This is a genomic window from Allomuricauda sp. F6463D, from assembly GCF_023015965.1.
GTDB lineage: Bacteria > Bacteroidota > Bacteroidia > Flavobacteriales > Flavobacteriaceae > Flagellimonas.
This window is the reverse complement of record NZ_JALKAN010000001.1, coordinates 115,344-230,686: the sequence shown is the minus strand read 5'-3', so window position 1 is coordinate 230,686 and position 115,343 is coordinate 115,344. Positions and strand designations below refer to the sequence as shown.

97 protein-coding genes and 2 pseudogenes (2 of these 99 cut by a window edge) are annotated in these 115,343 nt (G+C 38.8%); 55 read left to right on the top strand and 44 right to left on the bottom strand.

All coding sequences use genetic code 11. The features are described 5' to 3' along the window. The 3 genes from MWU56_RS00965 to MWU56_RS00955 all read right to left on the bottom strand — a co-directional run. On the bottom strand, positions 1-772 hold the 5' portion of the coding sequence (locus MWU56_RS00965; protein WP_247041323.1) for a ThuA domain-containing protein. It extends 8 nt beyond the left edge of the window; 772 of the gene's 780 nt are visible here — the first part of the coding sequence; it begins with the start codon at positions 770-772; its stop codon lies beyond the left edge, outside the window. Positions 773-1,093: 321 nt separating this feature from the next. Continuing rightward, positions 1,094-2,302: a serine hydrolase domain-containing protein gene (locus tag MWU56_RS00960; RefSeq protein ID WP_247041321.1), complete on the bottom strand. Its 1,209-nt coding sequence runs from the start codon at positions 2,300-2,302 to the stop codon at positions 1,094-1,096. A gap of 32 nt (positions 2,303-2,334) precedes the next feature. Beyond that, a complete protein-coding gene (locus MWU56_RS00955) occupies positions 2,335-3,141 on the bottom strand; it encodes a ThuA domain-containing protein (RefSeq protein WP_247041319.1) in 807 nt (268 codons plus the stop codon). A gap of 871 nt (positions 3,142-4,012) precedes the next feature. Here MWU56_RS00955 and pruA point away from each other — a divergent pair. Beyond that, complete coding sequence (pruA, locus tag MWU56_RS00950) at positions 4,013-5,641, top strand: L-glutamate gamma-semialdehyde dehydrogenase (RefSeq protein ID WP_247041316.1); 1,629 nt, start codon at positions 4,013-4,015, stop codon at positions 5,639-5,641. A gap of 83 nt (positions 5,642-5,724) precedes the next feature. On the opposite strand, the gene MWU56_RS00945 is transcribed toward pruA, so the two are convergent. The 6 genes from MWU56_RS00945 to MWU56_RS00920 form a co-directional block, all read right to left on the bottom strand. After that, entirely contained in the window at positions 5,725-6,924 is a 1,200-nt protein-coding gene (locus MWU56_RS00945; RefSeq protein ID WP_247041314.1) for a proline dehydrogenase family protein, read from the bottom strand. 196 nt (positions 6,925-7,120) lie between these two features. Next, on the bottom strand, positions 7,121-8,683 hold the full coding sequence (locus MWU56_RS00940; RefSeq protein ID WP_410548926.1) for an amidohydrolase family protein: 1,563 nt from the start codon (positions 8,681-8,683) through the stop codon (positions 7,121-7,123). Between the two features lie 101 nt (positions 8,684-8,784). After that, positions 8,785-10,284 (bottom strand): S10 family peptidase, encoded by a 1,500-nt coding sequence (locus tag MWU56_RS00935; RefSeq protein ID WP_247041303.1) that lies wholly within the window; start codon positions 10,282-10,284, stop codon positions 8,785-8,787. A gap of 230 nt (positions 10,285-10,514) precedes the next feature. After that, positions 10,515-11,933, bottom strand: coding sequence for a SusD/RagB family nutrient-binding outer membrane lipoprotein (locus MWU56_RS00930; protein WP_247041301.1), 1,419 nt, complete (start codon positions 11,931-11,933; stop codon positions 10,515-10,517). A gap of 13 nt (positions 11,934-11,946) precedes the next feature. Next, entirely contained in the window at positions 11,947-15,504 is a 3,558-nt protein-coding gene (locus MWU56_RS00925; protein ID WP_247041299.1) for a SusC/RagA family TonB-linked outer membrane protein, read from the bottom strand. Between the two features lie 161 nt (positions 15,505-15,665). Beyond that, complete coding sequence (locus tag MWU56_RS00920) at positions 15,666-16,823, bottom strand: FecR family protein (RefSeq protein ID WP_247041290.1); 1,158 nt, start codon at positions 16,821-16,823, stop codon at positions 15,666-15,668. Between the two features lie 170 nt (positions 16,824-16,993). On the opposite strand from MWU56_RS00920, the gene MWU56_RS00915 reads away from it, so the two are divergent. From MWU56_RS00915 to MWU56_RS00905, 3 genes are all read left to right on the top strand, one after another. Continuing rightward, positions 16,994-17,485: an RNA polymerase sigma-70 factor gene (locus MWU56_RS00915; protein ID WP_247041288.1), complete on the top strand. Its 492-nt coding sequence runs from the start codon at positions 16,994-16,996 to the stop codon at positions 17,483-17,485. A gap of 300 nt (positions 17,486-17,785) precedes the next feature. After that, the gene (locus MWU56_RS00910) at positions 17,786-19,369 is read left to right on the top strand and encodes an amidohydrolase family protein (protein WP_247041286.1); all 1,584 of its coding nucleotides are present in this window, start codon (positions 17,786-17,788) and stop codon (positions 19,367-19,369) included. A gap of 124 nt (positions 19,370-19,493) precedes the next feature. Further along, positions 19,494-22,652 (top strand): VPS10 domain-containing protein, encoded by a 3,159-nt coding sequence (locus tag MWU56_RS00905; RefSeq protein ID WP_247041276.1) that lies wholly within the window; start codon positions 19,494-19,496, stop codon positions 22,650-22,652. A 421-nt stretch (positions 22,653-23,073) separates the two neighbouring features. On the opposite strand, the gene MWU56_RS00900 is transcribed toward MWU56_RS00905, so the two are convergent. The 5 genes from MWU56_RS00900 to MWU56_RS00880 all read right to left on the bottom strand — a co-directional run bounded on the left by MWU56_RS00900 (position 23,074) and on the right by MWU56_RS00880 (position 29,203). Next, positions 23,074-24,936, bottom strand: coding sequence for a SulP family inorganic anion transporter (locus tag MWU56_RS00900; RefSeq protein ID WP_247041274.1), 1,863 nt, complete (start codon positions 24,934-24,936; stop codon positions 23,074-23,076). A gap of 248 nt (positions 24,937-25,184) precedes the next feature. Continuing rightward, positions 25,185-25,586, bottom strand: coding sequence for a hypothetical protein (locus MWU56_RS00895; protein WP_247041272.1), 402 nt, complete (start codon positions 25,584-25,586; stop codon positions 25,185-25,187). Further along, positions 25,583-26,002, bottom strand: coding sequence for a GreA/GreB family elongation factor (locus MWU56_RS00890; RefSeq protein ID WP_247041270.1), 420 nt, complete (start codon positions 26,000-26,002; stop codon positions 25,583-25,585). Before MWU56_RS00890 ends, MWU56_RS00895 begins: the two co-directional genes overlap by 4 nt. Before the next feature lie 56 nt (positions 26,003-26,058). After that, positions 26,059-27,351: a Glu/Leu/Phe/Val family dehydrogenase gene (locus MWU56_RS00885; RefSeq protein ID WP_247041268.1), complete on the bottom strand. Its 1,293-nt coding sequence runs from the start codon at positions 27,349-27,351 to the stop codon at positions 26,059-26,061. Between the two features lie 766 nt (positions 27,352-28,117). After that, a complete protein-coding gene (locus MWU56_RS00880) occupies positions 28,118-29,203 on the bottom strand; it encodes a sensor histidine kinase (protein ID WP_247041266.1) in 1,086 nt (361 codons plus the stop codon). Between the two features lie 426 nt (positions 29,204-29,629). Here MWU56_RS00880 and MWU56_RS00875 point away from each other — a divergent pair, with 426 nt between their 5' ends. From MWU56_RS00875 to MWU56_RS00830, 10 genes are all read left to right on the top strand, one after another. Beyond that, positions 29,630-30,499 carry an AraC family transcriptional regulator gene (locus tag MWU56_RS00875; protein ID WP_247041264.1) on the top strand — a complete coding sequence of 290 codons (870 nt, stop codon included), beginning with the start codon at positions 29,630-29,632 and terminating at the stop codon, positions 30,497-30,499. Positions 30,500-30,589: 90 nt separating this feature from the next. Continuing rightward, positions 30,590-31,915 (top strand): L-fuconate dehydratase, encoded by a 1,326-nt coding sequence (locus tag MWU56_RS00870; protein ID WP_247041262.1) that lies wholly within the window; start codon positions 30,590-30,592, stop codon positions 31,913-31,915. Between the two features lie 102 nt (positions 31,916-32,017). After that, entirely contained in the window at positions 32,018-32,848 is an 831-nt protein-coding gene (locus MWU56_RS00865; protein WP_247041260.1) for an amidohydrolase family protein, read from the top strand. Positions 32,849-32,887: 39 nt separating this feature from the next. Beyond that, positions 32,888-33,667: an SDR family oxidoreductase gene (locus MWU56_RS00860; protein ID WP_247041258.1), complete on the top strand. Its 780-nt coding sequence runs from the start codon at positions 32,888-32,890 to the stop codon at positions 33,665-33,667. Positions 33,668-33,678: 11 nt separating this feature from the next. Continuing rightward, on the top strand, positions 33,679-34,986 hold the full coding sequence (gene fucP / locus MWU56_RS00855) for an L-fucose:H+ symporter permease (RefSeq protein WP_247041256.1): 1,308 nt from the start codon (positions 33,679-33,681) through the stop codon (positions 34,984-34,986). Next, positions 34,974-35,312 (top strand): L-rhamnose mutarotase, encoded by a 339-nt coding sequence (locus MWU56_RS00850; RefSeq protein ID WP_262917762.1) that lies wholly within the window; start codon positions 34,974-34,976, stop codon positions 35,310-35,312. The genes fucP and MWU56_RS00850 overlap by 13 nt, the downstream gene beginning before the upstream one ends. Positions 35,313-35,744: 432 nt before the next feature. Beyond that, positions 35,745-36,803, top strand: a complete 1,059-nt coding sequence (locus MWU56_RS00845) for a sensor histidine kinase (protein ID WP_247041254.1) — start codon at positions 35,745-35,747, stop codon at positions 36,801-36,803. Positions 36,804-37,100: 297 nt separating this feature from the next. Then, the gene (locus tag MWU56_RS00840; RefSeq protein ID WP_247041253.1) at positions 37,101-38,177 is read left to right on the top strand and encodes an efflux RND transporter periplasmic adaptor subunit; all 1,077 of its coding nucleotides are present in this window, start codon (positions 37,101-37,103) and stop codon (positions 38,175-38,177) included. Next, complete coding sequence (locus tag MWU56_RS00835; RefSeq protein ID WP_247041251.1) at positions 38,174-41,272, top strand: efflux RND transporter permease subunit; 3,099 nt, start codon at positions 38,174-38,176, stop codon at positions 41,270-41,272. The genes MWU56_RS00840 and MWU56_RS00835 overlap by 4 nt, the downstream gene beginning before the upstream one ends. Next, complete coding sequence (locus MWU56_RS00830) at positions 41,262-42,572, top strand: TolC family protein (protein ID WP_247041249.1); 1,311 nt, start codon at positions 41,262-41,264, stop codon at positions 42,570-42,572. Before MWU56_RS00835 ends, MWU56_RS00830 begins: the two co-directional genes overlap by 11 nt. A 315-nt stretch (positions 42,573-42,887) precedes the next feature. Here MWU56_RS00830 and MWU56_RS00825 read toward each other — a convergent pair whose 3' ends face one another. The 5 genes from MWU56_RS00825 to MWU56_RS00805 all read right to left on the bottom strand — a co-directional run bounded on the left by MWU56_RS00825 (position 42,888) and on the right by MWU56_RS00805 (position 48,010). Continuing rightward, the gene (locus MWU56_RS00825) at positions 42,888-43,910 is read right to left on the bottom strand and encodes a helix-turn-helix domain-containing protein (RefSeq protein WP_247041248.1); all 1,023 of its coding nucleotides are present in this window, start codon (positions 43,908-43,910) and stop codon (positions 42,888-42,890) included. A 211-nt stretch (positions 43,911-44,121) separates the two neighbouring features. Next, a complete protein-coding gene (locus MWU56_RS00820) occupies positions 44,122-46,293 on the bottom strand; it encodes an ATP-binding protein (RefSeq protein WP_247041247.1) in 2,172 nt (723 codons plus the stop codon). A gap of 78 nt (positions 46,294-46,371) precedes the next feature. Beyond that, positions 46,372-46,839, bottom strand: a complete 468-nt coding sequence (locus MWU56_RS00815) for a response regulator (protein ID WP_247041246.1) — start codon at positions 46,837-46,839, stop codon at positions 46,372-46,374. After that, the gene (locus MWU56_RS00810) at positions 46,836-47,399 is read right to left on the bottom strand and encodes a helix-turn-helix domain-containing protein (protein ID WP_247041245.1); all 564 of its coding nucleotides are present in this window, start codon (positions 47,397-47,399) and stop codon (positions 46,836-46,838) included. Before MWU56_RS00810 ends, MWU56_RS00815 begins: the two co-directional genes overlap by 4 nt. 278 nt (positions 47,400-47,677) lie before the next feature. Continuing rightward, positions 47,678-48,010 carry a hypothetical protein gene (locus MWU56_RS00805; protein ID WP_247041243.1) on the bottom strand — a complete coding sequence of 111 codons (333 nt, stop codon included), beginning with the start codon at positions 48,008-48,010 and terminating at the stop codon, positions 47,678-47,680. Positions 48,011-48,389: 379 nt separating this feature from the next. Here MWU56_RS00805 and MWU56_RS00800 point away from each other — a divergent pair, with 379 nt between their 5' ends. Further along, complete coding sequence (locus MWU56_RS00800) at positions 48,390-48,587, top strand: hypothetical protein (RefSeq protein WP_247041242.1); 198 nt, start codon at positions 48,390-48,392, stop codon at positions 48,585-48,587. Positions 48,588-48,641: 54 nt separating this feature from the next. Here the strand turns inward: MWU56_RS00800 and MWU56_RS00795 are convergent, their stop codons facing one another. Next, complete coding sequence (locus tag MWU56_RS00795) at positions 48,642-49,250, bottom strand: nitroreductase family protein (protein WP_247041241.1); 609 nt, start codon at positions 49,248-49,250, stop codon at positions 48,642-48,644. A gap of 132 nt (positions 49,251-49,382) precedes the next feature. After that, positions 49,383-50,399 carry an AI-2E family transporter gene (locus MWU56_RS00790; protein ID WP_247041240.1) on the bottom strand — a complete coding sequence of 339 codons (1,017 nt, stop codon included), beginning with the start codon at positions 50,397-50,399 and terminating at the stop codon, positions 49,383-49,385. 374 nt (positions 50,400-50,773) lie between these two features. On the opposite strand from MWU56_RS00790, the gene MWU56_RS00785 reads away from it, so the two are divergent. The 3 genes from MWU56_RS00785 (at position 50,774) to MWU56_RS00775 (ending at position 52,072) form a co-directional block, all read left to right on the top strand. Further along, positions 50,774-50,959: a CsbD family protein gene (locus MWU56_RS00785; RefSeq protein ID WP_247041239.1), complete on the top strand. Its 186-nt coding sequence runs from the start codon at positions 50,774-50,776 to the stop codon at positions 50,957-50,959. A gap of 174 nt (positions 50,960-51,133) precedes the next feature. Beyond that, positions 51,134-51,574 (top strand): hypothetical protein, encoded by a 441-nt coding sequence (locus MWU56_RS00780; RefSeq protein ID WP_247041238.1) that lies wholly within the window; start codon positions 51,134-51,136, stop codon positions 51,572-51,574. A gap of 66 nt (positions 51,575-51,640) precedes the next feature. Next, complete coding sequence (locus MWU56_RS00775; protein ID WP_247041237.1) at positions 51,641-52,072, top strand: response regulator; 432 nt, start codon at positions 51,641-51,643, stop codon at positions 52,070-52,072. Between the two features lie 131 nt (positions 52,073-52,203). Here the strand turns inward: MWU56_RS00775 and MWU56_RS00770 are convergent, their stop codons facing one another. Continuing rightward, entirely contained in the window at positions 52,204-52,653 is a 450-nt protein-coding gene (locus MWU56_RS00770) for a ferritin-like domain-containing protein (RefSeq protein WP_247041235.1), read from the bottom strand. Positions 52,654-52,886: 233 nt separating this feature from the next. On the opposite strand from MWU56_RS00770, the gene MWU56_RS00765 reads away from it, so the two are divergent. Both MWU56_RS00765 and MWU56_RS00760 read left to right on the top strand, forming a co-directional pair. Next, positions 52,887-53,531: a hypothetical protein gene (locus tag MWU56_RS00765; RefSeq protein WP_247041233.1), complete on the top strand. Its 645-nt coding sequence runs from the start codon at positions 52,887-52,889 to the stop codon at positions 53,529-53,531. Between the two features lie 74 nt (positions 53,532-53,605). Then, entirely contained in the window at positions 53,606-54,169 is a 564-nt protein-coding gene (locus MWU56_RS00760; protein WP_247041231.1) for a hypothetical protein, read from the top strand. Between the two features lie 110 nt (positions 54,170-54,279). On the opposite strand, the gene MWU56_RS00755 is transcribed toward MWU56_RS00760, so the two are convergent. After that, positions 54,280-54,681, bottom strand: coding sequence for a VOC family protein (locus MWU56_RS00755; protein ID WP_247041230.1), 402 nt, complete (start codon positions 54,679-54,681; stop codon positions 54,280-54,282). Positions 54,682-55,069: 388 nt separating this feature from the next. On the opposite strand from MWU56_RS00755, the gene MWU56_RS00750 reads away from it, so the two are divergent. From MWU56_RS00750 to MWU56_RS00735, 4 genes are all read left to right on the top strand, one after another. After that, positions 55,070-55,486 carry a hypothetical protein gene (locus tag MWU56_RS00750; protein ID WP_247041228.1) on the top strand — a complete coding sequence of 139 codons (417 nt, stop codon included), beginning with the start codon at positions 55,070-55,072 and terminating at the stop codon, positions 55,484-55,486. Between the two features lie 137 nt (positions 55,487-55,623). Then, a complete protein-coding gene (locus tag MWU56_RS00745) occupies positions 55,624-56,658 on the top strand; it encodes a sensor histidine kinase (protein ID WP_247041226.1) in 1,035 nt (344 codons plus the stop codon). Further along, complete coding sequence (locus MWU56_RS00740; RefSeq protein ID WP_247041224.1) at positions 56,655-57,416, top strand: LytR/AlgR family response regulator transcription factor; 762 nt, start codon at positions 56,655-56,657, stop codon at positions 57,414-57,416. Before MWU56_RS00745 ends, MWU56_RS00740 begins: the two co-directional genes overlap by 4 nt. A gap of 928 nt (positions 57,417-58,344) precedes the next feature. Then, positions 58,345-58,848 carry a pyridoxamine 5'-phosphate oxidase family protein gene (locus MWU56_RS00735; RefSeq protein WP_247041222.1) on the top strand — a complete coding sequence of 168 codons (504 nt, stop codon included), beginning with the start codon at positions 58,345-58,347 and terminating at the stop codon, positions 58,846-58,848. 72 nt (positions 58,849-58,920) lie between these two features. On the opposite strand, the gene MWU56_RS00730 is transcribed toward MWU56_RS00735, so the two are convergent. Together MWU56_RS00730 and MWU56_RS00725 are read right to left on the bottom strand one after the other, a co-directional pair. Continuing rightward, entirely contained in the window at positions 58,921-59,454 is a 534-nt protein-coding gene (locus tag MWU56_RS00730; RefSeq protein WP_247041221.1) for a YSC84-related protein, read from the bottom strand. Positions 59,455-59,604: 150 nt separating this feature from the next. Continuing rightward, entirely contained in the window at positions 59,605-60,450 is an 846-nt protein-coding gene (locus tag MWU56_RS00725) for an SDR family oxidoreductase (protein WP_247041220.1), read from the bottom strand. Positions 60,451-60,980: 530 nt separating this feature from the next. Here MWU56_RS00725 and gntA point away from each other — a divergent pair. Further along, a pseudogene (gene gntA, locus MWU56_RS00720) lies at positions 60,981-61,676 on the top strand (guanitoxin biosynthesis heme-dependent pre-guanitoxin N-hydroxylase GntA); the annotation flags it as partial. A gap of 108 nt (positions 61,677-61,784) precedes the next feature. Further along, positions 61,785-62,390, top strand: coding sequence for a DUF1989 domain-containing protein (locus tag MWU56_RS00715; protein ID WP_247041218.1), 606 nt, complete (start codon positions 61,785-61,787; stop codon positions 62,388-62,390). 95 nt (positions 62,391-62,485) lie between these two features. On the opposite strand, the gene MWU56_RS00710 is transcribed toward MWU56_RS00715, so the two are convergent. After that, entirely contained in the window at positions 62,486-62,962 is a 477-nt protein-coding gene (locus tag MWU56_RS00710) for a thioredoxin family protein (RefSeq protein ID WP_247041216.1), read from the bottom strand. A gap of 108 nt (positions 62,963-63,070) precedes the next feature. Continuing rightward, positions 63,071-65,434 (bottom strand): TonB-dependent receptor, encoded by a 2,364-nt coding sequence (locus MWU56_RS00705; RefSeq protein WP_247041214.1) that lies wholly within the window; start codon positions 65,432-65,434, stop codon positions 63,071-63,073. Between the two features lie 94 nt (positions 65,435-65,528). On the opposite strand from MWU56_RS00705, the gene MWU56_RS00700 reads away from it, so the two are divergent. The 5 genes from MWU56_RS00700 to MWU56_RS00680 all read left to right on the top strand — a co-directional run bounded on the left by MWU56_RS00700 (position 65,529) and on the right by MWU56_RS00680 (position 70,275). Continuing rightward, entirely contained in the window at positions 65,529-66,197 is a 669-nt protein-coding gene (locus MWU56_RS00700) for a metal-dependent transcriptional regulator (RefSeq protein ID WP_247041212.1), read from the top strand. 68 nt (positions 66,198-66,265) lie between these two features. Next, positions 66,266-67,180 (top strand): metal ABC transporter solute-binding protein, Zn/Mn family, encoded by a 915-nt coding sequence (locus MWU56_RS00695; protein WP_247041210.1) that lies wholly within the window; start codon positions 66,266-66,268, stop codon positions 67,178-67,180. An 83-nt stretch (positions 67,181-67,263) separates the two neighbouring features. Next, entirely contained in the window at positions 67,264-68,004 is a 741-nt protein-coding gene (locus MWU56_RS00690) for a metal ABC transporter ATP-binding protein (protein ID WP_247041206.1), read from the top strand. A 2-nt stretch (positions 68,005-68,006) separates the two neighbouring features. After that, positions 68,007-69,122 carry a metal ABC transporter permease gene (locus MWU56_RS00685; RefSeq protein ID WP_247041205.1) on the top strand — a complete coding sequence of 372 codons (1,116 nt, stop codon included), beginning with the start codon at positions 68,007-68,009 and terminating at the stop codon, positions 69,120-69,122. Further along, positions 69,115-70,275: a metal ABC transporter permease gene (locus tag MWU56_RS00680; protein WP_247041203.1), complete on the top strand. Its 1,161-nt coding sequence runs from the start codon at positions 69,115-69,117 to the stop codon at positions 70,273-70,275. The genes MWU56_RS00685 and MWU56_RS00680 overlap by 8 nt, the downstream gene beginning before the upstream one ends. A gap of 512 nt (positions 70,276-70,787) precedes the next feature. Here MWU56_RS00680 and MWU56_RS00675 read toward each other — a convergent pair. Continuing rightward, positions 70,788-71,123, bottom strand: a complete 336-nt coding sequence (locus MWU56_RS00675; protein WP_247041201.1) for a hypothetical protein — start codon at positions 71,121-71,123, stop codon at positions 70,788-70,790. A 560-nt stretch (positions 71,124-71,683) separates the two neighbouring features. Here MWU56_RS00675 and MWU56_RS00670 point away from each other — a divergent pair. Then, positions 71,684-72,244 (top strand): hypothetical protein, encoded by a 561-nt coding sequence (locus tag MWU56_RS00670; protein WP_247041199.1) that lies wholly within the window; start codon positions 71,684-71,686, stop codon positions 72,242-72,244. Next, complete coding sequence (locus MWU56_RS00665; protein WP_247041197.1) at positions 72,241-72,684, top strand: hypothetical protein; 444 nt, start codon at positions 72,241-72,243, stop codon at positions 72,682-72,684. Before MWU56_RS00670 ends, MWU56_RS00665 begins: the two co-directional genes overlap by 4 nt. Positions 72,685-72,890: 206 nt before the next feature. Here the strand turns inward: MWU56_RS00665 and MWU56_RS00660 are convergent, their stop codons facing one another. Next, positions 72,891-73,058 carry a lmo0937 family membrane protein gene (locus MWU56_RS00660; protein WP_247041196.1) on the bottom strand — a complete coding sequence of 56 codons (168 nt, stop codon included), beginning with the start codon at positions 73,056-73,058 and terminating at the stop codon, positions 72,891-72,893. 423 nt (positions 73,059-73,481) lie between these two features. On the opposite strand from MWU56_RS00660, the pseudogene MWU56_RS00655 reads away from it, so the two are divergent. Together MWU56_RS00655 and MWU56_RS00650 are read left to right on the top strand one after the other, a co-directional pair. Continuing rightward, a pseudogene (locus MWU56_RS00655) lies at positions 73,482-75,260 on the top strand (alpha-L-fucosidase). A gap of 442 nt (positions 75,261-75,702) precedes the next feature. Beyond that, positions 75,703-77,568: an arylsulfatase gene (locus tag MWU56_RS00650; RefSeq protein WP_247041195.1), complete on the top strand. Its 1,866-nt coding sequence runs from the start codon at positions 75,703-75,705 to the stop codon at positions 77,566-77,568. 186 nt (positions 77,569-77,754) lie between these two features. Here the strand turns inward: MWU56_RS00650 and MWU56_RS00645 are convergent, their stop codons facing one another. Further along, complete coding sequence (locus tag MWU56_RS00645) at positions 77,755-78,207, bottom strand: MgtC/SapB family protein (RefSeq protein ID WP_247041194.1); 453 nt, start codon at positions 78,205-78,207, stop codon at positions 77,755-77,757. A gap of 75 nt (positions 78,208-78,282) precedes the next feature. Continuing rightward, positions 78,283-78,468: a CsbD family protein gene (locus MWU56_RS00640; protein ID WP_247041193.1), complete on the bottom strand. Its 186-nt coding sequence runs from the start codon at positions 78,466-78,468 to the stop codon at positions 78,283-78,285. Between the two features lie 234 nt (positions 78,469-78,702). On the opposite strand from MWU56_RS00640, the gene MWU56_RS00635 reads away from it, so the two are divergent. The 17 genes from MWU56_RS00635 to MWU56_RS00555 all read left to right on the top strand — a co-directional run bounded on the left by MWU56_RS00635 (position 78,703) and on the right by MWU56_RS00555 (position 96,257). Beyond that, the gene (locus MWU56_RS00635; RefSeq protein WP_247041192.1) at positions 78,703-78,942 is read left to right on the top strand and encodes a Rho termination factor N-terminal domain-containing protein; all 240 of its coding nucleotides are present in this window, start codon (positions 78,703-78,705) and stop codon (positions 78,940-78,942) included. A 322-nt stretch (positions 78,943-79,264) separates the two neighbouring features. Beyond that, complete coding sequence (locus tag MWU56_RS00630; protein WP_247041191.1) at positions 79,265-79,459, top strand: hypothetical protein; 195 nt, start codon at positions 79,265-79,267, stop codon at positions 79,457-79,459. 598 nt (positions 79,460-80,057) lie between these two features. After that, a complete protein-coding gene (locus MWU56_RS00625) occupies positions 80,058-80,444 on the top strand; it encodes a hypothetical protein (RefSeq protein WP_247041190.1) in 387 nt (128 codons plus the stop codon). Between the two features lie 14 nt (positions 80,445-80,458). Next, a complete protein-coding gene (locus MWU56_RS00620) occupies positions 80,459-82,141 on the top strand; it encodes an ABC1 kinase family protein (protein ID WP_247041188.1) in 1,683 nt (560 codons plus the stop codon). A 28-nt stretch (positions 82,142-82,169) separates the two neighbouring features. Continuing rightward, complete coding sequence (locus tag MWU56_RS00615; RefSeq protein ID WP_247041186.1) at positions 82,170-83,441, top strand: MgtC/SapB family protein; 1,272 nt, start codon at positions 82,170-82,172, stop codon at positions 83,439-83,441. Positions 83,442-83,547: 106 nt separating this feature from the next. Continuing rightward, positions 83,548-85,023 (top strand): TolC family protein, encoded by a 1,476-nt coding sequence (locus tag MWU56_RS00610; protein ID WP_247041184.1) that lies wholly within the window; start codon positions 83,548-83,550, stop codon positions 85,021-85,023. 11 nt (positions 85,024-85,034) lie between these two features. Beyond that, entirely contained in the window at positions 85,035-86,009 is a 975-nt protein-coding gene (locus MWU56_RS00605; protein WP_247041182.1) for an HlyD family secretion protein, read from the top strand. Positions 86,010-86,013: 4 nt separating this feature from the next. Next, positions 86,014-87,201, top strand: coding sequence for an ABC transporter permease (locus MWU56_RS00600; RefSeq protein ID WP_247041181.1), 1,188 nt, complete (start codon positions 86,014-86,016; stop codon positions 87,199-87,201). Further along, positions 87,198-88,397: an ABC transporter permease gene (locus MWU56_RS00595; RefSeq protein WP_247041178.1), complete on the top strand. Its 1,200-nt coding sequence runs from the start codon at positions 87,198-87,200 to the stop codon at positions 88,395-88,397. Before MWU56_RS00600 ends, MWU56_RS00595 begins: the two co-directional genes overlap by 4 nt. Before the next feature lie 135 nt (positions 88,398-88,532). Beyond that, positions 88,533-89,126, top strand: coding sequence for a DUF6134 family protein (locus MWU56_RS00590; protein ID WP_247041176.1), 594 nt, complete (start codon positions 88,533-88,535; stop codon positions 89,124-89,126). Between the two features lie 51 nt (positions 89,127-89,177). Beyond that, complete coding sequence (locus tag MWU56_RS00585; protein WP_317236497.1) at positions 89,178-89,939, top strand: patatin-like phospholipase family protein; 762 nt, start codon at positions 89,178-89,180, stop codon at positions 89,937-89,939. A 290-nt stretch (positions 89,940-90,229) separates the two neighbouring features. Continuing rightward, positions 90,230-90,802: an HdeD family acid-resistance protein gene (locus tag MWU56_RS00580; protein ID WP_247041175.1), complete on the top strand. Its 573-nt coding sequence runs from the start codon at positions 90,230-90,232 to the stop codon at positions 90,800-90,802. 87 nt (positions 90,803-90,889) lie between these two features. Then, entirely contained in the window at positions 90,890-92,155 is a 1,266-nt protein-coding gene (locus tag MWU56_RS00575; protein ID WP_247041174.1) for an NAD(P)/FAD-dependent oxidoreductase, read from the top strand. Positions 92,156-92,180: 25 nt separating this feature from the next. After that, complete coding sequence (locus MWU56_RS00570) at positions 92,181-92,804, top strand: DUF2238 domain-containing protein (RefSeq protein ID WP_247041173.1); 624 nt, start codon at positions 92,181-92,183, stop codon at positions 92,802-92,804. A 168-nt stretch (positions 92,805-92,972) separates the two neighbouring features. Then, entirely contained in the window at positions 92,973-93,449 is a 477-nt protein-coding gene (locus MWU56_RS00565) for a Dps family protein (protein WP_247041172.1), read from the top strand. Positions 93,450-93,514: 65 nt separating this feature from the next. Next, on the top strand, positions 93,515-94,411 hold the full coding sequence (locus tag MWU56_RS00560) for a 3-hydroxyacyl-CoA dehydrogenase (protein ID WP_247041171.1): 897 nt from the start codon (positions 93,515-93,517) through the stop codon (positions 94,409-94,411). A gap of 85 nt (positions 94,412-94,496) precedes the next feature. Beyond that, positions 94,497-96,257: an APC family permease gene (locus tag MWU56_RS00555; RefSeq protein WP_247041170.1), complete on the top strand. Its 1,761-nt coding sequence runs from the start codon at positions 94,497-94,499 to the stop codon at positions 96,255-96,257. Between the two features lie 60 nt (positions 96,258-96,317). Here MWU56_RS00555 and MWU56_RS00550 read toward each other — a convergent pair whose 3' ends face one another. Both MWU56_RS00550 and MWU56_RS00545 read right to left on the bottom strand, forming a co-directional pair. Continuing rightward, positions 96,318-97,106 carry an RNA polymerase sigma factor gene (locus tag MWU56_RS00550; protein ID WP_247041168.1) on the bottom strand — a complete coding sequence of 263 codons (789 nt, stop codon included), beginning with the start codon at positions 97,104-97,106 and terminating at the stop codon, positions 96,318-96,320. Between the two features lie 69 nt (positions 97,107-97,175). After that, positions 97,176-97,358: a hypothetical protein gene (locus MWU56_RS00545; RefSeq protein ID WP_247041166.1), complete on the bottom strand. Its 183-nt coding sequence runs from the start codon at positions 97,356-97,358 to the stop codon at positions 97,176-97,178. A 33-nt stretch (positions 97,359-97,391) separates the two neighbouring features. Between MWU56_RS00545 and MWU56_RS00540 the strand changes: the two genes are divergently transcribed. The 3 genes from MWU56_RS00540 to MWU56_RS00530 are packed head-to-tail and all read left to right on the top strand — an operon-like array spanning position 97,392 to position 99,632. Next, a complete protein-coding gene (locus MWU56_RS00540; protein WP_247041164.1) occupies positions 97,392-97,931 on the top strand; it encodes a type II secretion system protein GspD in 540 nt (179 codons plus the stop codon). Continuing rightward, positions 97,931-99,142 (top strand): hypothetical protein, encoded by a 1,212-nt coding sequence (locus MWU56_RS00535; RefSeq protein ID WP_247041162.1) that lies wholly within the window; start codon positions 97,931-97,933, stop codon positions 99,140-99,142. Before MWU56_RS00540 ends, MWU56_RS00535 begins: the two co-directional genes overlap by 1 nt. Next, positions 99,120-99,632 (top strand): hypothetical protein, encoded by a 513-nt coding sequence (locus MWU56_RS00530; RefSeq protein WP_247041160.1) that lies wholly within the window; start codon positions 99,120-99,122, stop codon positions 99,630-99,632. Before MWU56_RS00535 ends, MWU56_RS00530 begins: the two co-directional genes overlap by 23 nt. A gap of 793 nt (positions 99,633-100,425) precedes the next feature. Here the strand turns inward: MWU56_RS00530 and MWU56_RS00525 are convergent. From MWU56_RS00525 to MWU56_RS00475, 11 genes are all read right to left on the bottom strand, one after another. Beyond that, positions 100,426-100,878 (bottom strand): Pycsar system effector family protein, encoded by a 453-nt coding sequence (locus MWU56_RS00525; protein ID WP_247041158.1) that lies wholly within the window; start codon positions 100,876-100,878, stop codon positions 100,426-100,428. A gap of 310 nt (positions 100,879-101,188) precedes the next feature. Then, positions 101,189-101,428: a hypothetical protein gene (locus MWU56_RS00520; protein WP_247041156.1), complete on the bottom strand. Its 240-nt coding sequence runs from the start codon at positions 101,426-101,428 to the stop codon at positions 101,189-101,191. A 148-nt stretch (positions 101,429-101,576) separates the two neighbouring features. Beyond that, entirely contained in the window at positions 101,577-103,265 is a 1,689-nt protein-coding gene (gene ggt, locus MWU56_RS00515) for a gamma-glutamyltransferase (RefSeq protein WP_247041154.1), read from the bottom strand. Between the two features lie 117 nt (positions 103,266-103,382). Next, positions 103,383-104,660, bottom strand: a complete 1,278-nt coding sequence (locus MWU56_RS00510) for a M14 family metallopeptidase (RefSeq protein WP_247041152.1) — start codon at positions 104,658-104,660, stop codon at positions 103,383-103,385. Positions 104,661-104,670: 10 nt separating this feature from the next. Continuing rightward, a complete protein-coding gene (locus MWU56_RS00505; RefSeq protein WP_247041150.1) occupies positions 104,671-106,041 on the bottom strand; it encodes an alanine/glycine:cation symporter family protein in 1,371 nt (456 codons plus the stop codon). Positions 106,042-106,045: 4 nt separating this feature from the next. Further along, a complete protein-coding gene (locus MWU56_RS00500; RefSeq protein WP_247041143.1) occupies positions 106,046-107,365 on the bottom strand; it encodes an amidohydrolase family protein in 1,320 nt (439 codons plus the stop codon). Positions 107,366-107,377: 12 nt separating this feature from the next. Beyond that, complete coding sequence (locus MWU56_RS00495; protein ID WP_247041136.1) at positions 107,378-110,398, bottom strand: amidohydrolase family protein; 3,021 nt, start codon at positions 110,396-110,398, stop codon at positions 107,378-107,380. A gap of 30 nt (positions 110,399-110,428) precedes the next feature. After that, positions 110,429-111,910: an aminotransferase class V-fold PLP-dependent enzyme gene (locus MWU56_RS00490; RefSeq protein WP_247041130.1), complete on the bottom strand. Its 1,482-nt coding sequence runs from the start codon at positions 111,908-111,910 to the stop codon at positions 110,429-110,431. A 255-nt stretch (positions 111,911-112,165) separates the two neighbouring features. After that, positions 112,166-113,131 carry a hypothetical protein gene (locus MWU56_RS00485; protein ID WP_247041129.1) on the bottom strand — a complete coding sequence of 322 codons (966 nt, stop codon included), beginning with the start codon at positions 113,129-113,131 and terminating at the stop codon, positions 112,166-112,168. Positions 113,132-113,155: 24 nt separating this feature from the next. After that, positions 113,156-114,553: a SusD/RagB family nutrient-binding outer membrane lipoprotein gene (locus MWU56_RS00480; protein WP_247041126.1), complete on the bottom strand. Its 1,398-nt coding sequence runs from the start codon at positions 114,551-114,553 to the stop codon at positions 113,156-113,158. A gap of 13 nt (positions 114,554-114,566) precedes the next feature. Further along, on the bottom strand, positions 114,567-115,343 hold the 3' portion of the coding sequence (locus MWU56_RS00475) for a SusC/RagA family TonB-linked outer membrane protein (protein ID WP_247041124.1). The gene runs 2,721 nt beyond the window's last position; 777 of the gene's 3,498 nt are visible here — the last part of the coding sequence; its start codon lies off the right edge, out of view; its stop codon occupies positions 114,567-114,569.

Sequence of the window (115,343 nt, the reverse complement as noted above, 5' to 3'; positions counted from 1 at the left end):
GTCTCAACAACCAACGAACAGCATTTTGTTTCAACTTACGGTACGTCGGATTCCAATGCGCTGTCAATAGATGGCCTGGTGCCAAGTAACAAACTCGTCCTTTTCCATATTCATATGCCCAAGCAGCAGGAACAGTAGTTCCCTGATCTTTACCCTTATAAGTATAACGAAGACCATCTTCATTCACGGACTCCATCAAAATGTGCTCTGGATCTTTGTCGTACTCCATATAATGCTGCTCATCAGTAACTACAAAGTCGGTAATCCCCTCCATAATCGGATGGTCCGATTTTTTTACCCTAACCTTGAAAGTTCGAATAGGTGGATGTCCTGCATAGGCACCTCCAAGTACGTCACGAATGTCGTCATTGGTGCTCGCCAAGTCCGTAACGTTGTGGAAAAACAGTATCGAACCACCGTTTTGAACGAATTCACGAACGGCCTTACCCTGGTGCGGTTGTATCCAGGCCTTCATTTCGCCCGATGTAGGTTCCAGAGGCGGATCGCTTACCACAGGGACCTCACTGATACCCTTGCCAAAATTATTGATGAAAGTTGACGGAACCATTTCGCCACCTCCACCAATGGGTCCATTACCTTCGGGGAAAATGCGGCCGTCGCGATGAATAATTAGCATCTGATAACCTTCCAGTGTCTCAGCGTTGAGAGATGTGTAGTCGTCGGTCATCTTTACCGATATACCCATATCCTTAACAATATCGCGAGTCAGGGCCGTACGTACAATATCAGCGTTGTGATAGTGATCGCCCATCAGCGCGAATATTGTCTCTTTTTCCGATGTTTTCTCCGGTGTTTTCTCTGCAGCTTTCTCAGGGGCCTGGGCACAAGCTAAAGGAGAGGTTAATACTACTCCTGCTGTTAATCCTGCCATCGACGAAATGGCTGAGCGCCGAGTTACATTTTTTTTTGGTGAAGATGGTTTTGGTTTCATGTCAAATATTGTTTTTGGTTATCTAATTTGTTTATGTATTTCCCGGTTTCTGGGCAACTTGCTTTATTGTAAAATCTAGAATCACTTTGTTTTTTGATATTAATCAGCATGGTATGCAATATCCTATGACGAGAAACATCTTTATTCCCCACTGGTAGAACCGTTTGTTTCGATTGCTGAAAAAATAAATCGGCGCACAAAATCATGCAGTAAATCGGGCACAAAAAAAGTATCTCTTGTAGCATCCGTTGCATCGGCTGTTGTCACTACTAAAAGATCTAATTTAGGATACACACCTATATATTGGCCACGATGTCCATAGGCAAAGTACCCTTGTACATCTTGTTCTCCCTGTGATGTATTCACCTTGTCTGGGAGTCTACGAACCCAGTTCAGGTATCCATAACCTTTTTGCCTATCAAACCCTACTTGGTATTTAGATGCTTCTTGCACCCAATCCTCAGGCAGTACTTGTTTATCTTCCCAATGCCCATCACGGAGCAATAGGTAACCAAGTCGTGCCATATCCCTAGCTGTCATGTGGAGGCCATTTCCTCCTTCAGGAACACCATCAGGGCCTTTTCTCCATTCACTTATATCAATACCCAATGGATCAAAAAGATAATTTTCTGCCATGGTTGAAACGTCTGAAACTGTTCCATTACCATCTTGTTTGGCTTTCCTATCTAAAATAGCTGTCAGTAAGCTTGGAGCATAGTTGCTGTACTCAAAGGTGGTTCCGGGAGTCACTTTAGGCTTTGCCTTAAGGAGTATACCAATATCCATAAACTCCTGTCTACTTGCTACACCTGAACGATGAGTAAGTACATCTTTCAGGGTCAAATCTGCTAAGTCCGGATGAATCTGATATTCGGGCAATAAGTCCGCTACACGTTGATCAACACTCTTAATCCAACCTTGCTTTATAGCTACACCCACTAACGTAGCCACAAATGTTTTGGTAACCGAGAATATATGATTGTTTGTATCTACAGTTTGCCCGTTGAAATAGGATTCGGAGACAAGTTGTCCATTTTTGATTATGAGTAAACTATAACCACTTGGAAAAATCTGCGGATACATTTGTTCTGCATTCTTTATACCCGCACCGTCCATACCTACAGATTCAGGACTAGCTTCTGACCACGTAGATGTAGGCCAAGGTATTGGAGTTTGTGTTTTTTTTGTCTGAGCAATCCCCCGATCAACCCATATAAAAGTTAGAAGAATGCACATTCCAACATAATAACCCAAACGTCTTTTATGACCACTTAAGGTCAATCCATGCTGAGGGTTACCATCAACTTTTTTAAACATAACAGTTTTCATACCTAGTGTCATTGTATCCATTTTTTAAGGAAAAAAATTGGCTATCTTTTTAATTACTTCTCATCTGTCTGCTTTGTTAGCCATCTAACTGAATTGCGAAGTAATTTTACCATCATTGGATGCCCGATTGCTTCTTTGGTGTGCCCTGGAGCAAGGTAAACAAAGCGCCCCTTACCCATTTCGCGCCACCAACCTGCAGGGGCAGATTTATTGGCATCGGAAATGTTTCGAAGCAACAACTGATCAGGATCACCATAATATTTGCTCATGTGCTGCTCATCGAACACCCTAAAGTCCTCAACTCCAGCTGTAATAGGATGGTTTTTATCTTCCACGCGAACCATAAACTCCTCCGGAGCTGGATGCCCACCGAAATCTCCTTTAAAAACTTCATAATAAGGTCCGTTTGGTGGGTAAAGGCCATGAGAGTTATGGAGCGCCAAAAAACCGCCACCGTTATCCACAAAATCATAGACAGCTTGTTGTTGCTCATCGGTCATCCACTGTACCTGTGCCCCTCGTTCGTAACCATTGGGCCAAATATTACCATCTTTTAAAAAAATAAGCAAGTCGAATTCCTTCAGAGCTTCAGCGGTCAGCGCCTCATGATTTTCTATATAGACGACAGGAATATTCTCTAGGGCCAAAGGTCTCATTAACCCATCTCTAACATGAACTGGTGAATGATAACGATCCCCCATCATTACCAAAGCCCGAGGCCGATCAACTGAGGAATAAACATCTGATGAATTGTTTATCTGGGCGGAAAGCACAGTTGCTAGACTGAATGCTATGGCAAATAGAACGAAAAATCGTGATGATTCTCCATTGTTGTTAGTTAGAGAGGGCATTAGCTTCATTCGTTGATAGTTTTTTTATAATTATTTTTTTATGTATTGCATGTGCTATACACTTTTGAAGTTAAATTAGTTGTGTAATACATAATTTATACTGTATTAAATTGCAAAACCCTTAAGAAATACTTGAGAAAAAAACGATATTCACACTATTCTTCCGGTAATCTTTTAACTATTGCCTTGTTTAATTCAAAATAATCAGGGTTAGATAACAAGAAAAAAGGGTTTACCATCACCAATCAAATTATCATTGGCGGGTATGGAACATCCCTTGTTCCCTTTAGTCTCGTGAATTAATCAGAATCAATCTGTGGTAGATATATTGGTGATCTTATAATTGTAAGATGGCCTTTACTGGCCTGTCAGATTACGTTCATTTATACCCCTAACATGTACTACTATTTTTAATCATCCGCATTTACTCGTTACACTGAAACGTACTAATTGTTGATTTCATTTTGAAGTTTAAATCATACCATTTTGTCAGATACAATTTGTTCCATCTCGATAATAATTCATCTAAGTTTTTTGAAAAATGAAGTCATTTCGAAAGCATCGAGACCGTTTATAAGTATCAATTATTTTTCGCTCACATTTACAAAATAAGTCTTCCGACTTAAGCTCAAGTTTAGATAAAGTTAGTTTAAAAATATAGCAGCTAACCACATGAAAAAACAGAAGAACGCTTAAAAAAAATCGTTTAAAATCATCTAAAAAAAGTAAGAATCAGAGCATTGTTATAAAAATTATTAAAAATTGAATAAATAACGCCTCTATCACCTAATTCACCTCCTATTATACTTTATAATCGATATCGCTTTTAGTAACTTTGTTTCAACTGTGAAATAAATATTATAAACAAATTTAAAACAACATGGGAAAAGGATTTTTTCAAGTTCCAACGGCTATTAATGAGCCGGTCAAAACCTACGTTCCGGGCTCCCCTGAACGAGAAGAAGTACTAAAACAATATAAAGCATTTTACAATGATACAGTGGACGTTCCACTATACATTGGTAGCGAAGAAATTAAAACGGGGAATACAAAACCAATGTCGCCCCCACACGATCATAAACACATTGTTGGACACTACCATTTGGCTGAGAAAAATCATGTGCAAAAAGCAATCTCCAATTGTTTGGAGGCTAGGGATTCTTGGGCCAATTTAACTTGGGAACAACGTGCGGCCATTTTCTTGAAAGCTGCAGAGCTCATTGCCGGTCCTTACCGTGCCAAGATAAACGCCGCAACAATGATTGCACAATCCAAGAATATTTATCAGGCTGAGATAGATGCCGCTTGTGAGCTTATAGATTTTCTTCGATTTAACGTTGAGTACATGTCGCAGATTTACAACGAACAACCCGAATCCGCCGAAGGAATTTGGAACAGGGTAGAATACCGTCCATTGGAAGGTTTTGTTTATGCGATTACCCCGTTCAACTTTACCGCTATTGCAGGTAACCTTCCTGCAAGTGCCGCAATGATGGGGAATGTAGTAATTTGGAAACCTAGTGACAGCCAGGTATATTCTGCCAAAGTAATCATGGATGTGTTTAAAGAAGCTGGACTTCCTGATGGTGTAATCAACATGGTCTATGGAGACCCGGTTATGATTTCTGATACTGTACTGGCAAGTCCGGATTTCTCCGGGATACATTTTACAGGTTCTACATCTGTATTCAAATCTCTATGGAAACAGATAGGAAACAACATCAATAACTACAAAACTTACCCAAGAATCGTTGGTGAAACTGGAGGTAAGGATTTTATTGTAGCACATCCTACCGCTAAACCACAACAAGTAGCAACAGCTATTAGCAGGGGAGCTTTTGAGTTTCAAGGACAAAAATGTAGTGCCGCATCAAGGGTTTATTTACCAAAATCGACTGCAGATGAAATTTTGGAGTTGGTTAAAAAGGACGTTGCTTCCTTTAAAAAACCAGGTTCTCCAGAGGATATGAGCAATTTTATCACAGCCGTGATTCACGAAGGCTCATTTGACAAGTTGGCTAAGTATATCGACAAGGCCAAAGCAGCTGATGATGCTGAAGTAATTGCTGGTGGTAATTATGATAAATCGGTTGGATATTTTATAGAGCCAACGGTGATATTGACCACAAGTCCGCAATATGAGACTATGTACACTGAGCTTTTCGGCCCTGTTGTAACCATTTATGTATATGAAGATGAAGATTGGAGCGAAACCTTGAAATTGGTTGATGAAACTTCTGAATATGGATTGACCGGAGCAGTATTGTCGGGAGACCGATACTCTATTGATGAGGCTACAAAGGCCTTACAAAACTGTGCTGGTAACTTCTACATCAACGATAAGCCTACTGGTGCTGTTGTAGGTCAACAACCATTTGGAGGAGCCAGAGCATCTGGTACTAATGATAAGGCTGGTTCTATGCAGAACCTTTTACGTTGGGTATCACCTAGATTGATCAAAGAGACTTTTGTGACACCTGAAGATTACAGATATCCTTTTTTGGGATAAACAACAATAGTATCTAACTTAAAAAGGGTCAGCTTAAGCTGACCCTTTTTTATTATCCATTTTTGGAGTTATACTATTAAAACTTAGACAAGCTCCGCTTTCTTGGTTTTATTTCGTCTTTGCAATTCTTTTTTAAGCAATTGGATTTCCCTAGAGGATTGAGAGCCGACAGAAGAGTTTTCTTCAGCACGCCGAATTAAATAGGGCATAACATCTTTTATGGGACCAAAAGGAACATATTTTACTACGTTGTAGCCAGACTGTGCCATATTAAAACTAATATTATCACTCATTCCAAATAGTTGTCCAAACCAAATTCTGGAATCGTTGTTATCGATATTCGAATCCATCATTTTTTGCGCCAGTAGTTTACAACTAAGCTCATTATGGGTCCCTAAAAAGAAATCAAATACATCTAGATTTTCCAATACGTAATTTGATCCGTTCTCAAAGTTTTGATCCGTTGTGGCTTTATCTTTACAAACAGGACTCTCATATCCATTGGTAAAGGCTCTATCCCTTTCTTTTTCCATATAGGCACCTCTCACCAATTTAACCCCTATTTTAATTTGGGACTTTTCTCCTAAATCCTTTAGTTTTTTTAAGTAATCATATTTATTGCAGAGGTATAACTGGATTGTGGTAAAAACAACGGTTCGACGTTTATTGTACTTAACCATCATTTCCTCTGTAAGTTTATCCACAGCGGCATGGCTCCAAGACTCCTCAGCATCTACCATAATTTTGAGGCTCTCCGTCTCGGAAACAGTTCTACAAATAGTCTCAAACCTCTCCTTTATTCTATCCCATTCTTCTGCTTCTGAATTACTTAAAGTAACATTTTCGGATACTTTTCTAAATACTTCCAATCTTCCAATTCCTGTAGGTTTAAATACTAGAAAAGGAATCTGTTTTTGGAATTCCGAGAATTCACATATTTTGAGCAGCACGTCCAAAGTATTATCAAAAGAAGGTTCATTCTCAAATCCTTCTACTGAATAATCCAAGATGGACATAACTTCTCCATTAAGGTACAGTTCATCAATCTGTTCCTTACATTCCATTAGGTTTTCCCCACCGCAAAACTGTGAAAAAATTGTTTTTTTTAGAACTGTTTGTATGGGCAGTCGGTATTTAAAAGCAAAATTGAGCATAGGTTTTGCAAAACGTGTAAGCTGTGCATATCCCAACATTCCAAAGAGAAACTTGGCTTTTTTAAGCTCATTATCGGTCTTATTGATAAATGCCGTCTGTGTATTGTCGAAATTTAACATGTCGGACATACTTTGTAAGGTTTATGGTTGTGCTATCCCGGTAGAAATACATGTATTTTATATTCCTAAAACCAAAAGTTTAACGGATTTGAAGTAAAATAAATGTCCTAATTAAACTTTGTATTATTGGAATAAGGATATCGTGGTGGTTGAGATCAACCACCACGACTATAAAAGGGTACACTAACCTATTAAAATTAACTATCTACCCCTTTATTCCTGGTTGTTTAATTTGATAGTTTTTTGCCTTTTTCTGTTCTTTAACCATATTCTTTACATCTTCCAACAATTGTTTGGCATCGTAGATAATTCCATCTTTTACGGTGTATTTGACCCCACCTACTCGTTGAATTGTATTATCCTCCATTAATTTGATGGCTCCAGTTCCGTAAAGTGCTTTTAGGTTTACCAATGGATTTTCCTCAATGATTACAAAATCTGCCAATTTTCCTACCGCAATAGTTCCTATTTCATCATCCATTCCCAAGGATTCCGCACCGTTCAAAGTTGCAGCTTTTATAACCTCCAATGGATGGAAACCAGCTTCTCGAAGAAGCTCCATTTCCCTAGGATATGAAAAACCATACAACTCATAAATAAAACCAGCATCGGTTCCAACGGTAACACGTCCGCCACGATTTTTATATTCATTGATGAAAGTCATCCATAACTTATAGTTCGCTTTCCATTCAATTTCTTTTTCGGTACCCCAATAATGCCAGTAAGACCCATGGGATTGACGGCTAGGTGAATAAAATTCCCATAGTGATGGCAGTGTATATTCTTCATGCCATTCTGCACGTCTGGCTCTGGCCAAATCGCGGTTCGCTTCATAGATTACCATCGTTGGAGATAATGTAAAATCCAAATCCAGTAGTTCGTTCATGACCGAATTCCATTTGTCGGAGAACGGTTTAGCCGCTTGCGTCCATAGCTGCCCTGCCTCACCAAAACGATCTTGTTCATTTTGGTAGTTGTAATCCATAGAATAATCTTGTACAGTTCTATCTTGGAACAATGCTTCTGGAAGACCATACCAATGCTCCATAGCCGTAAGACCTGCCCTGGCACTGTGCAATACGTTCCATTGACCCACATAAATTTGTGCATGGTGCATTTTTGAACGTAAGCCCAAGTTCTTGTTTTCTTTAATTGCAGCCTCCATTACTTTAGGAGGAGCTCCAAAAAACTTGATGCCGTCAGCTCCTTTTTTAGCATTGGCCCTAACCCATGCTATAGCCTCCTCTGGTGTGGATAATTCTTCTCTTCCTCTTTCGCCATTTAACTTACTTCCAAAAGCTGTGTATGCTTTGATTCTTGGCGCAGTAATTTCATTCTTTGCACTTTTCTCTTTATGTTCCAAAGTCCATTCAATTCCATTTCCCGCAGATGGGTCAGCTATTGTAGTGATACCATGTCCCATCCATAATTTGAAAACATACTCTGCAGGTGTACCTTGTGCTACGCCACCTATATGGGCATGTGCATCAACAAAACCAGGCAGTATATACATTCCTTCCGCATCCAACTCTTTTCCTCCTGGTTTTAGAACAGGTCGTTTTTTGGAATCAATTGGGACTCCTGGATATCCAACTACTCTTACCTCTGTGATTTTATTGTTTTCTACTACAATATCTACAGGGCCTTGTGGTGGTGCCAATGTTCCATTGATCATCGTTGCACCCCTTATAATCAATTGACTCCAAGGTCCTTCCCCTTCCGCTCGCGCAGGGGCTTTTTCAATTTGTCCGTAAACAATCCCTTGCATTAATAGCAATGCAAAGGCCAATAGCTGAATTTTAGTTTTTTTCATTTTAGAGTAATTCGGTTCTATAATAGAAATCGTTAGTTCTTTAGTTCAATTATTATTTATTTCCTAGTGTATTTGGCCGGTATTCCTTCTGCAGGAAGCGACTTTTTGATAAAGTCCCTTATGTCATCATTGGCCGTTTTTAAATCTTCATTTCTGAGGTACATCATGTGGCCACTCCTATATCCTTTCCACTCCATACGATCTTTAAGCTTTCCGCTAAGATCCATTTGCCACATATTGTATTTTGCGTTGAAGTAATCCGTTCCGCCATCGTAATAACCCGATTGCACCAACACGTTTAGGTAAGGATTTTGCGCCATGGCCTGTCTAAGGTCATAGCCCGTAGTATTACCACTTCTATCCCATGGACGGACAGGTCCGAACATGTTGTATTTTAAATCGGTATTGTAATTCAAATAATTCTTAAAATAATAGTTGATTGCTGGTGTAAAAGAGTGCAACCAACTGGTAAGCTCAGCAGCATAATCTGGTCGAGTACCTGCTGTTTCTTTATCTATACCCAAATATCTGGAATCAAGTCTACCGATATTAAAACCTTCTTCTCTTAACAATTCTTTCCAAAAAAACCTTTTGGGTATACGTAGGTTATGTTGCAATACTACTTTTTTAGATAGACCAGAGTATCTGGCTATTTGTGCCGCTACTTTTTGTTTTTCAGCTTCGGGCAAGTATCCACCTTTGGATAAGGCAGGAGTAAGCTCATCTATGGTATATTTTTCAACTTCCGGAAGTATTTCAACTAAATCCTTGGACTGAAGGTCCGAAGGCAATTTTTTATGGTACCATGCAGCTGCAGTATAATATGGAAGGAAGTTTGCTGCACCTGGTGCTGTTCCCCTTTCAATACCCAATGTTGTTGGTGATACCAAAATAACACCGTTCAAATACATCCAGTGCGAATTTTGTAGCTCCAACGAAAGACCGGAGACCCTTGGAGTTCCATAACTTTCCCCTATCAAGAATTTTGGAGAAGCCCAACGATTGTTTCGAGTTACAAAATTATTGATCCAATCGGCCAAATATTCGATGTCTTGATTGACTCCGAAAAAAGTTTCCGACTTGGTTTTGTCATCCATTTCGTCTATAGCTCTGGAATATCCGGTATTCACAGGGTTGACATAAACGATATCTGCGACATCTAAAATTGTATTGGGGTTATCCTTGATACCGTATGGTTGTACAGGATGGCCTTCATCATCAATGTTTAATATTTTTGGGCCTGTGTAAGCAATGTGCATCCACACAGAGGCAGATCCAGGACCACCATTGAAAGAAATTACAAGAGGACGATTGGTAACATCCTTAACATCGGTTCGTTGGTAGTACGTAAAGAAGAGCCCTGCAATTATTTTGCCCTTTTTGTCCCACACAGGTTGCTTTCCCGTGGTAGCCTTGTATTTGATTTCTTTTCCTTTGACATTTACCGTTCCTTGAATCGAGACCGTGGAATCCATTGCGGTATTCACTTGTTGGGAAGTAGCTGTAAAGCCCAACAGGAGAAACAATGCAATCCATATGTTAGATTTAATTTTCATAATGCTTTTGAATAATGTTAAAACTCTTAAATAAATTGAAGTAAAATAATCGAACGATACAATCTTTAAGCTATCCAATAGCTTAAAAAGAGACAGAACTTTGCTGAATTGAGCATTCAATATTGAAAACAACACGTCCTGCCCCTTTAGCTAATCAAACTGATGGGATGTTATAATACCGAGGCCAACTGTTAGTGGCCTCGGTAATACATGATAAACTCTATAAATCTCTAGTTAACGTCCCAGAATAATTTAGTAGTAAGCACATCGCCTCCTACTGCAGTAGCCGCATTGTCATAATTAGCCCTATTCAACGTTTGTTCAGAAATAGGGTATGTTAAGCGAACTGGTACCGTTGGCACAAAAGATTCTGGTGGTGCTTCCAAAGTTGGATAATCAAGTCTTCTGTACTCAGTCCAAGCTTCCAAGCCTTGATTGAATAACGCAACCCATTTTTGCATTCCAATTTTTTCTTCCCAAGTACCTGGAGCCGTAGTATATGCTACATCTGGAGTTGCCAAATATGCATCAGCATCATCTCCCAAACCATAATACTCAAAAGATGCCCTGATTGCATTATTATAATGCTCTTCGGCATCTGTAACACCAGCAATGCCTCGTTCTGCAGCTTCAGCTAACAAAAACTCGATTGTAGCATAATCCAATAAAATTACCGGAGTTGTTGGTTGGTAGAACAATGTACCATATCTAGAATAATCAAAATAGCCCACCACTAGTCCTGAAGGTGAACCTAAATAAACATCCTCGGTTCCATCAACTGGTTGAAAGTAAACACTTCTTCTAGAATCATCCAATGAATTCATATAGTCCACAAATGGTTCGCAAGCTACAAAGTCACGTCTGTTTCCAACAGCCAAATCTGTATAAAGTTCAGCGGTATTTGGTTGTGACCCTAAGTGTTCAATCTCCGCGATATCCGCATTGGAAGTGAAAATATTAGGTAGAGCGGTGGTTACAGCATCCAATCCTAAGGTTGGATTACTATCAATAACCCTCATTCCCATTTGCAATAATAAAGAGCTTGCAAATTTTTTCCAATTAGAAACATTACCTCCATAAAGAATATCTTGGCTCCATGAAGCTTGAGCTTCATCCAATGCACTTATGGCTGTAGTCAATCTAGCTAATAAATCTGCATATATGACCTCTTGATCATCATATTCCGGTGAAATGTTGTCCACATCCAGGGCTTGTGAATATGGAATATCTCCGAACCCTTCCACTAATTTGGAAAATGTGTAAACCTCAACAATCTCGATAATCGCCAATTGATTGGCATTTTCAGGTGTTAAACTCTCCGAGCTTTCTATAACATCAGAAGCTTGTTTAAGGTTATTCAAAATATCCATATACACCTCATCCCACGTAAAATTGGAATAATATGTAGTTCCTTCATTATACGTTACAGATGAAATCTGCTGTACTAGCAATCTTGTGGTATTAAATGGATTACCATTGGCTCCATAATTAATTCCACTCATCGTATCTGAAAGATTTTTCACAGCATTGTTGAAAAAGTTTTCAGCTGGGGCCTCCGTGGCATTTTTTATATCCACATTCATTTCCTCCAAGTCTTCAGAGCAGGAGAAAAACAGCGCTACTAAAATTATGATATAATAATTTTTCATTGTCTATTTTTTTTTAGAATTGAACTTGAACGTTAACTCCAATGTTTTTCACAGTAGGCATTACCCCGTTTTGGGAGCCTTGCAAGTTTCCAGAACTTAACCCAGCTTCTGGATCTGCAAAAGGCAAGTTCTTGTGTATGATCCAAAGATTTGAACCTACAATTCCTAATCTAAGGGATTGTAAATTGAGCTTATCCATAAATGGCATTTTAGGGAAATTGTAGTTTAATGCAACTTCTCTAAGTTTAACGTAGGAAGCATCATAAATAAAGTTCGCTCGTGGAGCCCCAATACTTCCTGTTGAATTCCTATAATTGTCCATTGCAGTTCTAACTGTATTTGGAGAACCATCGGGAGCAACACCATCTAAAATGATTCCTCCACCATCTGCCAAAGAATTACGTTTAGGGTTTCCTAAATCGTTCAACCCGGTAGACCACGTATATAGACCTGACCTGTTACCAGTGTTGATATCATTGGAATATACATCTCCACCACTCTGGATATCGATCAAAAAGTTAAGGTCAAAGTTTTTGTACTTTAAGGAGTTGGTGATACCTGCTGTCCAATCGGGAGTTATATTTCCGATTACATTATTGGAAGTAGTTGTACGCTCGTAGGCACCCGTTACTTGATTTATCAATGGTTTTCCATCTACATAAATAAAGTCAGTTCCTTGGATTGTACCATATGCCTCTCCTACTGTCGCATTAATTGTTACACCATTTACTGAACCTAACTGCAAGTTGCTCCCTCCATCAAAAAGTGAAAGAACCGTACTTTCGTTTTTGGCCCAGTTGACGTTGGCTCTCCATTGAAAATCACCTGTTGGAATAATAGCTCCATCCAAAGCAATTTCAATACCCTTATTCTCAATTTCACCAGCATTTACAAATTTTGAGCTATATCCTGTAGCTTCTGAAATTGCCACTGGGATAATCTGATCCTTGGAATTTGTCTTATAAACAGACATGTCCAATCCCATTCTACTGTTCAAAAATCTCATTTCAAGACCAGCCTCATAACTAATTGTAGTTTCTGGTAGCAAATCTTGATTGTTTTTAGTGGAATTTGAACCATACAATGGCACTGTTCCAAATGGTGTTGGTTTGTCCAATACATCCACCAAACTGTTGGCTGGAGCTGAACTACCAACTTCCGCATAATTCAAACGAAATTTACCAAAACTCAACCAATTGCTATCAATTAGATTTGAGAAAACAAAACTGGAAGATACGGATGGATAGAAATACGTACTGTTCTCTTCCGGAAGTGTTGAAGAATGATCAAACCTACCTGTTACATCTAAATAGATAAGGTTATCATATCCAAATGAAGCTAAGCCGTAAAAACCATCAACACCAACTTTTTCAACAACTTCAGTCGGAGCTGGTGGCAAACTCAAAGAATTTGACAGTGAGAACAAATCTTTAAGCACTAATCCTCCATTGGTTTCCGCATAAATTGAGCTTAGGTCAGTTCTTCTTATGTTGGTACCCAGAACACCACTAATATTAAGTTTGTCCGTAACGTACTTGTTGAAATTTATCATAAGATCATAATTCTCCTCGCTGAAATTTATGTTTCTTCTGGAATATCTACCTACAGCTCCCGCTGTACCTTTATTATTTCTTTCTTCTTGAATAAAAGAATAGGTATCCAAGGATACTCTACCCTCAATGTTCAACCAATCGGTAAATTCATATTTTACAGAAACATTACCAAAAATCCTGCTTCGAGAATCGTTTTGATAGTTTTCATATACAACCCAATATGGGTTATCGATTGTACCTCCCATAAAAGGATCTACATTGTTCCCTGTATTGAAATATGCATCTTTCAATTCATCGATACCAACATTCATTGCCCAATACTTTCTCATGGAAGAGATTACATTTTGCGCGTTGGCACCAGTTTCGTTACCTGTTCTGTTTCTTCCTAGAGCATCTGTCAAAACATAGTTTGCACTACCTGAAACAGATAACTTATCTGTAATATCGAAAGAAGTGTTGATAGAGATATTGTCCCTGGTCAAGTTACTATTGGGCATAGCTCCATCTTGGCTAAATCTTGTGTAAGCTATCCTATAGGTCGCTTTATCACTTCCTCCAGCAACTGCAACACTATTTGTTGTTGTAACTGGTGTCTCAAAGAAATCTATCAGTTTACTATTTGGCGCTTCCCATGCTGTAGGTTGCAAGTAATTAGGTGAGCCTTCGTAGAAAGAATCCCACTGATACACCATTAAGTTAGAATCAAAAGGAGCTCCGTATGAACCGTAGGCAGTCGCTGGAGTAACTAAATCCAACTCTCCATCACCGTTCGCATCGGAATCCACAAAGTAACTGTCTCCACCACTACCATATACTGCACCATAACCTGTACCATATTCATATTGATAATCAGGCCATGTGGATTTGTCTATAAATCCTACAGTAACATTTGAGTTTATGGTAACGGTTGGCTGTTGTTTGGAACCTGCACCAGACTTAGTTGTAATAATCACAGCACCATTGGTAGCTCTAGACCCATATAGAGCCGTAGCAGCAGCACCCTTAAGCACGTTAATGGATTGGATATCATTAGGGTTAATGTCAGAAGCCATATTACCATAATCAAAACCTCCAGTTCCATTTTGTTGGTCAGAAGTATTGAAGTTGGAATTACTAACAGGTACTCCGTCCACAACAAAAAGTGCTTGGTTGTTCCCTGTTAAGGAAGTACTACCCCTTATCACTACATTACTGGAACCTCCCATGTTGGTGTTGTTCTTAATTTGCACCCCGGCAATTTTACCAGAAAGAGCATTCACAACGTTATCCGTAGGAGTTCTATTCACATCTTCCCCGTCCACTTCTTGTGTTGCATATCCTAAAGATTTCTTCTCTCTGGAGATACCTAGTGCAGTTACAACTACCTCGTCCAATTGTGCAGAATCTTCCTGCAATTGAATGGTCATCGGCGAATTACCGGTAACTTCCACTTCAGCGGTCTTAAAACCAATGTAGGAAACCACAAGTATAGCACCCATATCTGCTTCAATGGAAAAATTTCCGTCAAAATCTGTTTGGGCACCACTAGATGAACCTTTTACCAAGATATTTGCACCTAACAATGGTAATCCATCCAAATCTACAACGGTTCCAGAAACTACATTTTGAACCATTAAAGAATTGATTTCGTCTTTGTCCGACGATACTGGTTTAAAAGATTGTGATTTCATCAAAATAATCTGACGCCCACGCACCTTATAAACAATCGGAGTATCCTCAAAAAGCAATGGCAAAATCTCAGTAAGTTCCTTGTTATTGGTCTGTAATGAAACCTTCCTTTCTAATGGTATGTGCTTTTTCTCATACATGAAACGGTATTGAGATTTGGATTCTATTTCATCCAAAGCTCGTTCCAAGGTAACCCCTTCCAACTTTAGAGACAGCTTATCTTCTTCAGAACCTATCCCAGCTTGAATCTGGATTACAGAAGTCATTAATAGAAAAATGGTCAGTTTTGTCGCCAATCCATTCTTCAAGAATCCCATTATAAAAGGAATTCTAGATGGTTTTATTTTCATAATTTTGAATTGATTTAATTAGTTTTAATCGATATTTATTACACAGTTAAAGAGAGGGGATGTGCTAACGGACATTCCCTTTTTTTTATCTGCATTTTAAAAAGCACTTTTTTCATTGGCATCTTTGGTTTTTACGAGTTAGTCTTAGTTTTAGTTTAAATCTATTTAATGGTTATTTGGTTGATTCTTGCATTCTCCCGATAAATTTCATAATCAAAAGGAACAATCAATTTCAATGCTTCAAGAACATCTTCAACATCTTCAATGTTTCTATTGAACCTTGCGTTGAACGTCCGTTGTGTTATTTCTTTATTTGTATTTTGAATTTTGACATTATAAACACGTTCAAGGTTTGCCATTAACTCGGAAAACGGGGTATCCCTTATAACAATCTCTCCTATTGTCCAGCTTGTGTAAAGGTTGGTATCCACTTTATTTACAGCTATCTTTTGCTCTTCCCTGTCCCATGATCCTTTTTCACCAGGTACCAACAGCACCTCTTCATCGAGTGAAGAACCGTGACGAAGACTCACAGATCCTTCAACCAATACGGTTGCGACTTTCTTTTGTTCGTTATATGTAGAGAAATTAAATTCCGTCCCCAATACTTTTACCGCCATGTCCTCTGAGTTCACAACAAAAGGATGCACGCTGTCCTTGGAAACATCAAAATAAGCCTCACCATATATATAGACCTCCCTATTTCCAACTGCTGGAAATTTAACAGGGAACCGAATGTTCGATCCTGAATTAAGTTTGATTTCGGTGCCATCTGACAACACTAGGGTAAATATTTTTCCGTTTGGTACGTGCAGTTCATTAAATATGGATTCTGAGATCTGCTCACCAACTTCATAAATTAGGGTATCTCCATTATGCACAGCGACTTTTGCTCCAGTAGGCAATTCTATGGAATGGCTCCCATGATTGTCTATAGCAATAATCTCACCCCCAATGTCCAGCGTTACAAAATCACCAACATGGATATTATCATCCCCTTTAGAATTTACTTTGGATATCCACAAATAACTTAGAGACAATGAAAAAACACCCAAAAAAATGGCTGCATACTTAAACACGTTCTTAGACCATATTTTATGAACCTTTGATGGGAAAAGAATTTTCTCAACCTTCTTCCAATCTTTTTCTACATCCAATTCATCTAAAAAGGATAATGATTCATCTACCAAATTATTATTTACAATGGCGTCAAATAATTCTTGGTCATTTTTCTCCAAGTCTTTGTCAGGTTTACCCTTCAAACCCAATACCCCTCTTAGCTTCGTTAGTTGTAGTCTTAATCTTTTCTTGTTGCCCATGTAATTATTGTACTTACAATATAGATGACGTTTTTTTGTATTAGGGTGACAATACAGATATCTTTTTTTGGTTAACAATAATTTTCACCTGTAATTTGGTTAATTACCAAGTTTAATTCTATCTTACCATAACTTTAAGCTTGTATAATCCCCCAAACCTCAATTAAAAAATGGCATTAAAGGTTGAAGAGCTATTTAAAACAAACTATGCCCGGTTGTGTTTAGTTTCGTTTTCCATTGTAAAGGATAAGGATACCGCCAAGGATATCGTTCAAGAATTTTTTGTTTCATTTTGGAACAAGCGGGATACCATTTTGATATCTACCTCTTTCGAAGCATACGCCAGTAAATCAGTTAAAAACTTAAGTCTTCAGCATTTAAAACAGAAAAAAAAAGAGCAGCGGTTACATGAAATTATCTTAATGGAGGTTAATAGAACCGACCATAGTGTTGAAAAACCAAAGATCAACCAAAAAATGAACGAGCTGATTAACCAATTGCCAAAAAAAAGAAAGGAAATATTTGTTTCCGTTGTGGTTCACGGACAAAGCTATGCTGAAATAGCCGAGACAAATGGGATTTCTGTTAATACCGTTAAAACCCAAATGAAACGAGCATACGCCTTCTTAAGAATGTACCGAAAAGAAGATTATATCAGTTAACACCATTTTTTTACTTTAAAATATATAAAGTACAATTACCTATTTATTAATACCAACCACATTCTTCCAATTCGATTCAAGTCGACAAAATCACCAAAATTCCCGTTAAATTGATCACCTTAATTTACATGTGAATTGTAACGAACGGGCACCTAAACTGCTTTTAAAAACCCATCCCTGTCACCCTAAAACCGAAATATGTTAACATATACTTGAATACTGTTAATACATATGGTTTACTTTCTTTGAAAAGGAATTGAAGAAGTTTTGACCAACCAACAAACAATTAAACGTTTAATTATGAGAAAATTATTACTGGCAACATTGATGTTGCTACCCATTTTAATGAGTGCACAAGCAATTGGCGCGCCAGACAGAAAAGCAGGAGAAGGAGAAGGTCCTTTTGATCGGCTTATTTTGAGAGGCGCAATTTTAATCGATGGTACAGGTGGACCAGCTTCGGGCCCTGTTGATATTGTTATCGAGGACAACAAAATTGTTGATATTGCCAAGGTAGGTGTACCTAAAATAGCGATTGACGAATCCAAAAGACCCGAATTGGGCAATGGCAAAACCAAAGAAATCGATGTTACAGGAAAATACGTAATGCCTGGGTTAATCGATCTTCATGTACATACAGGTGGACCACCGAAAGCTCCAGAGGCTGAATACGTATATAAATTATGGATGGCCAACGGAATTACCACTGTAAGAGGGGTTCCCACAGCAGCATTGGAATGGTCGCTCAACGAAAAGAAAAGAAGCGAAAAAAATGAAATTGTTGCTCCAAGGATTGTTTCTTTTCATAGACCCGGATCCGGTAAGGAATGGAAAGGACGTAAGATTCTAACTCCGGAAGATGCCAAAGAATGGGTTCAGTATGCCCATAAAAAAGGGGTTGACGGTCTAAAACTGGGTGCGCATCGTCCAGAAATCATGAAAGCCTTATTGGATGAAGCCAATTCCCTTGGAATGGGAAGTACGGCTCACCTTGCACAAAGTGGTGTAGCTCAAATGAACGCTATCGATGCCGCAAGATTGGGTCTTACCAGTATGACGCACTTTTATGGACTGTTCGAATCCATGTACGAAAACAACGATGTACAGCCTTGGCCAGTTGATATCAATTATGGTGATGAACAACACCGTTTTGGACAAGTAGCCCGTCAGTGGAACATGGTAAAACCAGGTGGTGAAAAATGGAACGCGCTTCTTGATGAATTTTTGGAATTGGATTTCTACATCAACCCTACCATGACCATTTATTCTGCCGGTAGAGATGTAATGAGAGCTCGTAATGCAGATTGGCACGACAAATACACATTGCCTACCTTAATGGATTTCTTTTCTCCAAGTAGAACAAGCCATGGTGCTTACTGGTTCGATTGGACTACCGAGGACGAAGTAGCTTGGAAAAAATACTACCAGGTTTGGATGCAATTTTTGAACGACTACAAGAATAGAGGAGGAAAGGTAACTCTAGGTTCTGATTCAGGTTTTATTTATCAGACATATGGGTTTGGAACTATTTTGGAGCTTGAAATGTTGCAAGAAGCAGGTTTCCATCCTTTGGAAGTAATTCGTGCAGCTACTTTGCACAGTGCAGAAGAAGTTTTTAAACCATTAAAAAAGCCGATTGAATATGGCGTTGTACGTCCAGGATTATTGGCTGACATGATCGTGGTTGATGAAAACCCATTACAGAACTTAAAAGTACTTTACGCAACAGGTGCTGTAAGACTGAACGACGAAACTGCTGAAGTAGAACGGGTAGGTGGCGTTGAATATACCATTAAAGATGGTATTGTATATGATGCAAAAAAATTATTGAGTGATGTGGAAGCAATGGTAGACAAGCAGAAGCAAGAAAGAGGAGAAAAATAAATTCTATTATTCTCCATATATTGATTAAAATCAATAAACCTTAAATTTATAGTATTCACAGTCCGAATTGTTATTTAATAGCAATTCGGACTTTACCATATATAGAATAAACACCAAACCAATCATGAAATTATCACCTTACCTGGTCCTCCTGTTTCAATTATTAGTATACCCTGTTTTTTCACAAACGGATCCCGCAATTTTTGATGATTTAAAATTCCGATTTATCGGGCCCGAAGGCAACCGTGCAATTGCCATTGCCGGTGTTCCTGGAGATCCTATGATCAATTATATTGGAGCTGCTTCTGGAGGGTTATGGAAAACAACTGATGGTGGTATCTCATGGAATCCAATTTTCGACGATCAGGATGTATCTTCCATTGGATCGTTGGCCATTACACCAACAAACCCGGACATTGTATGGGTAGGTACAGGTGAAACCTTTGTAATTAGACCAGCGCATGCCATGGGCGATGGTATTTACAAATCTGAGGATGCGGGAAAAACTTGGAAAAATATGGGCCTAGAAAAAACAGGCCGTATTGGTCGTGTAATCGTCCACCCCACCAATCCAGATATAGTCTATGCCGCTGCACTGGGACATACGTATGGTCCCCAACAAGAGCGTGGTATATTTAAAACAATAGATGGAGGTAAAACATGGGAACAAATATTTTTTGTAGATGAAAACACAGGTGCCGCAGAGCTTGCTATAGATCCCAAAAATCCAGATAGGCTATTGGTCGGCATGTGGTCCATTAACATTAACACTTGGGGATTAAACAGTGGAGGCGCGGGAGGCGGCATATATCGAACCACCAATGGAGGAGATACTTGGGAAGCTCTTTCGGAGTATGGTCTTCCAGGAGGAAAAGATAATCCGGTTGGAAAAACAGGCGTGGCCATTTCACGTTCCAATCCAAATATTGTCTATGCCCTTTTTGAAATTGACAGCCCTGCGCTTTACCGTTCAGAAGATTTCGGAAACACATGGACATTACAATCCCGTAACCATGATATTGCGGAACGTGCCCCCTACTACACACGTATGGCAATTTCACCCGAAGACCCAAACGAATTATTTTTTGCAAGTGTACGTTTCAGCACTTCCAAAGATGGAGGAAAAACATTCAGCAGACTAAGAGCAGGTGGTGACAACCATGATATTTGGTTAGACCCAACCAATGCAGACCGGATGATGGTCGCCCATGATGGGTGCGCCAGTATTACATTGAACCACAGCAAAAGCTTTCAACGGATTGTACTCCCTATTGCTCAAATGTACCATGCAGCTGTAGATGATCAAATACCTTACAACGTATATGGAAACCGACAAGATGGTTATTCTTATAAAGGCCCGAGTAATAGCTTGCAAGGCTATATCCCATTAGGCTTGTGGGAAGGCGTGGGTGGTTGTGAGAGTGGATTTGCCCAACCAGACCCTTTCGATAACGATATTGTATGGTCTGGTTGTTATGATGGCGGATTGCAACGATACAATGCCCGTACAGGACATGCTCAAGAAGTACGTGTGTGGCCAGAGGCAGGCTACGGATGGGAACCGGGCAAACTTAAATATCGATGGCACTGGAACTTTCCCTTGGCGTTTTCGCCCCATACACAGCATCGCGTATATGTGGGAAGTCAGTTTGTTCATAAAAGTGACGACGATGGCCAAAGTTGGCAGGTCATTAGTCCCGATCTTACATTAAACGATAAAACGCATCAACAAAGCTCTGGAGGTATTGCTATTGACAATTTAATGACTTTTGATGGTGCTACACTTTTTAGCATCGTGGAATCCAAATTGGAACCTGGATTGATTTGGACCGGCAGCAATGATGGTCAAGTAAATTTGACCCAAAACGGTGGTGAAACATGGACAAATGTAACCAAGAATATACCCGATTTACCAAAATGGGGAACCATTAGCAACATTGAGGTATCAAGGTTTAAGAAAGGAACGGTTTACATCTCTGTTGATCTTCATCAAATGGGAGATTTTGATGCCTATGTCTATAAAACTTCAGATTATGGCCAAACCTGGAAACTGGTCAGTGGTTCGGTGCCCAAATCGGTACACAGTTTTGCACACGTAATAAAGGAAGATCCTAAAAGAGAAGGTATGCTCTATTTAGGCGTAGACAACGGTATCTATATTAGTACCAACGATGGGGAAAGCTGGATGCGTTTACGTAACAATCTCCCTCCTGCACCAGTATATTGGTTGGAAATTCAAGAACGTTTTGATGATTTGGTGGTAGGAACCTACGGAAGAGGGTATTATATATTGGACAATATTGCTCCTTTACGCGAATACGATATGGATGCAAAGGATAAGGATGCCCATTTGTTCAGTCTTCGTCCCTCCTATCGTTTTCAGGAAAGACAAGGTATCAAAACCGATGGTCCCAGTCTTAATTCCGGTAGAAATCCAGATTATGGGGTGGATATCAATTATTATTTAAAAAATGACACGGAAGAAAAGGTTGTTGTTCAAATTCTAACAAGTGACGATGAATTGGTACGTACCATTGAAGGTGAAAAATCGGCCGGTGTTAACCGTGTTATGTGGGACCTTAGGTACGAACCTACGTTTAAGCCCAAGTTACAATCAACACCTCCTGGAAGACCATGGGTTCAATTGAATGGTGAAGGTTGGCGACCATTAGTAACGTGGGATTTGGACTTAATGCGAGGCCAATTTGGCCCCAGGGTTGTTCCAGATGCCTACAAGGTTAAGCTGATAATTGGAGAAAAAGAAATTATAAGAGAAGTTGAAGTATTGAAAGATCCTTCCACCGAAGGAACCCTTGAAGATATCCAAAAACAAGTAAACTTTTCTTTAGAACTAAGAAATGCCATAAATCTAGCCGTAACGATGATCAATGATATTGAGACTATTCGTGCCGAACTCAATGAAATTATACCGTTGCTAAAAAACAAACAGGATACGCAAAAAGCAACAAAGCTTAGAGTTATGGCCGAGTCGATTGCGGGTTCACTATACGACATTCATTTGACTGGGGCTCGTGAGGATGCTTTTAGGTCGCCAATGAAGTTATATGGTCGATTGAGTGCTTTGGCTAGCGACATCACAGGAAAAGGTGTGGATTTTAAACCTACGGACCAACAGGAAGAAGTGTATTCAATTTTCAACAAAAGACTAAAAGCTGTTGATGAAAAGTTTAAAACCTTTATGAATGTCGAGATCAAAAAATTAAATAGCGAACTAAAGAAAAGTGAACTACAAATACAACTTGATAAGAAAATAAAGATGTAGCCATTTGCATATAAAACGTAATGATTACAAATTGGTTACCCTGTTTTATTAATCAAAATAAGGTAAGAGTAATTGAAAGTAAACCCGTTAAACATCTAGTGATTGAACGGTTCTATTGGACAGAAAAATTACACGAACGGAGAATACTCTTACTAAACAAAACTATTTCTAAGCTGATTCTAGAAGAAGTTTGAGTCTTTCATGAATCTGAAAAAGCCCTAAATTTTTTAGGGCTTTTATCATTTTCGCTTTATTTAAAAATCCTATCCCATCAATACTGGATACTTTTGATTCGATTTAATTCTGTAATCTACAGTCTCAAGATGTATTAATGAATCCTTTAGACCATTTCTAACTATACTGGCAATAAAAATTCCAATACTTGAGAACTTGGCAGACAATCGTAAAATGATTTTCTCATCTACGCTTCCAATGCTTCTTTTTTGATATAATCAATACAAGTTTTAAAATCTTCAAATATATGGTCCTCAGAAATTAATGAAGGAATCAGTTTAACCCGCTGCATCATATATTTGGGTTGTTCCATAACAGTTACAAAAAGCACTTTAATACCTGCGTTCTTTAAGTCTATCAATTCATCTTCAAGCGTATAGAGTCCTGATTGGTCTATATACTGCATGCGATCCATTCTAATGACAACGATAGAAGCCGTTTTAGGGATTTGTCCAGCTAATTGTTGAAACTCGCTTGTAAACCCAAAAAATAATGGCCCTTTTAAGTGTTTAATAAAAACTTCCTTTTTAAGACTTTCAGGGAAATCAACGTCTTCCGGCCAACCTTTCTCTTCTTTCAAGGTTTTAACATCAGATCGTTCTGCGGTAAGGTCTCCCATTTTTTTCATAAACATAAGGGAAGCAATTACCAACCCGATACCCACTGCATACACTAAGTTCCATATAGAAGACAACACCATGACCACCAACATGATAATAACTTCCGAACTAACTTTAAAAGGCCCTATTTTGGCATCCCTTGGCATAAATGGTATTGCCTTGAGGCCTTTATAGTCTATTACACCAATACCTACGGTTATCAAAATACCCGCAAGTACGGATGCTGGAATTTCTGATGCAATTGGACCCAAAGCCAACAGTACTATCAATAAAAGTACACCGGCCACCATACCTGATAATTTGGTCCGTCCACCTGCATTTATATTTACTACGGTACGTATGGTGGCTCCTGAGCCTGGTAGCCCTCCAAAAATCGCTGCAATGCTGTTCCCTATACCCTGTCCCATCAACTCTTTATTTGGTTTGTGCTGGGTCTTTGTCATGTTATCGGCCACCACAGAAGTTAATAAGGAATCTATGGCTCCCAACAAGGCCAAGGTCAAGGCCGTAAAGATGTAAGGAGTGATGGATGCTAATTTGAATTCCGTAAAAATATCCAACTGTGGTATTGGAAAACCACTTGGTATCTGTTGGATAGGCCTGTAGTCGAATCCAAGTCCATAAGCTACACCAGATACAACCAATAGCGCTATCAACGCACTGGGAATTGCAGTAGTAATTCTTTTAAACCCATAAATGATAGCTATTGTAGCCAAGGCCAATGCAAGCTCCAACCAATCCATATGCTGTAAAGCCCTAGGAATCAACTTAATGGTTCCAAGCACCCCAGATGCATCTCTTTGAGCCATTATTTGGGCTTCTTTCAAGATGTTTTCTTCCGACACCTCCCCGGCACGATTGATGGTTTCTTGAAAATCTTCTAAAACGAGGACATCGTTCTCCGATTCTTCGATTAAAATATTCCGTAGTATTGTCTCTTCCGCCAACGGTTTAAATTGATCTACGAATTCTGAATCTTCTTTTGGATAATATCCTATTGCAGGCAGTATTTGTGTAACCAAAATTATCACACCTATAGCTGTCATAAAACCTGAAACAACAGGATAAGGGATATATCGTATGTATTTTCCAACGCCAGCAAGACCTAATATGATCTGTAGCAATCCTGCCAGTAGAAACACTAACAATATGGCAGGCAATGCTTTGTCGAGATTACCATCGTTCATAGCCATAATACTCGCTATAACAACCATACTCACGGCAGTCATGGGAGCGGTAGGTCCCGATATTTGAGTATTGGTACCACCAAAAAGAGCTGCAAAAAAGCTAAGGAAAATAGCTCCGTAAAGTCCGGCACTCGGTCCCATGCCCGAACTAACGCCAAAAGCCAAAGCTAACGGCAAAGCAACAATACCTGCGGTAATTCCACCAAATAAATCTCCTTTAAAGTTGGAAAAAAAGTTCTTCATAAATCTTTGATTCGTTTTTAAGCCGGTACACCATCAATAAACACCCCAATAGCTGGTTTCAAAATCTTAAAATTATTAAATTGCTACTGCCCCACTTTGTTTTTCTTCATACACATTAAAATGGCTGATGGTCTATCTCACAATACAGTTCCAACACCCTAAAATTGAACCTTCTAAACATAAAACAGACGTTTACATGATTCAATCTTATACATTTGGAAAATCCTTCAACCAATAGACAATCTTGATTATTGCGGTTTCGTTTTAAATCTTTCCAAAATCATGGATAATAACATAAATTTAAGTTTAGCATATGTTTTGATATGGTCCATATAGCCATCTCTGTTTTTCTCATGGGTATTAAGGTAATAAGCATCACATTCCATGGTATCACATTCAACAGCATTAATCATCGTTCGTTCGTATCTATACAAGGAACCCAATCGTAGTTGATTTTCTCTTTGAATAGACAAAAGCCTTTGGTATACCGATGGATTTCCCAATAACCGTTTTTCCAATTGGATCAAGTATTGCAGCTCATTATTTATCAACTCCATATTTTCGGTCCAATTGGAAATCTCCAACCTATCTTTTTTTCCAATGATCTCGCCAATAGATTCATGTAAGTATGGCCTATTTGCTGATTTCATAACACCATATTAATATTTATCGGTTCATTTTCTTGTTCTATATCTTCAATAGTCAATTTTTGGCTTCCCGAAGGAAACTCCCAAATAACGGAATCTCCTTTGGCATAACCCATAACCGCGGCACCCATGGGTGTTAGTATAGATATGTAGTTTTTCTTTACATCACTTTTACTGGGAAGTACCAACTTGAACTTTTTATGCCATCCGTTTTCAGATTTGATTGTAACACTTGAATTAAATCGAATAACATCCTCTGGCATACCCTCTTCATCCAGAATCTTTGCTGATTCCATCTCCTCCATAAGTTTTTTAATGGACTTCTTAAAAGTATTGTCCCTGTGATACCCTGAAAGGTTCATTAACCTCTTGAGAAGCACATATTCCTTTTTCTCAATTATCAAGCTCTCATATTTCATTGTAACCATTTTTTAGATTAATTCCATACTTAGGAAAACCGTTACTTTCCAATCTATCATGGAAAAATACCTCTTTGAACATATGCTTCCTCGAGTCGTTCAATTGCAATAACAAAGGCAGCTGTTCGCATGTCCATATTATTCGTTTTTGTCTTATCAGCAACCTTGTTAAAAGATTCCCTCATCTTTTTTTCCAGTTTCTCCAATACTTCATCCAATTGCCAAATCTCACCATTTCGATTTTGCAACCATTCAAAATAACTTCCGATTACACCTCCTGAGTTACATAGAATATCGGGTATGATATCAATACCTCTTTTCAATAAAATTTCTTCCGCCTTTACATCCGTTGGACCATTGGCACCCTCCGCAATTAGGCTTGCTTTTATCTTTGTTGCATTGTCTACCGTAATTTGATTTCCGAGTGCTGCTGGAATACATATATCACAATCCAAAGCAAAAAAATCGGCATTATCCATTGGTGTTGCATCTGCAAAACCTAGAAGGCTACCTTTATTCGCCTTTGTATATTCCAAAAGTTTTTCTGGGGAAATACCTTGATCATTGTAAATACTACCATATGCATCCTGTACTGCAGTTAGAATTGCACCCTCTTTTTCCAGAAAATAAGATGCCCAATACCCTACATTTCCAAATCCCTGTACAATGAACTTTTTATCTTTTAATTCGACTTTCTTGTGTTCGGCCCAAAACTTAATGGTCAAATAAACACCGTACCCCGTTGCTCTATCTCTACCTTCGGAACCTCCTGCCCCAATAGGTTTTCCTGTGACCACGTGTAAATTCTTTGAGCGCTCATTGGGTGATTTTGTAGACATGTATGTATCTAATATCCAAGCCATTGTTTGCGGATTGGTATTCACATCCGGTGCGGGAATATCCAATTCTGGCCCAATATTGTCACCAAGCGCATACGTAAACCTTCTTGTAATTCGCTGTAGTTCATCTTGGGAGTACTTGGTGGGATCTAATTGTATCCCTCCCTTAGCCCCTCCGTAGGGTAAACCTGCCAAAGAAGTTTTCCATGTCATCCACATGGCCAAGGCTCTAGCGGCGTCAATATCAACCGTAGGGTGATAACGCAAGCCGCCTTTGTATGGACCCAGTGCATTATTGTGCTGTACACGGTATCCAGTGAATATTTGAACCTCGCCATCATCCATGCGAACAGGGAAATGAACAATAAATTCACTATTGGTAACTTCAAGGATTTTTCTTATGTTTTTGTTCAATTCTATAATGTCTGCAGCATTATTGAATTGACGCATAACATTGTCCAACATTCCTTGTTTTCTTTGCTTTTTTTCCGATGTTAACGTTGTTGTCATAGTAAAATATTTAAGCGAACTTTTTTTAAATTTTTTCTAATTGTTAATACATTTCATCCGACACCACTATAGTGGGTTCTTGGTTATCCTCCAAGTAGTGATAATATTCATTACATAAACTTATATGGGTTCTTTCTTCACTCAAAGAACAATTTAATCTATGAATACAGGTTGAGCATAAACTATGGACAAATTTATTCATTGGATCATTATTTTTATTTGTCTTTAAACTTTAATTTATGAATCAGCTGAATTAAGTGACATTTCATTCAAGGTTACTCATTGCAAATTTTCACTGGAATCAATCATGATAAACATGTGGTATAAGCATATAACTTTAAAAGATGTTTTAATTTTATCAATATTTTGTTTGTTTATAGGCAGATTCGAAATCAAGCCAGCCAATTTATTAATGTTTGGCAAGCTAAAGCGCAAAAGGCATGCCCTTAAAAACAAATAAAAAGAAATTTTTATAAAATATTGTTTATCAGCAGTTTAGCGCTTATCGTGTGATAAAATCAAAAATAGGAACTGGGAGAATTCTACCCAGTTGGTTAGAATTTAACCAAAGGCACCAACCTATTTAGAATAATTACAGAGCAATCTAATTTACGGATTGAAATCAGGTGATATCTTGGTTTCTATTCAAACATAAAAAATTGTTCCAGATTTTCATATTTCTTGTTCTCACCTTGGGCTGAATGCCCTATGACCAAGGATTAAGATGTTCTAGCAATCACACCTTTGGATTCAATGTTCGTATGCTTTAATCTGGAAATTCCATGGTAAAAATAGTTCCTTGTGGTTTATTGGGCTTGTGTACTATGGTTCCTCTGTAGCTTTTTATGATTCCGTGGACCACACTCAACCCCAGTCCTGTACCTTCACCAATAGGTTTTGTGGTATAGAATGGTTCAAAGATTTTATTTTTATGTGCAGGGGCAATTCCTTTACCCTGATCGGCAATATTTATGATAACTTTATTTTTCTTTTTAAGCATCTCTACCGTTATAATACCTTGTTCAGGAGAGTAGTAAGCTGCGTTCATGATTAGATTGAACATTACTTGAGTTAGTTGCACTGTATTGGCCCTAATCTGTATATGATCATGATCATAGGATTTTATCACCTTTAGTTGTTTTGCCTTGAGTGATGGCCCCATAAGTCTCAATACACTATCCACCACCTTGTTCAGTTCTATCAATTCCATTTCTTGTGGCATCTCACAAGTAAAGAACATTAGTTTTTTAACGATTTCCCGGCTAAAAATCGCATTGTCCATTATCTTTTGTATATCCCTTTTTGTAGCTGGGCTTTTGGCCTCTTCCATTAGTAATTCGGCAAACCCCAATATATTCGCCAAGGGCGTATTCAGCTCGTGCGCAATTCCCGCAGTTATCTCACCCATAATATGCATGCGGTCGTTACGTTCCAATTGCCTTTTGGTTACCACCTCTGAGTCATGTATGTGCTTTCGTTCCATTAAATTACCCACAGCCAAACAAACATTTTTAAGCAGTGTTTTTTCTTCATCCAAAAAGTCTTTTAGCGTATGCCCAGAAGAAGGATAACAAACAGAAATGCTACCCTCCACCTTGTTAAATACAATAACATCTTTGGATAAGCATATCATATCCGCAGTAATTCCGCTTGTTTGCACTTTATAAGTTCCAATGGTGATTTTGGCCTCGGCAACTTCTTGAAAGCGCCACCCTCTTTTTAAACTATAGGCAATAGCCTCCAGCGATGTCGTTAGTTCATCATATCCTGAATTCACAATAATGGAAGTAACTTCATTGAGGCATGTCAATTCCTTAACACGCTCCTTTAATTTTTGTTCTGTATTTATCATAAGTAATTAAACTTTACATCGTAAAGGTATTCATGTTTAAGCATTACCGCTCAAAACCAGTTCTTGGTAGAACAAGGTATTATTTATAAACGAAAATAACAGGATCTACGCTTTCTTGATGTATTACATCACTTAAAGTAAAAAAATTGTATTCAAACATCTATACAACATCCAAATGTTCCAGTTGGTTATACATTGCCACTGTCCAGAAGTTTCCATTAGAACTATGTTGTACATTAAAATGTACTAGCTCAATACATAAAACATAATTTTCAAACTCATTTCTTACATATCACAATAGAAATGGCATTAAAAATAACCATAATAAAGAAGGTATCCATGTTTCATATTCTTAAGTCACACCCCTTCAATTTCAATATTTTTTATACATTGTGAAAAATATCTCTCCTGCACTAAAACCTTTGCATGAAACTCCATTTACTTGATAGATCTAGTGTTGATAATACCTCCGTCACCGTATCGCAACATTTTTACAAAAACTTTCTTAAGGTTTGGCACTTTCACGAAGAACTGGAATTAGTTTACATCATCGAGAGCACAGGAACACGTTTTGTAGGAGATCATATTGATAAATTTCAGGCTGGAGAGATTATATTGATTGGTAAAAATGTACCGCATATGTGGCAAAATGACGAAGTCTATTTTGAGAAAACATCCAATTTAAAAGCAAAAGCCTTAGCCATTCATTTTAAAGAGGATTTTATGGGAAGTGATTTTTTCTCGATTCCAGAAATGCAAGGAATAAAACAACTTTATAAAAGAGCCCTACAAGGAATCAAATTTTCAAATGTTACGAATAAGACAAAAAACATATTTAAAAATTTAAATTCCCTTGAACCAGAGTTAAAATTAATAAGAACAATTGAAATACTAATTGATCTATCAAAAAACAAGGATTATCAATTACTTTCAAGCAATGGGTTCATACAGACCTTTCACAAGACAAATAATAAAAGGTTGAATATAATTTACGAGTATGTTTTTCAGAATTTCCACACAGCGATTAGCGCCAAGGATGTGGCCCAATTAATAAACATGAACCCATCCGCTTTCAGTAGGTTTTTCCAAACCACCCACAAAAAAGCATTTACAAGGTTTCTTAACGAAATACGAGTTGGTTTCGCTTGTAAAATGTTATTGGAAAACAAAGAAAGTATCACCTCCATTGCATACACATGCGGCTTTAACAATATTTCCAATTTCAATAGACAATTTAAAATGATAAAAGGTGAGACCCCTTCATCCTTTTTAAATCAATATAAAAAACATCATTAGTCTTTATGCAAAAAAAGTATTGATATTGGTATGTTTTTAGGTGGTTTATAACTGGACGAGCACATACTTTTGATTAAAATTTAATATTCAATGTCAAAAACCATAACAATTACTGAAGTCATTGCAAGGGACATTCGTTTTCCAACTAGCAAATCACTGGATGGTTCGGATGCCATGAACCCTGATCCAGACTACTCAGCAGCTTATGTCATTTTAAAAACCGATTCCCCCGATGGTGTTGAAGGGCATGGTCTTACATTTACCATTGGTAGAGGAAATGAACTTTGCACCCAAGCTATTGCATCACTATCCCACCTTGTGGTAGGTAAAACTTTGGATAGCTTTACCACCAACATGGCGGCTTTTTGGAAAATGATTACCGGAGATAGTCAACTTAGGTGGCTGGGACCGGAAAAAGGAGTGATTCACTTGGCTACGGGAGCAATTGTAAATGCCGTTTGGGATTTATACGCAAAAGTGGAAGGCAAGCCACTTTGGAAACTTTTGGCCGATATGACACCGGAAGAACTAGTCGCCTGTATTGATTTTACCTATATAACCGATGCCATAACACCAAAGGAAGCTTTGGAATTATTAAAGGACAAAGAAGCAGGTAAAAAAGAACGTATAGCACATCTTGAAGCCAATGGCTACCCAGCTTACACAACATCTGCTGGTTGGCTCGGTTATCCAGATGACAAAATGAGACGACTTTGCAAAGAAGCTAAAGAAAGTGGTTTTAAACACATGAAGATCAAAGTTGGTTCCGATTTAGAGGATGATATGAGACGTGCTTCCATAATTAGGGAAGAGATTGGGGACGATCTTAAACTGATGATGGATGCGAATCAAAAATGGGATGTAGATGAGGCCATAACCAATATGGAATCCCTTAAAAAGTTCAATCCATGGTGGATTGAGGAACCTACAAGTCCAGATGATATTCTTGGTCACGCAAAAATTGCAAAAGCAGTAAAACCTATAGAAGTTGCCACTGGAGAGCACTGTCAAAACAGGGTGATCTTTAAACAACTTATGCAAGCAGGTGCCATAGGAATTTGCCAAATAGATAGTTGCCGAGTTGGTGGAGTAAATGAAATATTGGCAATTCTACTAATGGCTGCAAAGTTCAATATTCCAGTATGTCCTCATGCGGGCGGTGTGGGACTGTGCGAATATGTACAACACCTATCCATGATAGATTATATTGCCATAAGTGGCTCCATGGAAGACAGGATTATCGAATTTGTAGATCATTTACACGATCATTTTCACGATCCTGTAGTCATAAAAAATGGTGCTTATATGCCTCCTAAATTACCAGGATATAGCATAACCATGAAAGCGGAATCATTGGATACTTATACCTTCCCCGATGGAGCATTTTGGGAGAAGGAACTACAACAGCATCAATAAACTGAATATAAAAAGTAATCCTGCCGTGAATATTAAAAACGCTTTGATACTTGGAACGCTTAAGAAGGGAACACCTAAACAGCTTACAAAGACATATTCAAAATGATTATAGACAGCCATCAGCATTTTTGGAAATATGACCCCATAAGAGATAGTTGGATAGATGGCACGATGAAAACTATTCAACGTGATTTTCTACCTTCAGATCTAGGGCCTGTTCTTAAAAAAAATAATGTTGATGGCTGCATTGCCATACAGGCAGACCAGTCTGAAGACGAAAGCAATTTTCTATTGAATTTGGCCGAAGAAAATAATTTTATAAAAGGCGTTGTCGGCTGGGTAGACCTTTGTGATCCAAACGTGGACCAGCGTTTGGCTCATTATTCACAGAGTCCATACTTTAAAGGCGTTCGGCATATTTTACAAGCAGAAAGGCCCGAATTTATGTTACAGGACGCTTTTCTTAATGGTATTGAAAAATTATCTTTTTTTGACCTGACTTACGATATTCTTGTTTATTCCCACCAATTAAAAAATAGTATTGCTCTGGTTTCAAAATTTCCAGAACAGCGCTTTGTTTTAGATCATTTGGCAAAACCTCCAATTAAATCAGGTAAATTAGGAGATTGGAAAAATGACATAATGGAACTGGCAAAAAACACAAATGTATATTGTAAATTATCTGGAATGGTTACTGAAGCCGTGCTGGGCAATTGGTCCAAAGAAGATTTTAGACCTTATATGGATGTGGTGCTTGATGCTTTCGGTACGGAAAGAATCATGTATGGTTCTGATTGGCCGGTATGTCTTTTATCTGGTAATTATACCGAAGTGCTTTCAATCGTATCCGACTATATTGATCAATTTTCCGTCCAAGAACAATCCCAAATTATGGGTGTAAATGCTTATAAGTTTTATGGACTGAATCAATAATTAAAATGTACAGGGCTGATAAATAACTAAACAACAAAAATGGATTTAAAGCTTGAAAATAAAATCATACTGGTTACCGGGGGCTCCTCCGGAATTGGAAGGGGTATCTGTAATACGTTGGCAAAAGAAGGAGCTATTCCCTTTTTAATCGGTAGAAATGAGCAAAACCTTGCCGCTGCAGTATCTGAAATAAAAGAAAATGGTGGGCGCGCAAAATATGCTATTGCTGAACTTGTTGACCCAGAACAATGCAAAAACGCCGTAGACAAATGCATTTCAGAGTTTGGTACAATCCATGGTTTAGTGAACAACGCAGGGGTAAACGATTCCATTGGTTTGGAAAATGGCAATCATGACGATTTTATGCGTTCCATTTCCAGGAACCTCACCCATTATTATATGATGGCACACTATGCCCTTCCTGATCTCAAGAAAAATAAAGGTTCCATTGTAAATATAGGTTCAAAAACGTCGGTGACCGGCCAAGGGGGCACCTCTGGTTACGCGGCGGCAAATGGTGGTCGCAATGCGCTTACAAGGGAATGGGCCGTGGAGCTACTTCCCTACTCCATTCGTGTAAATGCCGTAATTGTTGCCGAATGCTATACGCCGCTTTATGAGAGATGGATAAATTCCTTCCCAAATCCACAGGAAAGATTAAACGCCATTACGGAAAAAATTCCCCTAGAGAACAGAATGACAACCACAACTGAAATTGCGGACATGGTCTCCTTTTTACTCTCCGAAAAATCCAGTCACACGACTGGTCAACTTATATTTGTTGATGGAGGATATACCCATTTGGACCGTTCCCTTTAAATAACACGCACATGACCAAACCAAAAATTGTAAGCAAACAAGTTTTATTACCATTTATACTAATTACATCCCTTTTTGCACTCTGGGGCTTTGCCAATGCGGTAACCGACCCCATGGTACAGGCCTTTAAAAAAGTTCTGGAACTTTCCAACTCACAGGCAGCTTGGGTGCAAATGGCATTTTACGGAGGCTATTTCTGCATGGCATTGCCAGCAGCTCTCTTTGTTCGGAAATACTCATATAAAACGGGAGTATTGATCGGGTTGGCCCTGTATGCCGTTGGAGCATTGATGTTTTACCCTGCAGCAATTTCGGAGGAATTTTGGTTTTTCTGCTTAGGACTGTACGTGCTTACATTTGGTCTGGCTTTTTTAGAAACCACAGCAAACCCCTATATCTTGGCCATGGGAGCAAAAGAAACCGCTACCCAGCGATTGAACTTGGCACAAGTATTCAATCCGGTGGGTCTGATATTAGGTCTTTTAGTGGCCCAACAATTTGTCCTGAAAAAATTACAGTCAGACGATATTGCAGATTACGCATCATTGGATACTGCGAAAAAAGCTTTGATTCGAACATCAGACCTTTTGGTAATCAGAGACCCTTATGTTATTCTAGGGCTGGTTATACTAGCAGTTTTTGTTTTGATCGTGGTAAACAAAATGCCACAAGCAAAAGGAGACGGAAACATTCCTTCCCTTAAGGAAACAACAAGTGCACTATTCAAGAAAACCAAATATGTATTGGGTGTTCTTGCCCAGATTTTATATGTAGGGGCGCAAATTATGTGTTGGACCTACATTTATCAATATGCCGAGGGAATCGGTATGGCAAGTGAAGTTGCAGCAAATTATCAATTTATTGCCTTTATTGCCTTCTTGGTTGGCAGGGCTATTGGCACATATATGCTACGCTTTTATAGTCCCGGCAAGTTACTGATGTTGTTTGCTATTTTAGCCGGTGCATGTGCTTTGGGTACTATTTTCATAGAAGGAATTCTTGGATTATATTGCTTGGTGGGGGTTTCCTTGTTCATGTCACTGATGTTCCCTACCATCTACGGTATTTCATTGGATGGCTTAACCGAAGAAGAATCCAAATTGGGAGCTGCCGGTTTGGTAATGGCCATTGTGGGTGGGGCATTAATGCCAAAGCTACAAGGGATGATTATCGACTTGGGAGGAAATGGGGTTTCTGATATTAAATTGATGGGAGTTTCTGAAGTAAATTTCTCCTTTATTCTACCGCTTGCATGTTTTGCCTATATTGCTTGGTTTGGACTAAAAGCCCATAAAAACAAACATGTATGGGACAAATAAACAGGTATTGTTTTGCCTTAGATCTTGTGGAAGATGAAAAATTGATACAAAAATACGAGACCCATCATAAAAAGGTATGGCCCGAAATACTCGAAAGCATCAAAACATCTGGCATACAACAAATGGAAATATATAGAATTGGAAACAGATTATTTATGATCATGGAAACCAATGAATCATTTTCATTTGAAAAGAAAAATAAAGCAGACGCACAAAACCCAAAGGTTCAAGAATGGGAAAAACTGATGTGGACCTACCAACAGGCGTTACCCATGGCCAAGCCCGGTGAAAAGTGGATCATGATGGATAAAATTTTTGAATTATAGCCTATAAATTACCTGTTTGTAATTAACCGAATCCATCAATAAACTAAAGGCTGGATTAAAAAAGCGATTAGAAACTGCATTTTCTTTCCTTTAAATAAAGTGACGCTGTTTTAAAATCTATTAATATCTGATTCCAGCGAAAGTGCATTAGTAGTAAACATTTCAAAAATGTTGAATCCCATACTTTGTATTTGTTTTATTTCGTTTTAACCTATATTGCAACGAATAGGCAAGAACAAACGATGTTCCACCCTGATCCCATCGGTTTTAAAATAAATTTACCCTATTTACCGTTTCCTTTAAACGATGATTCGATTGAAATAAAATTTACATTTTAAAAGGTTTATTGAGGAGTATAGCCATCACCTGCTTTACATAATAAATATATGATCTCGCCAAGAGTGTGAGATTAACTAATTCCACTTCAAAAAAATGACACCTTTATTAGAACCATTTTTTAATCAATCCATGGATTGTCTCTGCATTGCAGACTATAATGGCTATTTTGTAAATATAAACCCAGCCTTTATATCACTTTTAGGGTACACCGAAGAAGAGTTGAACTCTAAGTTAATTTCCGATTTCATTTATCATGAAGACAAGGAGCGTACGGCTTCATACAGAAAAAGACTGATGAGCAATGTTCCTTTGGTAAATTTTGAAAACAGGTACGTATCTAAATCAGGATCGATTGTTTGGTTTCACTGGACCGCGATTCCTTTAGAAAATGAACAATTGATTTACGCCATTGCTAAAGATATTACTCATACTAAAGAATTGGAGAAAGAGCGTATATCGCATTTAAACCAACTTTCTAAAGTCAATAAAAAACTCAAACAACAAAACTATAGTACCTCTCATGACCTTAGGTCTCCATTGAATAATCTAATATCCTTGGTAAGTTTAATAGATATGACCAAAATCCATGATGCGGACACTTCAGAAATACTTAGTTTAATAAAATTATCTGCCGAAGGATTGAAGAATACGATGAATTCCTACATCGATTCTTTCAAAGAAGAAGATGTTCACGATACTGCATTGGAAGAGGTTGATCTAAAGATTGTTTTTGACAAGGTAAAAAGTTCCATTGGTGCTCTGATACAACGAGCAGGAACAGAAATAAACGTAGACTTTAGCACTATGGAAACCATCCATTTTAAAAGTATTTATATGGAAAGTATTTTTTTGAATTTGATTACCAATTCAATTAAATATGCCAAACCTAGTGTCCCACCGTTGATCAAAATCACATCGTCTCAAGAAAACGGAGAGAAAAAACTAACCTATACTGACAATGGCCGTGGCTTTGACATGAACAAAATGGATGGCCGTATTTTTAAGTTGAACCAAGAGTTTCAAGGTAAAGAAGATAGTGCTGGAGTTGGTCTATATTTGGTGCATGAACAAGTTACAAGCCTTGGGGGGCGTATAACATTGGATAGCGAGATTAATCAAGGAAGCACCTTTACGATTCTGTTTAAGCCTTAGGTACAATCAACTTAATCCTAAAAAGGGAAACATACTTGTTTGTAAAAATTCTATACCCAAATTTTAAGCTACCCCGAATGAAATGACATGATCAAGTCAAAAAAACAAAAAAATTAACATTCAAACAGAGTCATTTCTGTTTACGCCCAATTATACGTCGTTAACCTTTAAATTATGGACGTTCAAAGGATTACTGTGTTAAAATACTCTTATCATGCTTCTCGGTACAAACGGTAAACTTTATCTTTGAAAATACACTGTTTACGTAAAAAATAGTGTACCATCCACCTAATCAAAATGAAAATTAAAAATATTGTTTACATCCTACTGGCCCTAGGAATAGGTGCACTTATAGTGCATAGAATCATGTCAAATGCAACGGCTGGCAAATCCAGTAACACAGGACCAAATATTCCCACCGTTACAGGAATGGTTCTTAAGCCCCAGACATTCAAGGACAACATTTCCATTGCGGGAACCTTGGAGGCTGATGAACAAATTGAAATACGTAGTGAAGTTCCCGGCGTTGTAGAAAGCATCAACTTTAAGGAGGGAAGTAAGGTCTCAGAAGGACAAGTTTTATTCAAGGTAAACGATATTGAACTTCGTGCCCAGCTTTCCAAAGCGCTCACCGCAAAAAAGCTAGCTTCCGAAAATGATAGAAGAGCGAAACTGTTGCTGGAAAAACAGGCCATAAGCCAGGAAGAGTACGATATCGCCAGCGCAGATTACCAATCGGCGAGTGCAGAAGCTGAATTGATAGAGGCCCAACTTTCCAAAACGATTATCAGGGCCCCTTTTGCAGGAACCATTGGACTACGGTCAATTTCCAAAGGAACATACGTGACACCAACAACGGCCATTGCCAAGCTGGTTAATACCGATGAATTAAAAATTACTTTCTCCGTACCCGAAAAATATGCCCCCCAAGTAAGTGTAGGTACAATTCTAACCTTCACCACTTCAGATTCCAGAGAAGTGTACAGTGCCACAATATATGCCATAGATCCCGAAGTGGACATTACAACAAGAACCCTAAGGATGAGAGCGATTATGGACAATCGGGACAATAAATTGTACCCCGGTGCATATGCCAATGTGCAGCTTCCGCTTGAAACTATAAGCAACGCCCTTTTGGTTCCATCCGAATCCTTGATACCGGTACAGAACGGAAAGAGAATATTTATACTGGAAAATGGCAAAGCGAAAGAAATTGATGTTGAAATTGGCACCAGGACAGGTCAAGCGGTTCGCGTATTGACCAATTTAAAGCCTGGTGACACCATTTTAACATATGGAGTAATGGCATTACAGAACGGTTCTTCCGTAGACGTTGTACTTGAAGAATTTGAACCTATAAGCCAAGTACAATGAACCTCTCTACAATAAGCATAAAAAGACCGGTTCTTACAATTGTAATGAACATAACCATCATCCTTTTCGGGATCATCGGTTATACTTTCTTGGGTGTACGGGAATATCCTTCCATAGATCCCGCTGTTGTCTCTGTTCGCACCAATTATTCTGGCGCGAATGCCGACATCATTGAATCACAGATTACAGAACCTTTGGAAAAAGCAGTGAACTCCATTGATGGAATTAGGAACATCACGTCTTCCAGCGTTCAAGGATCCAGTTCCATTACTATTGAATTTGAACTGGACAAAGACTTAGAAGCTGCCGCCAATGATGTCCGGGATAAGGTTTCTCAAGCATTGCGGGGTCTTCCTGAGGATTTGGACGCTCCGCCAGTGGTTTCAAAAGCGGATGCCAATGCCGATAGAATCATATCAATGACCGTTCAAAGTGACAGCAAAAACATTTTGGAACTTTCAGATTATGCTGAAAACGTCATTGCACAACGAATAGAGACGATTCCGGGAGTTAGCGGTATTCAGATATGGGGACAGCGAAGATACGCCATGAGATTATGGATAGACCCTTTAAAATTGGCTTCTTACGGCCTTACTGTAGCCGATGTACGCACCGCTCTTTTGGCACAAAATATTGAACTGCCCTCAGGAAAACTTACAGGTGACAACACAGAATTAACTGTAAAAACACTAGGCAACCTTAATACAGAGGAAGAGTTCAATAATATCATCATCATGGCCGATAGTGAAAAATTGGTCCAACTCAGCGACATAGGCCGTGCTAGTCTCGAAGGAGAAAACATGGAAACCAAAATGAGTGATTCTGGACAGCCCATGGTTGCCGTTGCCGTAATTCCTCAACCAGGAACCAACTATCTTGAAATTGCCAATGATTTTTATGAGGAATACGAAAAGCTGCAAAAAGACCTTCCAGAAGACATAAAACTAAACGTTGTAATAGACGACACTGTTTTTGTAAAAAAGGCGGTTACCGAGGTAGCCGAAACCATTTTGATATCCATAGTTTTGGTGATTTTGGTTATCTATTTATTCTTCAGAAACTGGTCTCTTGCCCTACGGCCCTTACTCGACATTCCGGTTTCCTTGATTGCCACCTTCTTTTTTATGTGGCTCCTAGGGTTCTCAGTGAACGTGCTCACGCTTTTGGCCATTGTACTCGCTACCGGACTGGTGGTGGACGATGGTATTGTGGTCACAGAGAACATTTATAAAAAAATTGAGGAGGGAATGAACCCCATTGAAGCAGCAATAAAAGGATCCAAAGAAATCTTTTTTGCCGTCATTTCCATTTCCATAACCCTAGCAGCGGTGTTTCTCCCTGTTATCTTTTTGGAAGGTTTTGTTGGCCGTCTCTTCCGGGAATTTGGGGTAGTACTAGGTACCGCAGTGTTGGTGTCGGCTTTTGTTTCCCTTACACTAACTCCCATGCTGAACGCATACCTTACCAAGCCTGGAAAACAAAGTCGTTCTAAATTCTATCAAGTCACAGAAAAATATTTTGTGGCGATGAACGAATCCTATAAAAAATCGCTCGAAAAGTTTATGCAGCGAAAATGGCTAAGTTTTCCAATCCTAATTGGATGTATTGGACTCATCGTTCTTTTCTACTCCCTGCTACAAAAAGAGACAGCTCCATATGATGACCGAAGTTTTGTGCGTATGAACGTAACAGCTCCTGAAGGTTCATCCTATGAATATATGGACCATTTAATGACGGGAATTACGAGACTGATCAATGATTCCATACCTGAAAAAAAGGTTAGTCTTATCTTGACCTCACCAGGGTTTGGAAGCTCATCGGTAAACAGTGGACGTGCCAATATCGCCTTGGTAGATCCTAGCGAACGGGAACGGTCTCAACGCGAAATTGCACAAGACCTTGGACGATGGTCCAAAGCTTATGTCGGAGGAAGATTTAATGTATCTGAAAGACCAACCATATCGGTAAACCGCCGTGGTGGACCACCAATTCAATTTATTATACAGGCCAAGAATTTCGAAAAACTAAAAGAAAAAGTGCCTCAGTTCATGGCAGAGGCAGAAAAAGATCCAACCTTCTCGTTTGTGGATGTAAACCTTAAGTTCAACAAACCTGAAATATATGTATCCATTGACAGGGAAAAGGCAGAAAGCTTAGGAGTTTCTGTTAGGGATGTAGCGCAAACTCTACAACTTTCTTTGAGTGGCCAACGGTTTGGATATTTTTTAATGAACGGAAAACAATATCAGGTCATAGGACAGTTCGATAAACAAGACCGGAACGAACCAACTGACCTTACCTCTATTTTTGTAAAGAACAAGGATGATCAACTCATTCAATTAGACAATTTGGTAACCACGGAAGAACACAGTAGTCCTCCTAAATTGTTTCATAACAACCGTTACATGTCTGCCACTGTATCCGCCAACCTTGCTACAGGGATGAGCATTGGGGATGGGATTGACGCTATGAATGCCATAAAAGATAAAGTGTTGGACGATACATTTACCACAGATTTGGGTGGTGAATCACGGGACTTTGTGGAGAGTAGTTCCAACACTGCTTTCGCTTTTGGTTTAGCATTTTTACTAATATTTTTAATATTAGCTGCTCAGTTTGAAAGCTTTATAGACCCAATTATAATTATACTCACCGTGCCCATGGCCGTTGCAGGCGCAATGTTCTCACTTTGGTTGTTCGGAGAAACTTGGAACATCTTTAGTCAGATTGGAACAATTATGTTGATTGGGTTAGTGACGAAAAATGGAATCCTCATAGTTGAATTTGCCAATCAATTACAAGAGGAAAATGAAGATATTACCAAAACGGAAGCTATTATGAAAGCATCTGTGTCGAGGTTGCGTCCCATTTTGATGACAAGTCTAACCATCGCATTAGGCGCAATGCCCATAGCAATGTCGCTAGGAGCAGCATCTACAAGTAGGACTGGTATGGGAGTCGTAATTATTGGCGGAACTATGTTCTCATTGGTACTTACCCTATTCATTATCCCGGCACTGTATCAAATGTGGTCCAGAAAAAAAGTACAACGACCCGAATTCAAAAATCTTGAACTTTCCTCACATGGTCATTAAGAAAAAAATAAGCATCTTTCTGTTCACAATGGGATGCTTTTTTTGTGCAACGGCACAAGAAATACTAACCGTGCAAGAAGTAGTTAAAATAGCTCTTGAGAACAATTATCAAATTAAAACGGCACAAAACGAATTAAAAATCGATGAACTCGGGGCCACCCCTGGCCAAGCAGGAATACTTCCCAGTGTGAGTGCCAACTTATCGGATAATAATAGTATACAAAGCCTATCCCAGGTCCGCAGCGATGGCACCTTCCAAGAGCGTGATAATGTAAAGAACAGCAGTTTAAATTATGGCGTTGCTCTCCAATGGACTGTTTTTGATGGTCTTCGGATGTTTGCCAACTATGAGTCATTAAAAGAAACAAAAAAACTGGGAGAGGCCGAACTAAAACAGGCCATTTTGTCCACAGTGGGCGAAGTTATGATTACTTACTACGACCTAGTACAACAACAACAGCAATTGTCTGCCTTGGATAGTACCCTAATTATATCGGAGCAACGCGTAGAACTTGCACGTAACCGTTTTTCTATTGGAAAAGCTTCGAAACTAGAGGTTTTGAATGCTCAGGTTGATCTAAACACAGACCAAACTTTGATCCAACGTCAACAAGAGCTTTACAAGAACACCAAGATTCAGTTGAACGAACAATTGGCACGTGACCTGAAAATTGATTTTAAGGTAGTTCCAGAAATCTTTGTAGATCAAAAATTGGCATTGGAAGAATTGGAAACCAAAATATCATCGGAGAACCCACAATTACAGGCTGAAAAAATTAACAAACGTATCAGCGAATTGGAACTCAAACAGATAAAAGCGGCAAGGTACCCATCCATATTTGTGAGCTCTGGGTACAATATTGGTAGCTCTAAATCAGAGTTGAGCTTTGCCACCAGTACCGAATCCCAAGGTTTTAGTTATGGGTTTGGCGCCACGTTAAATCTATTTGACGGCTTTAACCAAAACAGAGACGAAAAAATAGGAGAAGTGGCTCTGAAAAACGCAGAAATTGCCATTGCCCAACAAGAACAGGCATTGAATTCTTTGGTGAACACTACGTATCAGACCTATTTGACGAACATCAGCCTTATGGAGCTTGAAGAAAGAAACGAAGGTATTGCCAAGGAAAACTTGGACATCACCGTGGAAAAGTATCGGATAGGAATTATTCCCACCATAGAGTTCCGAACAGCGCAATTGAACTATATAAACGCCAGTGTACGCCTGAGCAATGCAAAGTTCCAAGCCAAACTATCTGAGATAGTCCTTAAGCAACTAGCTGGGGATTTAGAGATATAGTAATAAGCTTTTAAAAACAATGGACCATAAACCATATGGCTCCCCTCCTATTTTATGGCCACTTATTTGATTCAAATGTACTGTAGGCTAATATCTTAACTCACTTCAGTGTAGTATGATATGTGTGTGTGCTAAAAGGTGAAGGCATCACGGAAGAAATTGAAGAAAGTAGTCTATAGTTTTATTAAACCAATAGATTCGTATTTAAAAAAGGCCATTCTGATGCGAATGGCTCTCTTTATTGATAATATCTTCAGCGGTACAAAATTGTGGGGTTGGAGCAGATTTGCAATACGTTAGTTAAGCAAAATTGCTCTATGCCGAGACAGCAAAAGTTTTCTGTTTATCCTTATATTCTTTTGGGCTACAATTATATTTAGCCTTAAATATTTTTGAGAAATAGCTTCTACTAATAAATCCGATACTGTAAACCACCTCAGAAATGTTCATATCCGTATTTTTGATAAGGTCTTCTGCTTTTTTAACCCTTACATCCCTAATATAATCGGTAACTGTGGTTCCATGCATTAATTTAAATCCTTCTTGTAATTTAGATGGTGATAGTCCACTCTTTTTACACAAATAAGATATGGATAGATTTTTTTCGTAATAATTATTGATGAACAATGACATTTCCCTGATTACTTCCTGTTCTTTTGAAGTCAAGGACGATTCCGTTAACTCGGATTTATTAATGTCATCGGAATGCTGTTGAATCTCCAATGCTAAGATCAAATGTACCAATCCTTCTATCATTAATCTACGGGCGATTCCCTTTTCTTTGATTGTGTTCAATTGTCGTACCCGGTCAGCTACTTTTAAGTTGTACGATCCAACATAGGCAAAATTGTCGGCCACATTGTTCTTAAAAAACAATTTTTGTAATTCTTTATTCAGATGTGTTGTGCTTTCGGCTCTTTTAACCGGAAGTACCATAACGAACATCATTTTCAGACGTACATTTTTTTCAAAAAACAGTACATTGTCCTGATTTGTCTTACTGGTCAATATACCCGTTTGAAAATTTTCCAGTAGCTGTTGCTCACCATTTCGACCAAAACTATGTGTAACCTGACCTTGAGAACAATATGCAAAACAAATAGGTGTATGTTTAGGTGAGTTTGCCACTAGTTCTAAATTTTCGGAAAACTCAACATCAAACTCCATATAGGATATACCTCCTTTAAAAGTTATACCTTTAATAAGGCCCTTTCCCAAAGTACCATCCAATTTTAATATATATTCTTTGGCATCCATGCTCAAGTTTCCTCCAAAAACCTTTTGGAAATTGTTGAACACTTCATTCATTTTCTCTGTTTTAAGGGGTATCGTTTTCATGGCTTTCTGTGTGTTTAAAAAATTAATTTCTTACTATTCGAGATTGAAAAAAACTTCTGATGTAAAGATCGACATGAAGGACGCTCTAAACGTTACACAACTTTTAGAATCTGTTATATAACCTTTTGATGTGGGGTGAAATAACTGTTAAAAACCTCTAAGAAAGTAGAAGAAACCTCTTTTTGAAGAAAATTAATTTATCACGTAAGTTCTATATAGGCAGGTAAATACTAAAAATAGAACCTTTGCCAGTTTCGCCGGATGCAAATATAAATCCTTGATGATTTTCAACTATCTTCTTACAGATAGCCAACCCTATACCCGTTCCTGAATATTGGGTTTTAGCATGCAAACGCTGAAACACATCAAATATTTTTTTGGAATTTTCGTCATCAAACCCAATACCGTTATCTGAAAATGTGATCTTATGGTACTGTTTTGAATTTTTGAGCAGTTTTTTCGGAAGTTGTTTTTTGGAAACTATTTCGGATTTTATCTCAATTTGTAATGGAACCTCCGGGTTATGATATTTAAGAGAGTTTGAGGTCAGATTTCCGAACAGTTGCTCCAGTTGAAACGAGACGCCACTAACTTTAGGCAACTCTCCCCAAATTACATTTGCACCAACACTAGCAATACGCTCAGAATATTCTTCAGTCACTTTGTCCATTAAAACACTTAGGTCAACTTTATCTGTATCGGCCTGTTCATTACCAATACGGGAATATGTCAATAGATTCCGAATGAGAGATTGCATTCGTGCCGCCACTTTATCAATTCTATCGAAATACCCGGCACTTCTTTCTGAAAGTGCATTCTTTTCATCATCATTAATACGGGAAATGAACATTTGTATTTTTCGTAAGGGTTCTTGCAAATCATGGCTTACCACACGATTGAAAGATTCAAGTTCAACATTGCCGCGCTTTAATTCCTGATTTTTAAGTTTTAGCTTGTTTTCTACCTGAATCTGATCCGAAACATCCTGTACTACCCCAATCATAACTGTTTTACCACCTTTTTTAATTTTATGGTCTATCGTTTTGATGTACTTAGTTATACCTTGTTTTGATATGATTCTATATGTAATGGCTTTGGGTGGATTCATTGTTTTTCCCATCGCTATGTACTCATCATAAATAATCAAGTCTTCTGGGTGGACAAAATTTCGGTACGTATCCCAAGCTGGTACAAATTCTCCCGGTTCACAACCTAATATTATGTAATAATTATCGGAAAACTCAGCCACATCCTTATCCAAATACCAAGTGTAGCTACCAATCTTTGCCACCTTTTTGGCTTCTGTCATTATAAAATTTTGAACTTCCAGTTCTTGGTTGAGTTTTAATAAATCTTTCTTGGCGTTGTACTCTTCAGTGTTGTTTCTAACAACCTCCAATATTCCACCATCCATACCTCTTACAAACGAATGAAACCATTGCATCTCTCCATCAACGGTAATCTGTCTTTCAAAATCAATGGTTTTATCCTCTGTGAAACAGTCTATCATTTTATCCAATTCGTTGTTTTTTAAAACAAATGGAAATACTTCGGAAATTGGTTTTCCGATCAAATCTTTTGGTTTCAACTTTAAATAGTCCCAATTACATATATTGGCAAATACTACTCTAAAATCCACAACCTCTCCGTTGGAGTCGTATATGGGTTGATAGTAGTTCATAATATTGTCTGTACTCTGAACAATATTCTGAAGTAGCATTTCTGAAGTCTGAATCTTATTTTTCTGCCTGCGCAAACGAAGAAAGGCTATGGTAAAAATTATAACAGAAAATAGGGCTAAAATAATTGTAATGAGCGGAGTTAGAAAAGTATGCCTACGGTATGCTTCCAAACGATCTTCTAGAAGTTCTTGGTTCTCCCAGAGTATGTCCGCTTTTATTTTTTGTAAATTTTTAAGTAGGTCAGAACCTTTTTTTACATATACCAATGCTGTGGAATCCACACCAAAGGGATTTACTTTTCCATGCAGGGCCGATAAAGTTGCATGTAAACTATCTTTTAGTTTAGTAACAGAGTCGAGTTTAGTTTTGTACCCCGGTAAATCCCCAACAAGATCATAAAGCAATTTTAATGATTTATCCCCCTCTAGTTTGTGATCTATGTAGGATTGCTCGAATGTGGTATCCTTTAATATTACGGACCTAAATTCCGAGGATTCCATTAAATCGAACTGAGAGAACAGGTTGTTTATTTCCTTATCCATAGTTAAGGAATGGGAAATTTCCTCGGCTGCGTTCTCAAGTGTTTTAATTTGTAAGAACAGAAAAGTAGTCAACGTCAACAACCCACTAATGGCTGCGACTAAAAAAAACTTATCCAGTATGGGAGAATTGATAATACGGTGCAATATCTTAGAATCCATCTATATACTTAAAGCAGATTATACAATCGGCCAAGGTTATGTTATTGCATAGTTAAAACTTATCTAATATAAAGTTTGTCACAATCGCAACAAAAAATTGTCTCTATTAAGGTTGGAAGTGTGGTACTGCCAATTGATTTGCAACACTTTTTTTATAGCCTCCCTCAATTTAGCAAAGCTGTTGGGTTTGTTCAAATAAATGTTCGCCCCATTTATAAAGGTCTCTTCTATATCTTTTTCAGAACAAGATGTGGAGTATATTGCAATGCAAATTTTACTCAAGTCCGGATTTGACCTTATTTCCTTTAAACATTGCATTCCATTTTTAATTGGCATATTAAGGTCCAAGAAAACTAAATTGGGTAAAATGGCATTGGGAAGATTCAAATAATCCATCAACTCCTGGCCATCCTTTAGTAAAGAAAGTTTTGTCCGAATGGAGATATCTTCAATCGCTTCTTGAAAAAAAAGTCGGTCATCATCATCATCATCAGCAAGGGCAATATTCAAAATTTGATTGCCAGAATTTAAGGGGTGTATTTTCATATTGTTTTTTGTATAAGATTACCCCGTCGTTTTTCTAAAATTTTCTGAAACGTAGTGGGCGTTAATCCAGTTGTTTTTTTAAACTGACTAGATAAATGGGCCACGCTACTATAGTTTAAACGATAGGCTATCTCTGTCAGGGTCAGGTTGGTGTTGGCCATTAACTCTTTAGCATGGTCAACTTTACAAAGAATTACAAAATTTTCTATGGATGTATGTGTTGCTTCAGAAAAAAGGTTTGACAAGTAAGTATAAGAATAATTTAACTTGTCCGCCAAATATTGGGAAATCGTCTGCGATTGCAAATTATCGCTTTCCAACATCTCTTTGATGGTGTTTTTTATTCGATGAACCAAGGCCAGTTTTTGATCATTCAAAACATGAATGCCATAGTTGGCGAGTTTGCCCATCATTTCCTCTGTCTCATCTGATGTTAGCTCTCTTTGAATTTCTATTTCCCCTATTCCGTGAATGGTATGGGGAATATCCAATTTGTCCAGTTGCTCCTGAACAATTGCTTTGCACGTGATGGCCATATCATATTTGATACTAATTTTCATTCTCCAACAGCAGGTTTTGCAAAGATTAATTGGTTGAGACAGAATCCTTGCAAGTTTAAATTAAAAATAGATAATATTTTTAATATTAACATGGAGTTTTTGAGCAATATTGAAGTTATTGCTTAAATGAAACTTTTAGGGGTAAGTAGTACTTATGAAAGTAAACGAATTATATGTCGATTAAACCGAATTGATCACTATGGTGCACATAGCACCTTTATCCATATAAAATCGGAGATTTGTTTTAGTTTGCTTTTTAGTCTTTTTAATTAAAATGACTAATCTATTTTAGCGCTATCGGATACATTATCTTCCGGAACTGCTTTAAAAAATTCATTGGCATCCAGGTTGGCACTCGGACCATACCCTAACAAATATGTTCCTTTCTCTTCGGATTTAGTTTCAATTACGTACAAAATGGACATATCGGAAGGGTTACTCATACCTTCATATCGGTGATGGGCAACAACGTAAATATCTTCTGGCCCATAGGTATTCTTTGATTCTGAGGCAATCAGTTTTCCATCTTCAAATCGAAAATTGACTGTATAGCCTTTTTCTTGATACACTTTAATATAATCCTTCTCGTGTTTTGCAAATTCATTTTCCATTATAGTACTGTTTAGATTCAAATATGTGAGTTTCTAAAATTATCACTTGACGCATAAACAAATAATTTTGATTCATATGAACTTAACTAGGGACTTACTTAAAATTTATCACCATAACATCCATAAACGATTATGTTTTAAAGCGGAATATGTAGCCATACCTTCAATGATAAGAAAAAGTAGCTATGAAAGCTGCGCAACAAGACAATAGAAACAACTTCACCGAAAATTAGATTTGATAACTATCCAGTGAAAAAATGACTCTTTCCCTATTGAGTCAATCTTTTATTCGAAAATGTCAAAACCTACACTGTAAGAACAATAACTTTCGCAAAACCTATATGTTTTACGTTAAAAAAATAATCCAAAATAATCCCACATGAGAAATAAAGATGATAAACAACCCAAAGAAGATTTGGAATTTGTGAAAGAAGAGGAGAATCCAAAACCCAATTATATTTTTCAGAAAACAGGGATCACAAAACTCGGCTTTGTAATTATACTGACGATATTAATTTTAATCATTGTTGGTATCTTTCTTTCAGGTATGTTCTTTACAAGTCCAATGGATGTGTAGCACTGTTTTTTAAATAAAAAATTTAACTGTTAAAAGTAAAATGGCTTAAAGAGATTATTTCTTCCAAGCATTTTTGAAAACCAAATCTTCTTGTGGAACCCTTTTTCTTTCAGCTGTTTCACTTTTTTGTAAATCTTCTGGCAAATTTTCTATATCACCACCATAATACCCAATAGCAATAGCAGATGAAATGTGGTATTCTTTTGGTACATTAAAAACATTTTGGGCCTTTTCCAAATCAACACCCGCCATATGGTGCAGTGCAATATTTAGATATTGGGCCTGAATGGTCATATTTCCCAAGCACAGCCCCAAATCGTGTAGTGCGTGAAAATTCTTCCTTCCGTCTTTCAAATTCTTTTTGTAAACAGCAAACATTAAAACCGGAGCAGAGCTTGCCCATGACTTATTGAAATCACTTAAACAACTTACCGCTTTGTTGAAAGCATCTGAACCCTTTAATGTGTAAATAAAGCGCCAGGGTTGTAAATTGTTGGAGCTTGCAGCCCAACGAGCTGCTTCAAAAAGCTGTTTTAGCTGTTCCGTTTCAATTTTTTTATCCTTGAATATTCGTGGGCTATACCGTTGTTTTAACAATGCAAAGATTTCATGCTCGGTATCAGCTATCTTATTAAGCCTAATTTGATCTGGTTCCGTGTTCATTGTATCTTTTGTTTATTAAAATATGATGATAATTAGCAATCAATGTTGACGCTATACCATATTATTTTATGTCTTTTAGTATTCTCCTGCTGATTCAGCATTAGAAATCTCAAAGTAATTGGCTTCTATATTTTAAGCTTTATCCTCTTTACCATACTCCCTTTTATAAATCCGAACAATAACCAAGAACAAGTTAATGAGCAAGGGCCCGAATATTAGTCCTATAAATCCGAACAATGGGATTCCCACAATTACACCGATCAAGGTGATCAGTGGATGAACATCATCCAGTTTTTTGAGCACATATAATCTTATAAGGTTATCTGTTAATCCCACAACAACAACCCCATACAGCAAAACGCCCCAAGCTTGAAATGTATTGCCATTTGTTAGCGCGAGTATAAATACAGGTAGCGTACCCAATAGGTTTCCTACAAATGGAATCATAGATCCAATGGTTACCATTACCGCCCAGAAAAATGGATTTTCGACCCCAAAAATTAAAAATCCAATCAACGCTACCAATCCCTGTGCAATGGCCACTAAAGGAATGCCCAACGTATTGGCTCTAACAATACCCCGAATTTCGCTACCGATTATTGTTAAATTATCGTTGCTAATAGGGATATACCCATATAGTGACTCATACAACTTTTTACGATTAGTAAGCATATAGTACACCAGAAAATACATAATGGAAATTGCTATTACCGTATTAAATGTACCTCCTGCCAAGCCTTGTAAGCTGTTGGACAGCCATTCGGAAACCGCAGAAGCATCTATCTTAGAGGTTAACTTAAAGCCGACAAGGTTTTCAAAATACTGTAACTGTGACTTAATAATTGATGTGATTTTTTCAGAATTCTCCACAGCATTTCCAATTTTGTTTCCCAACATTAAAAAGGCTCCTGCAATGGGTAAAAGAATAATAAAAAAAGAAGTCAGCATTAACAGACCAGCAGCCAATGAAGGGTTCCAGCCTTTTTTTACCAAACTTTTCATAGGTTTATTCAATAGCACAAATAATATAATAGTACCCAGCACTCCAGAAAAGTAGGGAACCATTTTCAGTAGAATCATTCCCCCTATTAGCGCTATTAAAAAGAGTACGAAAATCTGTCGAATTATTTTGGGACTAATCTGTTTCATTATATTTTGTATTTAATTAGTTAGTGTTTTGCCATGAAAACCAAAACCCTATTTTTAAGATTCCAAAGTGCACTTACAACTATGTTTTCCCTTATTAAAATGGAAATACTAAGTTTATTTTTCTTCACTCATTATTAGAATTACTGGACAATAGTTGAGGCTTACGTATGCTCCGCTAAAGTTTTAAAAATGTAGTGGTATAGCTTACTCCATTTAACCTTTTTATTGCTCTTAAAAGAATTAAGCCTTTACTCCAACATGGATTTGAGCTACTATGCCTTTTGAGTCATTAATTTGATTTTCTGAGTTAACCCCTAGCTATAAACAACAGTAAATTGAAAACAATTAATTATGAACCTAAAATCGTTAAGAATATGAATAATGATCAATTAGAAGGAAAGTGGAAAATGGTTAAAGGAGCTTTCAAAAAAAAATATGCAGAGGTTACAGATGACGATTTAACCTACGCTGAAGGTGAATTCGACCAAATGTTAGGCAAAATTCAAGAGAAAACAGGAAACTCCAAGGAAGAATTGAAAAAGGAGATAGAGCAATTGTAGAGCGTACCACTAATTTAAAAAGCCCCAAATGAACTTGGGGCTTTTTTTTAATTCAATTTTCAATAATTTTTTAGAGCTACGAATTTGAGTAAATGGAGTATTGGATATGATGGTGAACTTATATATTGCCATTACTTAATTACACAATTGTTCTGATATTAAAAGTATAGTTCCATGGAAACCAATAAAATAGATGTATTAAATAAAATTTTAACCAATACTCTTGAGTATATTCAAATACTTCAAAATTTGACTGACTCCATCACACATCCACCAACTTTGGATAAATTAAATCAGCTAAAAGTAATCAACGAAGAAGAAAGCGAAAAGCTTATAAAAGTAATTTCAGGTTTGGGTGGCGATGTGCAAACCAGTGAAAGGCTAACGGACCAAGAAGCGATTAACTGGATTTCCTCGCCGATTTTGAACAATGGTGACATTACATCTGTTTGGGAGCATTTGATTGAAGCTGAACGGAACAAAGAAGATGATTATAAAAACGTATTGACCCACCACGATATTGATAGGGAAACCAAGAACACTCTAAAACCTCATCTTAAGAAAACAGAATCCAACATTACGGATTATCAATCAACCTTACATGGATTGGAGTAATAATATAAAGAACCTATCCATTCCGAATAACAACTAAAACTTAATTTTAAAAAAATCCACAAGCTTATGAATATCTTTTTAGCCGATGATGACGAAGACGACAGACTGTTCTTTGTTGAAGCCTTAGAAGAAATACCTTTAGATATTGAAACGTCCGAGTTTTCAAACGGCGTAGGTCTAATGAGAAATTTATATTCTGATGAGAAGCTGCCTGACGTTATTTTTCTGGATTTGAATATGCCCATGATGAACGGCTTTGAATGTTTATCGGATATCCGTAATGATGAAAAGTTTAAAAAGCTCCCTGTCGTCATCTACTCCACATCTTTCCATGAGGAAGAAGTTGAGCGGCTTAAAAATATGGGTGCTACAGGGTATCTGAGAAAACCTACTTCGTACAATCAATTGAAGACCTTAGTGTACAAGTGTCTAAAAAATGTGAAGGATTGGCAAACGAACAATGAAAACAACAGCTGGAATTTCATCATTTTTGATTGAGCCGGTAAAACGTATAAAATTATTTGGTGATTTGATGGGGTGCTATTTTTTTACTCTTCTTACACCTTTTAAAAAGTAAAAGAGTCGGCAAATGCCGACTCTTTCTTTGATACTTCGTAGTTGTAGGTAATTTACCTAACATCTTCCAGTCTCTTAATTTTATTCAGATCTTTAACAATCCAATCCCGTTGTTCTCTAATTATTTTGGCAGCCTCAATGGGCAAACCTGTATCTCCAAGTACCTCATTGTACTCTTCAACCGCCGCCTTGTCTCCCCGAATGGCCTCTTCCAACATCGATTCATCATTGTCTGCGGAGAAGAAAGCCTTCGTGTCCATCCAAGCCCTATGAACAGCTCCTGTTGTACTACCATCAATTTCATCTCTGGTTTCCAATGCTGGCACACTAGCTTTTAAGCCTATCAAAAAATTCCTTCGTTCCTCGGATTTAGTAAGAAAATAGTTCTTTAAACCAATTTGGTCTGCATTTTCGGCTGCCTTCTTATACCCCTTAATGGCATCTTCATTTTTTTGAATAATGTCATTAATACTGTCCTCAATTTTTTTTATATCGTTGTTCATATTATGAAAATTTTGCGGTAACAAATATGCCTACCGTTTAGCATCTTCATTAAAATTAGTTGTATAGCTACTATTTGTTTGATGCAAAAACTAATCTTATGAACTCAATACGTTTTATCATTATATGGTTGTTCCGGCAAACGTTTACAGTCAACCTTTAGTGCTTTAAAGTCATGGAAACAAAGGATTGTTTATTAATTTTCTAGTTGACCAGAAAGTCAATAAAAAATAACATGCACAGAACGAGAGAAATTAGGTGGTTTTTTCAAAATGAAAAGGAGCAACTTACCAATTGGTTCCAACAGCTCAATTGCACATCTATGCGGAGTCGAACCGATTTTTACCTCGATATCAATAATGAGGATATTGGCATTAAATTACGAGAAGGTAAAATTGAAGTAAAGCATCGTATTGGCACAAGAGCAAATGGAGGCCTAAACCATAACATTTGGGGTTGCTTTGATGAGTTCTTAAAATGGAGCTTCAATGTGCAGGAGCAAGATCGGGTACTATCCAAAATAATTGATTTTGAACATTGCGAATGGATTCCCGTACAAAAAAAACAAAAGGTTGTACAGCTAACCGCAGTAAATGGAGAGAACAAACTCAAACCCATTTCCGAACACCTTACCTCCGGATGTCAATTAGAATATTCAACTATTACTATTTTTAATCAAAAGTGGTACACCTTGGCTTTAGAGTGGTTTGGTGAACCTTATGTGGAACTGGAAAATAGCATCATTTCTGAAATGATGGGCTCAATCAAACTCCATATGAAAGAATCTTTTGGCTATGCCAATTTCTTGAGCAAATTGTCCCATACAAAACCAAATAGATTTTCCGAAAAGAGCAGTTATAATCCAGCAAACCTGGAATAGTCCCTTAACAGAAACAGACCCATACCATTTCTTAAACTTGAAGTTATCCTAATTAACCAATTAAAAAGCAAACAATGAATTTTGAACTGAGCACATATACTAAAAGAGCCATGACCGGGGGTGCCATCTCACTGGTCATAATTTTATCTGGTACTTTACTCCTGGGTAAACTTAGTGGCTACGAGGCCAAGGTTCTAATTAAAAATTCTCTTTCCGGTCTAAATATGCTTTGCAATACCATTGTATTGGCATCGGCAACCACCCTCACCCTTTTATTAACGCTTTTAGGTCTCAGCTCAGGGACCAAGTCCAAATTAAAGGATGACCATTATCGCCATGTTCTTCAAATTGCAAAGATTGACACGCTTGTTTTTATCGCCGCACTAATGTCTTTTCTATTTTTCAACCTTCCTATTACGGAATCTGACAATGTGCCCAATAATTGGTTCAACATAATATATTACTCCAGTTTAGTAATTTCCAGTGTATTGAGCGCTGCGATGATTGTAGTAATTCTAATGCTTTATAACACCGTAGTTAATATTATTAAAATAGTGGGATTAGGGAAAACCGATCATTATCTTACGGTCAGTGAAGACGAAAAGACTGGTAAAGAAAAAAGTAATGAAGATAATTAAATGCTTACTAATAAGTTGTGCATTTTATTTCTTCATTACAATTTCAATTATTGTTTATGTGACAGGTCAACGACTGAATTTAATGGAATTCAGTTATAACACCAGTAGCATTAAAGATCACAGTTTATCATCCAGTTAATTCCATATTTATCGGTAAATCTGGCAAATAAAGCATTCCACTCACGTTCACGAAGTTCGTGATGAACTTGACCTCCCGCTGAAAGTTCCTCAAAAAGGCCCTGTGCTTTTTCTTTGTTGTCGATATCAATGCTCAAATGAATTTTAGTACCATGCGTCAACGGAGTATCGGGAGCAGCGTCATATGCCATAAAATCGACACCATTACCTTTCAATTCCGCATGCTGTAGACGGTCGCGGTAAGCGGCAGGAACATCAATTTTTTTATCGGCGTACGTCTGTCTGTTTTTTATTTCTGCACCTAAACAATCTGCATAAAAATTAAGAGCCTCTTGACAATTTCCGTCAAAGGCCAAATATGCTTGCACTTTCATAATCTATCTTTTTAAGTTAATAACCAAACCTAGGATATTTGTTTAAGAAAACTTGACTTTAAAAATTTTCAGATTAACGCAAACAGAACAACCTTACAGTTCTTATAATCATCAAGAATAAGCAATGAAATGAAGTCTTTTTATGGATAAATTGCAATCAACTAAAATTCACAGATTCCATCCTTTCGGCACGTTCGAACCCAGAATATAGAGCCAAATTTCCAAGAATCATTTGTAGGAATCCAACTTCACTTGCCAATAGGGTCATTTCACTTATATTTTTCGACGCTTCAGTTTATATGGCTGATTTAAAGTGTATTACATTTTTATCTTTGCTGAATAAAATAGAGTTAAACTTTTAAAAAACAACAATAGTAAAATAGAATTAATGAAAACAGTCACAACAATTTTAAGTTTAGTTTTCTTGTCCACTACATTGATGGCCTTTCAAGGTAAGGCTGAATGCAAAACAGAATGTGCTATCCTGAAATTAAACGACATCACTTATATTGAGCAAGAAGAGGAAATCGACCTAGCCTTTGACACAGAACAGTATTTACCCGAAGGTTTTGATCCCTATGTTGGGATGGATACCGTTGTGGATGAAATTGTCTTTATTGAAGAGGACGAAGAAATCCATCTTGGTTTTGATACCACTCCATATTTACCGGAGGGTTTTAACGCATACAAGGGTATGGTTTTCAACATAGATGAAATCGAAGTAATGGAAATGGAAGAAGAAATCCATTTGGATTTTGATATTCAAAACTATCTTCCTTCAAACTTCGATGTCCTCGCTAAATAAAAACAAATAAATAGTTTATTACATTTCAGACCTTCAATAAATATTGAAGGTCTTTTTGGTAAAGGGGTAAAAACTGAGCTAATACTTCAAACTATAATTGCTGTAAATTTGCATTATTCTGATTAACACTATTTTCAATGGCCTTAAAACATGTCAGACAGCCTACCATAATCAAGATAGCTTTACTGCTTGCGATATTGGCATCTTTACCAAAGACCATCTTTCTTTATGATATCATCAGTCAGGAAAATCCCGAATTTTCCGGTCTACAAATCATTGACCTATCCTATCGACTAGTTTTCTTTTTCCTCTTCTCGTGGTCCATATTGGAGTTGAATGCAAACATCAGCTATTCGAAATTCAAGTGGTCAACACCGGTTCGAATAAGTTTTATGGTCTTGCTCAATGTCACAATTTTTTTGATAGCGCTTTCTCTGTTCAATAGTTTATATCCTGTTTTATTGAACACAGAAATGACACCTCGAGATAAAGATTTTTCAAACTTCACTTTTGGTAATTTGTTGATTGCCTTATCCTTTATAGGAAGAATTTTACGCCTTCAGGTAGATAAGCAAGAAAGTAGAATAGAGAACGAACATCTTAAACAACAGAGTCTTCAGAACGAACTCATGGCTTTAAGAAACCAAATCGACCCACACTTTTTGTTCAATTCCCTTAATTCATTAACATCTCTTATCCGTGAGAATGAAAAGGCAACACAATTCGTTCGAAAGCTCTCCTTGATGTATCGCTATATTCTAAAGAGTGGTGAAAGTGATCTTGTAAGCCTTAAGGAAGAACTTAAATTTCTGGAAAGTTATACCTATTTGATTCGAACAAGATATCGCGACCGTTTTAGTATTGATATACAGATAGAGGATAAACTTCTACAGGAGAACATACCTCCATTGGCATTGCAATTATTGGTCGAAAATGCAGTAAAACACAATGAAATATCCAAAACGAACCCCTTAAAAGTGGATATTTATTCAAAAAATGGTTCTGTATTCGTTGAGAACATAATGAAGCCCCGCACCACAATTAGTGAAGGAACTAAACACGGACTAGCAAACTTGAAGAAAAGATACATTCTACTACGCAATGAAGAACTCACGGTGCGTACAGAAAACAATATCTTTAGTGTAGAATTACCTGTAAAAAAAGTAGCATGAAGGTTGTAATCGTAGAAGATGAATTGGCAGCAAGCGAAAATCTTGCTTATCTGCTTCATAACATAAATAGCGATATTGAAATTCTTAAAGTACTTGATTCCGTAAAATCTTCTGTGGAGTTTCTTTCCAAATACCATGAGGCGGAATTGATCTTTATGGACATCCATCTTGCGGATGGTGTTTCTTTTGAAATATTCGACCAAGTAACTATCAATATCCCGGTAATTTTTACAACTGCCTATAACCAATATGCCTTAAAAGCATTTAAATTCAATAGTATTGATTACTTGCTAAAACCCATCGACACGGACGAACTTTCGGATGCGTTGGAACAATTTAAGGTACAGAACAAACAAAACGGGATTGCAGACCACCAGATAAAAGGTCTAATCGATTTGGTAGGTAAAAAGGATAAAATCTATAAATCAACATTTTTGGTTCATCATCGTGATGAAATGATTCCACTGAAGACTGAAAAAATCGCCTATTTTAGAATAGACGATGGAATTGTAAAAGGAGTCTCTTTCGAGAATAAATCCTACAGCATGGACAGTAAACTGGAAGACCTGGAAGAAGAATTGGACCCTGATCAATTTTATAGAGCCAATAGGCAATTCATTATAAACCGTGAGGCCATTGTGAATATCAAACAGTACTTTAATAGTAAGCTTATTGTTGTTGTAGACCCCGTTTGTGATGAACGGATAGTAGTTAGCAAAGCTAAGGCTCTGGGCTTTAAAACGTGGCTGGATTCCTAATTGATGCCCCTTCCTAATATTGTTTTCCTTTCTAACTTACGCATTGGATACACTTCACATAGTATAATCTTTTTACCTACTAACAAAATTTATAACTCTCCGGTGTATTAGCAGATAACCTATAGCGTATCCAGTGTTACAGTCCATTATTATTTCATTTGAGCACACCATGGTCCAAATGATCATTTAATTTAGGTGTAGTCCTATTAATTAATTGAATTTTAGATACTTGGATATGAATTCACAAATTGAAATTTGCTTAAAAGCATGTCAACAATGTTTTATTGATTGCCAGATCTGTTTAACTAGAATGGCTGGAAAAGAAAGTAACAATGACTGTCCCATCTGTTGTTCACAATGTATGGATGCTTGTTTAATGTGTATTAAGTTATTGATAAGTGGCCAAAAATTCACCAAGGAATATTGCCTGTTATGTGCAGAGGTGTGTGAGTGGTGCGCCAATCAATGCCAACAACATGAACACGAACATTGTAAAAAATGTGCAGCATCATGTTTGATCTGTGCAAAGGAGTGTAGAAAGGTTGCTGCCATGCAAGTAGCATAAAAACTGCTCCGACCGATATATTTGGAAGTAAGCAATTAAATCCAATGTTCGTTTTCCAAAAGATTCTATACAAAGAAACTTGAATAGTACATTATCATTTGTATCATATCCACTATTACCTACCATCCCCTAAATAAACCAAAAATTACAGCCTTTGTTGGTTATATATCAAAGCCGTTGCTGATTTGGTTTTGGGTGTTATTGATTAAAAGCGGCTAAGACATGTGCTTCCAACAGTACAAAAGACAACATGACTTTTTACGTAAGGATTTTGACTGTTCTCTGTTTTGAAAACAGTTTACCTACAGACTTGCTCAAGTTCACTAGTCTAATACAAAAAAAATAATTCTAAATTAAAACACTATGAATACATTAAATTATAATGAAAACCCAGAAGGTCTTTTAAAAATTAAAAGACTTGTAGAAAAGGAAAAAACTGTTATGGTTGCCAGTAACTTAGGAAAAATTCCATTTGCTGTTTGCCCCATGGTTCTACAACAAATTGACAAACAAGGAGATTTATGGTTCTTTGTATCCCGTACCAGTGGGTTATTCGAAGATATTGAGCGGGACAATAGAGTACAGATTTTGTATAATGATCAAGAAGAACTCAATTATCTTTCCCTCTTTGGCAATGCCACCCATATCGTTGACACTCAAAAAAGAAAAGCGCTGTGGAAGCCATCTTTAAATAATTGGTTCGACGGGGTTGAAGATTCCGACATAGTATTAATAAACGTTCGTATTGTCAATGCCTTTTTTTGGGATGCAAATGACAACAATTACGCATCAACGCCAAAACAGAACAAATCTGATGCCTCCAATAATGATGACCTGGGAACAGAAAAGGGATTTATCAAATTATAGATTCCTGTCAATTTAATAATAAAAAAAAGGTCGGTGCAAACACCGACCTTTTTAACATGAGTTTTAAATCCTTTATTTAAAAGGAACGTACTCAAATCTTTGTCCACCAACTGATGCATCTGCCATTAATCCAGCTTTGGGCATGGCAAACACCACTACGCCATCATTATAATTAATGTTTTCTGAAGCGCCTGATTCAACAATCACTGCTGATAAATCAGCTGAGACTGCATAATCTCCGGTCTTAAAATCATTGATAGCTTCTTCAGTTTCAAAAAAGATAACCTCGGTAAGCGCTTGTCCACCAGCTTGAAGCCCGACATCAATTTTTTTCATGTCCGCCATCCCAATCTGTTGGCCATTTTCATAAACTACTCCATTACCAGAAGCGCCACCAAGAATAAATCCACCTTCTCCTACATTAGGAAATATGACATAGCCTGTGGAATTTTCAAAAAACTCCTGCAAACCTTTGTCTTCTTGGATCAATTTCATTTTTGCTTTTTTTGCATCTTCTATTACATCTCTGTCTTTGTTGTTCTGTGCCATTGTCCCAACTACCATAAATAGCGTGGCCACAACGGTTATAAATTTTAAATTTTTCATAGTGTATTATTAAGTTATTATTCAATTTAACGAAAGTCTTATTCGACCTTCATTAATTTCAAACTACGCATAATCAACACCTTACCTTTGCTTAATCGCAGATAATATTGATTCATTTCGAAAAAAACGGCGTGTTAAACTTGGGTAGCTTTACCCTCCAATAATTTCGCCGCCATTAATGTGCATTACCTGGCCGGTCATGTAACTACTATCTTCACTTGCAAGGAAAACATAGGCTGGGCCCACCTCAGCAGGCTGTCCCATTCTTCCCAATGGAACATTTTCACCAAATTCCTTAACGTTTTTCTCATCAAAACTTGCCGGAATCAAAGGAGTCCAAATTGGTCCTGGTGCCACAGCGTTCACCCTGATTCCCTGATTCGAAAGATTGGTGGAGAGACTTCGGGTAAATGACACAATCGCCCCTTTGGTACTCGCATAATCGATTAGGGTGGCTTTGCCCCTATACGCTGTTATGGAGGCCGTATTTATAATGGCATCCCCTTCTTCCAAGTATTTCAGTGCTGATTGGGTGAAATAAAAAAATGAAAATACATTGGTTTCGAATGTAGTTTTAAGCTGGTTAAAACCTATATCTTCAATACTTTCTTCAGGAAACTGCATCGCTGCATTATTTACCAAAACATTTAACAATCCAAAATGTTCCACCGTTTGTTCAACAGCTTCCTTGCAAAAGTGTTGATCTTTAATATCGCCTTGTATCAAAAAACATTTCCTTTGTTCTTCCTGGATCATTTCCTTTGTTTTTTCAGCATCCATTTCTTCATTGTAATAGACTATGGCAACATTGGCTCCTTCCCTTGCATAGTGCAATGCTACACTTCTACCAATACCACTATCTCCACCGGTTATTAGTGCGACCTTATCCTGTAATTTGCCGCTTCCCTTATACCCTTCATGGATTGTTACAGGTTGTTGTTCCATTTGGTGTTGATTCCCAGGTTGTTGTTTTTGAACTTCTGTTTTAGGAGTCATAATTATATTTTTAGATTAAACAATTGATCTTTATAAATTCAGTGTCAGGATTTCCTATCCTGTTTCTAAAACTTAAGTCAACACTACGCTATAGGATAGCTGAAACCAACAAATTATTAATTCAAAAAATGTCAAGAACCATTGGCAGTATTAGTCAGGCTAAGTAGGGAAGACTTTGAAACCATTTTTTTGCTAAAAATCCCGAGGTCTTTCGTGAGTCAAAACCATTAATACGCCAATATTGCTAGTTCACATAGTGAAGTGTAAGCTAATTCTACAACTATCAGAATGTTATAAATAAGTGATGCCCAATCAATTTGACAATCGGTGTTAACAAAACTGTATTGGGTTAATCTTTGTTTCATTCGTATCACCGTTAAAGAGAATCTGACCTTACCTTGAATTAAAATTCTAAACAGAGCGGTCTATTCATTAAGACCAAGAATTTGAATCCACGTAGATACAACTTATGGACATCGTGATATCGTGTACGAACGAACAGTTCACATGATTCAAAAACAAGTAAAAACAAAGAGATGAAACGTAAAGAAAAGAAACATACTACCGTTAGGAGCGCATTCGAGGATTTTGTGATACATGGAGAACATCCCTGCCTAATGGCTCAGAATATTTTTAAAAAAGATGAGGTAACTCTTAATGCATATGAAAATTTTGGTACGAAGCGTACGGCACAATTTATGTTTGATGATATTATGGAGTTTTTGGAAGATTATGATTTCGAGACTAACAATTTCCAAACATATATTGCCACTTTTCCTTTGGAAAGCATACCTACTGAAAAGGAATTTGAACAACTGCTATGGCAACAGTTACAATCGATTCACGATATTGACACTTTTGATTGGGACCCTTCTGTAAGCAGTAATCCAGAAAGCGATAAATTTAGCTTTAGCATAGGTGGAAAAGCCTTTTATATTGTTGGTTTACATCCAGAAAGTTCACGCAAGGCGCGGCAAGCTCCTTTTCCAACGCTCGTATTTAATTTACATTGGCAATTTGAGCAACTGCGCAGAATGGGTGCTTATCAAAGAATACGAGATGCAATACGTGAAAGGGATAAAAAGCTTCAAAATAGTATTAACCCAATGTTGAAGGATTTTGGAACAGAATCCGAATGCAAACAATACAGTGGGAAAAAAGTGGGAAAGGAATGGAAATGTCCATTTTCCCACAGCCGTAAACTGAAGAAAGAACCCCACATTTAATGGGTTTACAAATCAGATAGCAAATTCGATTATTTCCCATCCTATTAAAGACTGAGGAAGGGAACTCCATTATAATTTTATTATAAATTTTCCTTGATACTTAAGAAAATGGCCATTAGAATTCCAAAACAATCCGGTACTGCATTTTTATTAAAAAAAGGCGATAACCTCAAGATTATAGATCCTCTAGGAGAACAGGTCAGTGATATGGTTCTTTTCAATGCGCAGGATAAGCGTGAAAGTATAAGCTCTGGTAAAACGTTTGACTTTGAAGAAAGCATTTTACTTACTACTGGCAATACACTATGGAGCAACAGAAGTAATAAAATGATGAGTATAGTAGAGGATACCAATGGAAGAAACGATTTTCTATTGGCTCCGTGCAGTCCAGAAACCTTTAAAATTATGTACGATAATCCAGCATATCATCCCAGTTGTTTTGAGAACCTTTATTCAAGTCTAAAACATTTTGGTTTACTGCCCGATGACATTCCAACTGCGTTCAACATATTCATGAACGTGGAAGTATACCCAAATGGGAAACTTAGAGTAAAAGCACCACTGAGCAAAGCTGGTGACCATATTTTATTTGAGGCCAAAATGGATTTAATCGTAGGCCTTACCGCCTGTTCCGCGGAAGACAGTAACAATGGTACATTTAAACCCATTGATTATCAAATATTCCAGGGGTCACAACACCCTAAACAGGGATAAATTCAATAAAAGCTAAGCTGGCCAAAAGAAAAAATGTCCTTTCGTAATTGAAAGGCACACAAGCTATACATTGATTGAGAATATCATCTACAAGCTTAATATTTCAATAGTTTTAGCATCTTTTTTGGGGAAAGGTATTCGAAATGGCGCTGCGTTACACGAAAAGATTCATCCAGCAGGACTATTGCGGGAAGGGAAAAAGGCCTCCCTTCTCTAGAAGCCAGTAACAAGGGAATCTCATGAACGGCATTCCGTTTTTTACCATATTCTTTATTCTCAAACTTTTGTCCATCGAAAACAATCGTTTCGGTAGTTTCGGCATCCATTTTTACGGCATAATATTCCGAATTCAATTGAGCTATGATTTCCGGATCTTTATAAGCTACTTTTTCCATTTTTTTACAGTAAACACACCAATCTGTATAAAAAGAAACAAATACCTTTTTTGGCTTTTTGGCCAATGAATCTTCCAATTGTTCAAAGCTCAACCATTCTATCCGAGTGGTTTGCGCGGAAAGCCCTATTGAAGTTGTAATTAGGATAACTAGGGATAAAAATTTTATACCTTTCATATACCTTTTTTAAATTAAGAGCCGCCCCTTCCCTTTGCTTTTGAACTACCGATTCCAGTATGAGGGTTTTGGACGGCTCTTTACTAACTATAAACTCAAACTTATATTTTAATGAAACTTACCAAAGGTAATACCAAAGAAAAACGTTCTAGGTAAGCCAGGCCCATATACGTAGACCGAATCTCTACCTGGTCCACTATCAAAATCATCTTGGTAACTATTGAACATATTCTTAACACCTCCAGAAAAAGTCGCCATAAAATTCTCGCTAAAATGTACGTGAGCCGATAATTTTATGTTCAAATCCAAAAAAGAATCTACATCGTTCAATTCTAAAAACCCTGTGTCACTAATAACTCTTGGCACCGTCATGCTGCCCGTATAGGTTCCTGTAAGATCAACACTAAAAACCTCACCAGGAATCCAAGCTGTGTTTAAAAAACCATAAAAGTTAGGGTTTCTTACGAATTCATCTACAATAATGTCCGATTCGCCGGGGGTACCGTCTGATTCGAACAAAACTTGCGATTCATCATATTTAGCTTTTTGAAGTGTACCACCTACTTGAAATTGCCATTGTGGATTAGGGGAAAGTCCAAATTCAAAATTGGTACCATACACTTTTGCACCTTCACCATTTCTAACCTCTTCAAGAATAGAACCATTACCCAAAACCGCACCTGTACTTACCAAGGTAAATGGATCTTCCAATGTTGTGTAAAATCCTTCTACAAGAAAGTCCATTTGTAACAGTCCAATACTTTTTGAATAGTTAAATGAACCGGTATATGCATTGGAATACTCCGTATTCAAATCATCAGAAAGAATAACGAACAGCGGTTCACCTCCAACACTGGCGATATGAAGGTCTTCGTTGAAGGCCTGTGGTGCACGAAATCCTCTTGCATAACCTCCCCTAAATCTCAAATCCTCTGATAATTGATAGGAAATGGTTAATCGTGGCGAAAAAGCAGTTTGGTTAATATCCACAGACCTATCGATACCACCAATGGAATAGTCACCATCAACACTAACATTATCCAAACGACCACCGATCAGCGCGGTGAATTTCTCTGTAGGTTTCCATTCATATTGCGCATAACCACCCAAGGAGTTTACCCTTTGATCAATCAAACGATCATATCCGGGAATTTCATCTTCTGTTTCAGTATGGTTATATTCCGTTCCAACAGTAAGTACATCGTTGTTCTTAAAGGCTTTTGTGTACTGCACACCATTTACCCAAGCCAAATCCTTGGTTTCACCAAAAGCATTATTGGCCAAAATACTATCTTGACGTGTGGTTTCACCTCCAAGACCTCCGTAGTAGCTACCCCTATTGGTGTAGGTTGCAGAGGTATACACTTGAAATTGGTTGGTATTGTCTTTACTCGATATCTCATAATCTGCACCTCCCAAAAAAGTGTCGTGTTCCAATTCTTCCGTTATATCAGTAAATTGTGGAGAAAGGTCCAATTTATTACCACCACGACGGTATTCTTGTATTGCATTTAAGTTTACGGATAATCTACTACGATCGTTAGGTTTTACAAAGGCCTTTGCCCCAACGGTGTTGTTTCGTAGTTCCACTAATTCAGTAAAACCATCATCATTGGCGTCCCATGCCTCACGGTTTCTATAGGTGCCAAATAGGGTAACACCACTATTTAAATCATCTGCGACTACAGAAGTATTGAAAGTGAGGATTCGGTCGGCCGCTTCACCATTCACCAATTGCATATCGGTCCCAATTTCCCAAGTGTTTAAAACAGGATCTTTGGTAATTACATTCACTGTACCCGCTATCGCATTTGATCCATATAGCGCAGAACCACCACTACGAACCACTTCAACACGCTCTATAATATTCGCAGGGATCTGTTCCAAACCATACACCCCTAACAACGATGAAAATACAGGCCTGCTATTCAACAAAATTTGGGTGTAACCTCCTTCAAGACCGTTTAAACGTACTTGGGTAAATCCACAGTTTTGGCAGTTTGTTTCCACCCGCACTCCCGGCACATAGTTAAGCCCATTTGCAAGCGTTACAGATTCTGTTGCATTTAATAGTGCTGACTTTAAGGTAGAAACTACTACAGGAGCATTTCTACGTTCCACCCTATTTCTTGTAGCGCTTATAACCACTTCTTCCAATCCAAGAGCATCTTCCACGAGGTTAAAGTCCAAGGTAATCGTTTGGCCATCCGTAACAGTGACTTCCTTAGAAGTACTTCTAAAACCTTGGGAACTCACTTGTATGGTATGAGTGCTAGGAGCTACACTTAACTCATAATATCCACGTGCATCTGTAGTTGTTCCATCAGTACCGTTTGCAACAAAAACTGATGCAAAAGAAACCGCTTTATCCCCCGACATAATTCTCCCGGAAATAGTAGATTTCCCACTTTGTGAAAATGCAGTCATAAACTGACAAATCATTAGAATTAAAAATAATTTTTTAGTGTTCATTTTTTTAGATTAGTTGTATGTAATTATATTTTTAGGCAAACCTAATTATATATTATTAAAAGATAAAATGTATCTTTACTTTTTTTAAAAAATTATGCTCACACAATCTGAAGAAAATTATTTAAAAGCCATCTTTCATATTCAACAAGAAGTGGAGGGCGGTATATCTACCAGTAGGCTTGCCGAAAAATTAGAAACCAAAGCGGCATCCGTTACCGAAATGATTAAAAGGTTGGCCGATAAAAAACTGGTGGATTATCAAAAATATTACGGGGTACAACTAACGGATATGGGTCGAAAACATGCCTTGCTCATAGTTAGAAAACATCGATTATGGGAATTTTTTTTAGTGGAACGTTTAAATTTTAACTGGGACGAGGTTCACGAAGTGGCCGAACAATTGGAGCATATTAAATCACCTAAATTGGTCGAAGAACTTGACATATTTTTAGGACGACCTGAATATGACCCTCATGGCGATCCTATACCCGATGCAAACGGTAACCTTCCTAAATCACCGAAAAAAAGACTGTCACAACTTAAAACAGGCGACCATGCCATATGCAAAGGTTTCAATGATAATTCCTCCTCCTTCCTAAAGTTTTTGGATAAACAGGAAATTGGTCTGGACACACAAATTGAGGTGATACACATTGAGTCCTTTGATGAAAGCATGACCGTATTAATCGATAAAAGAGAAGTTCCTTTATCCAAAACAGCATCAGATAATATTTACGTTGAGCATATAACAGTTGAGGTGTAAAGAATTGCACCAGTAGCCATCGCAACCAACGTTTAATTCTTTAATAAAAATTATATCAAGTACTAAGCATGAAACAAACCATACCTGTTCTTTTATTCATAATACTCTTGGCGAGTTGTAAAAATGGTGAAACAGAAAATAAAGATAAGCAGCTTAATATCGTCACTACAACAACGATGATTACCGATTTGGTCAGCAATATTGCTGGAGATTCAGTAAACGTACAAGGTCTTATGGGCAGTGGTGTGGATCCTCACCTATACAAAGCAAGCGAAGGAGATGTCTCCAAATTGGCCAATGCAGATGTTGTATTTTATAGCGGTTTGCATCTTGAAGGAAAATTGGTAGACGTTTTTGAAAAAATGGGACATAGCACCAATACAGTGGCATTGGCAGAAACCCTAGACAAATCAAAATTAATTGGTTCCGATTATTTTGCTTCTAATTATGACCCACATATATGGTTCAATATTACCTATTGGAAACAAATGACCCATTATCTTACCCAAGAATTGAGTAAACTAGACGCTAAGAATGCTGATTTTTTTGAGGCTAATAAAATTGCCTATCTGAAAAAACTGGAGGTTTTAGAAAATAATATCCTTACAACCATAGCTACCTTACCAGAAGAAAAACGTGTTTTAGTAACCGCACATGATGCCTTTAATTATTTTGGCGAAGCATATGGTTTTGAAGTGGTAGGTCTTCAGGGCCTTAGTACGGCTACAGAGGCAGGTGTGCAAGATGTACAGAAGCTGGCTAAACTGATTATAGATAAAAAGGTAAAAGCGATTTTTGTGGAGTCCAGTGTACCGGAGCGTACAATTAAAGCACTGCAACAAGCCGTTTTATCCAAAGGTTTTGAAGTCGAAATCGGTGGAACACTTTACTCGGATGCACTGGGTAACCCTGGAACAGAGGAGGGAACTTATATTGGCATGTTTAAGTATAATGTAAATACCATTGTAGAGGCCTTGAGATAATAGCCGAAAAAAACGTAGTACAAATTTTTATGTACTACTCTATTTAAACTACAAAATCAATATAAATTGATAAATAACAGTAAATGACCAAGAAACATCCCGCAATACAGATTGATGACCTTACCGTTGCTTATGATTATAAACCGGTGCTTTGGGATATTGATTTAGTTATTCCAGACGGAGTACTAATGGCCATTGTGGGGCCTAACGGAGCAGGAAAATCTACTTTGATCAAAGCTATTTTAGGAATTATAGAACCAATTGCCGGAAGTGTTCAAGTTTTTGGGGAACCCTATAAAAAACAGGTTGACAAGGTAGCATATGTACCACAAAAAGGAAGTGTGGATTGGGATTTTCCCACGACTGCCCTAGATGTGGTCATGATGGGTACTTACGGTAGCTTGGGTTGGATTAAACGTCCAGGGCAAAAAGAGAAAAAAGCGGCATTGGAAGCCTTGGAAAAAGTTGGCATGCTTGAATTCAAGTCCCGACAGATAAGTCAGTTGAGTGGAGGACAACAACAACGGATATTTCTCGCCCGTGCCTTGGTTCAAAGTGCATCCATCTATCTTATGGACGAACCTTTTCAGGGGGTAGACGCTACTACCGAAAAAGCTATTATCAACATATTAAAAGAACTGCGACAGGCCGGTAAGACCTTAATTGTAGTGCATCATGACCTGCAAACTGTACCAGAATATTTTGATTGGGTAACGTTTCTAAATGTAAAGGGCATTGCCTCAGGACCGGTAAAGGATATTTTCAATGATGATAACCTCACAAAAACATATGGCATCAATTATAAAGTGGCGGTAAATAAATAATTATGGGGCTTTCGGAATTCTTTACAGACTACACCCTTCGCAACATTACGCTCGGCACTTCCATTTTGGGGGCCATCTGCGGAATGCTGGGTAGTTTTGCCGTATTACGAAAACAAAGTTTATTGGGCGATGCCATTTCGCATGCTGCACTTCCCGGTATTGCACTGGCATTTTTAATTACGGGTGTTAAGGATGCTAACTTTATTTTGATAGGTGCACTCATTAGTGGACTGGTGGGCACTTTTTGGATAAAAGGTATTGTAAAACGTACTCGGTTAAAGAGTGATACAGCTCTAGGACTCATACTTTCATTGTTTTTTGGTTTTGGGATGTTATTGCTCACATTTATTCAAAAAATGCCCAATGCCAATCAAGCTGGGTTGGATAAATACCTTTTTGGACAGGCTGCCACTTTGATGGAAGAAGATGTGTGGGTCATGGCTATAGTTACTGGAATCAGTTTGCTGGTATTATTACTATTTTGGAAAGAACTGAAGCTTTTGCTCTTTGATCCTGATTATACTAAGACTTTGGGTTTTAACACTCGTTTTTTGGACATTCTTATCACTACATTTATCGTGTTAGCTATCGTATTGGGTCTACAAACAGTTGGTGTAGTGCTAATGAGCGCCATGCTATTGGCCCCCGCAGCAGCAGCTAGACAATGGACCAATAGCCTTGGTGTAATGATAGTATTGGCGTCTATATTCGGAGCTTTTTCCGGCGTTTTTGGTACAGCTATAAGCGCAAGTCAAGATAATCTATCTACAGGCCCTGTTATTGTTTTGGTCGCGGCGGCTTTTGTTATCGTTTCTTTTATTTTTTCCCCAGAACGTGGATTGCTATTTAGGGAAATACGGTTTCGTAGGAACCGAAGGGAGCTACACCTGAAAAAAACCTTGACATTCATGTATCATATTGTTAAAGAGCACGATAATATTTCACGTCCACATGCGATTCGTATTCTTAATAATTTTCAGGGATATACCCGTAAAACATTGAATAAATTGGAAGATGAAAGATTCGTTCGCATAGAAGGTAACCAATGGTCCATGACCCAAGAAGGTTTCAATGAAGCAGAATCCATATACAATCAATTAGGCAACAAAAATGACTAGCGCACAAATAGAAATACAGCTTATTGCAGCATTGGTAGCAATTGCCTGCGCCTTGCCAGGTACTTTTCTGGTACTCCGAAAAATGGCAATGATCAGTGATGCCATAAGTCACGCTATTCTACCCGGTATTGTTTTGGGCTTTTTTATAACCCATGATCTTAATTCACCAATTTTGATTGTGTTGGCCGCCATAACTGGGGTCATTACCGTAGTTCTGGTGGAATTTATTCAAAAAACAGGACTGGTAAAAGAAGATACTGCAATAGGACTCGTGTTTCCTGCATTGTTTAGTATAGGGGTCATTCTAATTGCAAAAAACGCCAATGACGTACATTTGGATATTGATGCCGTGTTGTTGGGTGAACTGGCCTTCGCTCCCTTTGACCGACTGTTGATCGGCGGAACGGATTTTGGCCCGAAGTCACTTTGGGTAATCAGTTGCATTTTACTTATCAGTTTGATATTATTATTTCTATTTTTTAAAGAGCTGAAGCTAAGCACTTTTGATAAAGGGTTGGCGACTACTTTGGGTTTTTCTCCTATCATTCTGCATTACGGGCTGATGACCGTTTCTTCAATCACCATTGTAGGTGCTTTCGATGCGGTTGGAGCGGTTTTGGTTGTAGCATTGATTATTGCTCCAGCGGCCACCGCGTACCTCTTAACGGATGACTTAAAAAGAATGCTGGTTTTAAGCTGTATTTTTGGTGTGCTTTCAGCTATTCTAGGGTATTGGATAGCAAATTTTTTAGATGCATCCATTGCCGGTTCCATGACCACTGTATTGGGGTTAGTGTTTCTACTTGTATATCTATTCGCACCCAAGCAAGGAGTGCTTTCCAATTTTTTTAAGGAACGTCAACAACGGATTGAGGTTTCCCTTTTGGTATTTTTATTGCACCTGCAAAACCATACGGAGGAAAAAGAACGACACGTTAACCACCTTAGGGAACATATCAATTGGCATAAAGTACAAGCTAAAACGGTACTGGAACTTGCGTCTAAAAACAACCTGGTCAAAATTTCTGAAAATATCGTTTCACTAACGGATAAAGGACAAGAGTTTACGGACGAAGCATTAAAGTATATCACCACGAACAAAGTCACTGCCATTGAGGAATTAAAGAATCGTTTTTTCTTGTTTAGAGGATAAGATATACAGTAGAATTTCCAAAATAGCGAAAAAACTAACTACACTGTTTCCTTCTTTCCTTGATGCAAAATAGCATCTACAAATATTTGATCTGTTTTATATATAACAATATATCGGCTAATCAGCTTAAATAAAACAGCGCAATTACAACCAAAAAGGGAATGGTGGCTCTTATTCTTTGGATCATCTTTTTAGATGTACGGAAAGACCTTTAATTATCTCATTTCAAATTTTAACTATGTTTTCTTTTAATATTTCTATTGCTGATACTTAGTGCGCCGTTCACAGCCTACTCTGTCTTCAAACTTGCATACATTTATATTTACCTTTTGTAGCGATATCGTCTAGCACATCACACAAAAGCTCCCGTTCACCAGTTGCTATTAAACCGCTTCACTTCTGCAAAAACTTCATTTTACCAATGGAATTGATAAAGTTTCCATTCCGTACAATGATTTTAATTTAGAACCCACATTAATTTTTTACCCATGGTATTGTTGGCCTATGTTATCTTAAAGTCCAGTCCCACTGAATAAATGAAGTAAGGTATCATTCTGAATTTTAAAACTCACCCATCTGTTAATTGGCGCTCCATTAGTGTAATAACCGACGTTGTGTGTTTCTTTCTTTCCATTGACGCGGGTAAATTCCAGCACATAGCTTCCATCCATTTTATTTTGGTCCATCAATAAAATACCGAAGACACTCTTCTTAGGTTGCAAGGAATCAAACGTCTTCTCCGCTCGTCTTTCGGAAGTAGTGAACGTTATCGATTCAATTATAACATCTGATTGGTTCTCAATACTAAACTCAATGCTATTCTCTTTAAATAAGTTGCACGAACTCAATAGCAAGAGTAAAATTAGTATGAGTGATTGTTTTTTGTGATGCATTATCTACGTCTTTAAATATGTTTAAATAGTGGAATGGAATGGAAATGTAGTCAAAATCATATGTATGTCATCAATGATCTTTACCAACATCCTTTTATATTATTTTACACCCTTTGACTTACTGTCTTAATTCCCTCCATTTAATTTATAAAAGGCTTTGTTTAATATCAAATTATTATAAAACAGATTTTATTGTAAATCAAATGACATGGCAGTACCTCAAGCTCACTCTAAAATTAGATAAGCCTTTACTATTAACAAAAAGCAGTTTTATTAATCGTATACCGACCTAATATAAATTGGTTAATTTCTTGTGACCATTTTTTTAAAATACATGTATTGGAAAAGGTATATAATTATAAATATCGTAGTATCGGACCCAAAAAAATAACAAAGTCATGAAAAGCTATAAAATTCAATCTAGCATTCAGTTCTTCTAAAAAATTTCTTGGAACTTTGTAGCTCTATACTCCGAGTTTGCAAGCAAAAACTAAAATCAGAACCATCATTTCCCAATGCGAAAACACAAGGTAATTAGAACCTTAATGGTCACCACTGTTTTATTTATGCAACTTACATTCTTGACCATGATCGTAAAGGAGCATTACGCTACAAACTTTTCTATAATTGTTGGTGTAATTTTTATTTTACTAACTATTTTGTATGGCCACCGGTATTTGAACCTACACCATGAAGAATATGGTTACGAAAAAATTACAATCGCAATCTGGGTGCCTATCGGAGCTGTATTGTGTTATCTCATAAACATCCAAGGTGGTTTAGGTGGCATTTTATCCATGGGCATCGTTGGCACTTCAGCTTCATTCGTACCATATATAAATAAAAAGTCGAATTATTTAAAACAATTGCCAGCAAGTATTTACTGTGGTGCTTTTGTTGGCATGTCAAGTGTAGAAACCACACCGTCCATTGATTTTGTAATCGCTGCCGGATTATTGGCTGGACTTTTTTTTATGACATCTAAAAATCTATTTCTAGGTATTGGAGGTAAACTAGGCACAATGGCATTTGCAGGGGTTACTATTGCTACATTCATTTATTGGTTATCGGCATGAACAGTTATATTCTTCTGTTTGTTGGCATTATAGGAGCTACACTTACTTTTTTTATAAGTGAACGGATGAAGCTAGGTGCTGTAAAAGCATCTGCCTTACCGTCTTTACTTGTGGGATTGTTTTTTTATTGGTCACCAGATGTGTTCAACGCTTATTTAACAGAACATATTCCCATCGTATTTGTGGGCACATCTTTCATAGGCATGGTATCCTCTAAAGCCGTAAAAAGTTATGCACTATTGGCTATTTCAGGAGGTATCTTCGCTATTATCTATATTAAAACCAATTACATTTTTAAAGGGTATGGTGGCGCACTCGGTGCTCTTGCATTCACCGCTTTACTGGCCAGTATGGTATTACGTACGGCAATATCAAAAAGAGCCACGCTAACAAATCGATGGTCGACACTAAAAAAACTCTCATTTAACCGAAAGAAATAGTCCCTTCACTTTTATAAAATCTGTAATATTATCTGAAGTAAGACAATTACTTAGAGTCAATAGGTTTAATAATTCAAAACCGTTTGCATAAAGAGCGGGACAGTTATATACAACCGAACTCTCCTGTAAAGATTAACATTAAATAAAAAAGGCCATAGTACTGAAACTATCCCAATTCGAGTCAGAAAAACAGGAGTTAATTTATTTTATAGAGGTCTACGCCCAGAAATTATATTATATAGAATCGCGATAACGGCAATAACTAATAGAATATGAATAAGACTACTTGTACCTATTCCGGCTACAAAACCAAAAAAGCCCAAAACCCATATTAATATACAGATTACTGCCACTAACCATAATAAGCTTCTCATAACTTAAAGTTTTATGTTTTGAGTAAAGCTATATATCATCACAACAGAATATTAAGTCAATAGATTCTATTATTAACTCAATAGACAACAGGTGTATACTTTTATGTTGCAGTCAACATAAAAATTAGGCCATTATAATCAATGGTTTAATATTTGTAAAAAAAAATAGGGTTATTTCTATTGTAAAGTATGTTTGAAAACAAGCATTAGAATGATAAAAGAAAGTAGATGTTCACAGAGCTATTTTTAATTTTGACCTATTTATATGAAACATTGCCCTTTCAGAATACAAATCAATTAGAATGTACAGCAACATTTAAGACATGCTATTCATTCAAAAATAATGACCTATAAGAAAATGGTTTTATGATTATAAGTACATTACTTTTTGCTATGATTTAATCTAATTTATAAAAAAAGAAAATGCGAATTAAACTATTGGTAACGGCATTATTGTTCCACAATGGCCTTTTAATGGCTCAAGACAGTGAAATGGATGATATGTGGGGTGAACAAAAAGTGCAACAAATGGATGCCCCAAAAGAAAGAGCAGACTTATTCTCCAACGGGAACTATGCTATGTTTGTGCATTGGGGTCTCTATTCAAATATTGCTAATAAATGGAAGGATAGTACCTATTATGGGATTAGTGAATGGATAATGCACCCTAGAAGAGCGGGAATTCCAGTTGGCGAATATATGGAACAATCCAAATTATTCAATCCAATAGAATTTGATGCCAGGGAAGTTGCTAAACTTGCCAAGGATGCCGGGATGAAATACATTGTCATTACCAGTAAACACCACGATGGTTTTGCTATGTACGATTCTAAGGTCAACGATTTTAATATTGTAGATGCTACCCCTTATGCCAAGGACCCTATGAAGGAATTGGCACAAGCTTGCAAAGAGTTTGGCCTTGGGTTTGGGTTTTACTATTCTCATAATCAAGATTGGAGCTTTCCTGGTGGGAATGGCGGACCAACAATCAATGAAAAAGGAAAAGAAGTAGGATTCGATTTTTATTTTAAAAACAAATGTTTGCCTCAGGTAAAGGAGATTGTAACAAAATACGGAGATATTGATCTTGTTTGGTTCGATACTCCTGGGGATATGGAAAAACAATACGTAGAAAAACTTATTGATGTGGTGCGAAAGCACCAACCTAATGCCATGATTTCGGGCAGGGTTGGACATGGTTTGGGAGACTATCAGTCATTGGGGGATATGAATATACCTGTCAAAAACCTATCCGGCCTATGGTAAACAGTCGACGTAACCAATGATTCCTGGGGCTATGCGTGGTATGACGAAAATTGGAAAAGCCCCAAACGCATTCTTACAAACCTTATAGAAACTGTAGCCCGTGGTGGAACCTATATGTTAAATATTGGACCAAAACCAGATGGTTCGATTCCCCCGGAAGCACAAAACTCCTTAGTTACTTCGGGGAATTGGATCGCCAAATATCCACAAGTACTTTATGGCGCAGAAGCATCTCCATGGCGGCACGCATTACCTTGGGGAGATGTTACAGTAAGCACCAACGGTAAATTAAATCTTACTGTATTTAACTGGCCGTTGGATGGTGTTTTGTGGCTGCCTAATTTAAAAAATTCGGTTACATCGGCCGTCCTTTGGGTTAATGGGAATCGTCAAGAATTGGAAATCTGTAGAACGCGTGACTGGGTAAGCATTATGCTTCCAGCTAAACGCCCAGAAAAACTAATATCAGTTATTGAGTTAGAAATAGAAGGGCTTCCACAAGTCGAAGATATCTACAGTATAGACCCTATTTACTCCACTGAAATTACAGTAGACTTTGCGAATGTTTCTGAATGTACCATTGCTGAAAAAAGGTGGATGGAAAAATTTGGAGAATGGAAGCATATTAATCAAGTTAATAACTGGGGAGCTTCCAGTAAAGTAGTTTGGGAGATAGATGTCTTAAAACCTGGCACGTACCAAACTGAACTTAATTATGCCGGAGAAGGGCGTTTGGTCTGGAGTATTTTATCCGATGAAGGATCTATGGTTCAGAACCAGCAGAATTCTTCGAGTATTTATAGTTATCATCAAATGGGGGTGATGAAATTCGAGAAGGCGGGAAAGCATACCGTAACAGTTTCGTTACTAAATGGTCACAATGATAAAATTAGTTTAAATGCAATACGGTTTACTCCTAGAGCAACTGTCGATTAAAAAAAATTACTTTAATTATCAAAAAAATCTAATATATGGGCAAAATTGTCCGATAGGGTAATTACAAAATATGGTAGTTCGAAGATGAATCCAAAATGCACGGGAACATTCGATTAACCCGAAGGGTGAACCATCGCAATTAAAACATGTTGAAATTCTACATATCCCCCAAAAGTACTGCGGTTGACAGTGAACCCGTAAGCATCCTTTCAAATTTATCGTTGTTAAAGGAAATAAAGATTGTGAAGGGTGGTACGTTAAATAAATTGGAGAGAATAAAATGATTAAGAACGTTGGGGATAAATATGGTATGATTTCAATTAAAATTATAGAGATACAACCCTTATATTAGAGGCATTATCCAATTTCGTTGGCAATTGTTCAATATCAAGTACCTGCAACACTAGAATGGTAGTCAATATAGCTTAAATATTATAGCAGAATGATGAATAAATACAGTCTACGAATTGTTTTTACGGCCTTCACATTATTATTGCTTAGTTGTGGGGGTGGACATCAAAAAAAAGAAACACATGATTCGGAACCACTGAAAAAATCACCAAATGTGGTAATTGTGGTTACCGATGATCAAGGTTATGGAGATTTTGGCTTTACCGGAAACCCTGCTATCAACACTCCCACAATAGACCAACTGAGTAAGGAAGGAACCTTATTGAACAATTTTCATGTTGATCCTACATGTGCCCCTACTCGTGCAGCCTTGATGACAGGACGTTACTCTGATCGTGTCGGGGTATGGCACACTGTACAAGGACGCAATATGTTGCGGAAAAGAGAAACTACTATGGCCGATGTATTTGGGGCCAATGGTTATGCTACCGGTCTATTTGGCAAATGGCATCTAGGGGACTGTTACCCCTACCGCCCCGAAGACCGCGGATTTCAACATACCGTATATCATAAAGCAGGAGGAGTAGGTCAAGCTCCCGACTATTGGGGGAATGATTATTTTGATGACACGTACATTGTGAATGGAAAGCACCAACGTTTTGAAGGTTTTTGCACGGATGTTTGGTTCAATGAAGGGATGAATTTCATCAAAGACAATAAAGACAAGCCCTTTTTTGCTTACATATCTTTAAATGCACCACATATACCGTTGTATTGTCCCGAAGAATACGTAACACCCTATAAAGATGACCCAAGAGTATCCTCTCCAGAATTTTATGGGATGATAACAAATATTGATGATAACCTAGCACGACTAATGGAAATGTTGGAAACCGAAGGTGTCGCCGACAATACAATTTTGGTGTTCATGACGGATAATGGGACGGCTAGTGGTATCATTGACGGGCGTGGTTATGATGCTGGAATGAGAGGAAAGAAAAATTCGGAATATGAAGGAGGTCACCGTGTTCCATTCATCATTCGTTGGCCAGATGGTAATATAGAAGAAGGCAAGTCTATAGAGGACCTAACCGCCCATATTGACATTCTACCAACGCTTGTAGACCTATGTGGACTGAAAGCGCCTGAAACCGAGTATGATGGTTCCAGTATTCGAGAACTTCTCTATTCGGAGGCTTCAGAATGGCCTAAGCGGTCTTTGGTGGTAGAATCCCAACGGGTAGTTGACCCGATTAAATGGCGTAAAAGTGTTGTGATGTACGATCGCTGGCGTTTGGTCAACGGCGAGGAGCTGTTCCAACTGGACAAGGACCCTAAACAGTCCATAGACATCGCTGAGGAGAATCCCGAAGTGTTTGAACAATTACGTGGTGAATACAACAAATTTTGGGACGATGTTTCAAGGGAACATGACCTTACCAGTTATATGGTCATCGGTTCTGACCGTTCACCCATTGTCTCGCTTTCTTCGCACGATTGGTTGATTGATAGGCTTCCACCATGGAACCAAGGACATATTATAAATGGTGAGGTAGCAGAAGAATCTTTTTGGGCAATAGAGGTGGAATATGAGGGCACATATGAAATCTCTTTAAGGCGTTGGCCCGTGGAAGCGGATAAAGGCATCAATGATGGTACCTACGGGAAAGCTTTCAACTATAAAAAGGCCCTTATGCGTATTGGAGACTTTGATAAAACAGTTGATATTCCTGAAGGCGCCAAAGAAGTTACATTTAAGGTTGACTTAAAAAAGGGAGTAACCAAACTTTCTCCCATGTTTATTGGACCGGACCTTACAGCCACCCCCTATTATGCTTATGTGACACATAAGCCCAAACCCGGTTGGCAAACACCCGAAGGTATGGGTATCCCAGTATATGACCCATCCTATGGACGGGTTCCACCACAAAAAAAGCAGATTAATATTTCGGAATAAGTAGGATGGCGGTTTTAGCGCGCTATCCCATGTTTTATACCGGTTTTTCAACAAAGGAAACTAGTGTTGGCAAGGGATTTTGGGAAGATCAAAGTAACTGATGAGAAAATTAATATTAACAGTGAGTGCATGCTGAAGTCGGGTCCCTGATTTCCCATTTCCACAACCACTTTAGCTTTTCTCATCTTATTTACTATCACCTATCTTATTATCTACATAACCAAAAACAATGTTGATGATAACAACTAAAATGATAATTATACCCAATTCTACGAACATTGATGTTGCCGCTAAACAACCGGCGCCAGCACTACACCACAAAGTTGCCGCAGTGGTGAGCCCTTTTACGCGCTCTTTCTTTTCATTTTGGAGAATTACCCCGGCTCCTAGAAACCCTATTCCCGTAACAACTTGACTCAACACTCGGGTTATATCAGCATAGTCTTCTCCATAAAACCTCATGGATATTAAAACAAAAACAGCAGCACCAATGGCCACCAAGGTATTCGTTTTAAGTCCAGCGTGCTTACCCTTATACTCTCTTTCCAGTCCTATTAAGAGTCCAGCTATTGTGGCCAAGCCTACTTTTAGGCCAAAATCCATGGCCTCTACTATATCCCATGTAAATATTTCTGTCATAATAAAGTCTATTTGGTAAAAAACAACCCCCAATAAATATTGAGGGCAGTTTTTACTGGAAAAGAACGTTTACCTCTACCAACTTGCAATCTCTCTTTTTAATTCTTCCTTTTCTTTTCCGGTTTTTTCCTGTAATCGACCCAACATTTCATCAAATTTGCCTTCGGAATATGTCAGGTCACTATCAGTAAGTTCTCCATACTTTTGTTTAAACTTACCTTTTACTTGTTTCCACTTACCTTCTAATTGATCACTATTCATAGTTTTATTTTTAAAATTATTGTCGTTAAAATTTACTCGTTTTGTAATAAATCCATTGTCTTAAAAAGTTAAGATATTAATGCAAAAGAAGAAAATCAGGCTAGGTTGAGGGACTAAATCACCATCGTCTTTTTAGAGCAAAAAAAAGTAATAATTGAGATAAGGCTATGCCTATAATTGTATCACCTTTATAATGAAGCAAAGAAAGCCTTTGTAATACATCAAAATATAAGCATGCCTAATCCCAGAATAAAAAACGAAGAACAATATGAAGCTCTCCGTGATAACGGGTACAGTAAAGAAAAAGCTGCCAGAATAGCCAATACACCGGATGCAGGAAAAAAAGGAGGAAAAGCAAGCCCCTATGAGGAATGGACAAAAGAAAAGCTCTATGAAAAAGCTAAAAAAGTAGGTATTGAAGGCCGTTCAAAAATGAATAAAAAAGAACTTATACATGCTCTTAGGAACGATTAATATAATTTTCATTCATAAAAGAGTGATACTAAAAAACTAAAGGATGTGGTATAGCATAAAACTCTATAGTAACATTAAAAACCAATATTACTTTAATAAACACTGTGCTAGAATATCACTTGGCTTTTACCAAATATGCCCTTTCATTTAAAACTTGTTCATTCATTTTACCAGTAAATACAGAAATCATCATCAACCTCAACTTTTCAGACCATTTCACCTACTGAACTAAGAAATATACAGTTGGTTTGTCATTAAATATATAGGCCATATAAAAATGATGAGTCGGTTTGGTTATAACCATTTTATAAATAATATTCCAATGGAAAAAAAAGCAAACAAAAAACAAAGGAACGTTGAAAAAGGACCTCCTTTACAACATAAAGAAGAAGACAACGCTGAGGTCGACCAGCAGTCCATGCAAATGAAAGGCAAAGGGTTTCCTTGGGCAACCGTCATAACCCTATTGGTGCTTTTCATAGTAGTAGGGATTATTTTGGCAACGGTCAACGAGTAATCAATACATAATAATCTTTGGTGAAAAAAGTAAAGTTAAAACTGCATGAATACTTTAGGTCAAAATGACCACATTATTGGCAAACCATATAGTGAATCCAGCCCTGCATATCGGCATAAAAGCTCAAGCCTTGATATACATGGCCTATGAGAAAACCAAATTCTATTAGTTGAGTATAGAGACGAACTAGAAGAGCTGGCTCAACACCTATTAAAATATAAAGTAGCTGTAAAAGTAGATTTAGAAGCGATTTTGGGAAAGCGATTAAATTTGTGTCTGAAGATGCTGGTTTAAACTTAATATTACCCAATTATCTATGATTTCCAATAAGGAAAAGTAATTTTAAAAATCTATTTCACGAAACGCCCTGAAATATTATTCCACTTATCAGGTAATGAGATGGTATATAAATTTTCAACTTAATCCTTTAACATGTTCTGCTAAATTTGAATATTCAAATTATGATATACTATAGTTAAAACTAGCTGCTTTGTTAAGGTATGATTTTCGTCATATCAAATAAGCTATCAAAATTACACCTTTGATTGTATCTCTAACATGAGGTGAAATTAGTAACAAATAATTATATAGACAGCTTATGAAAACAGCAATCATAAACAATTCTGACTTACATTTTGAACATAAACAATGGAAATCTGAACTCGACTTTTGGAAGGATGAGATAAAATCTTTCAAGAATAGATTAAGTGAATTAGCATCTCGTTGGACAGATAAAGATGTACTTGCACAATTGGAACATTACCAAAATGAGTTTATTCTTCATAGTGGTATTATTGAAGATTTACAAGTGGCGATTGAGAAGCACGAAATGAATATTTCTGGGCATAGTGATGAGAACCATGAATCATTGGATGTTGCAATGGTGAAAAACCACTTGAAGTTTCGTGAAAAAATGGAAACTCAAAGGCAAATTTATGCTGATCTTAAAAAAGAATTCTTCCAGTTTCTATCGAAATATATGTAAAAAATCGATTGGATATGGCCGTATTTAAAATACCGAAACAAAAAGAAATCCATAGATATGCCACCCTGTTCAATGTCCTCGCCAAATATGGCTTTAAAGACGTTTTGGCAAATAGTGGAATCACAAAAGTGATTCCCAAGAGCTACTTGGAAAAACATCCCGATACCGAAAAAAATCTTTCTTTTTCAACCTATGAGCGTATTCGTATGGTTTTAGAGGAACTGGGGCCGAGCTATGTGAAATTAGGCCAAATATTCAGTAGCCGGGAAGATATGCTTCCCCCTGAACTCATAAAGGAACTGGAGAAATTACAGGATCACGTACCTCAATTAAAAAATTTTGATGTAAAAAAAACCATTGAAGAAGAATTGAACATTAAGTTGTCCGATTGCTTCCGATCGATAAGTTTAGAGCCGCTAGCGGCCGCATCGTTAGCACAAGTGCATAGAGGACAATTGCTAAACGGGGATGAGGTTGTCCTTAAAATTCAACGTCCTTATATAGAAGAAGTTATTGAGAGCGATTTATTGGTGATGAAACAAGTTGCCAGAAGCCTTGAAAAACACAGTGCCCAAGCACAGGCTTTTCAACCAATCAGAATCATAGCTTCTTTTGAACAAAGTATTCGTGAAGAACTTCAGTTTTTGCGGGAAATGGACAATACGGAAAAATTTACCAAGAACTTTGAAGGCACTGAAATGATCCATGTTCCCCGGGTCTATCGTCAATTTTCAACGAACCGTATTATCTGCATGGAATTAATTGACGGCATCAAAGTATCGGAAACAGCTCAACTCCGGGCCGCCAACATTAACCCTTCCACGGTGGCCAAAGTCGGAGTGGACCTATATCTGGAACAAATTCTTGAGCATGGCTTTTTTCATGCTGACCCCCACCCCGGTAATATTTTTGTACTACCAAATACCGGACAAATCTGTTTTCTGGATTTTGGCATGATGGGCTCCATAATGCCGAACGATAAAGAAGCTCTTGGAGAGCTTCTGCTCTATTTCTTAAGAAAGAATGTCAAGAAAATCATCAATCTACTTGAGAAGATTTCCGTAAAGACCGATATACCTGACCACAAAAAGTTGGAACAAGATTTATATGAGTTGATTGAGGGTGTCAGCAATACTGCCATTCAAAACATACAATTAGGCATTGTCCTCAACCAGTTTAAAACAGTCTTGTACGAGAATAAAATTGTTTTACCGCATTATATCTACATGCTGATTAGAGGCCTTATCATTATAGAAGGTGTGGGGAGAAAATTGGATCCCACATTCAACATGACCAATAATCTAGAACCCTATACCTCAGCAATTGTACGCAGGCGATTCAGCCTAAAGCGTCTTTTTAAAAAGAACCTGAGCCGCTTTCAGGATATCAACGACCTTGTAGACACCTTGCCCGATGACATCAACGCCATCCTTAAAAAAATAAAAGATGGCAAACTGGTAGTAGTGCACGAGCACAAAGGTCTCAATGAATTTCAGAATGCAATGAGCAAATCCGTTAATCGCTTGGTCTTTGCCGTCATCATCGCCGCCCTTTCCATAGGGTCTTCTATTTTGGTTATGGCCCAAATGCCGCCTTTGGTCAATGGTATCCCCTTATTGGGAGCCGTTGGTTTTGTAGTATCCGCCATCTTGGGTTTTTACATTGTAATATCTATATTCAGAAACAATCAATATTAAGAAATACCACCACTAATCCAACAACCAGATGATAAATTTCGAGGGAATCAATGAATTTATGGACAGCTATATTTTAGGTATACTGATAAGTATGGGAATAGGTTTGATCATTGGTTTGGAAAGGGAATATGACAAGCTAAAAGATCAAGGGTTTGCAGGTATCCGTACTTTTCCTATTGCGGCCATTTTAGGCTTCACCTTGGAGAACCTTGCCGATAAATTCACTGTTTGGATGTTAATTGTTGGTTTAGGTTCTTTTATTCTCTTTCTTGCATTTAACCATGTCTATAAAAAACAGGAAGAATATGACAAAGGGCTAACCACCAATCTGGCCTTGATCGCCACCTTTATTTTGGGGGCGATGGTGTCCGCCGAATATTATAGGGATGCAGTAGCCACATCGGTCATCATTGTTACACTGCTTTCCTTAAAGACAAGGTTTCGCATGGTCATCAGCAACATTACCTCGGAAGAACTTTTTGCTTTTATCAGGTTTTCTATCATTGCACTGTTGATACTCCCCTTTCTTCCCAATAAAACTTACGGCCCCAATGATTTGCTCAATCCGTTCGAAATCGGTTCCATAGTGGTAATCGTGTCATTTTTAAATTTCATAGGCTATTTTTTGGTCAAGTTCGTGGGGGCAAAAAGAGGGATTTTGCTGACCGCCATACTTGGAGGTCTCATTTCCAGTACTGCAGTGGCATGGAGCTATGCCTCACGAAGTGAAGAATCCCCGGAACTCTCAAAAAAATATGCTGCTGGAATCATTATTGCTTCGGCCATAATGTTCCCAAGGCTTACCCTGTTGGTATATATTTTCAATCGCTCCCTTTTAACCTATTTGGCCATCCCTTTTTCATTATTGACCTTAATCTGTCTCGTAATATCCTTGATTCTAATCCAGAAGGACTCCAAAAGTTCAGATACCAAGATCAAGCTGGGAAACCCACTCAATATATTGAGTGCTATTGGTTTTGGGGTCATCTATGTGGTCATCCTATTTGCAGTTTTCTACAGCAACGAGTTTTTTGGCGAAAGTGGACTGTACTTTTCTGCCCTTATTTCCGGATTGGCAGATACGGATGCCATCACAATAAGCATGGCCAAATTTTCTCTGGATTCCGAAAAACTAAAAGTGGCCGCTTCCGTCATAGTTGCTGCTGTATTGAGCAACATGCTCGTAAAGTTGGGCATCAGCGTCTTCAAAGGTTCAAAAACAACAGGTAAATTTGTAGGATATTCTTTTGGTTCCATTATCCTTATCGGTATTCTGTTCATATTTATAAATAACATGTGATCATGTGAAAACCTGAAATTACTCCGTTTACCTGATTTAGGTCATTTAAATTCACTCCAAAGCAAAGCAACTTTGCATAGAATTCAGGACAAATAGTTATAGACGGATGAAATATCGGGATAGAACAAGACGAAAAACACCCTTTGTAAAAGTCATTTTTATACTTATGATGGTGTTCACGTCCCATACAAAAGCTCAAGAGCAGCAGATAAGTATTTCCGAAGCGTTGCAGATCAGTTATGCAAACAACGAGAAAATCAAGCAATACAATGAAAGGCTACAACAAAAAGTGTATGAAGACAAAGCCGCCAAAGGCAACTTTTTGCCTTCGTTGAACCTATTGGGCGGCTATAGTTACCTCAGCGAAAACATAGAGGTAAGTACCTCTCAGATTTCAACCACATTGGATAATTTGGGAGCTAAATATGGAGCCGCTTTTGTGGCTGCCTACGGGGAACAAATAGGTTTGTCCGGTGTAAGCACCGAAAGTGCCTATAGTACATTGGCCAGCGTATTGGGCCAATTTCCGGCATACCCAAATATGGAGGTGGACAACCAACGGTTCCCAACAGCGGCATTGACGGCCACACAACCCTTGTTTACCGGAGGAAAGATCCTTGCCGCCAAGAAATATGCAAAAGCAGAACTGCGTTCGGCGGATATTGAATTAAAACAGGTGAAGGATGAAATTGCGAACGAGCTCATCGAACGGTATTTAAACGCAGTCCTTTTAAATCAAATAGTAAAGACCCGGCAAGAAGTATACGACGGCATGTTGAAGCACAAGGAACAGGCTGAACGTGCCATTCAATTGGAGATTCTTCCCAAACATGTATTGTTGAGGGCCCAGGTTGCCGTGGCCGATGCAAAAAAGGACCTGGACAACGACATGAACAAAAAAGAGATGGCCATTACAGCCTTGCGCACCACAATGAACCTTCCCGACAGTATACAATTTAAGGTAATGGACAGCATTATCTACAAAGAGCTTTATCTGGATTTTGAAGAGTTGCTGACCACGGCATACGCCAAACAGCCTGTTTTAGGGATGATCGATCAAAAAGAAGAAATAGCCAAACAGGCCCTTGCTTTGGAAAAAGCCAAGTTTATGCCCAACATTGCAGCTTTTGGAACCTACAATATGTTCCGCGAAGAGGTTCCTGTCATTCTCCCTAAATTTATGGTGGGTGTCCAAGCACAGGTAAATCTCTTTAACGGATTCAAGGACATCAATAATCTAAAAGCCAAAAAACATTTAAAAAAGGAAGCTGAGAATGCAAAAGAATATGCCAGCAAACAAATTCACTTGTCGGTACAATCAAACTACCTCACCGCCCTTAACCAACAAAAGCTCTATAACAGCCTAACGGCCACAGTAGCATTGGCCAAAGAAAACCTGAGGATCAACACAAGGCGATTTGAGGAAGGCCTTGGCAAATCCATAGATGTAATCGACGCCTCACTTCTGTACAAAAAATCAAAAATAGAACAATTGGTTGCCCTCAACGGTTACTACCAGGCCATTGCCGACTTATACATAACCACAGGGGAACCAGAAAAAATTATACCGCTCATCAATTAATCAGTTGCCTTATGAAAAAAGCATATATAACATTGACCATTCCCATAGTCATCATCCTTTTCGCCATTATCTTCTTCTTCATTAAAGTGAACAGTGACGAGCAGACCATATATTCGGGTATGTTGGAAACAACGGAAATCAATGTGGCCTCGGAAATTTCCGGAAGGGTACACACCATACTGGTAGAAAAGGGAAGTTCCGTAGAAAAGGGACAATTATTGGCGACATTGGAACCTGATATCCTAAATGCGAAAAAAGGACAGGCCCAAGGTATGGTCAAGGCAGCCAAATCCCTATTCAACAAAGCTGAATACGGGGCCAGAAAAGAAGAAATCAATGCGCTCCAAAACCAGTACCAAATGGCAAAAAGCCAATTTGATTTTGCCGAAAAAACCTATAAAAGGTACCAAGCCCTTTATGCCGACAACATTATTTCCAAACAAGAAATGGATGAACTACAATTTAAATACGATGCGGCCAAAGAACAGATGAACGCTGCAAAATCCGTATGGGAAATGGCCAAAAACGGAGCAAGAAAAGAAGACATAAATGCTGCCTATGGTAGTTATGAAAGTGCGAAAAGCGCCTATAATGAGGTACAGGCATTTTATGAGGAGTTGAAAATTGTCGCTCCTTCGGCCGGAATCATAAGCAATCAGATTGCAGAAGAGGGTGAGGTCATGGCCGCTGGGTATCCGATTGTCACCATACAGGTTCCAGAAAAAGTCTATGCTATTTTTAATGTAAGAGAAGATGATCTTGCAGATTTTAAAATGGGCCAAGTCTATAAAGCCCAAGTTCCCGGTCTTGGCGACGAAGAAGTGGATTTTAAGGTAAGCTACATATCCCCCATGGCAGATTTCGCAACCTGGGTTCCTATAAAAGCAAAGGGAGAATTTGAATTAAAGACCTTTGAAGTGCATTTAAAACCACAAGACCGGATTTTGGAGTTAAGACCAGGTATGTCCATTCATATTTACAAATAAAACTATGCTAAGCAACTGGGGGGTATATCGTGTTTTTAAGCGGGAAATGTGGCGATTGGCCCAGCAGAAATCTGCTCGAAATCTATTTATCATCGTCCCTTTGGTCGCCTTTTTTACGCTTGGCGCCATTTATTACAAAGGGGCGTTAAGAGAGGTGCCCATAGCCGTTTATGACAACGACAACAGTACCTTGAGCCGCACCTACATCAGGTTTTTGGAGGCCTCGCCCACATTTAAGGTCGCCCATTACATATCCTCGGACGAAGACATGGAAAATACCTTTGTTGAAAATGAAGTACAGGGGATATTTTACATTCCCAAGGATTTTCACAAAAATGTACTGAAAAAAACACCGGTACAAGTAAAAATATATAGCAACTCAACAAATATTGTCTTTGGGAACCTCATCTACAGATCGGCGGTTCAGATTACGCAATCCATAAGTGCTTCCGTTGTTATAAAACGAATGGCCCCATTGGGCATAGATCCTGGTAAAATATCAGGAACGGTCCTCCCGATACCTGTAAACACCAGAGTTGTCGGTAATCCACAGTACAATTATAGTTATTACCTAATTCCCGGATTGTCCATTGTACTGGTGCAAATGATTGTGTTCATCGCGGCCTCAAGGGCCTTTAACAACGAATGGAAAAAGGAAACCTTTCAAGAGCTGGTGTCGGTAGCCAAGGGAAACCTACTTTCCATGCTCTTTGGAAAATACCTTGCGTTTTTGGTGTATGGCCTTGGTCTATGTGGTCTTGTTTTGGCCATATTGTTTCCCGTGTTAGGAATTCCCATTTACGGAAATATCGGAAGCTTAGCAGCCTTGCTCTTTCTTCTGATTACGGTAAATATATTTCTAGGCTTTGGGATTTCTTTACTGTTTAAAAGTGAACTGATCGCCCTTGACCTGTCCATATTCTATAATTCCCCCGCCTTTGTATTCAGTGGTTTTACCTTTCCCATTTGGGCGATGCCATGGTTGAACTCGGTATATGCCGATCTCATACCCTTTACACACTTTTTGACCGGTTTCCTTAAAATCTATCAACTAGGCACTCCCGTTCAATTTATCTGGCCGGAAGTGTGGAAATTACTTATATTTCTCTTCGTTGCATTTGTATTGATCATAGTGGGACTGGCCATCAATAAGAAGCTCATTTTTCCTGTAAATAAAATAGCTGCGCCATGAATATGAAAGTCATTTGGAAACTCATAAAAAAAGAAGCGCTCTTGGTATTTAACGACAAGAGCATCCTTTTGGTTTTGTTCGTTGCTCCATTTTTATATCTGTTTTTGATAGGTACTACCTACATTCAAAAAGACGAAGAAAAGGTGAGCGTGGGCGTAGTGGATATGGACCGGACAAAAAGTAGCAGAATGTTCTTGAACAAACTGAACGCTACGCAAAAGGTAGACCTGAACTATACGTACAATAACCTACCTGAAGCTAAAAATGGTCTTTACAGCTTTGATGTACAAGGCTATGTATATATCCCCCACGATTTTGAAAAAAAGCTAAAAACCAAAGAAAGCTCACCTATTGGGCTGGTTCTGGACAACACCCGATTTTTACCTTCCAATGATATCAACAAATCCGTAAACATGGTAGCCTTGGACTACGCCGTAAAATCTAGGGAAAACTTCTTTAAATCAAAAATGGTTTCTCCGAAATTGGCCCGTAACAATGCTGATCCCGTAACGATCCAGGTCAATGCCGTCTACAACCCCAATAACAACTATGGCGATTTTTTGTTACCCTTTATTTTGTTTTTGATCTTACACCAAACACTGCTTATAGGACTATCAGAAAGTGTGGCCTCTGACCGTGAAAAAAATCTTATGCGAATTGGTTTTAGGGAAAGTAAAAATAGCTTCATTGATTATATACTGGGAAAAACAGGAATCTACTTCCTTATATTTTTGGCCTATACCCTCTTTGTTCTTTTAGTTGCTTTCCCTCTTTTTGATCTGCCCCTTCACGGAAGCTTGTTTGCGCTGTTGGGAGCATCGGTGATTTTCCTTCTGGCCACCGTGTTATATGGTTGGTTCTTTGCGTCTTTCTTTAGCACGGAAACAGGCGCAATGGAAGTCATGGCATTTACCTCCTACCCCGTATTTCTGATTACCGGAGTTACATGGTCCATACATGAAATGCCGTTGTTTGTACAATTCCTTTCAAACCTTATTCCCTTAAGGCCGTTCTTTGTTTTTCTGAAGAAGCTTTCAATCATGGGGATTGACAGTCATCTTTATCTCAATGAAATCATCCATCTTTTAATCCTACTAATCATTGGATATGTCTCAGCGTATTTTAGGTTTCGCTATTTACAAAAAAGAAAGCCGAAAATAAAAAGTGCTGCTGGTCTGCGAACCTCCTCCCAATAAATAGGAGAACAAGAGAGCATCATTTTTAATGATAATAACCTTTAATCAATCACAATTTGTTCCCCGTCATTGCCATACCAAATATAATTATACTATTTTGTCACTTGATTATTTTTCATTTTTTCATTCTATTGTATGGCACGATATTTACTCTTGGGAACGGTATTGTTTTTTCTAACTGACCATACGGATAATACAAGGACCGACCTTTATTTTGATGTTGTGCTCAAAAACAAAGTAGTGGGAAGTTTAATGACCAGTCAGAAAACAGTTGGATCAAAGACCCTTTATCATAGCACGACCAATATACAAACGCGATTGATTGTGGACGTAGAGGTGGATTATAACTATAGTGTCACTTTTATTAAGGATCAATTAGAGGAAGCGAATGTTGAGATAACCATAAACGACAAGCCGCATTCCAAGACCCACACCCTCCGTGATAAGGATACATATCAAGTCACAAAGGACAATGGTGACCAAATTGTACTGAAAGACGCGATAGATTATTCAACAATTCTATTGTATTTTGAAGAACCCACCCAAATAGACCAATGCTATTCCGAACAGGACGGAAGTATGAACCATATAATCGACTTGGGAAATCATATTTACAAAAAAATCAACGCAAAAAACAAAGAGAACCTATACTATTATGAAAATAGGGTCTTGAAAAAAGCAACAATCGACGGTGGGATTATCCAATTGGAAATATTGGCCCATAACTAAATTAAATCAAATGGAAGACTCAATGATCTACCCGAATAAATCCAAAAGCAAATGAAAATAGGCCTAGTACTTTCCGGAGGAGGTGCCAGGGGTGTGGCCCATATCGGCGTCATCAAGGCCCTGGAGGAGCACAACATATTCCCTACCCATATTTCGGGCACCAGCGCAGGTGCCATTGTTGGTGCGCTATATGCGCATGGCACGGACTGGTCCGAAATATTGCGTTTTTTCAAGACAGCTCCATTGTTCGATGCAACCCGTTATGCCAGAAAAAAACCAGGAATCTTGGATACGGAAAAATATTATGCCGATTTTCAGGAATACTTGCACCATGATGATTTCAGTTCATTAAAAAAACCGCTTTTCATAACTGCCACGAACGTCCTAGATGGAACCCTTAAAATTTTTAATAAAGGGGAGCTCATACGCCCCGTATTGGCCTCAGCCTCCTTCCCCGGAGTCTTTTCCCCGGTAAACATCAATGGGTCCTATTTTATAGATGGAGGAACGCTGAATAATTTTCCGGTGGAACCGCTGAAAGAAAGCTGCGATCGAATCATCGGCAGTTATGTCAACCCATTGAAGAAAATCAACATACAAGACCTAAAACATTCCTATAATGTGATTGAAAGGGCCTATAAAATAAAATCTGCCCATGATTCCATTACCAAGTTCCCCGATTGTGATATGGTGATATCCCCAGAACAACTGAGCGATTATGCCACTTTTGATATGGGGAGCATTGATGAGATTTTTGAAATAGGCTATAAAGGCACCATACAGGCACTGGAAGAACCAAATACATTTGAATGAATATAATGCCCTATATTTAAGGGATGCCCACATACACACCGAAGAAATCATATTTTTCCAACGTTACTGACCTAGGTCATAATTTACTCCCTGGACTACCCATAATTTTGGGGTTGGTATTGACAACCAAGGTAATGCACATATCCAACCGGATAGTCGATACACATTAAAAAAACATAAGAACAAGAACAAAATCAGGGATTTTGATTTTTGAACGAGTATACGAAACAGGGTAACTCGTCATTTCTTTTGAACATAGTGTAGAACAAACACCTTAAATAATAGAAATCATGGGAACAATTCTAGGTTCAGCCCAAAAAGCGATCAAAAACTGGTGGTTATCAATTTTAATAGGCCTACTGTACATATTTGTGGGAATTTGGGTATTGCGGACCCCATTGGAAAGCTATATCTCACTAAGTATTATTTTCAGCATGTTCATTTTTATCTCTGGAATATTCCAGATTGTATTTTCTATTTCCAATAAAAATGAAATGAAAGATTGGGGCTGGTACTTGTCCGGAGGTATCCTAGATCTGATCATCGGTATATTACTCTTGGCCCATCCTTTGATGACCATGGCCATTTTACCTTTATATGTTGGTTTTTGGTTGCTGTTCCAGAGCATATTGTCCATTGGTCTGTCCTTTCAATTAAAATCTGCAGGAATACCTCAATGGGGATGGCTTCTATTTTGGAGTATTGTCACCCTGTTGTTTTCCTTTTTGCTCTTGGCAAATCCATTGTTTGCAGGTCTCAGCATTGTATATATGACGGCCTTTGCCCTTATAACCGCCGGAATTTTCAGGATATTCTTGGGAATCAATTTAAAAAAATTGGGCAAAACCTTTGGCGATAATTAAGAAACTTTAATAGGTCAGGTTTTAAGGGGACACAATAAAATACCCCTCCTTGAACGGGATACAAACAAATTGAACAAAAGTCATATCATGAAAAACAAAAAAAAAATTTTAGTCCTTGGTTGCAATTTTGCGGGACTTACAATTGCGCGTTACCTGCACAGGGATGCAGGCGATCATGTAACGATTACGGTTATTGACCGTAAAAATTATATCAATTTCATCCCTAATATTCCCATTGAAGTTTTCAATGGTCATAATCCGGCGGACACCTTAGAGTTTCAATTTCGAAAATTTTTAAAATCGGATGGGAGTGAATTCATACAAGGCGAAGTAGAACATATTGATGCCTCCAATAAAAAGGTACACTTTACACCCAACGAAAGAAAAGGAGCCGCCCAAGAAGTTATAATCTATGATTACTTGGTTATAGCCCTGGGCTGTAAACTGGCTTATGATAAAATTGAAGGCTTCGCCGAATTTGGACATACTTTTTCCGACACTTTTTATGGTAATGAGGTACGTAACTATTTGTACAACGAATACAAAGGCGGGCACATTGCAATCGGATCAGATCGGTTTGTTCAAGGACAAAGCCCAAAACTCCCTAAAGTACCAGTGGCCGTAGCTGCATGCGAAGGACCTCCTGTAGAACTGGCCTTCTCTATGGCCGATTGGTTAAAAAAACATAAAAAAGGAGATGCCAAGAACATTACCTTGTTTACTCCTGGCGATGTTATTGCCGAGGATGCCGGAAAAAGTATTCTGGACCAATTGCTACCAATGGTATCAGAGATGGGCTATGGGTACAAAACCAATACCATAGGCATTAAAAGAATATACAAGGAAGGCATTGAATTTAAGGACGGAACCAGCTTAGAGGCTGAAATGAAAATAGTATTTCCCAATTGGGAGCCCCACAGTTTTATGAAGGATCTTCCCTTTGTTGACGACCAAGGATTTGTAATAACCGATCTTTTCATGAGGAATCCGGATTTTCCAGAAATTTTTGCTGTTGGCGATGCAGCAAGTGTCACCATACCAAAAATTGGTTCATTGGGGCATATGGAGTGTGAAATTGCCTCAATGGTTATAGCAAATGATATTCTTGGCAAGAATGAAAAAATAGCCCCGTTACAACCTATGTTATTGTGTTATGGCGATATGGGCAACAACAAGGGTTTTTATATGCACACCAATGAATGGTGGGGTGGAGAAACTAGTATCTTAAAAATGGGGTACACTCCTTATATTTTAAAGATGGGTTTCAAAACGATGTACCAAACATTAGGTGGAAAAGTACCAAGTTGGGGGTTGCCCTTGTCCGAAATAGTCGGTGATCATTCGATAATATAAAAAGATCGCCGTGAAATCTTGATAAATGACAATTAGCAGTACCATAACCACAAAGAAAGTATTGTTGCCCTTTTTAATGCTTTTGTTTATCATCGTGTGGTCCAATTCCTTAATTGGAACAACAGATGTATCCAATTGGCTTATCGAAAATACCTTAACGGCCATTTCCCTGCTTTTTTTAATATTGACTTTTAAAAGATACAGATTTAGCAACTTTAGTTATTTGCTGATCTGTATTTTTTTATGCCTGCACGTCTATGGCTCAAAATATACCTATGCCGGGAATACCTTCGGGTTCTGGCTGCAAGATGTTTTCGGTTCCCCAAGAAACCAGTACGATAGGTTGGTACACTTCAGCTTCGGCTTTTTGCTATATTACCCCATGCAGGAATGCTTCATAAAATGGCTACAATATCCTCCGCGTATTGCTTTTTTGTTACCTATTACAGTAACCCTTTCGGTTAGTGGGCTTTATGAAATCATTGAATGGTTGGTGGCCGCTGTTTTCTTTGTAGAGCAGGGCATTTCCTATTTGGGAACACAAGGTGATATTTGGGACGCCCAAAAAGATATGGCCATGGCCTTTCTTGGGGCAGCTTTGGCTTTTTCCATTTTTTTTGCACTTCACCAACGCCATAAAAAAAACTAGAAAGGCATTTTATAATAAAGGTGCCATCACCTTTTATCTACCTCCTACTTTATCTCCAATCATACTTTAATTATAAAATTTTATTAAAAAACCATTCCATGATTTCAATCAGTTTAATCCCTTTCCGATCCCAATACCTTTGAACAGTAATTCATAAAAACAGTAAAAATGAAAACACCAAACATCGGAATTTCAGCAGAAAACAGACAAGCCATCGCCGATCAATTAGCCAAAATATTGGCCGACGAATTTGTACTCTATTCAAAAACGCTAAATTTTCATTGGAACGTTGAAGGCCCTGATTTCCATACGGTACACGTTTATTTGGAGACCTTGTACGAAGAACAACAAGAGATTGTCGATACTGTTGCCGAAAAAATACGTGCGGTAGGTCATTATGTGCCCGCAACCTTAAAAAAGTATTCGGAGTTAACACATCTTACCGAGAAAACAAAAGGTAAAAATGACAGCCAAAGCATATTTGCCGAATTGTTGGAAGACCATGAGAGCATCATTATTTTCCTAAGGGAGGAAATTAAGCCCATTGCGGATAAATGGCAGGCCGAGGGCATCAGCGATTATATTACCGGGTTAATGGAACAACATGAGAAAACCGCATGGATGCTACGTTCACATCTACAATAAATAATTTTCCAATCCACCTATAACAATTGGAAAAACAGCATATTACAATTTAAAAAGCTAAAAAAATGGACTATAAAAATATTACTGTCGCCGGGAGTGGCGTTCTAGGGTATCAGATTGCATTTCAGACTGCGTTTCATGGATTTCATGTAACTGTTTATGATATTACCGACGAGGCACTGGAAAAAGCAAAATCCAAATTCAGTGTTCTCAGCGAGGCATATAAGAAGGATTTAAACGCTACACAGCAACAAATAGATAAAACTGCCCAAAATTTAAGCTACATCTCTGATTTGGCCGAAGCGGTCAAAGATGCGGATTTGCTGATTGAGGCCGTACCCGAAAATCCAGCCATAAAAACGGATTTTTATAAAAAATTGGCGGAAGTGGCTCCGGAAAAAACAGTGTTCGCCACCAACTCTTCCACACTATTGCCCAGCCAATTCGTAGAGGCCACGGGCAGGCCTTCAAAATTTCTGGCCTTACATTTCGCCAATACCATATGGATTCACAATACTGCGGAAATTATGGGCCACGCCTCGACCGATCCCAAGATTTTTAATGATGTTGTAGCATTTGCAAAAGCCATTGGTATGTTGGCCTTGCCCTTACACAAAGAGCAGCCTGGGTATATTCTGAATTCGTTATTGGTACCATTGTTAAGTGCTGCCACCCGTTTACTGGTCACTGAAGTTGCCGATCCGCAAACAATAGACAAAACTTGGATGAAAGCTACAGGAGCCCCTGCGGGCCCTTTTGCTATTCTCGATGTCGTGGGCATTACCACCGCTTATAATATTGATAAAATAGCAGCGGAAAAAACCCAGGATGAGTTAAAAATAAAAACGGTAAAATATCTGAAAGAGAATTATATAGATAAAAATAAATTAGGGATTTCTACAGGAGAGGGATTTTACAAATACCCAAACCCTGCTTATAAGGACCCTGATTTTTTAACATAAGTTCCAACTGATTCTGAACCCAAAAAATCAATAAGTTTATTTTTGGCATGATGGGATAAGGTTATTTTAAAATAAGAACATACTTATGAAAGGCCATAAGAAACTAAATGAACTGGCATCTACGGCCATATGCGGAAACGATATCAGTTCTTCGGTGTTATATGTATCCGCATTGGCAATTGCCTTTGCGGGGCAATATGCATGGATTACGTTGCTTATGGTCTCTTTTGTCCTTTTTTTGTTCAGGAAAATATATGGGGAAGTGGTCGGTGCCCTGCCCTTGAACGGCGGAGCCTATAATGCCTTACTGAACACCACAAGTAAATTTATGGCCTCCTTTGCGGCCACATTGACCTTGTTGTCCTATATGGCCACCGCGGTTATATCGGCCAACGAAGCCGTCCATTACCTACATCATTTAATCCCCTCTATCCCCATAATTATCGCGACCATTCTTTTGTTAAGTTTCTTTGGTGTTCTTACCATCGGTGGGGTTTCCGAATCGGCAAAAGTAGCTATCGGAATCTTTCTTTTCCATCTCGCTTCCTTTGCCATCCTCAGTGTCTTTATCATTTATTTTCTGGCCAATAACGGCTTACAGACATTTATACAAAACTGGCATTTGCCAGTTACCGGGGGTAGTATTACCAAAGCCATTTTCCTCGGTTTTGCAGCTTCCATGTTAGGGGTTTCGGGCTTTGAAAGTTCGGCCAACTTTGTAGAAGACCAACAAAAAGGGGTTTTTCCAAAAACATTGAAAAACATGTGGATGGTGGTGAGTGTCATTAATCCGTTGGCTGCACTTTTTGCCCTTTCATTGTTCTCCATGCCCCTATTGCAAAGTGAACCCTACCAAAACACACTTTTGGTTGAAATGGCATCGCAGGTCGGTGGTAATTGGTTGTCGATATTGATTGGCCTTGATGCATTCTTAGTTCTTAGCGGGGCGGTTCTGACCAGTTTCGTTGGGGTTACCGGTTTGTTGGAACGAATGGCCTTGGACAGGGTGTTGCCCCAATATTTTATAAAGAAAAACAAAAAAGGAAGCTCCTATCGGATCATTCTTATTTTCTTGGTATTGACTATTTCCATTCTGCTCATGACCAAGGGAAATGTGAAACTATTGGCCGGTGTTTATACCATTTCATTTTTATCCGTAATGACCCTTTTTGGCATAGGGAACATCCTGTTGAAAGTAAAAAGAAACAGCTTGCCCAGACCTGAAAAAGCAAGTTGGTTGGCCATTATGGTGGCGATATCCGCAGTTGTTTTCGCCTTGATCGGAAATATTTCAATGCAACCAGAAGAAGGCGTATCCGGTAATATATCCGTATTTCTGGAATACTCTGTTCCTGCCATAGTTTTTATAACCGTTATGCTCAACAGAACCCTATTGTTGAAGCTGCTTCTTAAAATCATCCATTCGGTTTTTGACCCTGTCCGAAATCTGGTGTTAAAAGCGGATGATAAAATAGTATCGCTGATCGATGATATAAATTCGCAAGAGTTCGTTTATTTTACCAAGAATGATGATGTGGAAACACTGAACAAAGTACTCTTATACATTCTGAGAAACGAACACACAAAAAAATTGAAAGTAGTGGCCGCAACAAAAAATGGCAATATAATTTCAAAGCAATTTAGAAATGACATAAAGGTTGTGGACAGGGAGTATCCCGAAATTAAAATTGAATTTATTGAATTGGATGCCCTTTTCGGACCCGAGCTCATCACCAAAATATCCAAGGAATGGAATATCCCCATCAATTTTATGTTTATCGGATCTCCCGGTGACCACTTCCCTTATAAAATCGCAGAATTGGGTGGTGTGCGGTTAATAATCTGATGGGAGGACAAACCTGTATTGTCAACGATAAAAATCAAGCCCTAAAAGCATTATTACAGTCTACTTATCAATGGTATATCTATTAAAGAAACTGAGCTCGATACTTTTCTTGGCATTATCAAAAAGCTGACGTACTTGATCCAAACTTTCATTTTGTATCTCAGCAATTTCCCCAAGGGTGAATTCGTACTCTGTCGCCAGTTCAAAAATGGTTCGCATGGGCAATGGCAAATTGTGCAATACCATTTTTACATGTCTTCTCAAATCCTCCTCATCCAATTCCCTATCTAGTTTATCTTGGAGTTTTTGTTTTCTATCTTCAATAAAAACATGGTTCAGGACATAGTCATTTTTGGGATAGGAAATGTCATCGAGCTCTTCGACCATTACATAATCACCCCCACCATCTGTAGAAAAATTTTCTTCCATCTCGTCCCATTCCGCCTTTGAGTAATCATCAATGTTCTTCAAGAAATGGTCGTCGAATTCCTCATCTGTAATGGTATCCTCGAGCAATTCGTTCGCTTTTTTGAACAGCCAAGGGTGTAGTTCCATTTCATTCTTGACATCATCGAAATGATCATAGACGTCGATAAAAAGTTGGTCTATAAAATCATCAGGTTGGTATTTGCCATGGGGCAGGTTTCCCTTTGTTAAAGCTGTGCCGATTCTACTGACGATATAGCGCCGTACCTGATGAAGCGTTTTCAGCAACAGCTCATTGAATGCAGCCTTGTTGTTCTCTTTTTTTAAACGCTTTAAATCGGCAAACGTACTTGCTACAAATACATTGAATGCCTTGTTGCTTTCGTGATATTTTAGGGTGTCCATCGTTGTGGTTTTTTTCATATTACATACATCAAAGTTGCAGACTTGTTCGGTAACATAATATGATCAAGGTCAGTAACCGGGAATATACTACAGATTATTTTTTGCTTTTCCATTCCTGCCAAAGAAACTTCCCACATACTTTATCAGTTGTGCCCCATTTTCAAAATTTGGAGTTGCTACTTGAACATTATAACCTTCGGCCTCTTTCAACGGTTCCCAATTAAAGGTTAGTGCATCAGCATCCAAAACGGTTCCATCAGATGGTGCCAAAAGGGTAACCGTCTGTTCGGAAATATCGGGAAGGTGGTCCCTGAGTTTTTCGCCACAATCAAGGCGTTGGAAGAGAACGGGAACATCAAAATCCGTTCCACACCCAAATTATCGACTCTCAATGGCCATCGGGCCCATCTTTCCATCGGGGAAACCACCTATTATGTGATAACCAATCAGAACTATTTTGGATCTCAGGTCCCAACGACCTCCGAGGTCCGGAACTACGCCCCCATTGATGCGGAACTAGGGGTGAGTATAAAGCCTTTGGTTCCCGGGGATGGACAGGTCACCTTGAACATCAATGTGATACAATCCGATTTCAGCGGGGAACGTATTGAAGAGGGTGCTCCACCAGGATTGACCTCTCGAGAATTCAGTTCCATCATTCGGATGCAGAACCAGGACCTTGCCATATTGGGCGGACTGGAAGAAAAGATAAAGGATGATTCTGGTAGCGGAGTCCCTTTACTAGCAAGGATTCCCGTCATCAAATGGCTTTTCAGCCAACGTCGTCGTGAAGACACCAAACAAAAACTGACCATTTTAATCAAACCGACTGTAATTTATTAATGATGTTCAAAAAGGTGACATATGGTGCCAAGGGCAATGTCTATCAAGGAATAGAAATTTTTGAGTTAGCAGGCTCCCTATACTATGAACTTCTAAAATTGGAGCGTAAAAAAGGGGAATTGATCTTGATTGGGGCGTTGACTTTTAACTCTTTAAAAGAACTGGCTCTCCAAATAGACCAAAAAAAACCGTTATTACTCCATATCTACACGACCAAAGTACTTAACAAACAGCTTTATGGGGATATGCCCAAACTACCTGAGCATTGGGTAAATCAGGCTTTTCCCAATTTGAATTTGGAGCAATTTTACTATCAGATCTTGGATGACCCCAAAGTTGGTATGGTTTCCATAACCAAGAAATCGGCTATTGATGAACACTTGTCCAAACTAAAAGAAATAGGCATTGTACCCTCAGGAATATCCATTGGTATCTCTGGACTTTCCCACTGCCTTTCATTTCTAGCTCATCCGATTCAAGGATCTAATTTCATAATCGATAACAAGGATAGTAGACAGATGGAACTTTCCCAACACCATCCTGGCCTAGTCATGGAAATCAATATCCAAGGATTACAATTGCCATCGACACACCTCCTAGTTTTTTCCCAGATTTTGGGCCATATACAGGGCTCGGTACCCTACTCCAACCTAAGGGAGGTCAACACCGAAATGAACAATCATTTTCACAACCAACGGCTATATCAAAAGGGGCTACAATGGGGCTTGAGCATAATGTTGGGCATTTTATTGGTCAACTTTTTATTGTTTTCCCATTACCGCACCAAGACCATGGCAAGTGAAGAACCGAAAGACCCAGAGCAACAGGCCCGCATGGCACAAAAGTTACAAGAAAGGATCTATACCAAAGAAAACAAGATCAAGGCGCTTTTGGGTTCATCCCGCACCCGAACGACCTATTATATGGACAGGATAGGTGAAGGACTCCCGGAAAGTATTCTCTTGGACGTTTTGGTCTACCAACCCCTTACCAGGCCCGTACAGCCGGACAAGACCATTCGCACAGCGGGAAATCAAATTAGTATTTCGGGCCAGACCAATGACAAGGTAGCTTTTGCGAAATGGACGGCACAGTTGGAATCCATGGAATGGGTCAGGAACCTGGAAATAGAACGCTATGAATATTCCTCGAACACGGTGGACAACTTCAGTATAAAAATACAATGTGATGCGACTGGACAAACGAAATAAACTACTGATCGGCGGGTTTGTCCTTGGACTTTTGCTCTGCTACCATCTGGCCATCAAAAAGACCCTGGCACTCCGGTCACAGTATTATGGGGAGACCGAACAACGTGAACAGGCTAGGGACATCCCAGGAAAACTTGCCAACCTACATAAAAAAGAGCTGCAATTGGACGCTCAATTTGAACAACTAAACTTGGGATCCACCAATGTGCAGAACGAACTACTATATTTCCTGAACGAGCAGGGCGATCAACATTTGGTGAAGATCATAGAGTTTAAAGCGCCCCATGTGGTAAACGAGGGTTCCACCACCACAAGAACCTATCAGTTTACCTTGGAAGGTAATTTCACCGACATCCTGACAGTCGCCTATGGCTTGGAGACCCAGACAAGTTTTGGCGGTATCACCCATATAGCCTTTGAAAAGCAGCAAGATTCGCGTCAAAAATATAACTTTCTTAATGCCACCTTGCACTTACAACAAATCGAATAAAACAGAAAGAACGATTTGGTTAACAATACGCAAGCAAAACTTCTTTTTGTGCTACAAGCATTCTAAATAGCTTTAGATTAACTTTCTATATAACCTTGTTTACGATATTGAAAAAAGGGAGGCTAGAGGATAACTATAACTTCTTTTTTTGTAGATAACTTTGGTTAAACAACACCTGTTCAACGAAAGTCAAATCATATCTAAAAGCGCTTTAAAAGATGAGACAGTTAATGCAAACAGCAGCACACTGGATTACACATCAATTAAATGGCCTTAAATGATTTGACACAAACGCATAAAAATAAAAAAGCACTGAAAATCAATTGATTAACAGTGCTTTTATGTTTATCTATTTCTAGATTGGTCGGGGTGGCAGAACCAACAAACCCAACTTAATTTATTATTTTCCAGATATTTAACTTGTTATTTCCAAAATAGGACATCCCATGGGACATCTTCATGTGATTTTTGGACCTTCAATAATCAAATGTAGGGGATTTTACTCTATTTAGAACAATCATAGGAACATGAAGTCAAACCCAATGACAAAATTAAACAAGTATATATTTCTATAAATACCGCACTTATTTATATTTAGTGAAAGGTATACGATTGTAGACTCACTTGAATATCTGGAAAATTTTGCTAACACCAAAAGGCACAACTAAAATACATGACCAAATTTCAATCAACCCCATCCTTTGATGGGTTGCATCAATGCAGGAACTTCCTGACCAATAGGAAGGGTACATGTTAAGAAGGAGGCATCGATTCACCTGCATGGCCTTCGAATTTAAAAAAACAGGTCACCAAAAAACACATGGTAGACAATAAATCCCAGTATGGAAAGAATGACCCCTATCAGAAATAGGTTGAAAGACTTTCTCAGGTAACAATGTTTTCTGTCAATGAACTTACCCAAATAAAAGGTATCCTTGGCTATGGACCTATAGAGTTCATCACCACTATAAATCAGTTCGACCAATTGCTCAGTATACGCCCTTGCATCAATGGCATGAAAATTCCCAAAATACAATAAGTTTTCAGTGGAAGTCCCTCCATGCTTGGGTTCGGGTCTCGTGGCCATAACGGCATAGGTTACGTAAATCAGGTTGGTGAGCAGTATCATGACTGCCGGAAAAATTAGGCGGGGATCCTTTTGGAGCTGTCCTAACACGGTGCCGATGATGATTGAAAGAATCAGAGCATTGATGGTGATCAGGATATGGGATTTTCTGTCGATCATGATATTGTGGGAGTATAGTGGTTCTTAGATATCAATCTGAACAGGGTCTCGGTCCCCCTTTCCGACCTGGGCTCTATCTTGGCCAATTGTTTTTCAATTTCTTGATCTGGCCCCTGTCTATTTTCATTGCTTCGGAAAGAATCCTGTTTTCCAGTTTTTCTTCTTCTTTATCTTTCATATTGATGGATTTTAAGTACGGTGATGCATCGGTTTTAAATGGTAGTTCGCAGCGGATACAATGCACTTGGGAGCCAAGAGTTCCGATCAGAGGTATTCCCTGACATCCATCTTACCGTTCCCTTGATATTTTTCAAAAATTTTCCATTGGTATGGGGCTGTTTCCTGTAAAGGCAATACCGGTAAGTCGATGCATTTCATAACAGTAGGTGGATAGGTCCCCAGGTTGAAATTTTGCCACTTCGTCATACCCACATGACCTTGCAATTACCTTGATGAAGGTTGGTTGCCCTAAATAATTACCCTTATAGAACTTACTATCAAAGAGTTGTGGATATTCTACCAAGAAACGTTCAATTTCCCTTCCAACCAAATAAAGAAGGTTTTATGAAAGCTATAATTTACAATAAAACAACTCAAATTCCTAAGGATTAAAAAAGTACTTAAAAAAATGATGTGAATGTTATGTAAAACAAAGTGTATTTATCCGAAAGCACTATATCAAATGAATTCATTATAACTTAAAAACCAACTGCAGCATCATCTCCACGCTTATCCGCCCCACCTTCCAATGTGCCGTTTTCCAAGACCCGAATGGCATCCACTTTACCAATGATCCGTGTTCTACCCTCGTTGATGTTATATTCCTTGGACTTTAATTCTTCAATTACATCCGCAGGGAAACCGTCAGGTTCAAAAACCACCACATCGGGCAACCATTGGTGGTGAAACCGAGGAGAATTTACAGCATCCTGCATACTCAGATTGAACTCATGAACATTGAGAATGGTCTGTGCCACTGCCGTGATAATAGTGGAACCACCAGGAGTTCCCACCACCATATACAGCTTTCCGTTCTTTTCAACAATGGTTGGTGTCATACTACTCAACATACGCTTTTCCGGTGCAATGCTATTGGCCTCTGTTCCAATTAAGCCGAACATATTGGGGATACCAGGTTTTGAACTGAAATCGTCCATTTCATTGTTCATGAAGAAGCCCAGTTCTTCAATATAAAGTTTGGAACCATAGCCCCCGTTCAGTGTGGTGGTAGCGGAAACGGCGTTTCCTTCACTATCCACAATGGAGTAATGGGTAGTTTCCATACTCTCATAAACTTCAACAGCATCATGACCGACATCGGATGATAATGTGGCCTGGTCAAAAGAGAAGTCGGCCATCCTTCCTTCTATATAGTGTTCGTTCAACAGCATAGTATAAGGAATGTCCACAAAATCGGGATCTCCCAAAAAATAATTTCTATCGGCATAGGCACGTCTGGCCGCTTCTGTAAACAGTTGTATGGTCTTGGCGGAATTATGCCCTAATTTTTTGATATCATAAGGTTCCATCATCTTAAAAATCTGGTTGATGGTCATCCCGCCACTACTTGGCGGTCCCATGGATATGATGTGTAGATCTTTATAATCAAACACAATTGGATTTCTCCACTTGGCCTCATATTTTGCAAGGTCCTCTTCCGATATAAAACCGCCATTTTCTTGGATGAAAAGAGCCATTTTTCGGGCAACCTCGCCTTTGTAAAAGCCGTCCTTGCCTTTTCTCATGATGATTTCCAAAGTAGTGGCAAGTTCTGGATATTTAATGGTATCCCCCTCTTTGAATGGCCTTGCAAATTTTGTACCTTCCCCATTGACCTCAATGAACCGGTTCCGGTTCCGTTCCAAGCGATTGGCTTGTTTTTCGGTTACGATCACCCCTCTTCTTGCCAAAGCAATTATGGGTTCCATAATTTCTTTCAGGGATAGTTTTCCAAATTTTTCATGTACCGATATGACACCGGCTACTGTTCCAGGAACACCGGATGCCGTGGCACCTGAGGTACTCATACCCGGGATTACATTGTTTAGGGAGTCCAAAAACATATCCCTATGGGCCAATAAAGGGGCTTTCTCCCTATAATCTATACTTCCTACTTCACCATTGTGTTTCCGGTAGACCATAAAGCCTCCGCCACCTAGGTTGCCAGCAAAGGGATATGCGACCGCCAACGATAGTTCGGTGGCCACCATCGCATCAAAGGCATTACCACCGTTTTTCATGATTTCCACACCAATCTTGGAAGCTTCTTCACGAGCCGACACGACCATGGCCTTTTCAGTGACCAATCCAGTGGGCTCAGCAGCTGTCTTTAAGGTGCAATTTGTTAAGAGGAGTATTATTTGAAACAGATATAAGATTCTTTTCATTTGAGTGTATTTTAGATTGCTGTATACCTAACGGTTCATATTTAAATCATCCAAAAAATGTATAGGTTTGCCCAATTGAATTAAGTTGGTTGAACCCTACGTTCAATGGAAAGTTGTTTAGGGTTTACTGTTTATTCGTTCGAGCATAATCCACATTAGTTCATTGGCTCCGATGGTCGCTTTTTCCTTCAAAAATTTCCTAGGTGTATTATCACCGACCTCAAAGACCAATGCTTCCGCTCCGTGTTCCACAAAAAAATAGTTCCTCGAAACCGTAGTCGGCACTAAATCTCCATTGGGCTTGATATTGGGATCATATCCCTTGATGCGTTTCTTTAAACGGTCCAGCCAAGTGGATATCAAATTGGGCATGTTTCCATAGAGTTTCGGATCAACCGTGTAATATATATCATCCCAAGTCGAATGGAAATCTATACCGAAATAGAACTTCCCTTGGGTCTTTTCGACCAAACCTTCCATAAACTCCTTGACCGCGGTGGTCTCAGGTTGATTAAAATTGGCCCAGTCCCTGTTTAGGTCGATTCCTCCAGTATTGTGTCTCCAAAACCCATTGTCGACCCCGTCTGGGTTCATCAAGGGAATTACATAGATGGCAAATTCCTTTCGGAAATTTTTGGCCACTTTGGTATTCTCGGCAAGGGTCTCTACAAAGGATTTCATGGACAGATACCCGGTAACCTCGGGAGGGTGTTGTCTTGAAATGATCATAATCATATTTTTGGATGCTGTATTGCCTATACTGAGTAAATTGAGGTTCCTGCCCTCACGGCTCTTTCCTATGATGCTCTTGGTTACGAATTTTTTCTGGGAAATACTGTCCATCCAAGCGTTGACCCTGGTCGAATTCTCCAATTCTTGACCAGCTACCCATAGTGTATCAGGGCCTACCTCCAATCTTAATTTGACTTTTTCGGGCAGCGAACCTGGGCCAAACTCTTTATCACCTCTCCCGATTTCTTCGTATTGCAAGGAATCCAAGGCAGTCCAATTCACCCCGTCGTAACTAAGCTTTGGATAGTACCTGTGCTTGTTGTTCGATTGATAGGTCAGCCAAACATCAATGGTTTTGGGACGTTTTCCCCAAACCTTGAAGGCATACCAGGAACTGGTATTTATTGGTGTGTTCTCCGAAGTGACTAATACCGTATAGGTACTGTCATTGTTCTGGACAATACCATTTAAACGGGCGCCATCAAACTCATTGGAAAAGATAATATCTTGATCTGGAAATCGGAATTGTCCCTTCCATTGTTTCTGGACCGGTTTAGAATCTGTTGACACTGCGCTCACAGGCGGCTGTCCCTGAAACCGCTGTTCTTGGCCATATAGGTTTGGTATGGTCAACAGGCTAAGAAGTACAATGATTATTTTCATAATTTGATCTTTAAGTTGATTGTTTTTGCAATTCAATTTTCTTGAAATAAGATGCGGTTGCCGCATTAATACGCGGTGCCAGTATTATGGTAGAGACCATAGTAGGTATCGACATCAGTGCAAAGCTGATATCGATGATGCCAACGACACCTGCCAGTGAGGAAACAGACCCCAGGAATATACCGAGGATATAAACATAGTTATAGATATTTCGGTATTTGGATCCAAATAGAAATACCACGCATTTTGATCCATAGTAGGAATAAGTAAACAAGGATGTCAAGGCAAATATAGTCACGATAAAAAACAATAATGGAGCACCAATACCAGGCATGGCCTTGACAAAAGCATCCAAGGTAATGGACACACCACTTTGATCTGAGTGCTGCCAACTACCCGTGGCCAAGATGGCGATGGCGGTCAAGGTACACACTACAATGGTATCAATAAAAGGTCCCAACATGGCTACCAGTCCTTCTTTGATCGGTTCCGTATTCTTTGAGGCACCATGTGCCAAAGGGGCAGTGCCGATACCTGCCTCATTTGAAAAAGCGGCCCTTCGTACCCCCATGATGATAATAGCACCCAAGCTACCCCCCAATACCGCATCACCGGACATTGCATCCTCAAATACATCCATCAGGACAGGGATGATTCTGGAATGATACAATACCAAAATATAACTGACCGAAAAAAAATACAAGGTAACCATAAAAGGTACAAGCCTACTGGCCAGATTGGCTATTCTTTTGATGCCACCAAATATGACCAGACCAACCAAAATGCTAATAACAATCGCAACAACTGCTAAGGTCAAACCACTTGGTGGTCCCATAACAGAGGGTGGAATTATTTCCACGATAACCTGGGTCAACTGGTTTGCCGTAAAAATGGGCAACGATCCGAATATCCCTGCTATCGAAAAGAAAATGGCTAGAGGTTTCCATTTTTCACCAAGACCGTTGACGATAACATACATGGGACCTCCCTGTGATTCACCTGAATCATCGCTTCCCCTGTACATGACAGCGAGCGAACAGGTGTAGTATTTGGTCCCCATTCCGATTAAGGCACTCATCCACATCCAAAATAGGGCGCCCGGACCACCCATGGTAATGGCAATGGCCACTCCAGAAATATTACCCATTCCCAAGGTAGAAGACAAAGCCGTGGTCAATGCCTTGAAGGCACTTATCTGGCCAATATTCGAAATTGTCTCGTACTTTCCCCTGATGACCTGTAGTGCATGCCAGAAATGCTTGAACGGCAATAACCTGGAATAGACCAAAAGGTACAGGCCTCCACCCACCAATAGTAGTAATAGGGGGAATCCCCAAATCCAGTCACTGATTCCGGTTATCGCTTTTTCAACATTCTCCATCCACCTATTTGTTTTGTTCAAATTTGGCGGAATAGCGTTTATAGTCCAATTGCTGTGGTCCTTCCAAATCGATGTGCTTTCCGCGGATAAAGGCCATGGTCAACGCATTGGTCTGTACATCTAGGGCATCCCCCTTGGAAACGAACAGGCTGGCCACCTTTCCCACGGCGATAGATCCCAACTTATCGTCAATTCCCAGGATTTTGGCGGGATTCAATGAAATGGTCTTAAGGGCTTCTTCCTTGTCCATCCCAAACGCTATGGCTGTTCCCGCATAAAAGGGTAGATTGATGGAATTGGACAGGGATCCAACGTGGTACATGGATACTTCGATGCCCCTACGCTGCAATTGGGTCGGCAAACCATAAAAGGCATCATAATCCATATCATCATTTCTAGGCAGGTTGTACGTGGGGGGTACAATGACCGGAACATGGTTCTCCTTCAGAAAATCAACGACCTCCAAAGTTCCTTGTGAGGCCACTAAGGAGATATGATCAATGTCAAAGGATTTGGCAAAAGTAATGCTCTCTATAATTTCCTTAGGTTCATTCGCATGGATGACCAGAACCCGTTTTCCTTGGAACAAATCCTCTAGGGCCTCCAATTTCAGGTTGGTTTGAGCAGTTGCCAATTGCCCATATTGTTTGGCATCTGAAAACAACTTTTGCAATTCACCAGTAATCGTTTCGTAAGAGACGTTGGGCCGGAGCAATCGACTGTTCGTCGCGGCATCAAAATAACTGGATAGTGAAGAGGGCCAATCGATGTGTATAGCGGCTGCCCTTTTGAATACGGCATCCTCCCAATTCCATCCATCCAAAGACATCACCGACGACGTACCTGGAATGATACCGTTGGAACGAATCGATTCAAGGTATAAAATACCATTGAACCGCAAAGGAGGGATAAAGGTAGAGGTCATATCAAAGGCGTATACCGATTTCAGATTGGGAAGATATTCTCCTTCTTCCACAGTATCTTTGGTATGGGGCACGGCATTTATCTCATTGATCCCGATTACGGAATTCAAAAGGATAAAACCCGGATAAACTTGTTGTCCGGTAATGTCGATAACCTTATAATCTGAAACACTGGTCCCCAGGTCAGAAGGTTTGCCCAAAAAGGTAATGGTTCCCTTGTCGAAACCTACGGCGGTGTTCTTCAACACCTGTCCGTCACCGGTATGGATAGTCCCCCCCACAAGTAAGATGGGCGTTTCCTGCTCTTTGGCCACCAAAGGCAGTATCTGCGCCTTCAATTCCGAAAGGCTTGAAACAATCAGGATTAGTGTCAAAATCGTATAGTTTATCTTGTTTTTCATGTTCTTCGTTATTTAGTTCTGCATCTCTAAGGACTCGCAATGGAATTCCACGCGCTCCAAGGATATTCTTGTTGATATATTTTCGACCCCTTCAAGGCCTTCTAATTTTTTAAGGAGCCTGGAACGTTCTTTTAAATTCTCCCTGCGAAGCTGTTCATTCTTGGCCAAGTCAAAATAAATGGCCCCTTCAATAATTGTCTTTTCGGGTTTGGAATAAAGTGACAAGGGGTCCCCTGTCCAAAGAACGACATCCGCAGATTTTCCCACTTTGATACTTCCCATGGTATCGTCGAGATGTAAGAGCTTTGCTGGGTTCAAGGTGATCATTTTCAGGGCCTCCTCGGGACTAATCCCACCATATCTTACCATTTTAGCAGCCTCATGATTCAAGTGCCTCATCGTTTCACCACTATCAGAATTCAAAGCGGTAACGACGCCTACCCGGTCCATGATGGGAGCATTGTATGGGGTTCCGTTCCTTGCCTCCCATTTATAGTTCCATCGGTCAGAAAACGTACTGCCTCCAACTCCATGTTCCATCATGCGATCAGCTATCCGATAGCCCTCCATGGCATGGGTGAACGTGTTCAGGGCAAAACCAAACCTTTCCGCCACCTCCATCAACATCAACATCTCTTTCTGTTGATAGGAGTGGGCCGTTATGAACCGTTTCTTCTCCAAGATTTCCAACATTGTCTCATGCAATATATTTTTACGAGGTTCCACCGCAGTTCTTTTTTCCTTTGTACCTAGACTATAATAGGCATTCCATTGCTTTTTATAATCCAAAGCCTCGTTGAAGGCATTGGTGTAGAATTGTTCCAAACCCATCAAAGAGCGTGGAAATCGTATGGAGGGCTGACTTCTGGAACGTTTTACATTCTCCCCAAGGGCAAATTTGATGAAGTGGTCTGCATCCTGGATCAACATTCCTTTGGCATCAGATCCCCATTTTAACTTTACCAGGGCAGACTGGCCGCCTATGGGATCGGAGGAGCCATGTAGAAGTTGGGCTGCCACCACGCCCCCTGCTAATGCCCTGTATATACCCGGGTCATCTGGATTAATCACATCTTGCATCCTGACCATGCCTGAATTAGGTGCTATTTCATTGATTCCTCCTAAGGCGATATGCGAGTGTTCATCAATGATTCCAGCGGTAAGGTGCTTACCTGTACCATCCACTACCAAGATGTCCTTGGTGCTGAGATTATTCCCTATTTTGGCTATCTTTCCATTCTCAATGAGTACATCTGAATTTGTCAGGATACCCTCTTCTTCATTGGTCCAAACGGTGACATTGGTTATCAAAATAGATTGGGATTCAATTTTGTCGGGACTACCAAAGGCCAAAAACGGAAAGTATACCTCGCCCAAATCCGTTGGACTTTGATTATGAACCTTTCTAGAACTGGAGCCACCCATTCCTTTTTTCGTCTTTCGGGCCATCCATTGGATATTTTCCTCAAAATTTAGGGTTCCCGTGCCATTGAGCACCGTCATACTGTTTTCCTGCTTGGACCAACCCTTCAGGTTATATTGATTTCCCTTTACAGTAAATTGTAAAACTGGAAGTTTACCATCCATTTTAAAATCCACTTTTTCCGTTGTCCCATTAGACAATGTCAATTCAGCCTGGTAATTAGAAGCTTTTGAGGTAACGGACAAAATGGCTGTTAGTGTACCAACAGTAATGTTGTATTCACCGAGTATGGTTTGGGAAGTGGGATTGTTGACTACATACGGTTTCCCTACGATCCAGTGATCCAGTATTTGAGTGCCCTCCTGAAAAAGGTCACCATCTGTAATGATAAAGTTGGCTATTTTTCCCACTTCCAAGGTTCCAAGCTTATGGTCTACACCCAGCAATTTGGCCGGTACAGTAGTCAAACTGGAAAGCGCCGCCGTTTTACTCAGGCCATATGTGACTGATTTCCTTAAATTTTTCAAAAAATCCGGTAGGTTTTCCGGGGGAAAAGAGGTGATGGCAAAAGGAATACTGTTTTGCTCTAGTGATGCTGGGTTTGTTGGGGCCAATTCCCAATGCTTAAGATCTGCCAAGTTGATTTTATTGGTGATGTATGGATCACTCACATCATAGGCCTTGGGAAAGTCAATCGGTATGATCATGGGTGTTTTCATATTCTTTATCGCCACAATACGTTGATATTCGTCCCCACCTCCTTTTATAATGAATTTAAACCCAAATTCATCTGCTATCTTATTAGCTCGCAAAGCGGTCAACCAACCATCAGTATCCATAATTTTTGGCAAGTGTTTATTGGCAATCAAAGCATCTAAGGACAGATCCAAAAAAGGTTTTTCCGTATGTGACTCATACCACTTGGCATCATATAAAGTCTGGCGCAAAAGAGCTATGGTCCCCATAGATGAGATGGGATAGTCCTGAGTCGAACTTCCCTTGTCAAAGGAATAATGATCGGCTACCTTGGATTTGATGACCAAGTTGTTTTCTGTATCTTCCCCGAGGGCCACCAATGCAGCTGTTCCCCTTGCTACGCCATCCCTTTTTATGGTCGCTACCGAACCAAATCCTTGGGCCCTCCATTTGGATGCAAGTTCCTTGTCCACTATAAAATTTTTGGAACTGTTGTATTGTGATTTTATGGCCTCATTGGCATTGTACGGCCCCTTGGTATTCGGCTGTATCTGCTCCTTACTAACGAAGGGACTTCTAAAAGGGGCGCGCTTTACCTCCGGTTGCCCATATTCCCCGAACATATCAATGAAAGAGGGATAAATATAACGTCCTCTAAGGTCAATCTCCCGATAGCCTTTGGGAACTTTATTTTCTGTTTGTACAGAGACAATCTTGCCATTTTGGATGAGCAACATCGCATTTTCCATTACCTGCGCAGGGGCAGTAATGATGGTCGCATTGGTAAAGGCCACTGTTGTCGGACGGTCGTCCAGAACATCATTTTTGGGAAAGGTCTCCTGTGTATAGGAGCTCCCAGTATAAAACATGACACATAAAATCAATAGGTATCCAGAATTTCTTTTGTCTCTCATTTTCGATGATTTAATGATTTTTGTTTGTTTTTAAAGTTTGAATAATTTATCCAATTTCAATCCTTGGCTGGATTCGGACTTATGGTAAAATGTATTGCTCAGGGAATCGTAATCATACTCTTTGGCCATTTCCTCCCCATTTTCAGCAATTTGTCTGAGAGCAACCAAGATAAAGTCCAATTCCCGATCCGTCATGGTGGGGTGAAGGGACAACCTGACCCATCCAGGCTTATCTGTCAGATTTCCGTGATCGATCTGGTCTGTTATATATTTGGAACGTTCCTGGGAAACCTTCAATAATATGTGACCGTACGTACCGGCACAAGAACAACCTCCTCTGACCTGGATTCCATAATGATCGTTCAGCAATCTGACCACTAAATTGTAATGTAGATGCTCCACATAAAAGGAAAACACACCCAAGCGGTACCTGACCTCTGATGCAAATACATGGATCCCTTTGATTTTAGGAAGTTCCTCAAAACATTTTCTGGTAAGTTCATTCTCCCTTTGTCGGATTTTATCCACGCTCATTTTATCCTTTAGACCTATGGACAGGGCCGTTTTGATGGTCTGTAAAAATCCAGGGGTTCCCCCATCCTCTCTAGCCTCAATGCTATCAAAAAAACTATGCTCTCCCCAAGGGTTGGTCCATTTCACAGTGCCGCCCCCAGGATTGTCAGGAATCCGGTTTTTGTAGAGTTCTTTATCAAAGATCAATACCCCGGAACTTCCCGGGCCTCCCAAAAACTTGTGGGGGGAAAAAAAGATAGCGTCCAATTTTCTCTCTTTTTGGGTCGGGTGCATATCAATTTGCACATAGGGCGCAGATGCTGCGAAATCCACAAAACAATACCCCTTATATTCGTGCATGATTTCTGCCAGTTCATAATAGGGAGTGCTGACACCTGTTACATTGGAGCATGCCGTGAACGATCCAATCTTCAACTTTCGGTCACCATACTTTTCCAGTTCCATTCTTAACTGGCCGGCGTCTACGAACAAATCATCGGTAGGCCTTAACAGTACAACATCTGCAATTGTTTCTAGCCAGGTAGTCTGGTTGGAATGGTGTTCCATATGGGTAAGGAACACAACCGGTCTTTCCTTTTCAGGTATGGCCAGCGATTTTTGGAGCTTTTCAGGCACCTTAAGGCCCAAGATCCGTTGAAATTTACACAGTACACCGGTCATCCCGGTATCCGTTGTAATAATGACATCATCATTTGAAGCATTGACATGTTGTTTTATCCTATCCTTGGCCTCTTCATAAAGGTGGGTCATTAACTTGCCCGTATAGGTAGTTTCAGAATGGGTATTTCCCACGAAGGGTCCAATTTTATCCGTGATAATATCCTCGATAGGACCGTACAACCTTCCACTAGCAATCCAATCCGCATAGATTATTTTTTTTGACCCAAAGGGAGTCTCGATCATTTGGTCGATACCTATGATCTTTTTTCTGAAGGAGCCAAAATAAGACTCCAATGTCATCTTTTCTTGTTTTGACATTGACAATAGTTTTTTAAGGCTGCTCTTTACCAATGAAATATCGTGTAAAAACTAACTCAAATAACCTTAGCAAATGACTTTCCAAAACCCTAAATGGGCATATGTTCATTCCTAGAATTGTATTCCATCTACAAGGGCAGCCGTTAAGTGTATTTTGTTTAAAGTGATATTATTTTTTGCTTGACAAACTAATTCTATTCCTGCAGCGTGTTTAACTGCATGAAGGACAGATGTTCTATTTATATGGTCAAAGACCTAGTACTCCCAGTTCGATTCAATAAAGTTCAAATAATCGAGCACCGATCGGGTGAATGCATTGGCAAACTTTATCCGGTTTTCTTCCGAATCCCTCACATCTGTAAAATTTGCCTCTATCTGCATGCCGAATACTTTGGGATAATCGGAAGAAGTATATCTTCTGGTGTTGTAGCCTCCATTAAAATATGGCTCTCCTCCTTTCGGGAATGGGTCATCAAGACTTGGAACTGCTGGATAACCAGATTTTTCCATCAAAGTACCAAAGGCGTTTTCCCCTGTCAACAACTCTTTAAGGATTAACCTCTGGTTGTTCTCCAACAGGTTTTGAAGGGATGTACTTGTTCCGATTTCAGAATCGTTCCCCGTACTTTTAAAGTTTTCCTGTAACGCAGGCGCTCTTAAAAGGTAACCGAGTTCCAATCGTTTTACAGCATGACTTTGTCCATGTAGATCGATATACATAGCATAGCCAAACTCCTTAATAGCTGCATCTATGGATTCTTCGATATACTTGTGGTATTGGTGCCACGTATATTCCATTTGTTGGTTTCCGCATGTCGCTTGTTCCATATTCCGGTTAAAATCAACTTTGGTCCTTGCCAATCGGGCCACGATCAAATGGGGTCTCTTATCCAATTGTTCTAAAGCATTTTTGATTTCGAAGGCCAGTTCTGCCGTATTATTGTCCATCACCTTGGTTCCGCAGTCTCTATCCTCAATCGTTTCCGGAGAAATAGTGCCGCCGTGAGGAGCACTGATGACCAATGGCATGTTGCCCCTAACGGTCTCTAACCAGCTATCATCAAAAAAAGCATGTCTTTCCGACAGTTTACTTTCCCTATTGAATGGTTCCGCAATGTTTTTGCCGCCAGAGCACTGCACTTGAAAAAGTGCAGTGACACATAGCAAGCAAAAAATCATACATTTCCTGGCCAATGTTTTAAAAAACACATCCTTGCACATTGCTTGGTTTGATTTTACAACCATTTATTGGTTCACTCTAGTAGGTGCATACAGCCCTGGATCGGTAGGTGCCATGGGATTGGACAAAACCTCATCCTGTGGATACAACATACGCTCCACATTTTGGGTGCTGGTCGGTACATTCAACGGAAAGGGAACGGCAATATCCGAATCTTCTTTTTTCAACCTACGTGCATCATCAAAAGGCATGTATGTAGTAAAACCTGTCACATACCTCTCTTCCACGATTTCACGTAACAATGCTCTTTCAGGTTCGATATTGTCCACATTCTCCATGCCACCGGCATCAAAATCCTCACTGACATAGGATTCATACACATAAGGCTCAGCCACAAAATTGGAATTTAAAAAATTTCCTGTGTTCAAGAAATCACGTAGTTGGTTCAAATGCCCTAAACCTACATTGAAACCCTGGGTCCTTGTTCCCGACTCAGCCAAGATGAGTAAGTTCTCCTGATAGGTGATCATAGGTTGTGGCTCCAGTTCCTGTGCCACACCTAGATTTCCATCCGCATCCGATTGATCAATGATATAATACTGGCGCCTGGCAGTCTCATCGGTCTTGGCATTATTGCGAGAAATACTGCTTGTGCCATCCAAAAGCTGCATCAGATAGCTATCGCCTGTACCCACGTTAGGCCCACCGGCCAAAACAATATAGTACTTGTTTTTGGTAGCATTCTGCCCCGTAACATCTAGAGGGTTGAACATCATGTTGTTGTCACTGGAGGATATCCCGTTCAGTGCGGCATTATATGCCAATCCATATTCCTTAGTGTGCATATAATAACGTGCTTTCAGTGTCCATGCGGATTCCAGCCATTTGATACGGTCTCCTTGGAAGATATAATCTTCCAGGACTCCAAAACCCTGGGCCACCTCAAGAGCTATAATTGCTTCATCCAATACAAGCTGCAATTGTTCAAAAATAACGATCTGGTCATCAAACTTTGGGTTTTCTATTTCCCCCAATGCTTCAGAATAGGGGATGTCCCCGAACAAGGATGCATAAGTACCTACCAAGTGGGCCTCAACCACCTTCGATATACCCAACAGCAAAGGGTTATCCGTTGTTCTTTCCTGTATATTTCTCAATGGGGTCAACACGCTTTGGTATCCATCCCAGTCAAATGTGTTATTGGCCACATTATATTGAAAGCGTTCCAGGTCCACCTGTTCAAACCCGATCAATTGACCGGACCAGTAACCGGCCATCCTGCTATAAGGCCCCAATTGAATAGCTATGTTCGAGAGCTCCGCCCCATTTAGGAAAAGTCCGGGGTCAATGTCGTTCAGGGTCAATTGATTAGGATTTTCATTTAAGTCGTCGACTAACTTTTCACAACTCAAAAAAGTAATAGTGGTGAAAATCAATAGAAATTTTATATATGTTGATTTCATGATAGTTTAAGTTTTAGAAGTTGGCTTGAACATTGAACAAAATTGACCTAGTCCCAGGATTGTTGAAATAATTCATTCCAAAAGCATTGCTCACCCCATAATTATTGGTCTCGGGGTCAACATCCTTGATATCTGTCCAAAGGATAAGATCACGTCCGGTCACGGATATCCGAAAGGAATCCAATGCAATCTTTTTGGTTACTTTTAGGTCAGAGAAGGTATAACCGAAGGTAACATTTCGAAGTTTCGTCCATGTGGCATCCTCAATGTACAGATCATTGGTCTTGTTAAAACCAAGGCCACCACCTATGCCCCGATACCAAGATTCATCAAGCAACACATTACCCCCTCCAAAGTTGTCAATATTTCCCCGAACAGTCGTCCCAGCGGGGATAACATCCCCGTTTACATTTACAAGATCCTCGGTTAAGGTAACCTCTTGGGCAACATCTTCATGGACACCAAATCCGTAAAGCACGACCCTGGTCCTGTTGATGTAGTCACCACCATGTGAATGCTCAAACAGAAAACTAAAATCAAAGTCATTCCATTGTAACTCCATACCCAGTCCACCTCTCCAATCCGGATTGGGATCTCCGAGAACACGACTGTCGGTATCCAACTGTGGAAACCCGTTGGGGTCCAATGCTAGGCTATTGTCTTCATTTCGTAAGGTACCGGGTAGAAAGAATGAACTCATGGGATACCCTTTGACGGCTTTTGAAGTCCCTCCTATATCCACGGTTTCCGCTCCTGCAATATCAACAACCATGTTTTCATTGTTATTGTA

Bases quoted from the DNA above. Each gene is read 5' to 3' on its own strand.
- MWU56_RS00960 (WP_247041321.1), bottom strand. From the start codon at position 2,302: ATGGATACAATGACACTAGGTATGAAAACTGTTATGTTTAAAAAAGTT.
- MWU56_RS00955 (WP_247041319.1), bottom strand. From the start codon at position 3,141: ATGAAGCTAATGCCCTCTCTAACTAACAACAATGGAGAATCATCACGA.
- pruA (WP_247041316.1), top strand. From the start codon at position 4,013: ATGGGAAAAGGATTTTTTCAAGTTCCAACGGCTATTAATGAGCCGGTC.
- MWU56_RS00945 (WP_247041314.1), bottom strand. From the start codon at position 6,924: ATGTCCGACATGTTAAATTTCGACAATACACAGACGGCATTTATCAAT.
- MWU56_RS00940 (WP_410548926.1), bottom strand. From the start codon at position 8,683: ATGCAAGGGATTGTTTACGGACAAATTGAAAAAGCCCCTGCGCGAGCG.
- MWU56_RS00935 (WP_247041303.1), bottom strand. From the start codon at position 10,284: ATGAAAATTAAATCTAACATATGGATTGCATTGTTTCTCCTGTTGGGC.
- MWU56_RS00930 (WP_247041301.1), bottom strand. From the start codon at position 11,933: ATGAAAAATTATTATATCATAATTTTAGTAGCGCTGTTTTTCTCCTGC.
- MWU56_RS00925 (WP_247041299.1), bottom strand. From the start codon at position 15,504: ATGAAAATAAAACCATCTAGAATTCCTTTTATAATGGGATTCTTGAAG.
- MWU56_RS00920 (WP_247041290.1), bottom strand. From the start codon at position 16,823: ATGGGCAACAAGAAAAGATTAAGACTACAACTAACGAAGCTAAGAGGG.
- MWU56_RS00915 (WP_247041288.1), top strand. From the start codon at position 16,994: ATGGCATTAAAGGTTGAAGAGCTATTTAAAACAAACTATGCCCGGTTG.
- MWU56_RS00910 (WP_247041286.1), top strand. From the start codon at position 17,786: ATGAGAAAATTATTACTGGCAACATTGATGTTGCTACCCATTTTAATG.
- MWU56_RS00905 (WP_247041276.1), top strand. From the start codon at position 19,494: ATGAAATTATCACCTTACCTGGTCCTCCTGTTTCAATTATTAGTATAC.
- MWU56_RS00900 (WP_247041274.1), bottom strand. From the start codon at position 24,936: ATGAAGAACTTTTTTTCCAACTTTAAAGGAGATTTATTTGGTGGAATT.
- MWU56_RS00895 (WP_247041272.1), bottom strand. From the start codon at position 25,586: ATGAAATCAGCAAATAGGCCATACTTACATGAATCTATTGGCGAGATC.
- MWU56_RS00890 (WP_247041270.1), bottom strand. From the start codon at position 26,002: ATGAAATATGAGAGCTTGATAATTGAGAAAAAGGAATATGTGCTTCTC.
- MWU56_RS00885 (WP_247041268.1), bottom strand. From the start codon at position 27,351: ATGACAACAACGTTAACATCGGAAAAAAAGCAAAGAAAACAAGGAATG.
- MWU56_RS00880 (WP_247041266.1), bottom strand. From the start codon at position 29,203: ATGATAAATACAGAACAAAAATTAAAGGAGCGTGTTAAGGAATTGACA.
- MWU56_RS00875 (WP_247041264.1), top strand. From the start codon at position 29,630: ATGAAACTCCATTTACTTGATAGATCTAGTGTTGATAATACCTCCGTC.
- MWU56_RS00870 (WP_247041262.1), top strand. From the start codon at position 30,590: ATGTCAAAAACCATAACAATTACTGAAGTCATTGCAAGGGACATTCGT.
- MWU56_RS00865 (WP_247041260.1), top strand. From the start codon at position 32,018: ATGATTATAGACAGCCATCAGCATTTTTGGAAATATGACCCCATAAGA.
- MWU56_RS00860 (WP_247041258.1), top strand. From the start codon at position 32,888: ATGGATTTAAAGCTTGAAAATAAAATCATACTGGTTACCGGGGGCTCC.
- fucP (WP_247041256.1), top strand. From the start codon at position 33,679: ATGACCAAACCAAAAATTGTAAGCAAACAAGTTTTATTACCATTTATA.
- MWU56_RS00850 (WP_262917762.1), top strand. From the start codon at position 34,974: ATGGGACAAATAAACAGGTATTGTTTTGCCTTAGATCTTGTGGAAGAT.
- MWU56_RS00845 (WP_247041254.1), top strand. From the start codon at position 35,745: ATGACACCTTTATTAGAACCATTTTTTAATCAATCCATGGATTGTCTC.
- MWU56_RS00840 (WP_247041253.1), top strand. From the start codon at position 37,101: ATGAAAATTAAAAATATTGTTTACATCCTACTGGCCCTAGGAATAGGT.
- MWU56_RS00835 (WP_247041251.1), top strand. From the start codon at position 38,174: ATGAACCTCTCTACAATAAGCATAAAAAGACCGGTTCTTACAATTGTA.
- MWU56_RS00830 (WP_247041249.1), top strand. From the start codon at position 41,262: ATGGTCATTAAGAAAAAAATAAGCATCTTTCTGTTCACAATGGGATGC.
- MWU56_RS00825 (WP_247041248.1), bottom strand. From the start codon at position 43,910: ATGAAAACGATACCCCTTAAAACAGAGAAAATGAATGAAGTGTTCAAC.
- MWU56_RS00820 (WP_247041247.1), bottom strand. From the start codon at position 46,293: ATGGATTCTAAGATATTGCACCGTATTATCAATTCTCCCATACTGGAT.
- MWU56_RS00815 (WP_247041246.1), bottom strand. From the start codon at position 46,839: ATGAAAATACACCCCTTAAATTCTGGCAATCAAATTTTGAATATTGCC.
- MWU56_RS00810 (WP_247041245.1), bottom strand. From the start codon at position 47,399: ATGAAAATTAGTATCAAATATGATATGGCCATCACGTGCAAAGCAATT.
- MWU56_RS00805 (WP_247041243.1), bottom strand. From the start codon at position 48,010: ATGGAAAATGAATTTGCAAAACACGAGAAGGATTATATTAAAGTGTAT.
- MWU56_RS00800 (WP_247041242.1), top strand. From the start codon at position 48,390: ATGAGAAATAAAGATGATAAACAACCCAAAGAAGATTTGGAATTTGTG.
- MWU56_RS00795 (WP_247041241.1), bottom strand. From the start codon at position 49,250: ATGAACACGGAACCAGATCAAATTAGGCTTAATAAGATAGCTGATACC.
- MWU56_RS00790 (WP_247041240.1), bottom strand. From the start codon at position 50,399: ATGAAACAGATTAGTCCCAAAATAATTCGACAGATTTTCGTACTCTTT.
- MWU56_RS00785 (WP_247041239.1), top strand. From the start codon at position 50,774: ATGAATAATGATCAATTAGAAGGAAAGTGGAAAATGGTTAAAGGAGCT.
- MWU56_RS00780 (WP_247041238.1), top strand. From the start codon at position 51,134: ATGGAAACCAATAAAATAGATGTATTAAATAAAATTTTAACCAATACT.
- MWU56_RS00775 (WP_247041237.1), top strand. From the start codon at position 51,641: ATGAATATCTTTTTAGCCGATGATGACGAAGACGACAGACTGTTCTTT.
- MWU56_RS00770 (WP_247041235.1), bottom strand. From the start codon at position 52,653: ATGAACAACGATATAAAAAAAATTGAGGACAGTATTAATGACATTATT.
- MWU56_RS00765 (WP_247041233.1), top strand. From the start codon at position 52,887: ATGCACAGAACGAGAGAAATTAGGTGGTTTTTTCAAAATGAAAAGGAG.
- MWU56_RS00760 (WP_247041231.1), top strand. From the start codon at position 53,606: ATGAATTTTGAACTGAGCACATATACTAAAAGAGCCATGACCGGGGGT.
- MWU56_RS00755 (WP_247041230.1), bottom strand. From the start codon at position 54,681: ATGAAAGTGCAAGCATATTTGGCCTTTGACGGAAATTGTCAAGAGGCT.
- MWU56_RS00750 (WP_247041228.1), top strand. From the start codon at position 55,070: ATGAAAACAGTCACAACAATTTTAAGTTTAGTTTTCTTGTCCACTACA.
- MWU56_RS00745 (WP_247041226.1), top strand. From the start codon at position 55,624: ATGGCCTTAAAACATGTCAGACAGCCTACCATAATCAAGATAGCTTTA.
- MWU56_RS00740 (WP_247041224.1), top strand. From the start codon at position 56,655: ATGAAGGTTGTAATCGTAGAAGATGAATTGGCAGCAAGCGAAAATCTT.
- MWU56_RS00735 (WP_247041222.1), top strand. From the start codon at position 58,345: ATGAATACATTAAATTATAATGAAAACCCAGAAGGTCTTTTAAAAATT.
- MWU56_RS00730 (WP_247041221.1), bottom strand. From the start codon at position 59,454: ATGAAAAATTTAAAATTTATAACCGTTGTGGCCACGCTATTTATGGTA.
- MWU56_RS00725 (WP_247041220.1), bottom strand. From the start codon at position 60,450: ATGACTCCTAAAACAGAAGTTCAAAAACAACAACCTGGGAATCAACAC.
- MWU56_RS00715 (WP_247041218.1), top strand. From the start codon at position 61,785: ATGGCCATTAGAATTCCAAAACAATCCGGTACTGCATTTTTATTAAAA.
- MWU56_RS00710 (WP_247041216.1), bottom strand. From the start codon at position 62,962: ATGAAAGGTATAAAATTTTTATCCCTAGTTATCCTAATTACAACTTCA.
- MWU56_RS00705 (WP_247041214.1), bottom strand. From the start codon at position 65,434: ATGAACACTAAAAAATTATTTTTAATTCTAATGATTTGTCAGTTTATG.
- MWU56_RS00700 (WP_247041212.1), top strand. From the start codon at position 65,529: ATGCTCACACAATCTGAAGAAAATTATTTAAAAGCCATCTTTCATATT.
- MWU56_RS00695 (WP_247041210.1), top strand. From the start codon at position 66,266: ATGAAACAAACCATACCTGTTCTTTTATTCATAATACTCTTGGCGAGT.
- MWU56_RS00690 (WP_247041206.1), top strand. From the start codon at position 67,264: ATGACCAAGAAACATCCCGCAATACAGATTGATGACCTTACCGTTGCT.
- MWU56_RS00685 (WP_247041205.1), top strand. From the start codon at position 68,007: ATGGGGCTTTCGGAATTCTTTACAGACTACACCCTTCGCAACATTACG.
- MWU56_RS00680 (WP_247041203.1), top strand. From the start codon at position 69,115: ATGACTAGCGCACAAATAGAAATACAGCTTATTGCAGCATTGGTAGCA.
- MWU56_RS00670 (WP_247041199.1), top strand. From the start codon at position 71,684: ATGCGAAAACACAAGGTAATTAGAACCTTAATGGTCACCACTGTTTTA.
- MWU56_RS00665 (WP_247041197.1), top strand. From the start codon at position 72,241: ATGAACAGTTATATTCTTCTGTTTGTTGGCATTATAGGAGCTACACTT.
- MWU56_RS00660 (WP_247041196.1), bottom strand. From the start codon at position 73,058: ATGAGAAGCTTATTATGGTTAGTGGCAGTAATCTGTATATTAATATGG.
- MWU56_RS00650 (WP_247041195.1), top strand. From the start codon at position 75,703: ATGATGAATAAATACAGTCTACGAATTGTTTTTACGGCCTTCACATTA.
- MWU56_RS00645 (WP_247041194.1), bottom strand. From the start codon at position 78,207: ATGACAGAAATATTTACATGGGATATAGTAGAGGCCATGGATTTTGGC.
- MWU56_RS00640 (WP_247041193.1), bottom strand. From the start codon at position 78,468: ATGAATAGTGATCAATTAGAAGGTAAGTGGAAACAAGTAAAAGGTAAG.
- MWU56_RS00635 (WP_247041192.1), top strand. From the start codon at position 78,703: ATGCCTAATCCCAGAATAAAAAACGAAGAACAATATGAAGCTCTCCGT.
- MWU56_RS00630 (WP_247041191.1), top strand. From the start codon at position 79,265: ATGGAAAAAAAAGCAAACAAAAAACAAAGGAACGTTGAAAAAGGACCT.
- MWU56_RS00625 (WP_247041190.1), top strand. From the start codon at position 80,058: ATGAAAACAGCAATCATAAACAATTCTGACTTACATTTTGAACATAAA.
- MWU56_RS00620 (WP_247041188.1), top strand. From the start codon at position 80,459: ATGGCCGTATTTAAAATACCGAAACAAAAAGAAATCCATAGATATGCC.
- MWU56_RS00615 (WP_247041186.1), top strand. From the start codon at position 82,170: ATGATAAATTTCGAGGGAATCAATGAATTTATGGACAGCTATATTTTA.
- MWU56_RS00610 (WP_247041184.1), top strand. From the start codon at position 83,548: ATGAAATATCGGGATAGAACAAGACGAAAAACACCCTTTGTAAAAGTC.
- MWU56_RS00605 (WP_247041182.1), top strand. From the start codon at position 85,035: ATGAAAAAAGCATATATAACATTGACCATTCCCATAGTCATCATCCTT.
- MWU56_RS00600 (WP_247041181.1), top strand. From the start codon at position 86,014: ATGCTAAGCAACTGGGGGGTATATCGTGTTTTTAAGCGGGAAATGTGG.
- MWU56_RS00595 (WP_247041178.1), top strand. From the start codon at position 87,198: ATGAATATGAAAGTCATTTGGAAACTCATAAAAAAAGAAGCGCTCTTG.
- MWU56_RS00590 (WP_247041176.1), top strand. From the start codon at position 88,533: ATGGCACGATATTTACTCTTGGGAACGGTATTGTTTTTTCTAACTGAC.
- MWU56_RS00585 (WP_317236497.1), top strand. From the start codon at position 89,178: ATGAAAATAGGCCTAGTACTTTCCGGAGGAGGTGCCAGGGGTGTGGCC.
- MWU56_RS00580 (WP_247041175.1), top strand. From the start codon at position 90,230: ATGGGAACAATTCTAGGTTCAGCCCAAAAAGCGATCAAAAACTGGTGG.
- MWU56_RS00575 (WP_247041174.1), top strand. From the start codon at position 90,890: ATGAAAAACAAAAAAAAAATTTTAGTCCTTGGTTGCAATTTTGCGGGA.
- MWU56_RS00570 (WP_247041173.1), top strand. From the start codon at position 92,181: ATGACAATTAGCAGTACCATAACCACAAAGAAAGTATTGTTGCCCTTT.
- MWU56_RS00565 (WP_247041172.1), top strand. From the start codon at position 92,973: ATGAAAACACCAAACATCGGAATTTCAGCAGAAAACAGACAAGCCATC.
- MWU56_RS00560 (WP_247041171.1), top strand. From the start codon at position 93,515: ATGGACTATAAAAATATTACTGTCGCCGGGAGTGGCGTTCTAGGGTAT.
- MWU56_RS00555 (WP_247041170.1), top strand. From the start codon at position 94,497: ATGAAAGGCCATAAGAAACTAAATGAACTGGCATCTACGGCCATATGC.
- MWU56_RS00550 (WP_247041168.1), bottom strand. From the start codon at position 97,106: ATGAAAAAAACCACAACGATGGACACCCTAAAATATCACGAAAGCAAC.
- MWU56_RS00535 (WP_247041162.1), top strand. From the start codon at position 97,931: ATGATGTTCAAAAAGGTGACATATGGTGCCAAGGGCAATGTCTATCAA.
- MWU56_RS00530 (WP_247041160.1), top strand. From the start codon at position 99,120: ATGCGACTGGACAAACGAAATAAACTACTGATCGGCGGGTTTGTCCTT.
- MWU56_RS00525 (WP_247041158.1), bottom strand. From the start codon at position 100,878: ATGATCGACAGAAAATCCCATATCCTGATCACCATCAATGCTCTGATT.
- ggt (WP_247041154.1), bottom strand. From the start codon at position 103,265: ATGAAAAGAATCTTATATCTGTTTCAAATAATACTCCTCTTAACAAAT.
- MWU56_RS00510 (WP_247041152.1), bottom strand. From the start codon at position 104,660: ATGAAAATAATCATTGTACTTCTTAGCCTGTTGACCATACCAAACCTA.
- MWU56_RS00505 (WP_247041150.1), bottom strand. From the start codon at position 106,041: ATGGAGAATGTTGAAAAAGCGATAACCGGAATCAGTGACTGGATTTGG.
- MWU56_RS00500 (WP_247041143.1), bottom strand. From the start codon at position 107,365: ATGAAAAACAAGATAAACTATACGATTTTGACACTAATCCTGATTGTT.
- MWU56_RS00495 (WP_247041136.1), bottom strand. From the start codon at position 110,398: ATGAGAGACAAAAGAAATTCTGGATACCTATTGATTTTATGTGTCATG.
- MWU56_RS00490 (WP_247041130.1), bottom strand. From the start codon at position 111,910: ATGTCAAAACAAGAAAAGATGACATTGGAGTCTTATTTTGGCTCCTTC.
- MWU56_RS00485 (WP_247041129.1), bottom strand. From the start codon at position 113,131: ATGTGCAAGGATGTGTTTTTTAAAACATTGGCCAGGAAATGTATGATT.
- MWU56_RS00480 (WP_247041126.1), bottom strand. From the start codon at position 114,553: ATGAAATCAACATATATAAAATTTCTATTGATTTTCACCACTATTACT.